Origin of the sequence: Pandoraea nosoerga (assembly GCF_902459585.1) — a bacterium.
Classification (GTDB): Bacteria; Pseudomonadota; Gammaproteobacteria; order Burkholderiales; family Burkholderiaceae; genus Pandoraea; species Pandoraea nosoerga.
Window position 1 is genome coordinate 57672 of the sequence record NZ_CABPSC010000005.1, and the last position, 115343, is coordinate 173014.

The 115343-nt window shown below is 66.6% G+C and carries 95 protein-coding genes, 1 tRNA gene, 1 pseudogene and 3 riboswitches (2 of these 100 cut by a window edge); of the genes and pseudogenes, 54 read left to right on the plus strand and 43 right to left on the minus strand.

All coding sequences use genetic code 11. From position 1 onward, the window contains the following. The 3 genes in view from PNO31109_RS08585 to imuA are tightly spaced (at most 21 nt apart) and all read right to left on the minus strand, a layout consistent with a single transcriptional unit that may run on beyond the window. Window positions 1-505, minus strand: the beginning of a protein-coding gene (locus tag PNO31109_RS08585; protein WP_150555193.1) for an error-prone DNA polymerase. The gene continues 2849 nt to the left of window position 1, outside the view; the window shows 505 of its 3354 coding nt (coding positions 1-505); the start codon lies at window positions 503-505; its stop codon lies off the left edge, out of view. A gap of 21 nt (window positions 506-526) precedes the next feature. Beyond that, complete coding sequence (locus PNO31109_RS08590; RefSeq protein ID WP_150555194.1) at window positions 527-2185, minus strand: Y-family DNA polymerase; 1659 nt, start codon at window positions 2183-2185, stop codon at window positions 527-529. Further along, window positions 2115-3035 carry a translesion DNA synthesis-associated protein ImuA gene (gene imuA, locus PNO31109_RS08595; RefSeq protein ID WP_150555195.1) on the minus strand — a complete coding sequence of 307 codons (921 nt, stop codon included), beginning with the start codon at window positions 3033-3035 and terminating at the stop codon, window positions 2115-2117. The genes PNO31109_RS08590 and imuA overlap by 71 nt, the downstream gene beginning before the upstream one ends. A 145-nt stretch (window positions 3036-3180) precedes the next feature. Here imuA and PNO31109_RS08600 point away from each other — a divergent pair, with 145 nt between their 5' ends. The 4 genes from PNO31109_RS08600 (at window position 3181) to PNO31109_RS08615 (ending at window position 6559) form a co-directional block, all read left to right on the plus strand. Then, entirely contained in the window at window positions 3181-4491 is a 1311-nt protein-coding gene (locus tag PNO31109_RS08600) for an Nramp family divalent metal transporter (protein WP_150555196.1), read from the plus strand. Window positions 4492-4745: 254 nt separating this feature from the next. Further along, entirely contained in the window at window positions 4746-5387 is a 642-nt protein-coding gene (locus tag PNO31109_RS08605) for a CsgG/HfaB family protein (protein ID WP_241014180.1), read from the plus strand. A 135-nt stretch (window positions 5388-5522) separates the two neighbouring features. After that, entirely contained in the window at window positions 5523-5894 is a 372-nt protein-coding gene (locus PNO31109_RS08610) for a DUF4810 domain-containing protein (protein ID WP_150555342.1), read from the plus strand. Further along, window positions 5891-6559, plus strand: coding sequence for a DUF799 domain-containing protein (locus tag PNO31109_RS08615; protein WP_174966334.1), 669 nt, complete (start codon window positions 5891-5893; stop codon window positions 6557-6559). Before PNO31109_RS08610 ends, PNO31109_RS08615 begins: the two co-directional genes overlap by 4 nt. Before the next feature lie 471 nt (window positions 6560-7030). Here PNO31109_RS08615 and PNO31109_RS08620 read toward each other — a convergent pair whose 3' ends face one another. From PNO31109_RS08620 to PNO31109_RS08635, 4 genes and pseudogenes are all read right to left on the minus strand, one after another. Continuing rightward, window positions 7031-7171: a DUF3563 family protein gene (locus PNO31109_RS08620; protein WP_072617503.1), complete on the minus strand. Its 141-nt coding sequence runs from the start codon at window positions 7169-7171 to the stop codon at window positions 7031-7033. 596 nt (window positions 7172-7767) lie between these two features. Beyond that, window positions 7768-8148, minus strand: a pseudogene (gene cueR / locus PNO31109_RS08625) (Cu(I)-responsive transcriptional regulator); the annotation flags it as partial. 7 nt (window positions 8149-8155) lie between these two features. After that, window positions 8156-8965 (minus strand): endonuclease/exonuclease/phosphatase family protein, encoded by an 810-nt coding sequence (locus PNO31109_RS08630; protein ID WP_150555199.1) that lies wholly within the window; start codon window positions 8963-8965, stop codon window positions 8156-8158. 135 nt (window positions 8966-9100) lie between these two features. Further along, window positions 9101-11686, minus strand: a complete 2586-nt coding sequence (locus PNO31109_RS08635) for a heavy metal translocating P-type ATPase (RefSeq protein ID WP_150555200.1) — start codon at window positions 11684-11686, stop codon at window positions 9101-9103. 410 nt (window positions 11687-12096) lie between these two features. Here PNO31109_RS08635 and PNO31109_RS08640 point away from each other — a divergent pair, with 410 nt between their 5' ends. From PNO31109_RS08640 to PNO31109_RS08650, 3 genes are all read left to right on the plus strand, one after another. Next, window positions 12097-12297, plus strand: coding sequence for a heavy-metal-associated domain-containing protein (locus tag PNO31109_RS08640; protein ID WP_150555201.1), 201 nt, complete (start codon window positions 12097-12099; stop codon window positions 12295-12297). Window positions 12298-12518: 221 nt separating this feature from the next. Next, window positions 12519-12698: riboswitch (FMN riboswitch) on the plus strand. Window positions 12699-12794: 96 nt separating this feature from the next. Further along, window positions 12795-13508 carry a 3,4-dihydroxy-2-butanone-4-phosphate synthase gene (ribB, locus tag PNO31109_RS08645; RefSeq protein ID WP_150555202.1) on the plus strand — a complete coding sequence of 238 codons (714 nt, stop codon included), beginning with the start codon at window positions 12795-12797 and terminating at the stop codon, window positions 13506-13508. 255 nt (window positions 13509-13763) lie between these two features. Beyond that, window positions 13764-14345 (plus strand): PaaI family thioesterase, encoded by a 582-nt coding sequence (locus PNO31109_RS08650; RefSeq protein WP_150555203.1) that lies wholly within the window; start codon window positions 13764-13766, stop codon window positions 14343-14345. Between the two features lie 236 nt (window positions 14346-14581). Here the strand turns inward: PNO31109_RS08650 and PNO31109_RS08655 are convergent, their stop codons facing one another. After that, on the minus strand, window positions 14582-16363 hold the full coding sequence (locus tag PNO31109_RS08655) for a cation:proton antiporter (RefSeq protein ID WP_150555204.1): 1782 nt from the start codon (window positions 16361-16363) through the stop codon (window positions 14582-14584). Between the two features lie 535 nt (window positions 16364-16898). On the opposite strand from PNO31109_RS08655, the gene PNO31109_RS08660 reads away from it, so the two are divergent. From PNO31109_RS08660 to PNO31109_RS08675, 4 genes are all read left to right on the plus strand, one after another. Further along, entirely contained in the window at window positions 16899-17588 is a 690-nt protein-coding gene (locus tag PNO31109_RS08660; protein WP_150555205.1) for a DUF2848 domain-containing protein, read from the plus strand. A gap of 14 nt (window positions 17589-17602) precedes the next feature. Then, window positions 17603-18334, plus strand: a complete 732-nt coding sequence (locus PNO31109_RS08665) for a GntR family transcriptional regulator (protein WP_241014179.1) — start codon at window positions 17603-17605, stop codon at window positions 18332-18334. A 2-nt stretch (window positions 18335-18336) separates the two neighbouring features. Further along, window positions 18337-19722 carry an amidase gene (locus PNO31109_RS08670; protein WP_150555206.1) on the plus strand — a complete coding sequence of 462 codons (1386 nt, stop codon included), beginning with the start codon at window positions 18337-18339 and terminating at the stop codon, window positions 19720-19722. Window positions 19723-19894: 172 nt separating this feature from the next. Further along, window positions 19895-20407 carry a disulfide bond formation protein B gene (locus PNO31109_RS08675; protein ID WP_150555207.1) on the plus strand — a complete coding sequence of 171 codons (513 nt, stop codon included), beginning with the start codon at window positions 19895-19897 and terminating at the stop codon, window positions 20405-20407. 198 nt (window positions 20408-20605) lie between these two features. On the opposite strand, the gene PNO31109_RS08680 is transcribed toward PNO31109_RS08675, so the two are convergent. Beyond that, window positions 20606-21571 carry a LysR substrate-binding domain-containing protein gene (locus tag PNO31109_RS08680; protein ID WP_150555208.1) on the minus strand — a complete coding sequence of 322 codons (966 nt, stop codon included), beginning with the start codon at window positions 21569-21571 and terminating at the stop codon, window positions 20606-20608. Between the two features lie 278 nt (window positions 21572-21849). Here PNO31109_RS08680 and xdhA point away from each other — a divergent pair, with 278 nt between their 5' ends. The 7 genes from xdhA to PNO31109_RS08715 all read left to right on the plus strand — a co-directional run bounded on the left by xdhA (window position 21850) and on the right by PNO31109_RS08715 (window position 32144). Further along, window positions 21850-23322, plus strand: a complete 1473-nt coding sequence (gene xdhA, locus PNO31109_RS08685) for a xanthine dehydrogenase small subunit (RefSeq protein ID WP_150555209.1) — start codon at window positions 21850-21852, stop codon at window positions 23320-23322. A 12-nt stretch (window positions 23323-23334) separates the two neighbouring features. Then, a complete protein-coding gene (xdhB, locus tag PNO31109_RS08690) occupies window positions 23335-25683 on the plus strand; it encodes a xanthine dehydrogenase molybdopterin binding subunit (RefSeq protein WP_150555210.1) in 2349 nt (782 codons plus the stop codon). Further along, a complete protein-coding gene (gene xdhC, locus PNO31109_RS08695) occupies window positions 25683-26786 on the plus strand; it encodes a xanthine dehydrogenase accessory protein XdhC (RefSeq protein WP_150555211.1) in 1104 nt (367 codons plus the stop codon). The genes xdhB and xdhC overlap by 1 nt, the downstream gene beginning before the upstream one ends. Before the next feature lie 115 nt (window positions 26787-26901). After that, window positions 26902-27942 (plus strand): adenosine deaminase, encoded by a 1041-nt coding sequence (locus PNO31109_RS08700; protein WP_150555212.1) that lies wholly within the window; start codon window positions 26902-26904, stop codon window positions 27940-27942. Window positions 27943-28223: 281 nt separating this feature from the next. Beyond that, complete coding sequence (locus PNO31109_RS08705; protein WP_244958148.1) at window positions 28224-29657, plus strand: NCS2 family permease; 1434 nt, start codon at window positions 28224-28226, stop codon at window positions 29655-29657. Between the two features lie 19 nt (window positions 29658-29676). Continuing rightward, the gene (guaD, locus tag PNO31109_RS08710) at window positions 29677-31014 is read left to right on the plus strand and encodes a guanine deaminase (RefSeq protein WP_150555213.1); all 1338 of its coding nucleotides are present in this window, start codon (window positions 29677-29679) and stop codon (window positions 31012-31014) included. Window positions 31015-31387: 373 nt separating this feature from the next. Next, window positions 31388-31572: riboswitch (yybP-ykoY riboswitch) on the plus strand. A 14-nt stretch (window positions 31573-31586) separates the two neighbouring features. After that, window positions 31587-32144 carry a TMEM165/GDT1 family protein gene (locus tag PNO31109_RS08715; RefSeq protein ID WP_206111365.1) on the plus strand — a complete coding sequence of 186 codons (558 nt, stop codon included), beginning with the start codon at window positions 31587-31589 and terminating at the stop codon, window positions 32142-32144. A gap of 99 nt (window positions 32145-32243) precedes the next feature. Here PNO31109_RS08715 and PNO31109_RS08720 read toward each other — a convergent pair whose 3' ends face one another. Beyond that, window positions 32244-32834 (minus strand): DUF4136 domain-containing protein, encoded by a 591-nt coding sequence (locus PNO31109_RS08720; RefSeq protein WP_174966335.1) that lies wholly within the window; start codon window positions 32832-32834, stop codon window positions 32244-32246. Window positions 32835-33053: 219 nt separating this feature from the next. Here PNO31109_RS08720 and pepN point away from each other — a divergent pair, with 219 nt between their 5' ends. Continuing rightward, window positions 33054-35765, plus strand: coding sequence for an aminopeptidase N (gene pepN, locus PNO31109_RS08725; protein ID WP_150555216.1), 2712 nt, complete (start codon window positions 33054-33056; stop codon window positions 35763-35765). A gap of 3 nt (window positions 35766-35768) precedes the next feature. Here pepN and metE read toward each other — a convergent pair whose 3' ends face one another. After that, window positions 35769-38069 (minus strand): 5-methyltetrahydropteroyltriglutamate--homocysteine S-methyltransferase, encoded by a 2301-nt coding sequence (metE, locus tag PNO31109_RS08730; RefSeq protein WP_150555217.1) that lies wholly within the window; start codon window positions 38067-38069, stop codon window positions 35769-35771. A 135-nt stretch (window positions 38070-38204) separates the two neighbouring features. Here metE and PNO31109_RS08735 point away from each other — a divergent pair, with 135 nt between their 5' ends. Continuing rightward, on the plus strand, window positions 38205-39128 hold the full coding sequence (locus tag PNO31109_RS08735; RefSeq protein WP_150555218.1) for a LysR family transcriptional regulator: 924 nt from the start codon (window positions 38205-38207) through the stop codon (window positions 39126-39128). Window positions 39129-39327: 199 nt separating this feature from the next. Here PNO31109_RS08735 and PNO31109_RS08740 read toward each other — a convergent pair whose 3' ends face one another. The 3 genes from PNO31109_RS08740 to PNO31109_RS08750 form a co-directional block, all read right to left on the minus strand. Then, window positions 39328-40746 (minus strand): MFS transporter, encoded by a 1419-nt coding sequence (locus tag PNO31109_RS08740; RefSeq protein ID WP_150555219.1) that lies wholly within the window; start codon window positions 40744-40746, stop codon window positions 39328-39330. A 259-nt stretch (window positions 40747-41005) separates the two neighbouring features. Then, window positions 41006-42994 carry an aconitase family protein gene (locus tag PNO31109_RS08745; protein WP_150555220.1) on the minus strand — a complete coding sequence of 663 codons (1989 nt, stop codon included), beginning with the start codon at window positions 42992-42994 and terminating at the stop codon, window positions 41006-41008. A 160-nt stretch (window positions 42995-43154) separates the two neighbouring features. Then, complete coding sequence (locus tag PNO31109_RS08750) at window positions 43155-44060, minus strand: LysR family transcriptional regulator (protein WP_150555221.1); 906 nt, start codon at window positions 44058-44060, stop codon at window positions 43155-43157. A 135-nt stretch (window positions 44061-44195) separates the two neighbouring features. Here PNO31109_RS08750 and PNO31109_RS08755 point away from each other — a divergent pair, with 135 nt between their 5' ends. From PNO31109_RS08755 to PNO31109_RS08765, 3 genes are all read left to right on the plus strand, one after another. Further along, on the plus strand, window positions 44196-45479 hold the full coding sequence (locus PNO31109_RS08755) for an aspartate carbamoyltransferase (protein ID WP_150555222.1): 1284 nt from the start codon (window positions 44196-44198) through the stop codon (window positions 45477-45479). 172 nt (window positions 45480-45651) lie between these two features. Next, entirely contained in the window at window positions 45652-46665 is a 1014-nt protein-coding gene (locus PNO31109_RS08760; RefSeq protein ID WP_150555223.1) for a class 1 fructose-bisphosphatase, read from the plus strand. Window positions 46666-46854: 189 nt separating this feature from the next. After that, window positions 46855-46930: transfer RNA gene (locus tag PNO31109_RS08765), tRNA-Thr, on the plus strand. 367 nt (window positions 46931-47297) lie between these two features. Here the strand turns inward: PNO31109_RS08765 and PNO31109_RS08770 are convergent. From PNO31109_RS08770 to PNO31109_RS08785, 4 genes are all read right to left on the minus strand, one after another. Continuing rightward, window positions 47298-48458 (minus strand): acyltransferase family protein, encoded by a 1161-nt coding sequence (locus tag PNO31109_RS08770; RefSeq protein WP_150555224.1) that lies wholly within the window; start codon window positions 48456-48458, stop codon window positions 47298-47300. Between the two features lie 336 nt (window positions 48459-48794). Further along, complete coding sequence (locus tag PNO31109_RS08775; protein ID WP_244958149.1) at window positions 48795-49271, minus strand: FkbM family methyltransferase; 477 nt, start codon at window positions 49269-49271, stop codon at window positions 48795-48797. Window positions 49272-49278: 7 nt separating this feature from the next. Then, entirely contained in the window at window positions 49279-49992 is a 714-nt protein-coding gene (locus PNO31109_RS08780) for an FkbM family methyltransferase (RefSeq protein ID WP_150555226.1), read from the minus strand. Window positions 49993-50722: 730 nt separating this feature from the next. After that, entirely contained in the window at window positions 50723-51343 is a 621-nt protein-coding gene (locus PNO31109_RS08785) for a DUF1415 domain-containing protein (RefSeq protein WP_174966342.1), read from the minus strand. 556 nt (window positions 51344-51899) lie between these two features. Here PNO31109_RS08785 and PNO31109_RS08790 point away from each other — a divergent pair. Then, complete coding sequence (locus tag PNO31109_RS08790) at window positions 51900-53636, plus strand: ankyrin repeat domain-containing protein (protein WP_150555228.1); 1737 nt, start codon at window positions 51900-51902, stop codon at window positions 53634-53636. A gap of 209 nt (window positions 53637-53845) precedes the next feature. Beyond that, complete coding sequence (locus PNO31109_RS08795) at window positions 53846-55048, plus strand: globin domain-containing protein (RefSeq protein WP_150555229.1); 1203 nt, start codon at window positions 53846-53848, stop codon at window positions 55046-55048. 96 nt (window positions 55049-55144) lie between these two features. On the opposite strand, the gene PNO31109_RS08800 is transcribed toward PNO31109_RS08795, so the two are convergent. The 6 genes from PNO31109_RS08800 to PNO31109_RS08825 all read right to left on the minus strand — a co-directional run bounded on the left by PNO31109_RS08800 (window position 55145) and on the right by PNO31109_RS08825 (window position 61037). Continuing rightward, complete coding sequence (locus tag PNO31109_RS08800; protein ID WP_150555230.1) at window positions 55145-55972, minus strand: phosphodiesterase; 828 nt, start codon at window positions 55970-55972, stop codon at window positions 55145-55147. Window positions 55973-55978: 6 nt separating this feature from the next. Then, window positions 55979-57022 carry an ABC transporter ATP-binding protein gene (locus PNO31109_RS08805; protein ID WP_150555231.1) on the minus strand — a complete coding sequence of 348 codons (1044 nt, stop codon included), beginning with the start codon at window positions 57020-57022 and terminating at the stop codon, window positions 55979-55981. A 35-nt stretch (window positions 57023-57057) separates the two neighbouring features. Continuing rightward, window positions 57058-57861 (minus strand): ABC transporter permease, encoded by an 804-nt coding sequence (locus tag PNO31109_RS08810; RefSeq protein ID WP_150555232.1) that lies wholly within the window; start codon window positions 57859-57861, stop codon window positions 57058-57060. Between the two features lie 5 nt (window positions 57862-57866). Then, entirely contained in the window at window positions 57867-58691 is an 825-nt protein-coding gene (locus tag PNO31109_RS08815; RefSeq protein WP_150555233.1) for an ABC transporter permease, read from the minus strand. Window positions 58692-58743: 52 nt separating this feature from the next. Continuing rightward, window positions 58744-59757 carry an extracellular solute-binding protein gene (locus PNO31109_RS08820; protein ID WP_150555234.1) on the minus strand — a complete coding sequence of 338 codons (1014 nt, stop codon included), beginning with the start codon at window positions 59755-59757 and terminating at the stop codon, window positions 58744-58746. Window positions 59758-59957: 200 nt separating this feature from the next. Beyond that, window positions 59958-61037: a LacI family DNA-binding transcriptional regulator gene (locus PNO31109_RS08825; RefSeq protein ID WP_150555235.1), complete on the minus strand. Its 1080-nt coding sequence runs from the start codon at window positions 61035-61037 to the stop codon at window positions 59958-59960. A gap of 360 nt (window positions 61038-61397) precedes the next feature. Between PNO31109_RS08825 and PNO31109_RS08830 the strand changes: the two genes are divergently transcribed. From PNO31109_RS08830 to PNO31109_RS08885, 12 genes are all read left to right on the plus strand, one after another. Further along, the gene (locus PNO31109_RS08830) at window positions 61398-61964 is read left to right on the plus strand and encodes an SRPBCC family protein (RefSeq protein ID WP_150555236.1); all 567 of its coding nucleotides are present in this window, start codon (window positions 61398-61400) and stop codon (window positions 61962-61964) included. A gap of 195 nt (window positions 61965-62159) precedes the next feature. Next, a complete protein-coding gene (locus PNO31109_RS08835) occupies window positions 62160-63632 on the plus strand; it encodes a 2-hydroxymuconic semialdehyde dehydrogenase (protein WP_150555237.1) in 1473 nt (490 codons plus the stop codon). Window positions 63633-63716: 84 nt separating this feature from the next. After that, window positions 63717-64151, plus strand: a complete 435-nt coding sequence (locus tag PNO31109_RS08840) for a RidA family protein (RefSeq protein WP_150555238.1) — start codon at window positions 63717-63719, stop codon at window positions 64149-64151. Between the two features lie 45 nt (window positions 64152-64196). Further along, a complete protein-coding gene (locus PNO31109_RS08845; RefSeq protein WP_150555239.1) occupies window positions 64197-64745 on the plus strand; it encodes a 3-hydroxyanthranilate 3,4-dioxygenase in 549 nt (182 codons plus the stop codon). A 58-nt stretch (window positions 64746-64803) separates the two neighbouring features. Further along, window positions 64804-65799: an amidohydrolase family protein gene (locus PNO31109_RS08850; RefSeq protein ID WP_150555240.1), complete on the plus strand. Its 996-nt coding sequence runs from the start codon at window positions 64804-64806 to the stop codon at window positions 65797-65799. Between the two features lie 214 nt (window positions 65800-66013). Then, on the plus strand, window positions 66014-67207 hold the full coding sequence (locus tag PNO31109_RS08855; RefSeq protein ID WP_150555346.1) for an ABC transporter substrate-binding protein: 1194 nt from the start codon (window positions 66014-66016) through the stop codon (window positions 67205-67207). A 209-nt stretch (window positions 67208-67416) separates the two neighbouring features. Beyond that, the gene (locus tag PNO31109_RS08860) at window positions 67417-68292 is read left to right on the plus strand and encodes an alpha/beta hydrolase (protein WP_150555241.1); all 876 of its coding nucleotides are present in this window, start codon (window positions 67417-67419) and stop codon (window positions 68290-68292) included. Beyond that, window positions 68289-69209 carry a branched-chain amino acid ABC transporter permease gene (locus tag PNO31109_RS08865; protein WP_150555242.1) on the plus strand — a complete coding sequence of 307 codons (921 nt, stop codon included), beginning with the start codon at window positions 68289-68291 and terminating at the stop codon, window positions 69207-69209. The genes PNO31109_RS08860 and PNO31109_RS08865 overlap by 4 nt, the downstream gene beginning before the upstream one ends. Window positions 69210-69217: 8 nt before the next feature. Continuing rightward, on the plus strand, window positions 69218-70198 hold the full coding sequence (locus tag PNO31109_RS08870; protein WP_150555243.1) for a branched-chain amino acid ABC transporter permease: 981 nt from the start codon (window positions 69218-69220) through the stop codon (window positions 70196-70198). Then, window positions 70195-70965: an ABC transporter ATP-binding protein gene (locus PNO31109_RS08875; protein ID WP_150555244.1), complete on the plus strand. Its 771-nt coding sequence runs from the start codon at window positions 70195-70197 to the stop codon at window positions 70963-70965. The genes PNO31109_RS08870 and PNO31109_RS08875 overlap by 4 nt, the downstream gene beginning before the upstream one ends. Continuing rightward, on the plus strand, window positions 70962-71672 hold the full coding sequence (locus PNO31109_RS08880) for an ABC transporter ATP-binding protein (RefSeq protein ID WP_150555245.1): 711 nt from the start codon (window positions 70962-70964) through the stop codon (window positions 71670-71672). The genes PNO31109_RS08875 and PNO31109_RS08880 overlap by 4 nt, the downstream gene beginning before the upstream one ends. A gap of 211 nt (window positions 71673-71883) precedes the next feature. Beyond that, complete coding sequence (locus PNO31109_RS08885) at window positions 71884-72243, plus strand: helix-turn-helix domain-containing protein (protein ID WP_150555246.1); 360 nt, start codon at window positions 71884-71886, stop codon at window positions 72241-72243. 148 nt (window positions 72244-72391) lie between these two features. Here the strand turns inward: PNO31109_RS08885 and PNO31109_RS08890 are convergent, their stop codons facing one another. Then, window positions 72392-73360, minus strand: coding sequence for a LysR substrate-binding domain-containing protein (locus PNO31109_RS08890; protein WP_150555247.1), 969 nt, complete (start codon window positions 73358-73360; stop codon window positions 72392-72394). Window positions 73361-73371: 11 nt separating this feature from the next. Then, window positions 73372-74016 carry a TetR/AcrR family transcriptional regulator gene (locus PNO31109_RS08895; protein WP_150555248.1) on the minus strand — a complete coding sequence of 215 codons (645 nt, stop codon included), beginning with the start codon at window positions 74014-74016 and terminating at the stop codon, window positions 73372-73374. 704 nt (window positions 74017-74720) lie between these two features. Here PNO31109_RS08895 and PNO31109_RS08900 point away from each other — a divergent pair. From PNO31109_RS08900 to PNO31109_RS08910, 3 genes are all read left to right on the plus strand, one after another. Next, window positions 74721-75161 (plus strand): hypothetical protein, encoded by a 441-nt coding sequence (locus PNO31109_RS08900; protein WP_150555249.1) that lies wholly within the window; start codon window positions 74721-74723, stop codon window positions 75159-75161. Between the two features lie 312 nt (window positions 75162-75473). Next, window positions 75474-75731 carry a YMGG-like glycine zipper-containing protein gene (locus PNO31109_RS08905; protein ID WP_150555250.1) on the plus strand — a complete coding sequence of 86 codons (258 nt, stop codon included), beginning with the start codon at window positions 75474-75476 and terminating at the stop codon, window positions 75729-75731. 198 nt (window positions 75732-75929) lie between these two features. Next, window positions 75930-76502 (plus strand): EF-hand domain-containing protein, encoded by a 573-nt coding sequence (locus tag PNO31109_RS08910; RefSeq protein ID WP_174966337.1) that lies wholly within the window; start codon window positions 75930-75932, stop codon window positions 76500-76502. 110 nt (window positions 76503-76612) lie between these two features. Here PNO31109_RS08910 and PNO31109_RS08915 read toward each other — a convergent pair whose 3' ends face one another. The 4 genes from PNO31109_RS08915 to PNO31109_RS08930 form a co-directional block, all read right to left on the minus strand. Beyond that, window positions 76613-77980 (minus strand): DUF3100 domain-containing protein, encoded by a 1368-nt coding sequence (locus PNO31109_RS08915; RefSeq protein WP_150555252.1) that lies wholly within the window; start codon window positions 77978-77980, stop codon window positions 76613-76615. A gap of 406 nt (window positions 77981-78386) precedes the next feature. After that, a complete protein-coding gene (locus PNO31109_RS08920) occupies window positions 78387-79901 on the minus strand; it encodes an aldehyde dehydrogenase family protein (protein ID WP_150555253.1) in 1515 nt (504 codons plus the stop codon). An 89-nt stretch (window positions 79902-79990) separates the two neighbouring features. Then, window positions 79991-80953, minus strand: a complete 963-nt coding sequence (locus tag PNO31109_RS08925; protein WP_277396711.1) for an NAD(P)-dependent oxidoreductase — start codon at window positions 80951-80953, stop codon at window positions 79991-79993. A 21-nt stretch (window positions 80954-80974) separates the two neighbouring features. Further along, window positions 80975-81880 carry a VOC family protein gene (locus PNO31109_RS08930; protein WP_150555255.1) on the minus strand — a complete coding sequence of 302 codons (906 nt, stop codon included), beginning with the start codon at window positions 81878-81880 and terminating at the stop codon, window positions 80975-80977. A gap of 360 nt (window positions 81881-82240) precedes the next feature. On the opposite strand from PNO31109_RS08930, the gene PNO31109_RS08935 reads away from it, so the two are divergent. Together PNO31109_RS08935 and PNO31109_RS08940 are read left to right on the plus strand one after the other, a co-directional pair. Next, window positions 82241-83188, plus strand: coding sequence for a LysR substrate-binding domain-containing protein (locus PNO31109_RS08935; protein ID WP_150555256.1), 948 nt, complete (start codon window positions 82241-82243; stop codon window positions 83186-83188). 538 nt (window positions 83189-83726) lie between these two features. Continuing rightward, window positions 83727-84791 (plus strand): porin, encoded by a 1065-nt coding sequence (locus PNO31109_RS08940; RefSeq protein ID WP_150555257.1) that lies wholly within the window; start codon window positions 83727-83729, stop codon window positions 84789-84791. Between the two features lie 149 nt (window positions 84792-84940). On the opposite strand, the gene PNO31109_RS22300 is transcribed toward PNO31109_RS08940, so the two are convergent. The 4 genes from PNO31109_RS22300 to PNO31109_RS08960 all read right to left on the minus strand — a co-directional run bounded on the left by PNO31109_RS22300 (window position 84941) and on the right by PNO31109_RS08960 (window position 92638). After that, on the minus strand, window positions 84941-89176 hold the full coding sequence (locus PNO31109_RS22300; RefSeq protein WP_150555258.1) for an autotransporter domain-containing protein: 4236 nt from the start codon (window positions 89174-89176) through the stop codon (window positions 84941-84943). 459 nt (window positions 89177-89635) lie between these two features. After that, complete coding sequence (gene nrdR, locus PNO31109_RS08950; RefSeq protein WP_150555259.1) at window positions 89636-90115, minus strand: transcriptional regulator NrdR; 480 nt, start codon at window positions 90113-90115, stop codon at window positions 89636-89638. Window positions 90116-90133: 18 nt separating this feature from the next. Further along, on the minus strand, window positions 90134-91381 hold the full coding sequence (glyA, locus tag PNO31109_RS08955) for a serine hydroxymethyltransferase (RefSeq protein WP_150555260.1): 1248 nt from the start codon (window positions 91379-91381) through the stop codon (window positions 90134-90136). A 98-nt stretch (window positions 91382-91479) separates the two neighbouring features. After that, window positions 91480-91587: riboswitch (ZMP/ZTP riboswitch) on the minus strand. Window positions 91588-91618: 31 nt separating this feature from the next. Continuing rightward, window positions 91619-92638, minus strand: a complete 1020-nt coding sequence (locus PNO31109_RS08960) for a zinc-dependent alcohol dehydrogenase family protein (protein ID WP_206111529.1) — start codon at window positions 92636-92638, stop codon at window positions 91619-91621. A gap of 119 nt (window positions 92639-92757) precedes the next feature. On the opposite strand from PNO31109_RS08960, the gene PNO31109_RS08965 reads away from it, so the two are divergent. Continuing rightward, the gene (locus PNO31109_RS08965; RefSeq protein WP_150555262.1) at window positions 92758-93690 is read left to right on the plus strand and encodes a LysR family transcriptional regulator; all 933 of its coding nucleotides are present in this window, start codon (window positions 92758-92760) and stop codon (window positions 93688-93690) included. A 230-nt stretch (window positions 93691-93920) separates the two neighbouring features. On the opposite strand, the gene PNO31109_RS08970 is transcribed toward PNO31109_RS08965, so the two are convergent. Then, window positions 93921-94346, minus strand: coding sequence for a hypothetical protein (locus tag PNO31109_RS08970; RefSeq protein ID WP_150555263.1), 426 nt, complete (start codon window positions 94344-94346; stop codon window positions 93921-93923). Between the two features lie 26 nt (window positions 94347-94372). Between PNO31109_RS08970 and PNO31109_RS08975 the strand changes: the two genes are divergently transcribed. Further along, window positions 94373-94891 (plus strand): 2-thiouracil desulfurase family protein, encoded by a 519-nt coding sequence (locus PNO31109_RS08975; protein ID WP_150555264.1) that lies wholly within the window; start codon window positions 94373-94375, stop codon window positions 94889-94891. 116 nt (window positions 94892-95007) lie between these two features. Here the strand turns inward: PNO31109_RS08975 and PNO31109_RS08980 are convergent, their stop codons facing one another. From PNO31109_RS08980 to PNO31109_RS09000, 5 genes are all read right to left on the minus strand, one after another. Next, a complete protein-coding gene (locus PNO31109_RS08980; RefSeq protein WP_150555265.1) occupies window positions 95008-95589 on the minus strand; it encodes a DJ-1/PfpI family protein in 582 nt (193 codons plus the stop codon). Window positions 95590-95895: 306 nt separating this feature from the next. Then, window positions 95896-97206 (minus strand): benzoyl-CoA 2,3-epoxidase subunit BoxA, encoded by a 1311-nt coding sequence (gene boxA, locus PNO31109_RS08985; protein ID WP_150555266.1) that lies wholly within the window; start codon window positions 97204-97206, stop codon window positions 95896-95898. A gap of 37 nt (window positions 97207-97243) precedes the next feature. After that, entirely contained in the window at window positions 97244-98671 is a 1428-nt protein-coding gene (gene boxB / locus PNO31109_RS08990) for a benzoyl-CoA 2,3-epoxidase subunit BoxB (RefSeq protein ID WP_150555267.1), read from the minus strand. Window positions 98672-98783: 112 nt separating this feature from the next. Next, the gene (boxC, locus tag PNO31109_RS08995; protein WP_150555268.1) at window positions 98784-100439 is read right to left on the minus strand and encodes a 2,3-epoxybenzoyl-CoA dihydrolase; all 1656 of its coding nucleotides are present in this window, start codon (window positions 100437-100439) and stop codon (window positions 98784-98786) included. 111 nt (window positions 100440-100550) lie between these two features. Beyond that, window positions 100551-101465 carry a helix-turn-helix transcriptional regulator gene (locus tag PNO31109_RS09000; RefSeq protein ID WP_150555269.1) on the minus strand — a complete coding sequence of 305 codons (915 nt, stop codon included), beginning with the start codon at window positions 101463-101465 and terminating at the stop codon, window positions 100551-100553. Window positions 101466-101716: 251 nt separating this feature from the next. Between PNO31109_RS09000 and PNO31109_RS09005 the strand changes: the two genes are divergently transcribed. The 4 genes from PNO31109_RS09005 (at window position 101717) to PNO31109_RS09020 (ending at window position 106665) form a co-directional block, all read left to right on the plus strand. Beyond that, complete coding sequence (locus PNO31109_RS09005; RefSeq protein ID WP_150555270.1) at window positions 101717-102187, plus strand: DUF4863 family protein; 471 nt, start codon at window positions 101717-101719, stop codon at window positions 102185-102187. Between the two features lie 133 nt (window positions 102188-102320). Next, window positions 102321-103898, plus strand: a complete 1578-nt coding sequence (locus PNO31109_RS09010) for a 3,4-dehydroadipyl-CoA semialdehyde dehydrogenase (protein ID WP_150555271.1) — start codon at window positions 102321-102323, stop codon at window positions 103896-103898. Between the two features lie 314 nt (window positions 103899-104212). After that, on the plus strand, window positions 104213-105793 hold the full coding sequence (locus PNO31109_RS09015) for a benzoate-CoA ligase family protein (protein ID WP_150555272.1): 1581 nt from the start codon (window positions 104213-104215) through the stop codon (window positions 105791-105793). Between the two features lie 14 nt (window positions 105794-105807). Continuing rightward, window positions 105808-106665 (plus strand): alpha/beta fold hydrolase, encoded by an 858-nt coding sequence (locus PNO31109_RS09020; protein ID WP_150555273.1) that lies wholly within the window; start codon window positions 105808-105810, stop codon window positions 106663-106665. 73 nt (window positions 106666-106738) lie between these two features. On the opposite strand, the gene selD is transcribed toward PNO31109_RS09020, so the two are convergent. Next, the gene (selD, locus tag PNO31109_RS09025) at window positions 106739-107818 is read right to left on the minus strand and encodes a selenide, water dikinase SelD (RefSeq protein ID WP_150555274.1); all 1080 of its coding nucleotides are present in this window, start codon (window positions 107816-107818) and stop codon (window positions 106739-106741) included. 336 nt (window positions 107819-108154) lie between these two features. Here selD and PNO31109_RS09030 point away from each other — a divergent pair, with 336 nt between their 5' ends. Beyond that, window positions 108155-109303, plus strand: a complete 1149-nt coding sequence (locus PNO31109_RS09030; RefSeq protein WP_150555275.1) for a transglutaminase-like domain-containing protein — start codon at window positions 108155-108157, stop codon at window positions 109301-109303. Window positions 109304-109336: 33 nt separating this feature from the next. After that, entirely contained in the window at window positions 109337-109927 is a 591-nt protein-coding gene (locus tag PNO31109_RS09035; protein WP_150555276.1) for a TlpA family protein disulfide reductase, read from the plus strand. 79 nt (window positions 109928-110006) lie between these two features. Here PNO31109_RS09035 and PNO31109_RS09040 read toward each other — a convergent pair whose 3' ends face one another. After that, window positions 110007-110933, minus strand: coding sequence for a LysR family transcriptional regulator (locus PNO31109_RS09040; protein ID WP_150555277.1), 927 nt, complete (start codon window positions 110931-110933; stop codon window positions 110007-110009). A gap of 155 nt (window positions 110934-111088) precedes the next feature. Here PNO31109_RS09040 and PNO31109_RS09045 point away from each other — a divergent pair, with 155 nt between their 5' ends. Further along, window positions 111089-111775, plus strand: coding sequence for a chromate transporter (locus PNO31109_RS09045; RefSeq protein WP_150555278.1), 687 nt, complete (start codon window positions 111089-111091; stop codon window positions 111773-111775). After that, on the plus strand, window positions 111772-112302 hold the full coding sequence (locus tag PNO31109_RS09050; protein ID WP_150555347.1) for a chromate transporter: 531 nt from the start codon (window positions 111772-111774) through the stop codon (window positions 112300-112302). Before PNO31109_RS09045 ends, PNO31109_RS09050 begins: the two co-directional genes overlap by 4 nt. 47 nt (window positions 112303-112349) lie before the next feature. Here PNO31109_RS09050 and PNO31109_RS09055 read toward each other — a convergent pair whose 3' ends face one another. Beyond that, window positions 112350-113717: a hypothetical protein gene (locus PNO31109_RS09055; protein ID WP_150555279.1), complete on the minus strand. Its 1368-nt coding sequence runs from the start codon at window positions 113715-113717 to the stop codon at window positions 112350-112352. Window positions 113718-114053: 336 nt separating this feature from the next. Here PNO31109_RS09055 and PNO31109_RS09060 point away from each other — a divergent pair, with 336 nt between their 5' ends. Beyond that, on the plus strand, window positions 114054-114680 hold the full coding sequence (locus PNO31109_RS09060) for a LysE family translocator (RefSeq protein WP_150555280.1): 627 nt from the start codon (window positions 114054-114056) through the stop codon (window positions 114678-114680). 260 nt (window positions 114681-114940) lie between these two features. Next, window positions 114941-115343 carry the 5' portion of a DUF3047 domain-containing protein gene (locus PNO31109_RS09065; RefSeq protein WP_150555281.1) on the plus strand. 272 nt of this gene lie beyond the right edge of the window, so 403 of the gene's 675 nt are visible here — the first part of the coding sequence; the start codon lies at window positions 114941-114943; its stop codon lies off the right edge, out of view.

Sequence of the window (115343 nt, forward strand, 5' to 3'; positions counted from 1 at the left end):
GGTTCGGCCCGCGCATGCGGCCGAGCGTGATCATCTCCGAGAGATTGCCGTAGCCTTCACGGTGCTGCGCGAGCGCCACCAGATGCACGGTGCCGAGCGCGTCGAGATCCGGCGAGCAGGCTTCGGTATCGGGCGTCGCGGCCTGAGTCGCGCCGTCCGGCGCATGCACCGGCGTGAGACGAAATTCGCTGCCGACGATCAAGGACATCGGTTTGTGCTGCACCGCTTCGGCCAGGGCGCGCACGACGCCCGCGACCGAGCATTCATCGGTGATCGCCAGCGCGGCGTAACCCAGGGCCGCGGCTCTTGCGACCAGTTCCTCCGGATGCGACGCCCCCCGTTGAAAGGAAAAATTCGACAGGCAATGCAGCTCGGCATACGCGGGCAGACTGCCGTCGTCGGTCGCACGCGGGTTGGCAGGCGCCGCCTGGACGGCGTCGCCGTCCTCGCTGGCGGCAAGTCCTTCGGTCGGGCCTTGCCAGGGCAGAAAATCGTCGAGATTCATGACTCAAGCGAGTGTGTCGGCTTAACCGAACAGGCCGTGCAGATACCACGCCGCATCGGCCCCCTGCACGGGACGCTCGCGAAACACCCACAGCAACGCGCCCGTGGTATCGGCGGCGATGAAGTAGTCGCGCGTGACGGTGCCCGGCTCCCACCATCCGGCCTCGATGCGTTCCGGGCCGCTCACTAGTTGCAGCGGCCCCTGCCGCCACGGCCGCTCGTGCAGCACGCTCAAGCGCTGCGGTGCGTCGAGCAGCCACGCCGGGCGCGGCGGCAATCCGGCGCGGCGCTCGCCCGCGCCCTGCCCGCCGCACGCGGTACTGCCGGGCGCACCATACGGCACGCTAGCAAAGGCCCGCTCCGGCCGATGATCCTCACGCACCTGAAGCCGCAGCACCTGCTCGTCGCCAAGACGGGCGGCCACACGTTCCATTAACTGCACGAAGTCCTGCCGGGCGCGTCCCGGCTCGGGCAGCAGCGAGCCGCTGCGCAGCTCGTGGGCGCTCGTATGCGCGACGTCGAGCCGCAGCGTGAGCACCGGCGCGACCAGTGGCGAGCGAGCCAGCCGCTCCTTGCATAACGACAACAGATGCGCGGGGGCCGCGCTCGCTTCGGCCAGACGGATCTCCAAGCGCGTAGGCGCGAGCGTGTGCCGGCCAACGGGCTCATGTTCGAGCACGAGCGTCAGCGCGCGGGCCGCAAGCTGCCCGGCGCCGAGCCAGCCGGTGAGCTGGGCGAGCAGACGGCGCAGGCCGAAGAGCAGCACCTCGATATCGTGAGTGAGCGACGGCAACGGCAACACCGCCTCGAAGTGCGGCGGCGCGCGATACCAGTCCGGCGCTTCGGGGGCTTCGCCATAGGCGCGGGCAAGCGCGGCCGGCAGCGCCGGCCCGCAACGACGTCTCACGCCCGCGGTGGGCAGCCCGCGCAATTCGCCCAGCGTCGCGCATCCGATCTGCGCGAGCCAGTCCAGCCACGGCTGCGCCTCGGGCAGCAGCACGACCGGCAGCGAATCGAGTTGCTTCGGCAGATCCGCCGGTAAGGGCGGCAACGTGGGTGCGAACGCCCGCGGCGCGGTGCATGCCGCTGATACTCCCGATGCCGTGGATACCGCAATCCCGGCCAGCGCCCGGTGATCGGAAGCGCGCGCCTGCATCGCCGCCTGCAACTGACAGGGGGCGGGGCCATGGGAATCGACGTGCCGGGGCACGGCGCTGGCGGCGCGCGCCAGCAACGCCGCCGCACTGGCCGTGGCGGCAACGCCCAGCGAGGCCCGATGCCCGAGCGCTTCGGCACTCTCGAGCACCTGCGCGCACAACGACGCAAGCCCGCCGAACAGGCGCAGACTCGGCGCCGCATCGAGCAGCACGCAGTGCGGCGAGGCGATGGCGACATCGGGGCCGAAGCGCAGCAGCGCCAGCGCCAGGGCTTCGAGGGCCTGCGTCTCGGCGGCTTCGTCGCGGTCGTGAAATCGGGCCTGCGGCAGCAACGCCAGCACGCCGCCGCGACGCATGCCGGATTGCACGCCGGCGGCCTGCGCCGCCTCGCTCGCCTGCCACACACGCGACTGCGCCAGCACGACCGTCGTGTCCACGGGCATGCCCGGGGCGTCAGTCTGCAGGCGCGCCGATGCGATCTCGAGCGCCAGATACGGCAGGTGCAGGGCGATCCAGCAAGCCATGCGCAACTCCAGAAACAGCAGCAGAAACAGAAAACGAAGGGCTCGAAACGGCCCGGCGGGCTTCCCCTGAGGAGTCGGAAGTGACGGGGGGAACGGAAGTGGCAGGCGCCGGTGCGTCGCGGCGCGCCACGCCCGCCGCGGGTTGCGACGCCCGCGTATAGGGTGCGGGCAGCGTCAGCCAGAGCGGCTCGAGCCGGGGCGGCCCGCGCCGTTTATGAAACTGCACCCCCAGACGGCTGCCCTGGCCGACGCTCAGCCCCAGCCGCAACGGCGCGGCGGACGCCGTGGCCGCCGCCGCGCGCGGGCGCATCACCCAGGCCAGCGTCTGGCCACCGCCGGCAGCGACCTGCAAGCGCCGGATCTGCTCGGGCGTGGCCGCCGGCAGCCATGCCAGCACGGCGCCGCAGCACGCACTCTTGAGTGCCTGCTCGGCACACCAGAGCATGTCCCGATCCTCGGCGCGCGCACTGCCGCCCCCCCGTTCCCTTCGCTCCCCGCGCGCCTTCGGCGCCCCCGACATCTTTCGCGCCGGCCGCACCACCACGCTGAGCCAGCGCAGGTCGATGCCCCACCCCGCCAACGCGGGTGCATACGGCAGCATCGGCGGCGCAATCACCATCACCGGCTGGCCCGCCTGGGTGAGATCGCGCAGCACCGGCGCCAGCAGCCGCCATTCCCCAATGCCCGGTCGGTCGCTTAGCAATTCCGTCACCGCACCATGCGGCCACCCGGCGCCGGGCAACTCGGCGTCGAGCGCGGCAAAGCCGGAACGATGGCCAGCGCGGCGGCAATGCGCCAGTTCACTGGCGCGCCACAGCCCGGCAGGCAGAGACGAAAGTGACAGGGTCATGGTGCACCCAAATACTGTATGAATGTACAGTATAGCAGTTCATGCGCACTTTACGTGACTTCCGCCGCGACGCCATGCTTGCGGCTTGCCGCAAGGCCGGCTACCGTGAGTGTCATTCCTCGTCTGCCCAGCCAGTCCCCTCTTCATGCCGCTGCCGACTACCGCCACCGCCCCGTTCTGTCCCGCCGAAGTCAAAGGCAGCATCGTCATTGACGCTCGCGAATCACGCTGGACGAAACTCAAGCGCTTTGCCGGTCCGGGATTGCTCGTGGCCATTGGCTACATGGATCCGGGCAACTGGGCCACGGACATTCAGGCGGGGTCGCAATTCGGTTACGCGCTACTCTGGGTGGTGGCGCTATCGAGCCTCGCGGCCATCTTTCTCCAGATGCTCGCCGCCCGGCTCGGCCTCGTGGCCGGACGCGACCTCGCCCAAGCGAGCTACGATCGCTACGGACGCACGGGGCGCGTCGTGCAATGGATCACCGCCGAGATATCGATCATCGCCTGCGACATTGCCGAGGTGCTCGGCTGTGCTCTCGCCTTCAAGCTGCTGCTCGGTGTGCCGCTCGCCTGGGGCATCGTGCTCACCGCGCTCGACACGATGATCGTGCTGGGCCTGCAGGGCAAAGGCTTTCGGCAGATCGAAGCCATCGTGTTCGGGCTCATCGGCACGATGGCCTTTTGCTTCGTCGCGCAAGTCGCGATGGTGCCGCCCGACTGGCACGCCGTGGCCGCCGGTCTCGTGCCCGGCGCGCCGAGCCACGACCGGCGCGACGCCATCGTACTGGCGCTGGGCATCGTGGGTGCGACGATCATGCCGCACAACCTGTATCTGCACTCGTCAGTCGTACAGACGCGCCGCGTGAGCGGCGGCAAGCGCGGTCAGGTCCACGACACCCTCGCACTGGTACGCATCGACACATGGGTCTCGCTCATGCTGGCGATGTGTGTGAATGCGGCAATTCTGATTCTTGCCGGCTCTGCCTTTCACGCGAGCGGCCAGACTCACGTTGCCGATATCGAGCAGGCCTACCAGCTCATCACGCCGATCGCCGGCAGCGCCGCCGCGTTCCTGTTCGGCATTGCGCTGCTCGCTTCCGGGCAAAGTTCGACGCTCACCGGCACCATCGCGGGGCAGGTCATCATGGACGGCTTCCTGCATCTGAAGATTCCTTGCTACCAGCGACGGCTGATCACGCGCGGACTGGCGCTCGTGCCTGCACTGATCGGCGTGCTGTGGCTCGGCGAGGGCTCCGTGGGCAAGCTGCTCGTGTGGAGTCAGGTGCTGCTCAGTCTGCAACTGCCGTTCGCGATGTGGCCGCTCATCCGTTCGGTGAGCGATTCGCGCGTGATGGGCGGCAATGCCATCAGATGGCCGACGCAGGTCGCGGCCTGGACGCTCTTCGCGGTCATCACCGCCACCAATCTGCTGCTGATCTTCGGCCTCGACTGATGAAAAGGAACGGCGCCCCCCAAGGGCGAGAACGGCATGGCCTATGACTTTCCGGAGCATACGCAGGCCCCTGCCGCATGCTAAGATCAGCACCCCTTACCAGGTCTTACAAGTCAAAAAGCGCAGTATTCCGTAAGGGGATCAGACACCCTCAGCAGGACGGCGCCGCCGGGCGTCGCCGCCTGCCGGGTCACAACATCTACAGGGGTATCACCGTGCAGAAGAAGTCCAGCATCGCACTGCTCAGCGCCGCCATGCTCGCTGTCGGCGTGCTCGGCGGTTGCGCCACAGAGAGCTCGCGTTCCGTGCAGGTCGCCAAGGTCGAAAGCGCCAGCCGTCCATACGTCGGCACACGCACACCGATCGCCGTCGGCAAGTTCGACAACCGTTCCGCGTACATGCGCGGCGTCTTTTCCGATAACGTCGATCGTCTCGGCAGCCAGGCCAAGACGATCCTGATCACGCATCTGCAACAGACCCAGCGCTTTAACGTGCTCGACCGCGACAACATGGCCGAGATCCGTCAGGAAGCCGACATCAAGAAAACCCAGCAAACGCTCAAGGGCGCCGACTACGTGATCACCGGCGACGTCGTGGAGTTCGGTCGCAAGGAAGTGGGCGACAAGCAGTTGTTCGGCATCCTCGGCCGCGGCCGCGAGCAGATCGCTTACGCCAAGGTCAACCTGAACGTGGTCAACATCGCCACGTCGGAAGTCGTCTATTCGAGCGGTGGCGCGGGCGAATTCGCCCTGTCCAACCGCGAAGTGATCGGCTTCGGCGGCACGGCCGGTTACGACTCGACGCTCAACGGCAAGGTGCTCGATCTCGCCATGCGCGAGGCCGTGAACAACCTGGTCGCCGGCATCGAGAGCGGTGCCTGGACGCCCGGCAAGTAAGCCTCGCCTTTCCCAATATTGCGCATGTCGCAGCGCGTCGGGCACGACGCGCCGGTCCCGCACGTCGAGTGCGGGACCGGCGCTCGCGTGTCGGGCGCCGTGCTGCGCGACATGCCCATCAGGATCGTTATCGCCATGAACCGCAAGTTCTCTATCGGCCGTGCTGCCGCCGCGCTCCTCGCCGGCGGTGTACTGCTCACCGGCTGCGCCACGCCCAACAAGCCGCTTTACGCGTGGGAAAGCTATCAGCCGCAGGTCTACGAATACTTCAAGGGTGAATCGAAGGAAGCCCAGATCATTGTGCTCGAGCGCGATCTGGAGAAGATGAAAGCCGGCAACAACGCCGCGCCCCCGGGCTATCACGCCCACCTTGGCCTGCTCTACGCCTCGGTCGGCAAGCCGGACAAGATGGTCGAGGAATTCCAGACCGAGAAGCAACTGTTCCCTGAATCGGCCGGCTACATCGACTTTCTGCTCAAGAACAAGACCCCGGAGGCCAAGCAATGATCGTCCGTCTGTGCAAATGGATCAGCGTCGCGGCGCTGGCCGTCGTCATGACCGGCTGTGCCGTGCATCAGGCCAAGCCGTATGACTACACCGCGTTCAAGGAGAGTAAGCCGAAGTCCATTCTGGTGCTGCCCCCGCTCAATGAATCGCCGGACATCGACGCGACTTACAGCGTGTTCTCGCAAGTCACCGCGCCGCTGGGTGAGGCCGGCTATTACGTACTGCCGGTGGCGCTCGTCGACGAGTCGTTCCGCCAGAACGGCCTGACCGTTGCCGGCGACATCCATCAGGTGAGCCCGGCCAAGCTGCGCGAGATCTTCGGCGCCGACGCGGCGCTCTACATCAAGATCGAGCAGTACGGCACGAAGTACATGGTGGTCGACAGTGCGACGGTGGTCACCGTGACAGCCGAGCTCATCGACCTGCGCAACGGCGCCAAGCTGTGGAGCGGCGCCGCCAGTGCGTCGAATAACGAGGGGGGCAATAACAACAGCGGTGGCGGCCTGATCGGCATGCTCGTTACGGCTGCGGTCAAGCAGATCATCAACAGCGTGTCGAACGCCGGTTACACGGTGGCCGGCACGGCCAGCGCACGATTGCTGTCCGCCGGCCGACCCAACGGCATCCTCTACGGCCCGCGTTCACCGAAGTACGGGACGGACTAACCGCCGCCCTGGGCAACGCGCCGGAGCGCGCCGGAGCGCGCCGCGTCCGCGCGTTGCGCCGCCAGGAGTCCATTCGTCGGGAGGCGCTTCCGTCTCCCTGTCTCCGCTCCCCTCTCCCTTTCTTCTCTTTCTTCCCATCCATCCCCGGCACGACCTGAGACGCACGCGGTGTCGCGCTCGCTGCCGGCTTCCATGCGCGCCAGCACACCGCCAGCGCGCCGCGTAAACGACAAAGCGTGCCCCGTAAGCGACGCGTGCCCCGTAAGCGACAAAGCGTGTCGCGTAAACGACAAAGCCCGCCAAGATGGCGGGCCATTGCGCGAACCGATCCCGGGTACGACGGAGGATCGGCATCCGGACTTACGGCGGGGCGCCGTCGCACATCATCACAACGATGACGGGAATCGCCCGATAAGACGATCGACTTGCCTGATTGCGCCAGCGACGACCGTTCGTCCGGAAGGGACTTGCTTAGTAACCGGCGGTTTCGAGCGCGCGGATACGTTGTTCCAGCTCGATGATGTCCTTCGACTCAGCCAGGAACGCTTCACGACGACGACGCTCAGCAGTTTCAAACCAAGTGTTCACGACTTCAAAAAGGGCGGCAAACATGACGTTTCTCCAGTTCATTAGTGTGCTGCACCGCAGCAGTGCTTCGCATTATATAGGGTTTTCCCGTAAAGGGTTAGCCCTGAGATGCAAAAACCCCACAAAATCTGCTAGAGCGTCACTTCGAATGCAGACGATTCCAAAATAGATCCATAAAAATCAAATAGATATACTTTTTCGATGTGCGACGACAGGGTTTCGCGCCCCATCGCCCCGCAAGCCGATCAAAAATCGCACGGACAAAAAAAGCGCCGCTGCTGCGACGCATCATCGTGAATCACCCGATCTGCGGGTGTCGGCCTCACGCGTCTTCGGGCGCACACGAGCGCGCACTGCCGTCGCGCCCCTGCTGAAGCGAATCTCGCACCTCGCCTGCCGCATCCGGCCCGGTAAGCTCCGACGTCCCGCCCAGCCACCCGGAGCCGCGATCAGCCCGGTGGCGCGTGCCGGACCTGGGTGTCGCCATCAGCGACCGGTCCGGCCGCAGCGCTATTGCCGGAAGCCGTTTGCTGCGGTGTCGCGCCGGATGCCGCGGCGCCGACGGACCGTTCGGGCGCCGGCGCCACCGACTCACCCCCGTGACACGGCAGTTCGGCAGCCGCGATCCCTTCGAGAATCGGGCATTCGGGTCGATCGTCGCCCTGGCAGTGCATGGCGAGATGGGAGAGCGTATCGCGCATCGCGACGAGCTCGCCGATGCGTTGGTTCAACTCGTCGACGTGCGACTGCGCCAGCGCCTTGACCTGCGCGCTGGAACGGTCCCGATCCTGCCAGAGCGCCAGCAACTGACGGATCTGGTCGATACCAAAACCCAAGCGCCTCGCCTGACGAATGAATCGAAGCAGATGGAGATCCTGCTCGCCATAGCGCCGGTAACCTGCCTCGGAGCGGGGGCTCGGGGGCATCAGGCCGATACTTTCGTAGTACCGGATCATCTTGGCCGTCACGCCGCTGGCCTGCGCCGCTTGTCCGATGTTCATGGCTGCCTCACTGGGGGGAACGAGGGTTGAACGACGGGGAATACGAACCGTTCATCTTGGCGCGGTCGCCGTCCGACAGCACGAGTCGGGCGCTGATCGGCGCATGATCGGAAATCCGTGACCAGGGGCGCCCGTGTAAAACTTGCGCCCCTTCAATATGAAAGCCTCGCGCGTAGATGCGGTCAAGTCGTAAAAGCGGCAATCCGCTCGGAAAACTGCGCGCGGGACGCCCCGCGCTGTTCTGAAACACCTCGGTCAGCGCCAGCCTTTCCGCAAGCAGCCGATCCGCCTGGTTGCTCCAGTCGTTGAAGTCGCCGGCAATGATCAGCGGCGCGTCGTCCGGAATGGCCTGCGCAACCCGCTCGGTGAGCATTTCGAACTGGCGACGCCGGCCAGGACCCGCCAATGACAAATGAACGCACAGGCAATGCAATGGCTGGCTCAGGCCGGGCACGGCAATCTCGCAATGCAGCATGCCGCGCCTCTCGAAACTGTATGTCGTGATGTCGTGGTTATCCGACCTGACGATCGGATACCGGCTCAGGATGGCATTGCCGTGATGCCCGTGATCGTAGACGACATTACGCCCATACGCATGATCGCTCCACATGGCGCCGGCCAGGAACTCGTGCTGCGGCTGGATCGGCCAGTTGGTGTGCCGCACTGCGTGCCGCTGATGCATGCCCTGCACTTCCTGCAGGAAAACCAGATCCGGCGCCAGCCCTTCCAACCCCGCGCGCAACTCGTGGACGCGCAAGCGATTGAATGCAGAGAAGCCCTTGTGAATGTTGTAACTCGCGATGTGCAGACTATTCATGTTCGGCAGCATTAACTCCGTGCCGGAAGGCAGACGATATCCGCTAGATGGGGCCGCTTTCCGCGATTTTCAAGTCGGAATGATGCGGGCGACGCATCGGACGGCATTGTCCCGCGCGTCGCCTCCACACTTCGATTATGCGCCGTTCGCCTTGTGCCCGGGCAAACGGGTTGCCGGTGCCGCTCCGACACCGGCGAACGCGCCCGCCGCAGTCGAGGCGGCGCCGCCATCCTGCGCCGGACGCCAGCGACGCAGCAACAGCGCGTTACTCACCACGCTCACACTGCTGAGCGCCATCGCCGCCCCGGCGATCACCGGGCTTAGCAGCCCGAATGCCGCCAGCGGGATACCGACCACGTTGTACGCAAACGCCCAGAACAGGTTCTGGCGGATCTTCGACCACGTGCGGCGCGACACGTCGATGGCGTCGGCCACGCGCAGCGGGTCGCCGCGCATGAGTGTGATGCCCGCCGTCTGCATGGCAACGTCGGTCCCCGAGCCCATGGCAATGCCGACATCCGCCGCGACCAGTGCGGGCGCATCGTTGATGCCGTCGCCGACCATCGCCACGACCGCCCCGCCGCGCTTGAGCTGCGCAATCACCTCGGCCTTGTGTTCGGGCAGCACGTCGGCGTGAACCTCGTCGAGTCCCAATGCGTTGGCCACGGCGCGCGCACTGCCCGCGTTATCGCCCGTTACCATCACGCAGCGCACGCCCAGCGCGTGCAGCCGATCGATAGCCGGCCGTGCGCTCGCCTTGAGCGTATCGCCGAAGGCCAGCAGTCCCAGCAGCCGCGGCTCGCCCCGCCCACTCTCTTCGCCCCCGTTCACCGTCTCGACGAGCCACGACACAGTGCGTCCCTCGCCCGCCAGTCGAGCGGCTTCCGACGCCAACGCTCCCTGCGACACGCCCAATTCCTCGAGCAAACGCGCATTTCCCAATTGCAGTAAATGCTTGCCGCCCTTCGCCTCCCCGGCGCCATCGTTCGTGACCTCGTTCGCGACCTCGTTCGCAATCTCGATACGCGCGCGCATGCCACGTCCGGGCAACGCGACGATGTCCGACGCAGCCGGAATTGTCGCGGCCAGCCCCGCTTCGTCGGCGGCCACCGTCACTGCCGTGGCGAGCGGGTGCGAACTGCCCGATTGCACGGCGGCCGCCCAGCGCAGCAGCGTGTCGGCGCTCACGCCCGCTGCAGGCAAATGCGCCACGAGACGCGGCTTGCCTTCGGTGAGCGTACCGGTCTTGTCGAACGCGACGACGTTCACGCGATGTGCCAACTCCAGCGCTTCGGCGTCCTTGATGAGAATGCCCTGCCGCGCCGCCGCGCCGGTGCCGACCATGATCGCGGCCGGCGTGGCGAGCCCCAGCGCGCACGGGCATGCGATGACCAGCACGGCAACCGCGTTGAGCAAAGACGCCTCGAGCCCCAGTCCGAGCGCCCAGCCCGCAACAACCGTAGCGATCGCAATGAGCACCACGACCGGCACGAACACTGCGGCCACGCGATCGACGGCGCGCTGAATCGGCGCCTTGCCGGCCTGCGCGTCCTCGACCATGCGAATGATGCGGGCGAGCGCCGTATCGGCGCCGACAGCCGTCGTCTCCACGCGCAACGTGCCCGCGCCATTGATCGAGCCGCCCACCACCGTATCGCCTTCGCCCTTGTCAATAGGCAGCGGCTCGCCGGTCAGCAGAGACTCGTCGAGCTGACTGGCACCGCGACGGATCACGCCGTCGACGGGAACACGCTCGCCCGCACGGACGACCACCCAATCGCCGACCTTCACCTGCCCCAGCGGCACCATGGCTTCGCTGGTCGCGTCGTTCGGATCGCCCAGCACGCGCGCGGCCTCCGGGCGCAGCGCCGCCAGCGCGCGAATCGCTTCGACGGTACGGCGCTTCGCGCGGGCCTCGAGCCACTTGCCGAGCAACACCAGCGTAATCACGACGGCCGCCGCTTCGAAATACAGATGCGGCATGCTGCCCGCAGGCGCGCGCCACCATTCGTACAGGCTCAGGCCGTAGGCGGCCGACGTACCGAGCGCCACGAGCAGATCCATATTGCCGCTGCCGGCACGCACTGCCTTGTAGCCGGCGCGATAGAACCGCGCGCCGAGCCAGAACTGCACCGGCGTGGCGAGCAGCCACTGCACCCAGGGCGGCGGCATCACGTGCACCCCGAACGGTTCGAGCAGCATGGGCAGGAACAGCGGCAGCGACAGCAACGCCGCGACGGCCACCGGCCACCACGTCGGCCCATCGCCGGCCGGCGTCGCGTGCGCCGGGTCGGCCACGGGCGACGCTTCATAGCCGGCTTTCTCGACCGCCGCGCCGAGCGCAGCCACGTCGACCACGCCGCGCACGCCCCGCACCGCTGCGCGCTCCGTCGCCAGATTGACGTTGGCCTCGATCACGCCGGGTACGTTGCGCAACGCTTTTTCGACGCGCCCGGCGCACGAGGCGCAAGTCATACCGCCGATGGCCAGCTCGAACGACTGTTGCGCGACCTGATAGCCCGCGTCGTTCACGGCCGCTTCCACCGCGCCCAGCAGTGCCGCGGGCGCCACGTCGGCAGCCGCTTCCACGGCCGCCGTCTCCGTTGCAAGGTTCACATTGGCGCTCGCCACGCCGGGCGCGCGCCGCAATGCCTTTTCCACGCGCGTCACGCACGACGCGCAGGTCATGCCTTCGATACCGACCGACCAGCTCTGAGTCATTTAAAGGCCTCCACGAGGACTGTCATCATGCGTCACAGCTTAGACCTTGCCATGACGGGAAGGTCAAGCCCTCCGCGACAAGACGCCGCAATCGAGGACACGGACGACGATGTCGACATTGCCGTCAATGTGCTTCCATGCGCCTCAACACGCTTGCATGCGCTTCAATACGCCTCAATACGCTTCACGATACGCCTGCTCGCCCGGTATCGGTTTGGGCGGCGTCCGAGCAACAGCGCGAATCGACTGAAAAAAAGTCCTTGAGCTTACCGCCATGGGAAGCTCTATCATCGAATTGTCGGGGCAACACGGATTCCAGCCGGACCCAACCGGACCTAACCGGACCCAACCGGACGCCGTCCCCTCCCGCCATCCACCGGGCAACCGGACACTTTCTCGAGGAGATCAACATGCAAGTGCAAGTCGAAGGTATGAGCTGCGGCCATTGCGTCAAGACCGTCACCCGCGCGATCACCGAGCGCGACGCGAACGCCAAGGTCAACGTCGATCTCGGCGCAGGCCGCGTCGACGTCGAAAGCCGTCTCTCGCCTGCCGAAGTCACCGCGGCCATCACCGACGCCGGCTACACGGTCAAAGGCACCAACGCCTGAGGTCCGCCCGCCGCGCCGGCATCGGCGGGCGTTCCCCGAAAAAGCGTCGCCATGCCCCGCGCGGTATCGCGACGTTTTCGTCGTCGGCGCATCAATCCCGTACACCGCGCGCAGTCTCTGCTGCAGACTGGCCGCCGCTTGTGCTACGCTCTACGTCGCCGAATACGCAAGGCCGCCGCACGATGCGATACCCGACACCGTGTGGCCACGCGTGCGGCAATACACGTCTTCAGGGCGGGGTGAAAGTCCCCACCGGCGGTATGCGACGCGGCACGGTTCACGCTGTGTGCGTCACGAGCCCGCGAGCGCCTGTCACCGTCCCGTTGCGGACACCGGCAGGGTCAGCAGATCTGGTGAAATGCCAGAGCCGACGGTCACAGTCCGGATGAGAGAAGATGCGTCGATACCCGCGAGCCATGGGACGCCGTTCCGTGGTCACGTCCGTTCGCATGCCCTGAAACGTTTTTCGCCCGTTTGACTTACGCGAGGAGCGTTTCATGTCCGTCAATTCAGCCAACCAAGCCGCTCCGGCATCCGCCGATCCCCTGCGCGCCTATCCGGCGTTCACCCACCTGCCGCCGGTCGAGGTGCGTCTGGCCGCGTCGCTCGAAGCCATGCGCGAAGGCCGTCCGGTCATTCTCATGGACGACCTCGACCGCGAGAACGAAGCCGATCTGATCGTCGCGGCCGAGAAAATCACGCCGGCCACGATGGCCATGCTCATCCGCGAATGCAGCGGCATCGTCTGCCTGTGCCTGCCCGACGAGACGCTGCGCCGTCTCGAGCTGCCGCCGATGGTCGAACAGAACCAGAGCCGCCATGGCACCGCGTTCACGGTGACGATCGAGGCGCGCCAGGGCGTGAGCACCGGCGTCTGCGCGGCCGATCGCGTCACGACGATCCGCGCGGCCATTGCCGACGACGCCAAGCCGTCCGATCTCTCCCGCCCCGGCCACGTCTTCCCGCTGCGCGCGCAGCCCGGCGGCGTGCTCACCCGGCGCGGCCACACCGAAGGCTCGGTCGATCTGGCGATTCTCGCCGGCCTCAAGCCGGCCGCCGTGCTGTGCGAGCTGATGAATCCCGACGGAACCATGACGCGCGGCGCCGACATCGAGCGCTTCGCCGAGTTGCACGGCCTGCCGATTCTCACCATCGACGAGTTGGCGACGTACCGCCGTCAGCAGGCGCAAGGTCGCGCTCAGGCCGCCTGAACCGCCAGCGGCGACAGGCCCACAGCGCCGTGGTCTCGGCGCCGGGCGAGGCCGAGGGCGCCTGGCGGTGCCGGACGGTGAGGTGCCGGGCTGCCATGCACGCCCCCTAAGCCATCGCCCATCGCCCATCGCCCATCGCCCATGGCCGGCCCGCGCGTCCGACGCTTCCCTCTAACGCCGCTCACCCCGTCGCGCGCCGTAACTTCTATAATCGTCGGACATTCCTAGCATCATAAAAGTTACGAGGAAGACGTCATGACGCAAAGTGCCCCTCAAAGCCGACCGGACGCCGCCGCCGTCCTTGCCCGATGGGAAGCCGACGAAGCCGCCGTGCGGGCACGGCTGGCCCGCGGCGGACCCGCCCGCTTCGGCGTGGCCGCCCCCTCGGACGTCGCGGGCTTGTCCGGCAACGAGATTTTCCAGGCGATGTTCGACGGCAAGCTGCCGATGCCGCCGATCAGCGAGACGCTCGGCTTCATCGCCATCGAGATCGCCGACGGACGCGCCGTCTTCCAGGGCCGCCCCGCCCTGCCCTACTACAACCCACTCGGCACCATTCACGGCGGCTGGTTCGCCACGCTGCTCGATTCCGCGCTCGCGTGCGCGATCCACTCGACGCTGCCCGCCGGACGCAGCTACACCACGCTCGAGCTCAAGACGAACATGGTGCGCGCGCTCACCCGCGACGTGCCCTGCGTGCGTGCCGAAGGCAAGGTGATCCAGACGGGACGCCAGATCGGCATCTCGGAAGGCCGCATCGTCGGACCGGACGGCACGCTCTACGCGCACGCCACGACCACATGCCTGATCTTCGATTTCCCGCCGCGCAAGGCGTAAGATCGTCCACCGCCCCGACAATCGTCCTCGCCACAAAAAAGCCCGCGGGTATCGCTACCGCGGGCTTTTTCATGGCTTCCCGATTCCGCTCCATTCCGCTCCTTCCCCCCTCTTTCCACCCGCCCCTTCCGGCCCCTTCCAGTCCCTTTCCTCCGGCGCCTCGCAAGGTCTTCGCGTCGCCCGCCATCGCAGCGCCATCGCAGCGCCATCGCAGCGCCGGCGCCTCCGGTCTCGACTCAGTGCGGCGATCCCCCGCCATGGTCGCCGTCGGGCTGATGCTCGAGCGTCTCCTTCAGCGCGATCTGGAGCTTCGCGTGCATGCGCACGAACCAGCTGCGCATGGCGATCGCAAGTATCACCGTGCCGGCCACGATCAACGCGACCATCTCGGTGGACGGAAGAATGCTTGCCGAGAGCGCCGCCACGAGCAGAATCACGCCGACCATCGCCGCGATCGGCAGAATCTCCGCCACCACGCGCCGCACCTGGAACGTGTAGCGGCCGGTGAGGCTCGGCGGCACCGAGAGTTCCACGAGCAGCAGCGAGAGCGACTTGACCTTGCGGTACACGGCAATCAGGAACGGCAGCGAGACCACCAGCGCACCGCCCCAGACGAGGGCGCTCTGCAGGCTCGGATCGCTCACCCACGGCGACATCAGGTCCGCGAGCCGGCCGTAGAAGAACGCGCCGCCGAGGAAGATCGTCACCACGAGCGCGAGGTTGATCGCCACGCTCACGACGATCCGCCGAATGATGGTCACCAGCGCTGCGCTGTCGCCCGTCAGTTGAATGCTCTGCAGCCATTGCGTGTACTGGCCCAGCACATATGACAGACGCCCGGGCATGGCGCGCCCGAGCCAACGCGTGAATGGATCGGCGCTCTTGATCAGGTAAGGCGTGAGCAGCGTGGTGATGACCGACACCGCCACGGCGATCGGATACAGGAAGTCGCTCGTCACCTTGAGCGAGAGTCCCAGCGAGGCGATGATGAACGAGAACTCGCCGATCTGCGACAGCCCCATGCCCACACGCATCGACGTGCTGCCGTCCTGCCCAGACAGGTACGCGCCCAGACCGCACGAGACGATCTTGCCGATCACCACGGCCACCGTGATCACCAGGATTGGCCAGACATAGGTGGCGAGCACGTGCGGGTCGAGCAACAGGCCGATGGTGACGAAGAACACGGCGCTGAACATGTCGCGCAGCGGCGCCACGAGCCGTTCGATGGTGTGCAGCTCCCTCGCCTCGGCCATGATCGCGCCGATCAGGAACGCGCCGAGCGCCACGCTGTAGCCCATCTGAATCACGAGCAGACAGAAGCCGAAGCACAGGCCGAGCACGACGACCAGCAACATTTCATCGCTCTTGAACTTCGCCACGTAGGCGAGAATGCGCGGCACGAGCAGAATGCCCACGACGAGCGACACCACCATGAACAGCAGCAGCTTGCCCAGCGTGAAGGTGGCTTCACCCGCGTCGACCGAACCGCTGATGGCAATGCCCGAGAGCAGCGCGATCATGCCGATGGCGAGCACGTCCTCCACGATCAGCACGCCAAAGATGAGCTGCGCGAAACGCTCGCGCTTCATGCCCAGTTCGTCGAGCGCTTTCACGATGATCGTGGTCGACGAGACGGCGAGCATGGCGCCGAGGAAGATCGAATCCATCGACTTCCAGCCGAAGAAGCGTCCGATCTCGTAGCCGATCCACAGCATCAGCACGATTTCGGTGATCGCCGCGACGAATGCCGTCACGCCCACGCGCGCGAGCTTGCGCAGACTGAATTCCAGACCCAGCGAGAACATCAGGAACACGACACCGAGCTCCGCCAGGATGCCGATCGTCTTCTCGTCGTGTATCAGCGCGAACGGCGGCGTGTAGGGGCCGATGATCACGCCCGCCACGATGTAGCCGAGCACCACCGGCTGCCGGAACCGGTTGAAGATGACGGTCACGATGCCCGCCAGCAGCATGATGACGGCCAGGTCCTGAATGAAGTCGATGGCGTGATGCATCCGATACGTTCTCCCCGCGGCGCGCTGCGCCGATATGACTGTTTTTGACGCCACGCCGATGTCGCGCCGCAGGCCCTGGCGGGCTGCAGCGAAAACACAAGCGCGATGCTCGATGAAGGTGGGAAGCCGGCCGTGTGCTGCCGGCTTGATAGACGTTGCGCCGGGTCGCTCCCGATCGGCGGCCGGGTCTGCCCCGGCCCGTCCGAGCGGGCTGGCCGCTTCGCGGCCTCGCGGCGTGCCTGCTGCGAGTGCGGAGCCGCCGACCTGCGCCGGATCAATATACGCGATGGGCGAACACGCGCGCAACCCAAGATTGACGGGGCTTTTCATAAAAAATTCCCGCTATCTGCGTTGGCGTCGAAATTTTTTCCCTTGCATTTCAGTCGACGATTATGTGAAATATCACACAAATATCAATCGAATTTCACAATGACGGCAAGCTCGCTGGCTGCCGTCGCCTCCGGAGCGTCGGCGCATGACTTCCCGCCTTGTCTTTTCGGTGCCCGGTGAGGGCGCCACGACTTCCCTCACTTCCATGACGTCCGCCTCCCGCGTCGCGCCCGAAGACCCTCTTGCCCCTCTTGCCCAGATCAATGTGCCGGTCGACACCTTGATCGTTGCCGGCTGGGCCGGGCGCGATCGCGACGCCGCGGAGCACCACATCGCCGAGCTGGCCGCGCTCGGCGTGCGCCGTCCGTCGAGCACGCCGTGCTTCTATCGGCTCGCGCCGGCGCTGCTCTCGCAGGACGACGCCATCGACGTCGTCGGCGAAACGAGCACCGGGGAGGCCGAATGCGTGCTCGTGCGCTGCGGCGACGAATGGTTCGTGAGCGTCGGCTCCGATCACACCGACCGCGAAGTCGAGGCGTATGGCGTGACCGTCTCGAAGCAGGTGTGCGCAAAGCCGGTGGCCCGCCAGGCGTGGCGCTTCGGCGAGGTTGCCGGCCACTGGGACCGGCTGGTGCTGCGCTCATGGGTGAGCGCCAACGGCGAACGCCGCCTGTACCAGGAAGGCACCGTAGCCGGGTTGCTCTCGCCGCACGAGCTAATGACCCGGCTTGGCCCGCACGGCCTGCCCTCAGGCGCGGTCATGTTCTGTGGCACACTCGCTGCCATTGGCGGCGTGGCCGGCGGCGACGTGTTCGAGATCGAATTGCACGACCCGGTCCTCGGCCGCACGATCCGGCATCGTTACGCCACCCGCGCGCTGGCGATCGCCGACTGATTCCGCCCGACCCGATGCCCAACGATACATCCCTCGAATCGCCTGCCCTGTCTGCTGCCGCCCCCGCCGCGCCCGCCGCTCCCGATGCCCGCGCGCCTTGCGCCCCGCCGGCCGACGGCCGCAGTCTGGCCGAACGGGCATACGAGGCGATCAAGCACGACATCATCACGCTGCGCCTGCGTCCGGGCGAGACGCTCAACGAAGCGCAGCTCATGCACTCGACAGGGCTCGGACGCACACCGGTCCATCAGGCGATGCACCGGCTCGCGCTCGAGGGATTGCTGGTCATCCTGCCGCGCAAGGGCGCGATGGTCGCGCCCGTCTCCCTGAACGACGCCCTCGAGATCATCGACGTGCGCATGATCAACGAGACGTATTGCGTCGAGCTGGCCGCGCGCGCGGCGACGCCCGAGGACCTCGCGGCCATCGCCGCCGTGCTGGCACGCTCGCGCCACGCCATCGCGGCGCGCGACGTGGCCGCCATGATGGGCATCGATCGCGACTTCCATCTCGCCATCTCGCGCGCCTCGCGCAACCAGACGCTCGCCGAACTGCTGCGCGGCCTGCACGAGCGCTCGCTGCGCTTCTGGTTTCTGGCGCTGTCCACGCCGAGCCATCTGGAAGACGTCTACGAAGAGCACCTCGAACTGTACGAAGCGCTCGCCGCGCACGACGCCGGGCGCGCACGCCGGGCGATTACCCGACACATCGAAGAATTCCGCACCCATATCCTGAAAGCGATCTGACCATGAGCCCCGACGCCATCGATCTGCAACGCCCCCTGTCCGAACTCGCCGCCGCGCTCGACGCCGCACGTACCACGAGCCGCGCGCTCACCGAGCAGGCGCTCGCGCGCATTGCCGACCCGGCCGGCCAGGGAGCGGTCGTCTTCACGCACGTCGACGCGCAAGCCGCGCGCGAGGCTGCCGACGGCCTCGACGCACTGCGCCGCGCCGGCGTGCGGCTCTCGCCGCTCATGGGCATTCCGGTGTCGGTGAAGGATCTGTTCGACGTCGCGGGGCAAGTCACGCGCGCCGGCTCGAAAGTGCTGAGCAACGTCCCGGCCGCCACGCGCGATGCCCTCGCAGTGGCGCGTCTGCGTCAGGCCGGTGCGGTCGTCGTCGGGCGAACGAACATGACGGAATTCGCGTTCTCGGGGCTCGGCCTGAACCCGCACTACGGCACGCCTCGCTCGCCGTGGCAGCGCGAGGTCGGCCATATCGCGGGGGGCTCGTCCTCGGGGGCGGCCGCATCGGTGGCCGACGGCATGGCCGCTGTGGCCCTGGGCACCGACACGGGCGGCTCGATCCGCATTCCGTCGGCTTTCTGCGGGCTGACCGGCTTCAAGCCGACCGCAGCGCGCACGCCGCGCGAGGGCGCGCTGCCGCTTTCGACGTCGCTCGATTCGGTCGGCCCCATCGGCCGCTCCGTCGATTGCTGCGCCCGCGTCGACGCCATTCTTTCGGGCAATGCGGTCGATGAAGCGCCGCTTGCGCCGCGCAACGCGCGCGGCATGCGCTTCGGTGTTCTGACCAACTACGTGCTCGACGGCGCGCAACCGGCGGCCATCGCCATTTACGAACGTGCGCTCGCCGCGCTCGCGAAGGCCGGCGCCACGCTGGTCGAATTCACGTTCAGGCCGTTCGACGACTTGCCCGCGATCAACCGTTTCGGCTTCTCGCCCATCGAGGCTTATGCGTGGCATCGCGAGCGGCTCGCGCAATGCGCCCATGAATACGATCCGCGCGTGCTCGTGCGCATCCGCAAGGGCGAGCCGGCGAGCGCGGCGGACTACCTCGATCTGATCGAAGCGCGGGCCGCGCTCATCGCCGCGGCAACGCCGGTATGGCAGCGCTTCGACGCCGTGCTGTGCCCGACCGTGCCGCTCACGCCGCCGGCCATCGCGCCGCTCGAGGCGAGCGACGAGACGTTTACCGCGACGAACGCGCTGGTGCTGCGCAATCCCACGGCAATCAACATGATCGACGGCTGTGCGTTCTCGCTGCCGTGCCAGGCGGCCGGTGAAGCGCCGATCGGTCTGATGCTGAGCGGCGCGGCCGGCGACGACGCCCGCCTGTTCCCGGTCGCGCGTGCGGTCGAGCACACGCTGCGCGCCGCCGGACTCGGGAGCTGAGCGCGGCTCGCGTCGCGTGTCCCCGCAAACGGGTGTTTTTCGGGCGAAAAGTTCCGCAATTTTTCATCTCACGCACGAATCGGGCTGGGGTTACAATCCCAGCCCAAGTGCCTGCCACCCGGCGTCATGCGGGGATTCGCGGGATCTGTGATGGCTCACCGCCCGAAGTGACATGAACGCTCAACTCGACCCGGCCCTGCGCCGCGAACGCAAGCTGTATTTCCTGATGACCCTCGTCAGCCTCGCTTTGCTGGGCGGTGCGCTGTATTTTCAGTACGTGCGCCACGAGGACCCGTGTCCGCTGTGCATTCTGGCGCGCTACGCGCTGGTGCTGGTCGCCGTCTTTGGTCTGCTGGGCGCCGTGGCGCGCAGTTGGACGGGCATTCAGGTCGCGCGCCTGCTCGCGGCGCTCGCGGCGATCGGCGGCATGGCGGCGTCGGCGTACCTGATCTATGTGCAGGCCAATCCGCTGGTCAGTTGCGGCTACGACGTGGTCGAAGCGTTCGTCGACGCACTGCCCACCTCGCGCTGGCTGCCGCAGGTCTTTCAGGTGCAGGGCATGTGTCAGACGCAATACCCGCCGATCTTCGGCCTGACGCTGCCGATGTGGTCGCTCGCCGCGTTTGTGGTGATCTTCCTGTCGTTGGCGCTGCATCGCCCGCGCCGCGCCATTTCGCTGCGCTAGACAGCGTCAGCCGATTCCCGTGGCCCCATCTCCTGCGGCCCTATCTTCCGCGCCCCATCTCCTGCGCCCCATCTCCCGCGGCCTCCCGTTGGCGGCCGCTTCTCCCCCGGTTTCCGGCAGGCCGGCCCGACCGGTGCGGCGGCTCATCGAACGCGTGGAGCGACTCGTCGCACATCGTCGCGATGCTTCTCGATCCGCTCATGTGCGCACCAGCGCGGGCGAGTCCGCGCCGCCGCCATGGGAGGCGTCGAGCTCGGTCGCCACTTCGGCGATGCGCCGGCGCAGCCACGTAACTTCCGGTGCGGCGTGCGTGCGCTCGTGCCAGAGCTGATAAAAGCGCATCGGCGGAAACGCGAACGGCGACGGCAGCACGCGAATCGGTAGATAGCGCGCATAGTGCTGCGCAAACTGGCGCCCCGTCGTGAAGACCAGATCCGTGCGCATGAGGACATACGGCACCAGCCCGAAGTACGGCATCGTCATCTGGATATTGCGGCGCAGGCCCTGCTCCGCGAGACACCCGTCGATAAAGCTCTGCCGCTCGGCCACGTATGGCGTGGGCGCCAGATGCGACAGCTCCAGATAGTGCTTGAGCGAGATGCCCTTGTTCGCGAGCGGATGCTGCGCGCCCAGCATGCAGACCACTTCGTCGTCGAACAGACGCGACATGTGCAGTTGCGGCGGCGGCTCGAGCCAGTTGCCGATGACCACGTCCAGCGAGCCGTTTTCGAGCGCGCCGGCGTAATCGAAGCCCGAATTGATCGGCTGCACGTGCAGCCGCGCGGACGGCGCGTCGCGGCGCAGCACTTCGGCGATGTTGGGCAGGAAGACGGCGTCGAGGTAATCGGGCGCCCCGAGGCGGAACGCGCGCGTGGTCGTCTGCGGGGCGAATTCCGTGGTGGGATGGGTGATGCGGTCGATGGCGGCAAGCGCGTCGGTGGCGTAGCCGAGCAGTTCGCGGCCGCGCTCGGTGGCGACCATGCCGCTCTTGCCGCGCACCAGAATGGCGTCGCCGGTGATCTCGCGCAGGCGGCGCAGCGAATTGCTGATGGCCGGCTGCGACTGGCCCAGCTTGAGCGCCGCACGCGAGACGCTCTGTTCTGTGAGCAGCGTATGCAGCACCCGCAGCAGGTAGGCGTCGATCTGTTCGCGGGGTCTTTGCATGGGTGGGGAGCGCTCTGGCGGCTGGGGTTGAGCCATAGTTTATGACAATGGCACGTCATCGGGGCGATCGAATAGGCATCATCATGGCCGAGAAATATTTCCCCTCGCCGCCGGTGCTATCTTCGGCGCATCCCCCAGGCCGGTGCCGTGCCCACGCGGCGCCCCGCGAGTCGGCGAACGCCGACGGGCGTTTTCGGACACTTCCAGCATTCCGGACGCCACGGACACCCAGGGCAGCATTCCAACGACGTATTCATCACTGCACTACACTGAGAACCATGGAGACACAAGCCATCCGCTTCTACTACCGCGGCAAGGTGCATGAGGTCACGGGCGAGGCCACGACCCGCACCGTGCTTCAGTACACGCGCGAGGACCTGCACTGCACCGGCACCAAGGAAGGATGCGCCGAAGGCGACTGCGGCGCCTGCACGGTCGTGATCGGCGAGCTGACCGGCAATGGCAACGTGGATCTGCGCGCGGTCAATGCGTGCATCCAGTTCCTGCCCACGCTCGACGGCAAGGCATTGTTTACCGTGGAAGACCTGCGCGCGCCCGGCGGCGAACTGCACCCGGTGCAGCAGGCGCTGGTGGACTGCCACGCGTCCCAATGCGGCTTCTGCACGCCGGGGTTCGTGATGTCCCTGTGGGCGATGTACGTGAACCGTCCCGCGGACGCGGGCTGCCCGAGCCGGCGCGAGATCGACGACGTGCTCTCCGGCAACCTGTGCCGCTGCACGGGCTACCGTCCGATCATCGACGCCGCGCAGAAGATGTTCGACCTGCCGCGCCAGGACTTCGATCGCGCCGCGCTGGCAAGACAACTTCAGGCGCTGCAACGCGGCGACACCCTCGCCTACGAGCACGACGGCCACGTCTTTCACGCGCCGCGCACACTGGCGGCGCTCGGCCGGCTGCGCGCATCCCACCCGCAGGCGCGCATTCTCGCGGGCAGCACGGACGTGGGCCTGTGGGTCACCAAGCAATTCCGCGAGCTCAGGCATCTGATCTACATCGGCCAGGTCGCGGAACTGCGCGAGATTTCGGAAGGCCCGGACGGGGTCTACATCGGCGCGGGGGCCCTGCTCAACGACGCCTTCGACGCGCTCGTCAAACACTATCCGGAGCTGGCCGAACTGCGTCAGCGCTTCGCGTCGTTCCCGATCCGCAACGCGGGCACGTTGGGCGGCAACGTGGCCAACGGCTCGCCCATCGGCGACTCGATGCCCGCGCTCATCGCGCTCGGCACGCGCATCGTGCTGCATCGCGAAGGCGTGGTGCGTGAAATGCCGCTCGAGGACTTTTATCTGGCCTATCAGAAAAACGCGCTCGAAGCCGGCGAATTCGTGCAGGGCATTCGCGTGCCCTTCCCCACGCGCGCCCAGCGCTTCCGGACTTACAAGCTGGCCAAGCGCTTCGATCAGGACATCTCGGCCGTGTGCGCCGCGTTCGCCGTCGAGCTCGACGGCCAGACCGTGCGCTCGGCGCGCGTGGCCTTCGGCGGCATGGCGGCCACGCCCAAGCGCGGCGGCGCCATCGAGGCCGCGCTGACCGGCCGGCCCTGGACGGAGGCGACGGTGCGCTCGGCAATGGCCGCCGTGCCTGCGGACTACCAGCCGCTCTCCGACATGCGGGCGACGAGCGCCTATCGTCTCGCCGGCGCGCAGAATCTGCTGTATCGTTTTTTCCTGGAAACGCGTACCGAGGCGCCGCTTGCGGCGCACGAAGTGAACGCGTTCGCCAACGTCTGACCGGAGTCGCCCATGAATACCCAGGTTGAAGGCTTCATGACGCAGGCCGGTACCGCCGCGACGGCCAGCGCCCAGGTGGGCCGCTCGCGTCCGCACGAGTCGGCGGTGCTGCACGTGGCCGGTGAAGCCACGTACACGGACGACATCCCCGAACTGCAGGGCACCCTGCACTGCGCGCTCGGCGCGTCGCCCCGGGCGCACGCCCGCGTGCTCTCGCTCGATCTCGAGGCCGTGCGCCGCGCGCCGGGCGTGCTCGCCGTGCTGACCGCCGCGGACATTCCGGGCGTCAACGACTGCGGGCCGTCGGTCCACGACGATCCCATCCTCGCCGACGGCGTGGTGCAATACATCGGCCAGCCGATGTTCGCCGTGGTCGCCGAATCGCACGACGCCGCACGCCGTGCCGCGCGCCTGGCCAAGGGCGAGTACGAAGACCTGCCGGCGATCCTCACGCCGCAGGCCGCCAAGGCCGCGGGCGCGGGCGTGCTGCCGCCGCTGCATCTGCGCCGCGGCGATCCCGACGCCGCCCTGCAGGCCTCGCCGCATCGTCTGAGCGGCACGTTCGAGTGCAACGGGCAGGAGCAGTTCTATCTCGAAGGCCAGATCTCCTATGCGATTCCCAAGGAGAACGACGGCGTGCATGTGTATTGTTCGACGCAGCATCCGACCGAGATGCAGGCCCTCGTCTCGCACGCGCTGGGCTGGCACAGCCATCAGGTGCAGGTCGAATGCCGGCGCATGGGCGGCGGCTTCGGCGGCAAGGAATCGCAGTCGGGCCTGTTTGCGTGTGTTGCCGCGCTGTGCGCCACGCGACTCAAGCGTCCGGTGAAGCTGCGTCTCGATCGCGACGACGACTTCATGATGACTGGCAAGCGCCACGGCTTTTACTTCGAATACGACGTGGGCTTCGACGACGAAGGCCGCATCACGGGCGCGAAAGTCGACATGACCCTGCGCGCCGGCTTCTCGGCCGACCTGTCGGGCCCGGTTGCCACGCGCGCGATCTGCCACTTCGACAACGCCTACTTCGTGCCCGACGCCGATCTGCGCGCGCTGTGCGGCAAGACGAACACGCAGTCGAACACGGCGTTTCGCGGCTTCGGCGGCCCGCAAGGCGCGCTCATCATGGAAGTGCTGCAGGACGCCATCGCCCGCCGGCTCGGCAAGGATCCGCTCGACGTGCGCCGCGTGAACTTCTACGGCAAGACCGAGCGCAACGTCACGCCTTACGGGCAGGTCGTCAAGGACAACGTGATCCACGAACTCGTGGCCCAGCTCGAGCAGACGAGCGACTATCGCGCCCGCCGCGAAGCCGTGCGCGCGTTCAACCGCACGAGCCCCGTGCTGCGCAAGGGTCTCGCGCTCACGCCGCTCAAGTTTGGCATCTCGTTCAACGTGCAGGCGTTCAACCAGGCCGGCGCGCTGGTGCACGTCTATCGCGACGGCTCGATGCTCGTCAACCACGGCGGCACCGAAATGGGCCAGGGTCTGAACACCAAGGTCGCGCAGGTGGTCGCGCACGAGCTCGGCGTGGATCTCTCGCACGTGCGCGTGACGGCGACCGACACGAGCAAGGTGGCGAACACGTCGGCCACGGCCGCGTCGACCGGCGCCGACCTGAACGGCAAGGCCGCGCAGAATGCCGCCTGGCAGATCCGCCAGCGACTGGCCGCATTCGCCGCGCAGAAGTACGGCGGCTCGGCACAGGACGTGCGTTTCGCCAATGACGTCGTCAGCGTGAACGGCCACGACATTCCCTTCCCCGAACTGGTCGAGGCCGCTTACTGGGCGCGCGTGCAACTGTGGTCCGACGGCTTCTACGCCACGCCGGGCCTGTCGTGGGACGCCGCCACGATGACCGGCAACCCGTTCTTCTACTTCGCTTATGGGGCGGCCGTCTCCGAGGTCATTCTGGACACGCTCACGGGCGAGTGGCGTCTGCTGCGCGCCGACGTGCTGCACGACGCGGGCAAGTCGATCAACCCGGCGCTCGACATCGGGCAGGTCGAAGGCGCGTTCATCCAGGGCATGGGCTGGCTGACGACCGAAGAACTGTGGTGGAACCACGAAGGCAAGCTCATGACGCACGCCCCCTCCACGTACAAGATCCCCGCCATCAGCGACTGCCCGACGGACTTTCGCGTGGCGCTGTTCGAGAATGCCAACGTGTCGGACTCGATCCATCGCTCCAAGGCCGTGGGCGAGCCGCCGCTGCTGCTGCCGTTCTCGGTGTACAACGCACTGCGCGATGCGGTGGCGAGCGTGAACGACTATCGCGACGAGCCGGTGCTCAATGCCCCGGCCACGTCCGAAGCGCTGCTCATGGCGATCACCGAGCTGCGCGCGCGGAGCGCCGCCTGATGCACAGCTGGGTCGAAGCCGCCCACAAGCTGCTCGCGCGCGGCGAAGCCGCGGTGCTGGTCACGATCGCCCGCGTCGAAGGCTCGGCGCCGCGCGAAGCGGGCACGCATCTGCTCGTGACACGCGAGCACGTGTGGGAAACCATCGGCGGCGGCCACCTCGAATGGCGCGCGATGGACGTTGCGCGTCAACTGCTGCGTCAGTACGGGCAGCAGGGCGCGCGCCACGTGGAGCGCTTCGCGCTCGGCCCGAGCCTGGGACAGTGCTGCGGCGGCGCCGTGACGCTGGCCTTCGAAGTGCTCACGCTCGCCGATCTCGCCTGGGTGAGCGCGTTGCACAAGCGTCTTGCCGCGGGACAGGCGAGCCTGCGCAGCGTGGCGTTCGGCGCGCCCGGCGCCGATGCGGCCGCGAGCGCGCAGCAAGGCGGTCCCGTGGTGCTGAGCGAAATCGACGCGTGCGAGCCGCTCTCGCACCCGCACACGCTCACGCGTGATGCGGACGACGCCGCCTGCGCCTTCTGGCAGGCGAGCGACGGCTGGCTGTGGCTGAGCGAGCGCCTCGCGCCCAGCGACTTCCACATCGTGCTGTTCGGCGCGGGGCACGTCGGTCAGGCCATCGTCCAGGTGCTCTCCACGCTGCCCTGCCGGGTGACGTGGGCCGACGAGCGCACCGAGACGTTCCCCGAGACAGTGCCGTCCAATACCGTGATCGAGTCGACCGACACGCCCGAAGCCGTCGTTGCCGAAGCGCCGCCAGGCGCCTACTTCCTCGTGATGACGCACAACCACGCGCTCGATCAGCGGCTGTGCGAGGAAATCTTCAAGCGCGACGATTTCGCCTACTTCGGCCTGATCGGCTCCATGACCAAACGCCGCCAGTTCGAGCACCGTCTACGCGAGCGCGGCGTGCCGCCGGAGCGCTTCGAGCAGATGATCTGCCCGATCGGCGTGGCCGGCATCACGGGCAAGGCGCCCGCCACGATCGCCATTGCGGTGGCCGCGCAGTTGCTGCGCGTTCGCGAGCAGCAGATGCGGCAGAGCGCGCCGGCCGCCGCTGCCGCGATCGGCGCACCCGCGCATGACCCGCACATGACCCGCACATGACCCGCACATGACCCGCGCATGATCCACGCATGGCCCACGCGGATCGACACCTGATCGACGCAGGCCGGCAACGGTAAAATCGCCCCCATCCCCCCCCAGACAACAAGACACCCCCATGCCACTTACGCCAGAACTCGCCAAGACCCTCTGCGCCATGCCCAAGGCGGAGCTGCATCTGCATATCGAGGGCACGCTGGAACCCGAGCTGATCTTCCGGCTCGCCGAGCGCAACGGCGTCAAGCTGCCGTACCCGAGCGTGGAAGCGCTGCGCGACGCCTACGCGTTCACCGATCTGCAATCGTTCCTCGACATCTACTACGCGGGCGCGAGCGTACTGCTCACGGAAGAGGACTTCTACGACATGACGCGCGCCTACATGGCGCGCGCGGCCGCGGACAACATCCGCCATACGGAGATTTTCTTCGATCCGCAGACGCACACGTCGCGCGGCGTGTCGATGGAAACCGTCATGTGCGGCATCGAGCGGGCGCTCGCCGACGCCGAAACCAGGGACGGCATCACGAGCCGCCTGATCCTGTGCTTCCTGCGTCACCTCAGCGAAGACGACGCGCTGCTCACGCTCGAGACCGCGTTGCCCTACTTCAACAGCCACGGGCATCGGCTGGTCGGCGTGGGGCTCGATTCATCCGAGCAGGGGCATCCGCCGACCAAATTCGCGCGCGTGTTCGAGCGCTGCCGCGCGCTGGGCCTGCGCATCGTCGCGCATGCGGGCGAGGAAGGCCCGCCGGCCTATATTCACGAGGCGCTCGACGTGCTGCGCGTGGAGCGCGTGGATCACGGCGTGCGCGCCATCGAGGACGAGGCGCTGCTCGAGCGCCTCGCCCGCGAGAAGATCGCGCTCACGGTGTGTCCGCTGTCGAACGTTCGGCTCAAGGTGTTCGATCACATGGGACAGCACACGCTGCACCAGTTGCTCAGGCGCGGCCTGGCGGTGACGATCAACTCCGACGACCCGGCCTATTTCGGCGGCTATCTGAACGATAACTTCCTCGCGACCTTCGACGCGCTCGACATGACGCTCGACGACGCGTACACGATGGCCCGGAACAGCTTCGAAGCGTCGTTCATCGACGAGGCCGAGAAGCGGCGCCTGCTCGGCGAACTCGAACGCTTTCGCGCGGCGCAACCGGCCTGACGCAGCGCTTCGCAACGATGAAGACCACACGCCCGGCGCCAGTCGGGCGTTTTTTTGTCGCCACGCAGCGAGGCTGCCGCACGGTGCGCCCTGCCCGACGGCACCGGCTGCCGGCGTGTTCGCCACATTAGTTCGCAATGATGTCGAACATTCCCCACGGGGAATATTTTCATCCGGACCCGATGCTATTTTTCGAGCGTGCACGGCTGCGCGTGACGCGGTGCCCCCACACCGCGGCGCTCGGGCATACATGACATATAGAACATCGGAGACAACACCTCATGGACTCATCGCTCAGCCCCCCGGCGGGCAGTGCCGCGCCCGAAGCGGCTCACGACAGCACGCGCGTGGCGGGCGCGCAGCCGGCCTCGGCGCCCTCGCTGCTCGATCGGTATTTCGGCATCACGGCGCTCGGCTCGACCGTGCGCACCGAAGTGATCGCCGGTATCACGACGTTCCTCGCGGCGATGTACATCATCGTCGTGAACCCGGCCATTCTGTCCAAGACGGGCATGGCCTTCCCCGCCGCGCTCACGGCCACCGTGCTCATCAGCTTCTTCGGTAGCTGCGCGATGGGCCTGTACGCGCGCAATCCGGTGCTGGTGGCGCCCGGCATGGGCCTGAACGCGCTGTTCGCGTTCACCATGGTGCATGGCGTGGGCATGCCGTGGCAGACGGCGCTCGGCTGCGTGTTCTGGTCGGGCATTCTGTTCGCGGTGCTCGCCGCGCTCAACGTGCGCCGCTTCGTCGTCGAAGCGATTCCGGCGAACCTGCGTTATGCGATCTCGTGCGGCATCGGCCTGTTCATCACCGTGATCGGGCTGGTCAACGCCAGGCTCGTTGTGAGCGATCCGGTGACCGTGGTGAGCCTCGCGCATCTGTCGCCGCCGACGGTCACCTTCCTCGTCGGTCTCGCGCTCACGACCGTGCTCGTCGCGCGCCGCGTGAACGGCGCGCTGATGATCGGCATTGTCGCCACCACGCTGCTGGCCATTCCGATCGGTCGCCTGTGGGGCGACGGCAGCGCGTACTTCCCGAAGGAGATTGCCACGGCCACGCTGGTCAACTTCCAGGGCTTCTTCGCCGCGCCGGACTTCTCCGGCATTGGCCAGCTCGACCTGCTGGGCGCGCTGAAGGTCGGGTATCTGCCGTTCATCTTCGTGATGCTCTTCACCGCGTTCTTTGATACGCTCTCGACCTTCATGAGCATTGCCGAAGCCGGTAACATGAAGGATCGCGACGGCAATCCGCGCAGCATGCGCCAGGCAATGATCGTCGACTCGTTCTCGGTGCTGATTTCGGGCCCGCTCGGCACGAGCCCTGCGAACGCCTACATCGAGTCTGCCGCCGGCATTGCGCAGGGCGGGCGCACGGGCCTCACCGCACTGGTTTGCGCGCTGCTGTTCCTGCCGTTCCTGTTCCTGTCGCCGATGCTCTCGCTGGTGCCCGCCATCGCCACCGCGCCGGCGCTGATTCTGGTCGGCGTGTTCATGATGGAATCCGTCGCGCGCATCGAGTGGCACCGCATGGACGAGGCCATCCCGAGCTTCATTGCCCTGGTGATGATTCCGATTTCGTACTCGATCACCGACGGCATCGCCTATAGTTTCCTGGCGTTCGTCGTGCTCAAGCTCTTCACGGGACGCGCCAAGGAAATCAAGCCGGCGATGTGGGTCGTCGCGGCGCTGGCCGTGCTCCTGCTCACGCAAATGTAACGATAGAAGGACCCCGCAAATGTCCACCACGAACCCAGCCCGGCAAGACATGCATGCAATACGCGCGCAACTGGTCTACTTCACGCACGACCCCGCGCGCGCGTCGCTCGACGGCACGCCAGGGACCGTGCACCACACCGATGGCGTCGTCGCCTTCGGCAACGGCCGCATCGTCGCCGTGGGCGACTACGCCCGGGTCGCGCCAACGCTGCCGGCCGGCACGCCGATCGAGGATCTGCGCGACAAGGTCGTCACGCCCGGCTTCATCGACACGCACATCCATTATCCGCAAACGGACATGATCGCCTCGCCGGCGCCCGGGCTGCTGCCCTGGCTCGAGAAGTACACGTTCCCGACCGAGCGGCGCTTCGAGAATCCGGAATACGCGGCAGACGTCGCCCGCTTCTTCCTCGACGAGCTGCTGCGCGGGGGCACCACGAGCGCGATGGTGTACTGCACCGTGCATCCCGGCTCGGCCAACGCCTTCTTCGAGGAGAGCGACGCACGCAACCTGCGCATGATCGCGGGCAAGGTCATGATGGATCGCAATTGCCCCGAGTTTCTGCGCGACACCGCGCAGAGCGGCGCGCGCGACAGCGAGGCGCTCATCCAGCGCTGGCACAACAAGGGACGCCAGCTCTACGCGCTCACGCCGCGCTTCGCACCGACGTCGACCGAGGCGCAGCTGGGCGTGTGCGGCGAGCTGGCGCAGCGTTACCAGGACGTGTTCATCCAGAGCCACGTGGCCGAGAACACCGACGAGGTGGAATGGGTGCGCTCGCTGTTCCCAGGGCATCGCAGCTATCTCGACGTCTACGATCACTACAAGCTGCTGCGCAGGCGCGCGGTGTACGGCCATTGCATCTGGCTCGACGAGCACGACCGCCGCCGCATGTTCGAGACGGGTACGGTCGCGGCGCATTGCCCGACGTCGAACCAGTTCCTCGGCAGCGGCCTGTTCGACTTCGCGGCCGCCGAGGCCACGCGCATGCCGGTCACGCTCGCCACCGACGTGGGCGGCGGCTCGACGTTCTCGATGCTGCAGACAATGAACGAAGCGCACAAGGTGGCGCGCCTGTCGGGCTATCACCTCTCGGCCGAACGGATGTTCTATCTGGCCACCGAGGGCGCCGCGCACGCGCTGGACCTGCACGGCGTGATCGGCACGCTGGCCGTGGGCGCCGAAGCGGATTTCGTGGTGCTCGACCCGAAGGCGACGCCGCTGCTCGCGCGGCGCACGGCGCGAGCCGAATCGCTCGAAGAACTGCTGTTCGCGTTCGCCATGCTCGGCGACGACCGCGCCATTGCCGCTACCTACGCGGCCGGCAAACCGGTGCATCGCCGCACGGCACACTGAATGGACCACGACGCGCGAAACGGCCCCCGTCCGTTCGCCGTCGATGCTTACGCGAGGGAACTCGAATCGCCGCCTTGGCACGATGCGCGTTCCTTCGCGGTCGCCGACCGCGCGCAAGGGGCATGCGGCCGGGGATCTCCTTGGGCAGCCGCCGGCTGCCCTTTTTTCGTGCCGGTCGAAGCCGTCGCACCGCCCGGCGGCGCCGCACGCACGCATGGCGTTCGCCCAACGGGCGAAGCCCTCGAGAAGCGGTGTGAGCCCCCGCCGCCCGCACAGCGCCTTTGTCACCTTCTCGCGTGCGCTGGCAGCGCATCTCGCGTCAACGCCCGGCCGCATTTCTGCTCCGGGCGCCGTGAGTCGATGCTATAATCCGCTCCGATTCATTGGGGAGTAGCCGCCCTGCCGCAGACATCCGTCATGGGCAGGGGCGCACGTCAACAGACTTGGCCGGTTCCGGCTATGGCGTGCGCAGCCCTCGGGCCTGGCGAGACCGATGACGATGCTTCCGCCAACCGGGCCGGGATGCATGGTCATTGGCTCGCGTGTTCACGGCCCGGCGGAGATATAACAAGGTGTCCCCATTCCTCGTCTCGACCGGTGTGGTCGCGCTTGCCGAAATCGGCGATAAAACCCAGTTGCTGTCCCTCGTGCTCGCCGCGCGCTTCAAGAAGCCCGTGCCGATCATTCTCGGTATTTTCGTCGCCACGCTGGTCAACCACGGCTTTGCGGGCGCCGTCGGCGAGTGGCTGTCGAGCGCCATCAGCCCCGCCATCATGAAATGGGCCGTCGTCGCGTCGTTCCTCGGCATGGCGATCTGGATTCTCGTTCCCGACAAGCTCGACGAGGAAGAAGCCGACACGCGGCGCAAGTTCGGCGTGTTCGTCACGACTATCCTCACGTTCTTCATTGCCGAAATGGGCGACAAGACGCAGATCGCGACGGTCATGCTCGCCGCACGCTATCAGGACTTCTTCGGCGTGGTCGCGGGCACCACGCTGGGCATGATGCTCGCCAACGTGCCCGCCGTGCTGGTCGGCCACAAGTTCGCCGGCCGTCTGCCGACCCGGGCCGTGCACGCGGTGGCCGCCGTGATCTTCGCCGTGCTCGGTATCGTCACGCTGCTGCAGTGAGCCGCAACGCCGACGGCAGGCACGCGCCGCCCGTGGCCGCCCCGCCCCCGGCGCACGAGCGGCGAGCCGCGCGAGCTGCCGTCCGAACGACTGTCCGAACTACTGTCCGACCTTCTGCTCGACGTTGACCGTGCGCCCGCTCGGAAACGGCAGTTGCTTGAGTGCGGCGTCGATCAGGAACGGCATGGCTGACGCGAGCGACGTACCGGCGTCGCTCGTGTTCGCCTGCACGCGATACACCTCCTTGCCGCTTGCGCGGTCGGTGAAGCGCAGTTGCAGCCCGGCCACCGCGTATGGGTAGTCGCGCTGGACATACGCCGGCGGCGCGCCGTATGGATAACCGTACCAGCCCCAGGGGCGGCCCCATGGGCCCCACGGGCCTGGCGCGAACATCGGATCGTAGACCGGCTCGGCCACGCGCATGACCTGCTGGGTGATACCGTAGGTCATGCCGATGAGGTAGTGCGCGCTCGCGGGACTCTGCTCGCGAAAGCCGTCGCCGGACAGCCGAGCCTTCAGCCATTGCTCGTAGGTCGCGTGCTCCTGGTTGTTCTGCTGCTCGGCAGTGCGCGTGAGCGCGTAGGTACGCGGGCCGTCGAAGCCTGGCGAATCGCCGAACGCGGTCACCTGACTCGTGACCGTGCTGGCACATCCGGCCAACAAGACGCTTGCGACTGCCAACGTCGCCATTGCCCATCGTTTCCACATGATCGACTGCTCCAGAGAAGGCGGCGGACGCCGAATGCGCGCCGCTCGCGCCGATTTAAGCATAGGACGGCATCTCGCGCCCCGCGTTGCCCATTTGACGTTGCCGCCGGGCCAAAATTCAGCAAATTTCCCGCGAAGCGACTCCCGAGCCGACACTCCGTTACAATTTATGAATCCTTGGCCGTCAGCAAAACACCGCCCATGCTCAGAACCGACCTCGCAGGCGTGATTCAGCGCTCCGACTATACGCCCCCGGCGTACTTGATCGACACCGTCCAACTCGACTTCGACCTCGCACCCGACGTCACCACCGTGACGAGCCGTCTGCGCGTGCGCCGCAATCCGGCCGGCGCCGGCGGCGACCTCGAGCTCGCCGGCCAGGGGCTGCAACTGGTGAGCCTGGCGCTAGACGGCAAGCCGTGGGCCGGCTACCGCGCCAGCGAGGACACGCTGAGCGTCGAGTCGCCGCCCGAGGCGTTCGAGCTCTCGCTCGTCACGCGCTGTCGTCCGCAGGAGAACACCTCGCTCATGGGGCTGTACGTCTCGGGCGGCAATTTCTTCACACAATGCGAGGCCGAGGGCTTTCGCAAGATCACCTACTTCCTCGATCGTCCGGACGTGATGGCGACCTACACCGTCACGCTGCGCGCCGATCGCGAAGCCTATCCGGTGCTGCTGGCCAATGGCAACCTGATCGACAAGGGCGACCTGCCCGACGGGCGCCACTTCGCGGTCTGGGACGACCCGTTCAAGAAGCCGAGCTATCTGTTCGCGCTGGTGGCCGGCCGGCTGGTCTGCCGCGAGGAACGCATCGTCGCGGGCGACGGCCGCGAGAAGCTGCTGCAGGTCTGGGTGCAGCCGCAGGACCTCGAGAAGACCGAGCACGCCATGCACTCGCTCATCAACTCGATCCGCTGGGACGAGGAGCGCTTCGGCCGCGTGCTGGACCTCGATCGCTTCATGATCGTCGCCGTGAGCGACTTCAACATGGGCGCGATGGAGAACAAGGGCCTGAACATCTTCAACACGAAGTACGTGCTGGCCGACGCGGCCACCGCGACCGACGACGACTTCGCCAACATCGAAGCCGTGGTGGGCCACGAGTACTTCCATAACTGGACCGGCAACCGCGTGACGTGCCGCGACTGGTTCCAGTTGAGCCTGAAGGAAGGTCTGACCGTGTTCCGCGATCAGGAATTCTCCGCCGACATGATGGGCTCCGAGTCGGGCCGCGCCGTCAAGCGCATCGACGACGTGCGCGTGCTGCGTCAGGCGCAGTTCCCCGAGGACGCCGGTCCCATGGCGCATCCGGTGCGCCCGGAAAGCTACGTCGAGATCAACAACTTCTACACGGTCACCGTCTACGAGAAGGGCGCCGAAGTCGTGCGCATGTACCAGACGCTGCTCGGCCGCGACGGCTTCCGGCGCGGCATGGACCTGTACTTCGAGCGCCATGACGGTCAGGCCGTGACGTGCGACGACTTCCGCGCCGCCATGGCCGACGCCAACCAGCGCGATCTCACGCAATTCGGGCGCTGGTACAGCCAGGCGGGCACGCCGCGCGTGAGCGTCGAGGCCGCCTACGACGAGGCCGCCCGCACCTACACCCTCACGCTCACGCAGCGCTGCCCGAAGGTCGGCGTGGAGCTGCAGGACGAAACGCTCGTCAAGCAGCCGTTCCACATTCCGTTCGCCGTCGGCCTGCTCGATCGCGACGGGCGGGACATGGCGCTGCGCCTGGCCGGCGACACGGGCGACACCCCGGCGGCCACCACCCGCGTGCTCGATTTCACGCAGGAGCGCCAGAGCTTCACGTTCGTGGACGTGCCGCACAACCCCATGCCGTCGCTGCTGCGCGGCTTCTCGGCGCCGGTCATCGTCGAGCACGAGTACAGCATCGACGAGCTCGCGTTCCTGATGGCGCACGACAGCGATCCGTTCAACCGCTGGGAAGCGGGCCAACGCCTGGCCACGCGCCAGTTGCTCGCGCTCGTCGAGTCGATTCAGCTGGGGCAACTGCCGAGCGTGGACAACTATGTGCTCGAAGCCTTCCGCCAGGTGCTGCGCGACGAGTCGCTCGACCCGGCGTTCCGCGCCCAGGCGCTCACGCTGCCCGCCGAGTCGTACCTTGGCGAGCAGATGACGGAGATCGATCCGGCGGCAATCCACGCGGCGCGCCAGTATCTGCGCCAGCGTCTGGCGGCGTCGCTCCACACCGAGTGGCTCGCGGCGTATCACAACCATCGCGTGCCGGGGCCGTATCGCCCCGATCCCGCGTCGGCCGGCGAGCGCGCGCTGAAGAACCTCGCGCTGTCGTACCTGATGGAACTCTCGGACGCCGGCGTCGCGCAGACCGCGCGCACCCAGTACGATTCGGCCGACAACATGACCGATCGGTTCGCCGCGCTCACGGCGCTCGTGCAGCGTGGCGGTGCGGCGCGCGAGGGCGACGCCGCTCACGGCCCGAACCATGCCGCCGAAGCGCTCGAGGATTTCTACCAGCGCTTCGAGCACGAGCCCCTCGCCATCGACAAGTGGTTCGCGCTGCAGGCCATGCAGCGCGGCGACGGCAGCCATTGCGTGATCGACGCGGTGCGTGCGCTCATGCGCCATCCGGCATTCACGCTCAAGAATCCGAACCGCGCCCGCTCGCTGATCTTCAGCTTCTGCAGCGGCAACCCCGCGCAGTTCCATGCGACCGATGGTTCGGGCTATCGCTTCTGGGCCGAGCAGGTGCTTGCGCTCGACGCGCTCAATCCGCAAGTCGCAGCGCGCCTGGCGCGCGTGCTCGACCGCTGGCGCAAGTACACGCCAGCACTGCGCGAGCACATGCACGCAGCGCTGGAAGACGTCTCGCGCCACGCTTCGCTGTCGAAGGACGTGCGCGAAATCGTCGAGAAGGCGCTCGCGTAAGGTTCAGGCGGCCCGGGCCTGCGCAGCGGCGAGACGCGAGCGCACCGCACGGGCTGCCGCCACCATGTTGGCGAGTGCGCCGTCGACCTGCGCCCAATCGCGCGTTTTGAGGCCGCAGTCCGGATTGATCCACAGGCGCTGCGCCGGAATGCGTGCGAGCGCCGCCTCGATGAGCTGCTCCATCTGCGCCTGCGTCGGCACCCGCGGCGAGTGAATGTCATAGACGCCCGGGCCGATCTCGTTCGGATACTCGAACGCTTCGAAGGCGCCCAGCAGCTCCATGTCGGAACGCGCCGTCTCGATCGAGATCACGTCGGCGTCGAGCGCCGCGATCGAGGGCAGAATGTCGTGAAACTCCGAATAGCACATATGCGTGTGGATCTGCGTGTCGTCGGCCACGCCGGAAGCGCACACGCGAAATGCGCGCACCGCCCACTCCAGATACGCCGCACGATCGCACTCGCGTAGCGGCAACCCTTCGCGCAGCGCCGGCTCGTCGATCTGGATCACGCGCACGCCGGCGGCTTCGAGCGCCGCCACTTCCTCGCGCAGGGCGAGCGCGATCTGCAGCGCGGTAAGCTCGCGCGGCTGATCGTCGCGCACGAACGACCATTGCAGCATCGTGACCGGCCCGCTCAGCATGCCCTTGACCGGCTTGTCGGTCAGTTGCTGCGCGTAAGCGCTCCACGTCACCGTCATCGGTTCGGGCAGATACACGTCGCCATAGATCACCGGCGGCTTCACGCAGCGCGAACCGTAGCTCTGCACCCAGCCATGCTCGGTGATTGCAAAGCCCCACAGCAGATCGCCGAAGTACTCGACCATGTCGTTGCGCTCGGCTTCGCCGTGCACGAGCACGTCAAGTCCATAGGCTTCCTGCTTTTCGATGGCCAGACGAATCTGGGCGCGCATGGTCTCCAGATAGTCCAGATGGGACATCGCGCAGCGCTTGAACTCGGCTCGGGCCGCCCGAATCTCCGGCGTCTGCGGAAACGAACCGATGGTCGTCGTAGGCAGCAACGGCAGCTTGAGCCAGGCGCGCTGCGCATGCGCGCGCACCGCATAGGGCGAGGCGCGGTGCGTGTCGGCCTCGGTGAGCGCCGCCAGGCGCTTTTGCACCACTTCATTGTGGATGCGTGGCGACGTGCGGCGTGCGGCCTGGGCGGCGGCATCGGCCGCGAACGCGGCGCACACCTCGGCGCCCGCGAATTCGGCGGCGTCGAGCGAGCGACGCAGCAGCGCGACTTCGTCCAGCTTCTGTCTGGCGAACGCGAGCCATGTGCGCACTTCCCTGTCGAGGCGCACTTCGTTGGCCAGATCGACCGGGCAGTGCATGAGCGAGCAGCTCGACGCCACCCACAGGCGCTCGCCCAGCGTTTCGGCGAGCGGCGCGAGCCGGGCGCGGGCGCGGGCCAGATCGCAGCGCCAGACGTTGCGGCCATCGACCACACCGGCCGACAGCACCTTGTCGTGGGGCCATTGCGCCGCGAATGTTTCGAGCTGCGCCGGCGCGCGCACGCCATCGACGTGTACGCCCGCCACCGGCAGCGCGGCAAGCATGGCCACATGTTCGCTCACGTCGCCAAAATACGTGGCGAGCAGGAGCGCCGGCGCGACCGGCGCCAGACGGGCATACACCGGGGCGAAGGCGTCGCGCCACGGCGCGGGCAGGTCGAGCGCGAGAATCGGCTCATCGATCTGCACCCACGCCACGCCCTGCGCCTTCAGGCGCGCGAGCACGCGTTCGTACTGCGCGAGCAGCTCGGGCAGCAGCGAGAAGCGATCGGCCAGCCCGCCCTTCTCCTTGCCGAGGAACAGCAGCGAGAGCGGGCCGAGCAGCACCGGCTTGACGTTGCGCGCTTCGTTCAGCGCTTCCTCGACTTCCTCGAACAGCCATTGCGTGCCTGCACCGAAGCGCGTCCGCGGCGAGTATTCGGGGACCAGGTAGTGGTAGTTCGTGTCGAACCACTTCGTCATTTCCATTGCGCCGTGCCGCGCGTCGCCGCGGGCGGCGGCGAAGTAGTCGGCGAGCGTCAGCGCCGCGGGGGCCGCACCGAAGCGCTCGGGCAGAGCGCCGACCAGCGCCAGCGTCGAGAGCACCTGATCGTACCAATGGAAGTCGCCCACGGTGATCCAGTCGAGCCCCGCCTCGCGCTGGGCGCGCCGGTTGGCCGCCCGGATATCGCGGCCCGCCGCCTGCAGCGTCGCGAGGTCCGTGTCGCCGCGCCAGAACGCCTCGACGGCAAATTTGAGTTCGCACCGCGCACCGATGCGCGGCAATCCGAGTACGTGGGCCTGGGCCATGAGCGTTGTCCTTCCTGCGAGCCAGCGATGTTGCAAGGTGAATGTCATCGGGCGGTGTGCGCCAGGCTGGCAGTATCCTGGCACCCCATGTATTATTCAAACGAAAGTTTTTATCGTTTTTCATTAATTAAATTCATGCAAAGAACGCCCATCGAACTGCGTCACCTGCAGACGCTGCTCGCGCTGCGCGACACCGGCAGCGTGTCGCGCGCGGCACTCTGGCTGCATCTCACGCAGTCGGCGCTCTCACATCAGATCAAGGCGCTGGAGGACTTCTACGGACTGCCGCTGTTCGTGCGCAAATCGTCGCCGCTGGTCTTCACGCCGGCGGGCAAGCGGCTGTTGGCGCTCGCCGAAGAGGTGGTTCCGGCCGTCGAGGAAGCGGGGCGCGACCTTACGCGGCTCGCGCAGGGCACGCAAGGCACGCTGCGCATCGCGGTCGAATGCCATACGTGCTTCGACTGGCTGATGCCGGCCATGGACGCGTTCCGGGTGCGCTGGCCGGAAGTCGAACTCGATATCGTGTCGGGCTTTCACGCCGATCCGATCGGTTTGCTGCATCAGGATCGCGCCGATCTCGCGATCATCTCCGAGCGCGAGGAAGGCGAAGCGGTCGATTTTCATCCGCTGTTCCGCTTCCAGATGGTAGCGCTCATGGCAAACGATCACCCGCTTGCGGCCAGGCCGCATCTGGACGCCGAGGATTTCCGCGACGAGACGCTCATCACGTATCCCGTGCCGGACGACATGCTCGACATCGTGCGGCAGGTGTTGCGCCCGGCGGGCATCGAACCCACGCGCCGCACCACGGAGCTCACGGTCGCGATCCTGCAGCTCGTCGCGAGCCGGCGCGGCCTGGCGGCCCTGCCGCTGTGGGCAGTGACGAGCTATCTGGAAAGGCGTTACGTGAGCGCGCGTCCGATCACGCCGCAAGGACTGACCGCGCAACTGTGGGCGGCCACGCTGCCGGCGATCACGACGCGGCCGTACATCGGCGAATTCGTCTCGCTCATGCGCGAGACCAGCCTGCTTTCGCTGCCGGAGATCGAACTGCTGTAAAGGGAAGCGGGATGCGGGGCGCGCCCCGCGTCGGATGCGAGGACTCGGGGACGCGCGAGGACGCAGTACAGACACCCTCCCGCTGGCGCGCGTCGACATATCGGCGCGTCGACATATCGACGCATTCGGGCGGCGATTCGGGCGGCGATTCGGGCGGCGGCGGCCCGGACCGGTCCGCGCCGCGAGAAATACGCAGCGCTTACCGGGAGATTTTCTCCAGGGCGATGTCGCGCGTGCGCGGGCCCATCAAGCCGATGGAAAGCATGACGACCAGCATGGCACACGAGATGAACACGAATACGCCCGTCACGCCGAAGTTGCGCAGCACCGACGCGATCAGGAATGCCGTGAAGATTGCCGAGAAGCGGCTCCACGAATACACGAAACCGACGGCCCGCGCGCGGATGCCGGTCGGGAACAGTTCGGTCTGATACGCGTGGTAGCTGTACGACATGATGTTGTTCGCGAGCGTGAGCCCGATGCCCATGGCGATCAGCAGGAACGACGACGTCGCCTGCGAGAACACCAGCCCGCACACGATGCCGATGCCCGCCGTCCAGACGATCGCGTGCTTGCGCTCGACACGGTCGGCCATCCACAGACCGATGAGCGGGCCGACCGGTGCGGCCAGCGCGATCACGCTCGAATACGCGAGACTCGTCGTCACCGTGATGCCCTGCTTGATGAGCAGCGTCGGCACCCAGTTGGCAAAGCCGTAGAAGCCGACCGTCTGGAAGACGTTGAACAGGATCATCATGATGGCGCGCTTGCGATACGGCGGCACCCACATGTCGCGAAACGCGCTCCTGGGCACGACCGGTTCGGGCGCGCCCGGCGCCGGCAGGGGCCGGCCGTATTCGCGTTCGACCTTCGCCTCCAGGTCGGAGAGCACCTGCTCGGCCTCGGCGAGACGCCCCTTCTGCGCGAGCCAGCGCGGGCTCTCCGGCAGTGCGCGACGAATCCACCACACGAACACGGCGCCGTGCGCGCCGATGAGCACGACCCAGCGCCATCCCTCCAGACCGAGGAACTCGCGCGGCACGAGCCAGTAGGCGAGAAGCGCGACCACCGGCACGGCGGTAAAACCCACCGCCTGCTCGCAGGCGAACGCGCGGCCGCGAATCTGCTTGGGCACGAGCTCGGCAATGTACGTGCCGATCGTCACCAGTTCCACGCCGATGCCGAGGCCCACCACGAAGCGCCAGAAGTTCACGCCCGTGGCGCTCTCCTGAAACGCCATGATGACGTTCGCGGCGGTGTACCAAAGCAGCGAGCCCGTGAACACGGCGCGGCGACCGAAGCGGTCGGCCAGAAAGCCGCAGGCGATGGTACCGATGAAGAGCCCCGAGAATAGCGCCGCGATGAAGCTTGCCACGCCTGTCGTGCCAAACAGACCGGGCGTGGTCGGCGTCAGAATGCCGCTCTTGACGAGCCCCGGCGCCACGTAGCCGGTATAGAGCAGATCGTAGAGCTCGAAAAAGAAACCGAGGCTGAGCAGCACCACGAGCTTCCATACGGTGCGCGTCGGCGGCAGTCGATCGAGGCGGGCGGAAATGTCGCCGGCGGTGAGGCGAGTTGCCGCGGCGGGGGCTTGCGCGGCGCGAGGCATGGAAGGCATCGAAACTTCGGGGGATGGCATGGAAATCGTCTCCGGGCCCGTCCGGTCATGGCCGAACGGCTCATTGTTCCGACGCATGGCGGGCCACGCCGGCAAGCGGTGCCGCCGGTGGGCCGGGCGTCGGTGCTACACCATGAATCGACAGGCGCGAGGCCGGCATTGTGCCACGAATGACGTCGCGTCTGTCACCTTTGCCACGTACTGCGAAAATTTGCGATGTTCATGAATAACGGCACGGTCGGCTCGCCGGCCTTCGGCGTCACGACGCCTGTCCGGCAGCCGCCCCCGCGCCCGCCTTGAGCTGATCGAAGCTCACGATGCGCCCGGCCAGCGCGCTCGCGGCCACCGTGTACGGACTGGCGAGCCACACGCTGCCCGGCCCCGAGCGTCCCGGGAAATTCCGGTTGATGGCGCTGATCGTGACCTGATCGGCCGACGTCGACTGCCCCGGTCCGCAATTCGCGCATGCGCCGCAGCCTGGCATGACGAGCGTCGCGCCGGCGGCCTCGAACGTGCGGAGATAGCCCCTGGCTTCGCAGTACGCGCGCACGTCCATCGTGCCGAACTGCAGGAAGAGCGAGCGTCCCGGGGCAACGCGCAGACCATGCGCCACGCCCCAGGCCAGCACGTCGTGATAGGCGTCGAAATCGTCGCGCTTGCCCGCCGTGCACGAGCCGCCATAGGCGATGTCGATCGGCACCGGCGCGCTCAGCTCGGCAAGCGCCACGCCATTGCCCGGGTCGCCCGGGCGCGCGAGCATGGGCGTGAGCGCGCCGGCGTCGATGCGAATCACGTCCCGATAGACGGCGCCGGGGTCACTCGTCATCCACGGTTCGATGTCGAAGTCGATGCCGCGACGCGCCTTGAGGAAGGCCACGGTCTTCTCGTCGGGTGCGACGATGCCGGTGAAGCCACCCAGCTCGGCGACCATGTTGGTGAGCGTGGCGCGCTCGTCCACGGACATCGCGCGCACTGCGCTGCCCGCGTATTCGAAGACGAGCCCGATCGCATCGCCGCGGCGAATGGCGTCGAGCCGCAGCAGATGCAGCACGACGTCCTTTGCCGTCACGCCCGCCGGCAGCTCGCCGTCGATCTCGACGCGAAGCGTCTGCGGCACCTTGCAGCGCACGTAGCCCGTCACCCAACTGTTCGCAATGTCGGTCGCGCCGGCGCCGAACGCCAGGCAGCCGAGCGCGCCCGCGTGCGGCGTGTGCGAGTCGGTGCCGATGACGATCTGGCCCGGCAGCGCGTAACGCTCGGCCATCAGCGCGTGGCAGATACCATCCGCGCCGCGCATGCCATTCGCATCGTTCGCATCGTCCGCGCCGAGCTCGCCATGCGAGAGCACCGCGTAGCGCGCGACAAAGTCGCGATGGCCGCGGGCGAGGTTCGCCACGCCCGGCAGCAACCCCTTCGAGACGTGCGGATGACTCTGCGCGGCGAGCACGAGGTGATCCTGAAACGCGATGATGCGCGACGGGTCGTGCAGCGCCGCCGGCTCGCCGAATGCGCGATGCATCAGATGTGCGCACATGCCCGTGAAGTAGTCGTGCGAGAAACGCCAGTCCGCGCGCACGAACACGCCGTCGCCATGCGCGGCGCCCGGCGTCGCGGGATGCAGCCGACGCGCCATGATCTTCTCGACGAGCGTGCGCGGCGGGCCGTCGCCCGCCGGGGGCGCGGCCGGCCGTGGCGCGGGCCATTCGGCAAACTTGCTGTACGCGAGCAGGCCGCCGCTGCGGATGATCTGCTGCGTGAGGGTATCGCGCCCCTTGAGGAATTCGGTGATCGGAATGGCTTCGCCGGCCTGGATGCGCTCGAGCACGCCGAAGTCGGTCGTCGTCAGAATGCCGATGTTGTCGCAGTTCTGCTGGTAGATGCGCTCGAAGCTCTCGGCCACGATCAGCCGGATGCCGGCCGACAGCTCCGCGAGCGGGCTCGATTCGCGCGACGACCCCTTGCCGTAGCGCTTGCCCGCCACCGTGATCTGGAACCCGCCGCGGCGCACGTCGTGCTCGCCGATCGGCGTCTCGTTTCCTGCTTTGAAACCGACGTAGGGATAGCGCCCGAGCCGCTCGTCATACGTGAGCATGACCGTGACCGGCGTGATCTCGTCGGTCGAGACATTGTCGCGCAAGGCGCCCGCCTGGGCGCGCGTGATCGACTCGCCGGCGAGCTGCCGGCGCACGATGCCCGGGTCCTCCGACAGAAACAGCGTGCGGCCGTCGAAACGAATGGTGTCTTCCATGCCAGTGACTCTCCTTGCGGGAAAGGATAGCCGTGGCGGTGCGGCGCCATCATGCCGTATGGGCAAGGTCGCCATGACGGATTGCGAAGCCGGACTGCGCGGTCGGAGGGCGCGAGGGGGCGCGACCGGAAAGGTGCACCGCCGGCGCGCCGGCTCGCGCTCAGGCCTTCTGGGCGAGGAAGTTCAGCAGCGTGGCGGCCGCGGCGTTGAGCGGGTCCTGCCCGGGGTACACGAGCCACAGTTGACGGTGCGCCCACTCATCGGTGAGCGGGCGCACGACCACGTCGAGCTTGCCGACATACAGCTGGCCGACCTGCTCCGGGGCAATGGCAATGCCCAGGCCCGCATGCGCCATGCGGCACAGCGCGTCGAGGCTCGACACGCGGATCTTGATGCGCAGCGACGCCCCCACCGTGCTCGCCTGCTGATGCAGCAGTTGCGTGAGCGCGCTGTTGCCCTGCAGGCCGACGAGGGTCTCGCCGACGCAGGCGGAAAATGCAATTTCCCCCGTGCGCGCGGCAAGCGGGTGCGCGGCCGGCAGAATCACCGCGAGCCGGTCGCGCCGGTAAGGCACCATCGTGAACGCCTCGATCCCGGGCACGGCATTGCAGATGCCGATGTCCACCGCGCGCTCGCCCACGCGCGCGAGCACCTCGTTGCTGTGCTGCTCGTCGAGCTCGACGTCGACCGCCGAGAACACGCGGCCGAACGCGGCGAGATCTTCCGGCAGAAACTGCACGATGGCCGACAGGTTCGCCGCGATGCGCACACTGCCGCGCGCGCCTTCGTGAAACTGGGAAAGCTCCGCGCCCAGCGACTCGATCGTGCCCAGTATGCGTTCGGCATAACGGCGCACCGTCTCGCCCACCGGGGTGACGGTAATGCCGCGCTGATGGCGCTGGATGAGCGGCAGCCCGACGATGGCCTCGATGTCGGCAATGCGCCGGCTGATCGCCGACGGTGCGATGAATTCGCGCTCGGCGGCGCGCGCCATGCTCCGCTCCTGGCAGACGGCCACGAAAAGACGCAAAGAAGTGAGATCGAGCTTGCGGAGAAGGTTTTCCATACCTGTACGGCAATACACCGGAAATGCCGGAAACGCCCGGCTGGCGCGGCCCGGCGAGGGGCACGTCTTTTGCTGGACAAACGACGAATCGACGCCTATTATACGCATCGCGTACACAGCCCTGCCGACCCGACCATGAGTGCACAGCAGACTTTCCTGCGCGACGCGATGCGCCGCCTGAACATGACCCGCGACAGCTTCGCCGAGCGCATCGGCGTTCGCCGGCGCGCCCTCGACACCTGGCTGCTGCCCGAGGACTCCAGCGAATATCGCACGATGCCGAGCATCGTGGAGAAATTCGTCGGCGAAATTCTCGGCCGCGAGGCACCGTCCGCAGAATCTACGCAAAGCGCACACAAACCGCTGCGTGAGCGCATCGGCCTCGACGGCAAGCCGCATCTGATCTCCGTGGACCAGTTCACGCGCGACTCGCTCGAGGAGCTGTTCCACGTCGCCGACATCATGCAGCCGATCGCACGCCGCCAGAAGATCTCGCGCGTGCTCGAAGGCGCGGTGCTCGGCAACCTGTTCTTCGAAGCGAGCACCCGTACCCGCGTGAGCTTCGGCGCGGCCTTCTGCCGCCTCGGCGGCTCGGTGTGCGACACGACCGGCTTCACGTTCTCGTCCATGGCCAAGGGCGAATCCATCTATGACACGAGCCGCGTGATGAGCGGCTACGTCGATGCGCTCGTCGTGCGCCACCCCGAGAAGGGGTCGGTCGCCGAATTCGCGCGCGCGACCAACATCCCCGTCATCAATGGCGGCGACGGCCCGGGCGAGCACCCGAGCCAGGCCATTCTCGATCTGTACACCATCGGCCGCGAGTTCTCGCGCCTGGGCAAGCTTGTCGACGGCGCGCACGTGGCGATGGTGGGCGATCTGCGCTACGGCCGCACGGTGCACTCGCTCATCAAGCTGCTCGCGCTGTATCGCGGCCTGAAGTTCACGCTGATCTCGCCGCCGTCGCTGGAAATGCCGACGTACATCCTCGACCAGATTTCCCAGCACGGTCACGTGGTCGTGCAGAGCCACTCGCTCGCCGATCTGACCGGCGCGGACGTCGTCTACGCCACGCGCATCCAGAAGGAGCGCTTCGCCGACGAGGCCATCGAGGGCTATACGCCGGAGTTCCAGATTAACGAAGCGCTGATCAACCAGTATTGCGATGCGCGCACGATCATCATGCACCCGCTGCCGCGCGACAGCCGGCCGGGCGCAAATGATCTGTCGACCGACCTCAATCACGATCCGCGGCTGGCCATCTTCCGCCAGACCGACAACGGGATTCCCGTGCGCATGGCGATCTTCGCGATCCTGCTCGGCGTGGACAAGCAAGTCCAGCACAGCATGCGCGACGCCGCATGGCGTGCGCCGTCACACATCGGCCCGGACGACGCCCTGTTCGACGGCCTCGACTGATCGGCGGCTCGCGCGCGTCCGAGCCACGCGCGCCTCTTCCGTCTCATTCCGTCTCATTCCGTCTCATGCTGCGCGCCCCCCCGCACTTTTCGCGGGGGCCGGCGCGTCTTTGCGAGTAAAATTGCGTCCGTATCGAAATACGAACGCTTTTTTGCTTTTTGCGGAGGCCCCTATGCGGCGCAAGACTCTTACCCAATATCTCATCGAACAGCAGCGGGAGTTCAACAACATTCCTGCCGAGCTGCGCCTGCTGATCGAAGTCGTCGCACGCGCGTGCAAGTCGATCAGCCACGCCGTGTCCAAGGGGGCGCTTGGGGGCGTGCTGGGCAGCGCGGGCAGCGAGAACGTGCAGGGTGAAGTGCAGAAGAAGCTCGACGTGATCTCCAACGAGATCATGCTCGAGGCGAACGAATGGGGCGGTCACCTCGCGGCAATGGCCTCCGAGGAAATGGAAGGCGTTTTCCACATTCCCAACCGCTATCCGCAGGGCGAATATCTCCTGATGTTCGACCCGCTCGACGGCTCGTCGAACATCGACGTCAACGTCTCGATCGGCACGATCTTCTCGGTGCTGCGCTGCCCGGACGGCGTGACCGATCCGACCGAGCAGGACTTCCTGCAGCCGGGCACGCAACAGGTTGCCGCCGGCTACGCCGTGTACGGCCCGCAAACGGTGCTGGTGCTCACGACCGGCCACGGCGTGAACTGCTTCACGCTCGATCGCGAGATGGGTTCGTGGGTGCTCACGCAGGAGAACATGCGCATTCCGGAAGACACCAAGGAGTTCGCCATCAACATGTCGAACGAGCGCCATTGGTATCCGCCGGTGCAGCGTTATATCTCGGAGTTGCTGCAGGGCAAGGAAGGCGTGCGCGGCAAGGACTTCAACATGCGCTGGATCGCCTCGATGGTGGCCGACGTGCATCGCATTCTTACGCGCGGCGGTGTGTTCATGTACCCGGCCGACAAGCGCGATCCGGACAAGCCCGGCAAGCTGCGCATCATGTATGAAGCGAACCCGATGAGCTTCCTGGTGGAGCAGGCGGGTGGCGCGGCGACCAACGGCGTGCAGCGCATCCTGGAGATCCAGCCGCAGAAGCTGCACGAGCGCGTCGCGGTGTTCCTCGGCTCGAAGAACGAAGTCGAGCGCGTGACCGGCTATCACCACGAAGCCGGCGCGAAGTAACTCGGCGCAATGCTCGATGCGTCGTCGTCGCGAGAATGGCCTACGACGCCAAATTTCTTCGCGGCGACGAAGCGCAGGAATTCCGTAATTTCAAGGATTTACGCGTGACTCACGCAGAGACAGCAAAAAATCTTTGAAAAAAGTAGTGACAAACCCAGAAAGTCTGCTATTATCTCACTTCTTCGCAGCGCCGGAGTAGCTCAGTCGGTAGAGCAGCTCATTCGTAATGAGAAGGTCGGGGGTTCGATTCCTCTCTCCGGCACCAGCGACTTGGTTCGCTGGATCTCGCGAAGTCCTGAAAACCCGCATAAGCGCTCGCTTTGCGGGTTTTTTGTTTTCTTACGAGGTACCATGAGTTGCCCCCTATTCTCGAATTATCTGGGGCATTTTTGGGGGCATAACCAAGCCCCCCCCCCCGCTCATGACGGGCCACGGGCTTTCGCGCGATGGCGCGCACGATACAGGATGAAGTGCTCCAGGAGAATGTTGATCACGCTGAGGCGCAGTTGGCTCACAAAGTGCGACTTTCGCTCGGGCGAGCGCACAACCGGACCAGTCATGTGCAACAGCGGCACGCCGTAATGCAACAGTACCAACTACGTCGACACGTTACCAACGGCTAACCAACGACGTCAGGGGGTGGGTGGTTGCGGCGTCGGGATCTGGCGTCTCAGCTTCTTTCCAATGGCGATTCCTACGTTCTCGACATATACGTGAACGAACCACGTCGCGATCACAACTGAAACGGCAGCAACAATGCCAGCGACAACAGTCGATCCCGTCAAGCGGAACGCTGTAAAGAACACTGCGTATGCCGCCGCGCCATGCAGGAGATACAGCGGGTAGGAGACGTTCGCCAATCGGTCGAGCCAGCGCACATATGGGAGCCGAGGGCCAGCGAGCAGCAGTGCCATGAAGAATAGGATTGCGACTATATGGTTCGAGTACATATAGAGGCCGGTATCGCCAGCATAGAAGCGGTGCGTCGACAAACAGAACTTGTTCGCGAAAAGCAGCGCCGCAATCACTAGAGCCGTCTTTCGAAGCGACCAGCCATTGAACGACCGGTTAAAGAGCGCGGTGCCCACAAGCATCAATGTGATGAACGCGCCGTTGTTCCCGAGCACATCCACTACCACGCCAGGGAACGTATTTGCGAGCGCCGGCGCCGCGGAGTAGAAACTCATCAGGCAGAATGCACCTGCGATCGAGAGCAGCACAGTCGCCGATTTGTAGGCGCCACGGAAGCCAATGAAGAAACAGATCACGTAGAAGTGCATTTCGACTTCCAGCGTCCACAGCGACGGATCCATGAACTGGTATTGCTTGAAGTCGCGGATCAGCAGGATATTTGCCCAAAGTGTCGGGCCATCGATGGGAAGATAGCTCGAAGCACCCGATACCCAGCGATCCATCGCCACGGCAAAAAACGCGATGAGCGTGCATGCGACGACGACCGGATAGATTCGGAATATGCGGCGCAATAGGTACTCAACCTGCGATCCTTTCCCCATCGAGAGGGGGATCACGTATCCGCTGATCAGAAAGAAGAGGCCGAGACCGAAATACACTTCCCGGAAATCGAACTGAACAAATCGGGCGAAAAAATCAATAACGTGATCGGGAAATGTCGAGGGGATATAGTCGCTCATAGGCAGAAGATGAACGAATTGCGCGCCACTATTTGGATCTCGTATAGCCCAGATCCAATGGACATAGACTATGAAAAGACACGCAATTCCCCGTGCGGCCTGGAGAAACCACAAGCGAGTTTGATTCATTGCGGTGGTCATTTCCTCCTCGTGCAATGTAATTTACCACATCATTTCACGTCGATTTGCTGCGCTGCGTTATGGGATTTTGCATTACTCAACGCACCGTACGTGCGCTCGCGCACGGATCGAAGCCGTGCATTTTTTCGTTCGGGCTAATCTGTCGGTCCGGGCACTGTGATATTAAGCAGTTGCGTAATATAGGCACGCGCATGCGCGGCGACATCGTGTCATTCGGAAATCCTTGTGCCCGGTCCCACCGAAAGCATACCGGCGCTAGGCAACATCACGAATGACCTCGCCTGGTCGATCAAGCTTGCGTCTAGCCGGTCGCCGTAGACGTCGTCGTAGCATGCATTAGGCGCGCCTAAACTTTCGAACGAACTCCACGAACTTCCACGCTTTTGATTGGGTGATTTCATGAAGAAGGCCGTTCAAGCTGGATACATGCCCTCGAAGTGAATTGACCTCCTCCTGTAATCGCTCGCATTCCGACTCACGGAACACCAATCGATGCTGCACCACGTCGATCAATTCGACCATGGCCACGTCCACGTCTGGCCTCGCAACTACGTCGGCAGCCCGCGCACGGCGGTGAGCGAACAGGGCCAGACGATCTGCTTTCACGAAAAAAGCATTCACATGCGACGAAATATCGTAGACGTAACCGAAGGAAGCTAGTCGTTGACGAATTTCATCGAACTTAAGATGGCCGACCTCGATGCAGATTACGTCAGGAAGCACCGAACTACCTTTCATGCCATCGATGACAGACAGTTCGTGTCCCTCAACATCGAGGACAAGCAAGTCGACGTGCGCGACATTCTCTTGCACAACAAAATCACGCCACGTGCGCAGCTTGACGGTTACATCGACAAAGGCGCGCCCGCGCACGGCGGTGAGCGAACAGGGCCAGACGATCTGCTTTCACGAAAAAAGCATTCACATGCGACGAAATATCGTAGACGTAACCGAAGGAAGCTAGTCGTTGACGAATTTCATCGAACTTAAGATGGCCGACCTCGATGCAGATTACGTCAGGAAGCACCGAACTACCTTTCATGCCATCGATGACAGACAGTTCGTGTCCCTCAACATCGAGGACAAGCAAGTCGACGTGCGCGACATTCTCTTGCACAACAAAATCACGCCACGTGCGCAGCTTGACGGTTACATCGACAAAGGCGCACCCCTCTTCTTCCAGCCATTTTGTATGTTCGCTGGTATGTGTAAGCGATCCATTGGTACAGTTCCTACCAAATTGCGGGTGATCAACTGCCTTAAAATTCGCTTCACCATCGACGTTGGACAGCGCGAAGTTCAAGTTCTTCGATAGAGGGCGATTAATGGACAGCTTGTCGAAAATCCAGGGAACCGGCTCGAAGTTATATCCGGTCCACCCCATAGACTCCTCAAAAAACTTGCAAGAGCACTCCGTCAGGCCATCATAGGCACCGCACTCGACGAACACGCCGCGGATTCCGTCTTCAGGAAAGTACCTTTCAGAGATAAACCTATCCACCGGCGGTTCGAATTGGCCGTAAAACTTCCGCATTTTTGACTCCGAGATATTTCAGGTGCGCGAATCACATCGCACGCGAAGTCCGATATGCTCGTGCTGAAGAGCTTGTTCCGAGACACGCCAACGCGCTTAACACAGGTGGATGGCTGCACAGCCTCGATTCAGTTCGCCGCAACCGTGGCGGAATTGTCGTCCACTAACCGAACGGCCCGCATTTGACAGGTGCCGCTTGCATGACGGTCAAGGCGTCGCCGACCGCGATCTTTTCAATCTTGTCGAGTACGACTGACTAGTTCGTCGCAATACTGGGCCATCTGATAGAGCGACCATTTATCCACCTGAGCCGCATTGATGCGGTGGCCGAAACCATAGCACGAAGCAGCATGAGGTCGTAGAAGACCGAGGCCAGGTCATGTCGAACCATGCGGATTTAAACGTGCCGTCCCACGTGCCACGTAGGCCCGCGTTTCAAGGCTACAGTTCGAGAGCACTCGAAGATCCGACCTTTGAAATCGGCCGACCGAGTGGGGATATGCTATTAAACTGCCCCGCATCCACCTGAATGCCAATCAGCGCAGTACTCGGACAGGCGGCCAATTTGATTTCGAATTCCCGGTATCAGCCCGACTGTTCCAGCTATTGCCGTCCACACCCTCGGGTAGATATGCGGCTTGTACAGCAAGTCGGTGGGCAACCAATGCTCAAGCCGGAAACTCGCCCCTAACTGACCTCTCACAACGATACCCGTATTTGTCCGCAAGGGCTACTTCTTCGTCAGATTTTTCTCCTTTGCGTGGCTATCGTTGTCGTTGGCCCCATCCTCGTCTTCGGCCGGCTGCGCCATCCAGTCGTGATAGCCGGCAGCTCCCATCCTGCGCATGAGCGCCTCGTTGCGCTCATAGATTGTCTCGGCTTCGGGAAAGGCGTCCACGGCGCGGTCGATGCTCGCCTCGCGCAGCACGTGCAAGATCGGGTACGGCGAACGGTTCGTGTAGTTCTCGACATCCTCTGGCGCCGTGCCCTCGAACTGATAGTCCGGATGGAAGCTCGCGATCTGCAGTACGCCCTGAAGGCCCATTTGTCTGAGCAGGCGATCCGCGAAGAACAGCGCGTCGTTGTATTCGTGAAAGTCGAGCAGTGCCGACGGGAGAATCAGGAGCGTCGTATCGACGACTTCCGGGTCCGCCTCCACGAGCGCCTGCAGCTCGCGCTCCAGATCCATCATCGCCCCTTCCATGTCCGTCGCCGCGCTCACTACGTAGCGAATCTGATCCTTCACGTGCACTGCCTTCGCGAACGGGCAGAGATTGAGCCCGATCACGGCGCGCGTGAGCCAATGGCGAGTCGCGGCGATCACGGCATCGTTATCCGCTATAGCGGGGATAGCGGGGATAGCGGCGAGCCCGGCGGCGGGAGGCGTCTTGTGCGTCATGCGTGAGCATCGGAATGAATCGTCAATCCGGCATTGTAAATCGGTGAGGCACGCCATCGACATGTCCCGTCGGAGAACCTGGCCGGGCGAATCCGAAAACGGAAGTGCGGCGGCTGCCCGACCATGCCCCTTTTCGACTCCTGTGCGAACCTCGACGCCCATGCCCGATACACCTCGGATCCCGTTCTCGCCGCCGAGCGGATCGGCATGCACCCGACCAAGGGGACGCCCTGGCTCGCGCGCTTGTGGGCCGCACCCGCCCGCCGGGGCGGCCCGCGAGAGCCAGGACGCTCGATTGCCCTGATTGTCCGCTGCCCCTCCTCTGCGCGCATTGCCCCGCGCCTTCACAAACCTGCCGGCTCTGCGCTTCACGGATCGCCCAATGCCCTACTCCGCCTCCCTGCCTTCCAGCGGTACACACCCGATTTCCTCTGAAGCATCCCGCCCGCTCGAAGACGCGCGCACGCCAACCGATGCCCCGCCGAACCCGTCGAACATTCTTTCGGAAATGTCCCTCGACTACCTGCTCCGTGCCCGGCGCGCCAACCTGTTCTCGTCGCATGTGCTGCGGCGCACGCTGGCGAACACGGACACGGTTGCGGCACGCGAGCTGCGCGACGCCTGCCGGGTTGCGAACACCGGCGACGTGGAAAGGATGCTGCGCCACTTCACCGCGCTGCTGTGTACGCCGGAGCCCCGCCGCACCATCGATCAGCTGGCAGACGCCGGTATCTTCATCGCACCCTCGCGTCGGTACGGCCTCTCGCCCGAGAACGCGCGTGCGCTGCTCAGCGACGAAGGGCTGCTGCTGTGGCTGCGCTTCGCGGCGGCGCCGAGCGCCTATCGCGACGTGTTCGTCGACCCGATTCTCGCGACCGACGGAGCATTGGCCAGCACCGGCGGCCTCGGCAGTCATCGCGACAGTCGCCACGGTACGCGCCCCGGCGGCAGTTCCTGCAGCGTCCACCACGCTCACCACGCCGGCGACGACACCGAGAGTCTCGACGCGAACCGCGAGCGATTCGCGACCGCGCTGCGCGTACTCGTGGCCTGCGGCCGCGACACGACGAACGACGTACCCGCCTCGGACCAACCAGGCGACGCGCATCTCCCGCTATCGCACCTGTGCAGCCGGGTGGCGCCTGAATGGTTGCCGAAGCTGCTGGGGTTTGGCAGCGACGTCAACCAGACGAGCCACCATGGTGTCTCACTGCTCACGACGGCCCTGGCGGCGCAGGCTCTGCGCATCAAACGGCGCGACCTCGATCTGCTCGTGCCGCACGACAGCCTCTACGCGCTCGCCCTCGCGCTCAGGAACCACGGTGCGAGCCTCACTCATCGCAGCAACAGCGGCTCGCCGCCGGCCGTGCTGCTTGCGCTCAACGGCATGTGCGGCGCGGCCGAAGTGCTGCTCTCGCTCGGCGTGAGCAGCAATGCGCCCGACCGCAACGGCAATACGCTCATGCATTACTTCGCCGCCACGGCACGCACCTCGCGGCGCGCGTACTGCGCATTCGTCATGTTCACGGTGGCCCTTCGCTATGGCGGCAATCCGCATTTGCCGAACGCTGAGGATCGCACGGCGTTCTCGCTGCTGCGGCAAAGCCTGCGCGTCTATGCCGACGCGGTGCAAAAGTTGCTGATCAACGCGAGAGAAATCGCCCGGCTCACGATCGCGCGCGAGCAAGACGTTCGCCACACGAACGTGTCGCACGTCACCGCCGCGATGGCCGACGAAGCGCGGCGACTCTACTCGCTGGGATGGGACCCGCTACTGCCGCACGCCTCGCTTTTCGCGGCGGCCATTTCGCTGCGTGCGAACGGCGTGGACCTCACGCAGCGCCATCCGGACGGCATGCCGCCCGTGCTATGGCTCACGCACCACGGCTTTTGCGGTGCGGCCGAGGTGCTGCTGGCGCTCACGCGCAACAGCAACACGCCGTTTCAGAACGGCAACACGCTGCTGCATCTGCTGGCGGCCGCACCGCGTCACGGCAGGGCGTCGGCACCCGCCGACTACATGCTCCACACGGCGCTGCGCTACGGCGGCAATCCGACACAGGTCAACGCCGCCGGCTTCTCCGCGCTCGCCGGCCTGCCCTCGGACATGGTGCGCTTTCTGCGCGCCGGCCTGGCCCTTTATCGGGGCGCGGCGCAGCAGGCCGCCCGTACCGTGTCCGAACTCTCCTGCGCCGGCGCGCCCGTCGATGCCGATTCGTTGCGACATTCCGCCGCAGACTTATAACATGCATTTTATTTGCATCTTATAATGACACCGCTGACGCTGCCGCTCCGGGTGATGATTCCATCGTGAGCGCCAGGGTGGCGGCAGACGCTCAGCGCATCGCAGATCGTCCGGGTTACGGAGACCGGGCCGCGATGCGTGTGCAGTCACCCACAATCGCGCCATAAAAGATGCATTTTATTTGCATCTTATATCACAGGAGTCTTGCCATGCTTTCCGCCGCTTCCCGCCCCTACATCGACGCGAGCGTGCCCGTGCTGCGCGAACATGGTCTCGCGATCACGCGTCACTTCTACGCGAGCATGTTCGAGGCGCAGCCGGAGTTGCGTCACCTTTTCAATATGGGCAATCAGGCCAACGGCGCCCAGCAGCAATCGCTTGCGTCGGCCGTGTTCGCCTACGCCGCGAACATCGACAACGCCGCCGCGCTCGGGCCGGTGCTCGAGCGCATCGTGCACAAGCACGTCTCGGTCGGCATCACGCCCGCGCACTATCCGATCGTCGGCCGCCACCTGCTCGGCGCCATCAAGGACGTGTTGGGCGAGGCCGCCACGCCGGAACTCATCGCCGCCTGGGACGAAGCCTACTGGCGGCTCGCCGGCGAGTTGATCGCAGCCGAAGCGCGTCTGTCCGAGCGCACCCGGGCGCCGCTGGGCACATTGCGCGAGCTGGTCGTGGCCGACGTCGACCGCGAGACCGATCACATCGTGTCGTACTACCTGCGCACCCCCGAGGGCGGCTCGCCGGGCGACTTCGCGCCGGGCCAATACGTGAGCGTCTCGGTCACGCTGCCCGATGGCCTGCAGCAGCGCCGCCAGTACAGCCTTTCGGACGCGCCGGGCGCCCCGCACTGGCGCATCACCGTCAAGCGTGAAGACGCCGGCGAGACCAAGCCCGCCGGTCAGGTCTCGAACTGGCTGCACGCCCATCTGAAGGCCGGCGAGCGCATTATGGTGAGCCCGCCCTACGGCGAATTCACCACGACGCTCGACGCTGCTCACCCGCTTGTGCTGCTCAGCGCCGGCGTGGGGGTCACGCCGATGATGTCGATGGTGGCCACGCTGGCCGCCAAGGGCTCGCGCCGTGAAATCGTGTTCGCCCACGCCGCGCGCGACGGGGCGCACCTCGCATTGCGCCGCCATCTGGCGTTCGCCGCGAAGGCGCTGCCGAACCTGCGCACGGTGACCTTCCTCGAGACGCCGCTGCCGACCGATCGCGAAGGCGTCGACTACACGTTCGCCGGCCTGATGGACATCTCGCGCCTCGCGCTGCCGGCCAACGCCGACTACCTGCTGTGCGGCCCCGTGCCGTTCATGCAGACGCAATGGCGCGCGCTGCGCGACGCCGGCGTGCCCGCCGAGCGCCTGCATCGCGAAGTCTTCGGCCCGGACGCGCTCGACCACCTGCTGTAAGGCACGCTCACCGCCAGCGCGCTGACGCATCAACGGCAAAGGCCCCAAATGAGAACGGGGCCTTTGTTCTTGCGTGACGCGGGTCGGTGGTGCGCGTCAGTCGATCAGGGCGCCCGAAGGGTCGTAGAACGGATGCGCGCCGCCGGCGTCGTCGACGAACGCCAGATGCGAGACCAACCCCGTCTGCGGCGTGAACCGATGCAACTGGAACGCGGGCGGATCGAGCACCCAGGCCGAGGGTCCGCCCTCGCGCAGATCGAGCGCCACCTGGTGCGCGGGCGAAGGACATACGCTCGCGATGGTTCCGGCAAAACGCGTATGGATCGGCCGATGCACGTGGCCGCAAATCAGCCGCTCGACGTTGCCGTAACGGCGCACGAGCGCGGCCAGCTTCGCGGCGTCGCCCGCATCGAGCGCCTGAACGTCCATGTGTTCGATGCCGCACGCGAACGGCGGGTGGTGCATGGCGATCACCGTGGGCGTTGCCGTATCGCTCGCGAGCGTTGCGTCGAGCCACTGCAGGCGTTCGTCGCACAACTTGCCGCCGCCCTTGGGCGGGTCCTGCGTATCGAGCGCCACGAGCCGCAGCGGCCCGAACATCGCCGTGTACTGCACGAACTCGCCGGGCCGGCCGAGGTACGTGTGCTCGGGAAACGCTTCGCGCAGCGCGTCGCGCCCGTCGTGATTGCCGATGACCAGGTAGTACGGGATTTGCAGCGGGGCGAGCAGGCAACGCAGATGCTCGTACTCCTCGCGCGCGCCGAAGTCGACGAGGTCGCCGGTGAGCACCACGAAGTCGGGGCGCGGCAAGAGCGTGTTCAGGCGCGCCACGCAGCGCTCGAGATAGGCGGCGGTATCCACGCGCCGATAGGCCAGCTTGCCGGGCCGTTTGATGTGAAGGTCGCTGATTTGCGCGAACAGCATGAGCGGTTATCCGTGAAGCGAAAAAACGTGAGCGGCGGGCAGCGACAGGCCCACCCGGTCGCCGACGCGGCACTCGCGACGGCTGGGAATCTCGACGAGCACCGTGCCGGCCGCGGACACGCCGCTCAGCGTGAGCCGCGTGCGCTCGCCGAGGAACTGCACGGCCTCGACGCGCCCCGAGAGCGAAGCCTCGTCGGCGGACACGACAACGGCGTCCTCGGGGCGGAAATACAGCTCCTCCACGCCGGGACGCATGTCGGGGCAGGAAAGCCGTCCGCCCTCCAGATGAAAATGCCCCTCGCGCCACACGCCCGCCAGACGATTGAGCGTGCCGACGAAGTTCGCCACGTGGCGCGTGGCCGGCTGGTAATAGATGTCGCGCGGCGCGCCGATCTGCTCGATGCGCCCGGCGCTCATCACCACGATGCGATCGCCCAGCGCCATCGCCTCGTCCTGGTCGTGCGTGACGTATACCGTGGTCACGCCAAGGCCGCGCAGCAGGCGGTCCATGTCGGCGCGCACCGTCTCGCGCAGCTTGGCGTCGAGCGCGGTGAGCGGCTCGTCGAGCAGCAGCACGCGCGGCTCGGGCGCCAGCGCACGCGCGAGCGCCACACGCTGCTTCTGGCCGCCCGAGAGCTGCGCGATGGCGCGATCGGCGTAGGGCGTGAGATGCACGAGGTCGAGCAGTTCGTCGACCCGCTTGCCGATCTGCGCCGACGGCAGTCCGCGCAGCTTCAGGCCATACGCCACATTGCCGCGCACGGTGAAGTTGGGAAACAGCGCGTAGTTCTGGAAGACCATGCCCACGCGGCGTTTTTCGATGGGCAGCCGCGTCACGTCCTCGTCGCCGAAGCGCACGCGCCCGCCGGCGTCGGGCCGCTCCAGGCCGGCGATCATGCGCAGCGTGGTGGTCTTGCCGCACCCCGACGGGCCGAGCAGCACCAGCGTCTCGCCCGCGCCGATCGTCAGATCGAGCGGCTGCAGCACGGTGTTGCCATGAAACGTCTTGGCACAGCGTTCGAGATGAATCGGGATGGAAGTCAGTTTCATCGTCACTCCTTGCATTCGGTGGCGGGCGGGCCCGCTCAGGCGCGCCCGCGCGCGTTGCGGACCTTGGCGCGCCGGGCCGTCATCTGCATGACGATGAGCAGCGGCACGATCAGCACGAAGAACACCGCCGTATAGGCGCTGCCGATCTCCAGGCGCAGCGACGCGTAGGCGTCGGCCAGTCCCACCGGCAACGTTTTCGTATCCGGCGTGTGCAGCATCCACGTGAGGTTGAACTCGCCGAGCGAGAGCGTCACCACGATAAGCGCAGCCGCCACGATCTCGCTGCGGATGTTGGGCAGCACCACGGTCGTGAAGCGGCGCAGAAAGCTCGCGCCGAGGCTGGCCGCGCCTTCCTCCATCAGCTTGATGCGCGAGTCGGCGCAGGCGGCGGCCACGGCGCGCACCATGAACGGCAGCGTGAAGATCACGTGTCCCGCGATGATGAAAGCGAGGCTCTCGCGAAACCCGCGCATGCCGCCATACACGCTGATCAACGCAAGCGCGCTGGCGAGCCCGGGCAACGCAATGGGCAGCGTGAGCAATTCCTCGATCCAGCGCGCGAGACGGCTTTGCCAGCGCGCCAGCACATAACCGGCCGGCACGCCGAGCAGCGTGACGAGCACGAGCGTGGCCGCACCGACATACAGCGAATTCAGAATGGCCTCGTGATAGTCCTGCCAGACCTGGATCACCCACCTGAGCGTAAGTCCGGCGGACGGGCCCCGGAAATAATTCACCGACAGGCCCGCGAGAATCGACATGGCCACGGGCACGAGCAGGAACGCGCACATGAGCAGCGTGAGCAGCAGCTGCAGCGCAAAGAGCGTTTTCTTGAGCATGCCGATCAGCCTCCTGCCGCCACCGTCTGACCGGTGAAGTTGCGGGCGAGCATGAGCACCGCCCACGTGACGATGCCCAGAATGACCGAGAGCGCCGCCGCCGTGGCGACGTTCGCGTTGAGCGTGAATTCGGTGTAGATCGTCATGGGCAGCACGTCGATGTCCGTGGCCAGCGTGAAGGCCGTGCCGAACGCGCCGACCGAGGTGGCGAAGCACATCGCGCCCGAGGCGATCAGCGCTGGGGCGAGCGCCGGCAGCGTGACGTCGCGCGCAATGGCGAACGGTCCCGCGCCGAGCGACGCGGCCGCTTCCGTGAGGGAATGGTCGAGCGATTCCGCCGCGGCCATCACGGCGAGGATCACGCGCGGAATCGAGAAATACAGGTAACCGAGAAAGAGGCCCGCGAGCGAATACGCGAACACCAGCTTCTCGCCGAACAGCCTTGCCGTCAGATCGCCGATGAGACCCTGGCGCCCCGCGAGCATGATGACCATGAAGCCGACCACCACGCCCGGAAACGCCAGGGGCAGCGTGAGCATCGACACGAGCGCCGATTTGCCGGGGAAGTCATGGCGGGTGAGGAAGAGGCCCGCCACGAGCGACAACGCCAGGGTGGCAAGCGTGACCAGTGCGGAGAGCACCACGGTCTGCCACAGGCTGTCGAGATAGCGCGCGTTGGTGAGGATCGCGCGGTAGGTCTCGAGCGCGTGACCGTCGCCGCTGACCTGCACCAATGCGGCCATCGGCAACAGCCAGAACGCCAGAAAGACCGCCAGTGCGGGTAGCAGAAGTGCCACGCGCCAGCCGCGCGGCAAAGTCAGATCACGCATCGCTTGCTTTGCTCCTCTTCCTCGTTGGCCTTTCGCCGTGAGCGCGCGCTCGTTAGCGGACGTTCTTCAGATACTGCTGGCCGAACGCGTCCTGCTGCGCCGCGAGCTTCTGCAGATCCACGGGCTTCACGCGCGCGTAGTCGGTCGCCGGCAGGAACTTCGCCGCCACGTCGGCCGGCATCGTGCTCGCCCGCACCGGACGCAGGAACGCCTGCGCCCAATGCGCCTGGCCCTTGTCGGAGAGCGTGTAGTCGATCACTTTCTTGCCGTTCTCGGCGTGCGGCGCGTTCTTCACGAGCGCGATCACGTATGGCAGCGACACCGAACCTTCCATCGGAATCACGAACTGCACGTTGGCGCGGTCCTTGTAGATGGCGCGATAGGCGTTGAAATCGAAGTCGATCAGGATGGGGATCTCGCCCGAGAGCACACGGGCGTATGCGGTCTGCTTCGGCACGATCGGCGCGTTGGCCTTGAGCTTCTGGAAGAAGCCGATCGCCGGCGCGAAGTTGTCCATCGTGCCGCCGAGCGCCTGGTTCGCGGCGATCGCGGCCGCATAGCCGGCGAAGGCGCTGCTCGGGTCGAGATAGCCCACCATGCCGCGATATTCCGGCTTGAGCAGATCGGCCCACGAGCGCGGCACCGGCTTGCCTTCGAGCGCGTCGCGATTGACGAAGAAACCGACCGTGCCCGAGTGAATCGTCGTCCACATGCCGTTCGGATCCTTCATGCTGGCCGGCACCTGGTCCCAGTTCGCGGGCTTATACGGCGCGAGCAGCCCCTTCTTCGCCGCTTCGATGGCCGACGTGATGCCCAGATAGACGATGTCGGCAACCGGCGCCTTCTGTTCGGCGATCAACTGGGCGACGGCCTGGCCCGAGTTCTTGTTGTCGAGCGGCACGCGAATGCCGGTATCCTGCGCGATGGCCCTGACCTGACCGGCCCAGTCGGCCCATTCCGGCGGACAGTTGTAGCAGATGGCGCTCTGCTGGGCGTGCGCGACGCCGGCGCCGAGCACCGAAAAGAGCGCCAGCGTGCGGGCGGCGCGAGTGATCCAAAGCTTCATTTCTGTTGGCTCCTGTGTGTCTGAGCGTGAGCGGCGTGTATGCGTGTGTTGCCATGCCGCCATTCATCTGAAAAATGCGGGCACGGGGCCCGGATGCCTGACTGCCTTGGCCGACCCTGAACTCTCTGACGGAGCCAGTCGTGGGCCAGCTTCCTTGCTGCTTTCTGGTACTTCCTGCTGCCTGTCTGTTACCCGATGCGTTAGCCGCGTACCGCAGCACGGCGCGGCGGCGCGGCCACCGTGCCGCCGCGGCGGATCTCATGCGGCAGGATCAGCGCCTGGCCGAGCGCCGCGTCCCGCATGCCTGCCGCGCTTGCCGCACCGACCGCACCCACCGCGCCCGCGCGTCCGTCGATCTGCGCGAGCAGCCGCTGCGCCGCGTGCCGGCCAATGTCCACGCTCGGCTGCACCACGGTGGCAAGCGTGGGCGAGAGCAACTCCCCCACGGCGAGTCCGTCGAAGCCGAGCACCGAGATGTCGTCGGGCACGCGCAGGCCGGCTTCGCGCAACGCGCGCATCACGCCGAGCGCGAGCAGGTCGTTCGAGCAGAACAGGGCCGTGGGGCGCGCGCCGTCGCGCTCTCGCTGCGCCAGCCATTCGCGCACCCGCTCGCCGCGCGCGCCGCTGTTGAAATCGATCTCGAACGCCGGCAGCGGCGTGAGGCCGGCGGCGCGCATGGCGTCGCCGTAGCCGAGATAGCGGCGCTTGGCGCGATCGGACGCATGTAACGCGCCCGTCACCATGACGATGTCGCGGTGTCCCGCCTCGATCAGCATGGCCACGCCCTGCGCCGCCGCGGCGCGGTTGTCGACCGACACGCACGGGCGCAGCGGCGCGTCGTTGTACACGAGCTGGCACGCCACGCCTTCCGCGCTCAAATCGTCGACGAGCGCGCTATGCTCGGCATCCGCCAGCGTGAGCAGCAGGCCGTCGACGCGCTGCTGCAGCAGGGTCTCGATGGCGTTTCGCTCACGTTCGGGGTCGTATTGGGTGGTGACGAGCAGCAGGCGATGCCCGGTGCCGTCGATCGCCGCCTCGATGCCCTCGAGGCAGTCCGCGAAGACCGGGTTGCCGAGCGTGGGCAGCATCACGCCGATGAGTCCGGTGCGCTCGCCGCGCAGTTGGCGCCCCAACGCGTTGGGACGGAATTTCAGCTCGGCTGCGGCCGCCTGCACACGGGCGAGCGTCTCGGGACGCACGAGCTGCGGCGAATTGAGTGCGCGCGAGACCGTCGCGATCGAACACCCCGCGCGCTGTGCCACGTCCCGGATATCAGCCACACTCGTCTCCTCGATAGATACCGCCTGAACGCCGTGGATTTCGGAGTTGGCGGCTTTTGCGCAAATGTAAACGTTTACGAAAACGTTTTCACTCCGGGATTCTATGGAGACATTGTGATGAATTGATGACAGCGCGCGTCTGTCCCGCCCCTCATGCTGCACGCGCCCCCGGCAGGAGCCTGCCATCGCCCCGATGTCCCACGGGATTCGGCGAGGGTCGAGCGCCGAACGTCGAGGGCCGAGCGTCGAGCGTCGAGCGTCGAACGTCGAACGTCGATACACCGATGCGCCGCCTATACTGAAATTCCCCCCTCGCGACAGGGCGTGACGGCACCCTTCTCTCCACGACCGGGACTGGCCATGAACGACTATCACTTCCTCACCCTGTGGCGGCTCACCGCGCCGCTCGACGAAGTCTGGGACACGATTCGCGACATCGATCACTGGGCCCGCTGGTGGCCATGCGTGCGCGAGGTGCGCACGCTCGAGGCGGGCGACACCGACGGCGTCGGCGCCGTGCGCGAACTCACCTGGCACGGCGCGTTGCCCTACTCGCTCACGTTCCTGAGCCGCGTGACCCACGTCGAGCCCATGCGCGAAGTGCGTACCGAGGCCAGCGGCGAGGTCGAAGGCGCAGGCGTGTGGCGCTTCGAGAAGGAAGGGGCGATCACGGTGGTGCGCTACGTGTGGGACGCTCACACTCGGCGCGTGTGGATGGACAAGCTCGCGCCGCTCGCGCAGCCGCTCTTTCGGTGGAATCACAATTACGTGATGCGACGCGGCGGCGAGGGCCTCGCCGCCGTGCTCAACGCGCATCTGGTCGAGTGCCTCGACACCGAATTGCCGCCCGCCACGATCGGCGAGGAACGCACGCCGCGCGACCTGCGTCAGGCGCGCGCACGCATGAGCCACACGTCGCGGCACTGAGCCGCGGGCGACGCGACAGGCCGGGCGGATCGCGTCCGGCGGCATGTCGCCGCCCTGGTATTCCATCACGGAATAGACGATCCGATAGATTTCATTATTTTTTATAGACCCGGATGCCTAGACTGGGGGCATCCGGCGATTCGCGCTGCACAGCGCTCGCCTTCGTGCAACGACACTCAAGCTCCAGGAGACCTCGTGAGCCTTGCGACTCCGCCGCTGCTGCGGCACTACGTGGATGGCGCGTTCGTCGCCACCGATCGCCAGTTCGACAACGTGAGCCCGGTCGACGGCCGGCTCGTCGCCAAGGTATGCGAGGCGGACGCGGCCACCGTCGGGCGTGCGGTCGCGGCGGCGCGCCGCGCGCTGCACGAAGGCCCGTGGGGCAGGACCACGCCGGCCGAACGCGCCGCCGTGCTGCACCGCATTGCCGACGGCATCCAGGCGCGCTTCGACGAGTTCGTCGCTGCCGAAGTCGCCGACACCGGCCGCCCGGTCGAACAGGCGCGCACGCTCGACGTCGCCCGCGGCATCGCCAACTTCCGCATGTTCGCCGACCTCGTCAAGACCGCCGGCAGCGAGGTCTACGAGATGCGCGCGGCCGACGGCGCCGACGTGATGAATTACGTCGCGCGCAAGCCGCTCGGCGTGATCGGCATCATCTCGCCGTGGAACCTGCCGCTGCTGCTCTTCACGTGGAAGGTCGCGCCGGCGCTCGCCATGGGCAACTGCGTGGTGGCCAAGCCGTCGGAGGAAACGCCCTCCTCGGCCACGCTGCTCGCCGAAGTCATGCACGAAGCGGGCGTACCGCCCGGCGTATTCAACCTCGTGCACGGCTTCGGGCCGGACTCGGCCGGCGAATTCCTCACGAAGCACCCCGACGTGGCCGCCATTACCTTTACCGGCGAGTCGCGCACGGGCAGCGCCATCATGAAGGCCGTGGCCGACGGCGTAAAGGAAATCTCGTTCGAGCTCGGCGGCAAGAACGCCGCCGTGGTGTTCGCCGACGCCGATTTCGACGCGGCCGTCGACGGCGTGGTGCGCTCCTCGTTCACCAATGCCGGACAGGTCTGCCTGTGCTCGGAGCGCGTCTACGTCGAGCGCCCCATCTTCGAGCGCTTCGTGGCCGCGCTGGCCGAGCGCGCCGCCGCGCTGCGCATCGACGCGCCCGAGGCGCCCGGCGTGCAGATGGGGCCGCTCGTCTCGCGCAAGCACCGCGAGAAGGTGCTCTCGTACTATCGCCTGGCCGTCGAGGAAGGCGCCACGGTGGTGACCGGCGGCGGCGTACCCGTCTTCGGCGACGCGCGCGATGAAGGCGCATTCGTGCAGCCCACGGTCTGGACCGGCCTGCCCGACACGGCCCGCTGCGTGCGCGAGGAGATCTTCGGCCCGGTGTGCCACGTCGCGCCATTCGACAGCGAGGACGAAGTGATCCGCCGCGTCAACGACAGCGACTACGGCCTCGCGGGCTGCGTCTGGACGACCGATCTGTCGCGCGCGCACCGCGTGGCGCGCCAGTTCCAGACCGGGCTCGTGTGGGTCAACACCTGGTTCCTGCGCGACCTGCGCACGCCGTTCGGCGGCGTGAAGCTCTCGGGTCTGGGCCGCGAAGGCGGACGCCACTCGCTCGACTTCTATTCCGAAATCACCAACATCTGCATCAAACTGTGAGGCGACGGTGCGGGGGTTCCGATGGGGGTCGGGCCACCGCACCCGCGCGCCGTCCACGACAAGGCACAACGGAGGCAAGGCAACATGAGCGCAACGCAAGACACGCAGGCCCGGGTGATCGCCGGCAAGGCCAGGCCGCGCGGCAGGTTCCCGCACATCAAGCGTGCCGGCGACTTTCTGTTCGTCTCGGGCACGAGTTCGCGCCGCCCGGACAACACTTTCGCGGGCGCCGAAGTCGATGCGCTGGGCGTGACGAAGCTCGACATCCGCGCGCAGACGCGCGCCGTCATCGAGAACATCCGGGACATACTCGCGAGCGAAGGCGCCTCGCTCGCCGACGTGGTCGAAGTCGGCGCCTTTCTCGTGAACATGAACGACTTCGGCGGCTACAACGAGGTGTACGGCGAGTACTTCGACGAGAACGGGCCTACCCGCACCACCGTGGCGGTGCATCAACTGCCGCACCCGCTGCTGCTCATCGAGATCAAGTGCGTGGCCTATGCGCCGCGCGCCCGCTGAGCGCGAACGCCCCCCAACCTGACGCGGCATGACACGGGAGACAGCATGTTGACGTATGGCAAGCCTTTCAATTTCCAGCGCTGGATCGACGATCACGCGCATTTGCTCAAGCCGCCCGTCGGCAACCAGCAGGTCTGGCACGACAGCGACTTCATCGTGACGGTCGTGGGCGGCCCGAACCATCGCACCGACTATCACGACGATCCCCTCGAAGAGTTCTTTTATCAGTTCAAGGGCAACGCCTGGATCAACCTGTGGATCGACGGCAAGGCCGAGCGCGTCGATCTCAGGGAGGGCGACATCTTCCTGCTGCCGCCGCACGTGCGCCATTCGCCGCAGCGGCCCGAAGCCGGCAGCCTCTGTCTGGTGATCGAGCGCCAGCGGCCGGCGGGCCTGGTCGACGGTTTCGAATGGTACTGCCTGAACTGCGGCACGCAGGTGCATCGCGTGCAGGTGCAGCTCAAGAGCATCGTGACCGACCTGCCGCCGCTCTTCGAAGCGTTCTATGGCAGCGAGTCGCTGCGCCGTTGCCCGGCCTGCGGCGAGATCCATCCGGGGCGCGCCGCGCAACCGAAGGCGGTCGCCTCGGCGTAAGCCGCCGCGCGGGCCCGCCGGCCCGTCACGCCCCTTTCCGTCCAACACACGTCACGTCATGAAGAAAATCGACATGCACGCCCACTTCTTCCCGCGCATCTCGCGGGAGGAAGCGGCCCGGCTCGACCCCGCCACCGCGCCCTGGCTGCGCATCGACGAGGGCGGCGAGACCGGCAACATCATGCTCGACGGCCGCGCCTTTCGCCCGGTCTACCGCGCGCTGTGGGATCCCGCGCTGCGCGTCGAGGAGCTCGACCGTCACGGCATCGACCTGCAGATCGTGTGCGCCACGCCCATCATGTTCGGCTACCGCTACGACGGCCGCACCGTCATGGACTGGGTGCAGCGCATGAACGACCTCGCGCTCGAGCACTGCGCCTACGCACCCGCGCGCCTGAAGGCCATGGCGCAAGTGCCGCTGCAGGACCTCGAACTGGCCTGTGCCGAGGCCTCGCGCGCCAAGGCCTGCGGCCATGTCGGGGTGCAGATCGGCAACCATCTCGGCCCGCGGGACCTGGACGACGAGCATCTCGTGAGCTTTTTGCGGCACTGCGGCAACGAGCGCATTCCCGTGCTCGTCCATCCGTGGGACATGATGACCGACGGCCGCATGAAAAAGTGGATGATGCCGTGGCTCGTGGCCATGCCCGCCGAGACGCAGCTCTCGATCCTCTCGCTCATCCTGTCGGGCGCCTTCGAACGTCTGCCGCGCTCGCTCAGGCTCTGCTTCGCCCACGGCGGCGGCGCCTTCCCATATCTGCTCGGCCGGGCCGAGAACGCGTGGCATTGCCGCGACATCGTGCGCGCCGACAGCCCCCACCCGCCGTCCCATTATCTCGACCGCTTCTACGTGGACAGCGCCGTGTTCGACCCGCGCGCCCTGCGCCTGCTGGTCGACACCATGGGTGTGCAGCGCATCATGCTCGGCTCCGACTACCCATTCCCGCTGGGCGAGCAGGACATCGGCCGTCTGGTGGCCGAACAGCCGGGGCTCGACGCGGCCGACCGGCAGCGCATTCTGGCCGACAACGCCCGGGAGTTCTTCGCCCTGTAACTGGTGCTTTCCCGAGGTGTTTTTGAAATTGCTTGCCTACGTAATAGGCGTCGTTTAGGCTGGGCACTGAAATAGTTGATGCTTAAACAATTTAGCCCTATCCAACGCGCCAGGCCTGTGACGACCGACGTGAAGAAGCGGTCGAGCATCCCGGCGCCAGTCCTTCCTCTGCTGACAGTGCTTGCCAGAACCGGAACTTAGTTTGGAGACCATGATGACGGGAACGAAGACCACGCAACGCAAAGCCATCGCCGCGCTCGGCGCCCTTGCTGCCGCCGCGGCGCTGTTCGCCTCGGGCGGCGCGCACGCTGACGTGAAGATCGGCTTTATCGGTACGCTCTCCGGGCCCGGCGGCGCGCTGGGCCAGGACCAGTACGACGCGTTCATGCTCGCCATCGAGCAAAAGGGCGGCAAACTCGGCGGCGTGCCGGTGCAGGTGATCAAGGAAGACGACCAGCTCAAGCCCGACGTCGGCGTGCAGGCCGCGCAAAAGCTCGTGGAGCGCGACAAGGTCTCGATCATCACCGGTGTGACGTTTTCCAACGTGATGATGGCCATTCACAAGAACGTGACCAACGCGGGCGTGATCATGGTCGGCTCGAACGCCGGCCCGACCCCGATCGCCGGGGCCCAGTGCTCGCCGAACTTCTTCTCGACGTCGTGGGACAACGATGAACTGCACGAGGCCGGCGGCCAGCTCTCGACCGACCTGGGCTACAAGAAGATGTACGTAATGGCCCCGAACTATCAGGCCGGCCGCGACGCCGTGAACGGCTTCAAGCGCGACTACAAGGGCCAGATCGTCGACGAGGTCTACACGCAGGTCAACCAGCCCGACTACTCGGCCGAGATCGCCCAGTTGCAGGCGGCCAGGCCCGACGCCGTGTATGTGTTCTATCCGGGCGGCATGGGCGTGAACTTCGTCAAGCAGTATCGCCAGGCCGGCCTGCTCGGCAAGATTCCGCTGATCTCGGTGTCGACCATCGACGGCTCGACGCTGCCCGCGCTCAAGGAACTGGCCGTGGGCGCCATCACCAGCGCGCCCTACTCGCCCGATCTCGACAACGCGCAGAACAAGCAGTTCGTGGCCGCCTTCCAGAAGAAATACAACCGCGTGCCGTCGATGTACGCCGCGCAGTCCTACGACGCGGCCAACCTGATCGACTCGGCGCTCACCAAGACCCGCGGCAACGCGGCCGATCGCGAAGCGCTGCGCGCGGCGCTCAAGGCCGCCGACTTCCAGTCGGTGCGCGGGCCGTTCAAGTTTGCCAGCAACCAGTTCCCGATTGCGCAGTTCTACCGCGTGGACGTGGTGAAGGACGCCACGGGCGCCGCGTTCGCGGCCAAGGGCAAGATCGACATCAAGACGCGTGCCGATCTGGCCGCGCAGTGCAAGATGAAGTCGTAAGGCCGCGCGCCCCGACACGCCTGAGCCCGCGAGCGGCGGCGCGGTGTCGCGCGACGCTGCGCCGCACGACGAATCTGCCGCAACCGGCGCGCGCATGACGCGCGGCATCGCGCGCGCCGGACGCCGTTGCTGATGTGCCCCTGGCGCCGTGCGCCCGCCGGCACCGGCGTTGCACGACCCGAGCCACACCTGAGCACCATCGAGGGTTTATGAAGCGCTATCGCAATTTCGACGAGGCCGAGCTGGACGTTCAATACAACGCTCGCGCCACCACGCCCAACGTTCTCGACACCCTCGCGCAGTACGCCGCCCAGAGCGCGCACGCACGCGAGACCACGCCCTGCGTTCTGGACGTGGCCTACGGGGATCACCCCGACGAGACGCTCGACATCTTTCCCGCGCCGCAGCCGGGCGCCCCGGTTTTCTTCTTCGTCCACGGCGGCTACTGGCGCGCCCTCAACAAGAGCGACTCGAGCAACATGGCGCCCGCCTTCACGCGTGCCGGCGCCACGGTCGTGACCATCAACTACACGCTCGCGCCCGCCGCGTCGCTCGACACCATCGTCGACCAGACGCGCCGCGCGCTGGCGTGGGTCTACCGCCACATTGGCGAGCACCATGGCGATGCGCGCCGCATCCATGTGTGCGGCAGCTCCGCCGGCGGCCATCTGGCGGGCATGCTGCTCGCCGGCGGCTGGCACGCGGACTACGGTGTACCGGAGGACGTGATCGCCGGCGCCGCACCGCTCTCGGGCCTGTTCGATCTCACGCCGATTCCGTACACGCATATCAACGAGTGGATGAAACTCTCGGCCGAGGACGCTCGCCGCAACAGCCCGTACTTCCATCTGCCCGGCCGGGGCTGCCCGATCGTGGTGTCCTACGGCGAGACCGAGACGGCGGAGTTCAAGCGACAGAGCGACGATTACCTCGCCGCGTGGCGTGAGCGCGGCTTTCCCGGCGAATACGTGCCCATGCCCGGCACCAACCATTTCGACATCGTACTGACGCTCAACGACCCGACCAGCCCGCTCACACAGGCGATCTTCCGTCAGATGGGCCTCGCCGCCCGGGAGGCAACATGAGTCTCACGCTGTTTCTCATGCAGTGCCTGAACGGGCTGCAACTCGGGGTGCTGCTGTTCCTGATGGCCGCCGGCCTCACGCTGGTGTTCGGCATCATGAACTTCGTGAACCTCGCGCACGGCTCGCTGTACATGATGGGCGCGTTCATCGCCGCGACCGTGTACAACCACACCGGGTCGTTCGCGCTCGCGGCCGTGGCCATCGTGCCCGCCATGCTGCTCATCGGCCTGATCGTGGAGTTCGTCGCGCTCAAGACGCTCTACGATCGCGACCACCTCGATCAGGTGCTCGCCACCTTCGGCCTGATCCTGTTCTTCAACGAGCTGGCGCGCATGATCTGGGGGCCGTCGCCGTACTACATGGAAGTGCCCGAGTGGCTCGCCGGTACGGTCGATCTGTTCGGCCTGCCGTACCCGGCGTATCGCTTCCTGATCATCGTGGTGGGCCTGGCCGTGGCGCTCGGCTGCTATGTGCTCATCCACCGCACGCGCATCGGCATGCTGATCCGCGCGGGGGCAACGCATCGCCAGATGGTCGGCGCGCTCGGCGTGAATATCGTGCTGCTCAACTCGCTGCTGTTCGGGCTCGGCGCGATCCTCGCGGGCATTGCCGGTCTGATGGCCGGTCCGATTCTGTCCGTGCAGCCCGGCATGGGCGAGCCGATTCTGATCCTGACGATGGTCGTGATCGTGATCGGCGGCATCGGCTCGGTGCGCGGCGCGTTCCTCGCGGCGCTGATCGTCGGCGTGGTCGACACCGTCGGGCGCACGGTGCTGCCCACGCTGCTGCGCAGTCTGCTCGAGCGCAGCACGGCCGACACCGCCGGCCCCGCGCTCGCCTCGATGCTCATCTATCTTGTGATGGCGGCAGTGCTTGCCGTGCGTCCGCAAGGTCTCTTCCCGGTCAAACACGGTTGACGATGGAAATGAAACTCAATCTTCGCACCGCCGTGCCATTGCTGCTGCTGGCCCTGCTGGCACTGGTGCCCCTGTACGCGACGTTTGCGCAGCAACCGTTCTTTCTCACGCTGTTCGGACGCATCGTGGTGTTCGCCATTGCCGCCGTCTCGCTCGACCTGATTCTCGGCTACGGCGGCATGGTGAGCTTCGGCCACGCGCTGTACCTCGGCCTCGGCGCCTACGTGGTCGGCATCCTGAGCTATCACGGCGTGGACAACGGCTTCCTGCACCTGGGCGTGACGCTGCTGCTGTGCGCGCTGGTGGGCGCCGTCACCGGCCTGCTCTCGCTGCGCACCACGGGCATCGCGTTCATCATGATCACGCTCGCGTTCGCGCAGATGTTCTACTTCCTTGCGGTGAGCCTCAAGCAGTACGGCGGAGACGACGGCCTGCCCGTGTCGGCCGCCAGCCGCTTCGGCGGCGTCTCGCTCGACGATCCCGCGCTCCTGTACTACGTGGCCTTCGCCGTGCTGTGTCTGTGCCTGTGGGCCGGCCGACGGCTCGTCGATGCACGCTTCGGCATGGTCATTCGCGGGGCGCGCCAGAACGATCGCCGCATGCGCGCGCTCGGTTACCCCACGCTGCGCTACAAGCTCGTGGCCTACGTGATCAGCGCGATGATCTGCGGCGTGGCCGGCATGCTGTACGCCAACCTCACGCACTTCGTCTCGCCGGCCTACATGGCGTGGACCGCGTCGGGCGAACTCATCGTGATGGTGGTGCTCGGCGGACTCGGCTCGTTCTTCGGGCCCCTGCTCGGCAGCGCCGCCATGCTCCTGATCGAGGAATGGCTCAAGGGCATGACCGAGCACTGGATGATCGTGTTCGGCCCGCTCATCGTGGTAGCGGTCCTCATCTCGCGGCGCGGCCTGTACGGGCTGCTCGGCGATCTTCAGGTGCGGCTCGCCCGACGCGCCGGCACCGACACCGTGGAGGGCAAGGCATGAGCCTTCTCAAAGTCGACCGACTGGTCAAACGCTACGGCGGCCTGACCGCGACCGATCACTTCTGCCTGGACGTCGCGCCCGGCGAGCTGCACGCGATCATCGGCCCGAACGGCGCCGGCAAGAGCACGCTCATCGGCCAGCTCGCGGGCGAGTTGCGCTCGGACGAAGGCACCATCCTCTTCGACGGACGCGACATCACGGCCATGCCGATCGAGCAGCGCGCCCACGCGGGACTCGCACGCTCGTACCAGATCACTTCGGTATTTCGCGAGTTCACGGCGCTGGAGAACGTGCTCGTGGCCGTGCAGGCGATGCAGGGCCACAGCTTCGGCTTCTGGCGTCCGGCCATTCGCGACGCGGCGCTGGTCGAACCGGCCCGCGAGATTCTGGCGCGCACCGGGTTGGCCGCGCGCATGCACGTGCCGGCGAGCGCGCTCGCCCATGGCGAGCACCGCCAGCTCGAGCTGGCCATGGCGCTGGCCGGGCGTCCGAAGCTGCTGTTGCTCGACGAGCCGATGGCCGGGATGTCGCAGGCCGAGTCCGAGCAGATGACGCATCTGCTCGCCGATCTCAAGGGCGACTACGCCATCGTGCTTGTGGAGCACGACATGGACGCCGTGTTCGCATTGGCCGACCGCATCACGGTGCTCGTCTACGGGCGCGCCATCGCGTGCGGCAACGCTGAGGCCATCCGTCGTGACGCGGGCGTGCGTGAAGCTTACCTCGGGGACGAAACCCGCAACGAAATGCTGGGAGCGACGGCATGAGCGTCTTGTTGTCTTTGCGCGGCGTGGAGTCGTACTACGGCGCCAGCCAGGCGCTGTTCGGCATGCAACTGGAGATCGAGCGCGGGGCGTTCGTCACGTTGCTCGGCCGCAACGGCATGGGCAAGTCGACCACCGTGAAGTCGATGACCGGGCTCATGCGAGCCGCGCGCGGCGAGATCGTATTCGACGGCCAGCCGATTCACGCGAGCCCGTCGCACCGCATTGCGCGGGCCGGAATCGGACTCGTGCCGGAAGGACGCCAGATCTTTCCGACGCTGACCGTGCGCGAGAATCTGGTGGCCACCGCGAGCAACCGGCACGGCGCGCATTCACCGTGGACGCTCGAGCGCATTTACGCGCTGTTTCCGCGCCTGCGCGAGCGCGAAAAGAACCTCGGCAGCAACCTCTCGGGCGGCGAGCAGCAGATGCTCGCCATCGGGCGCGCGTTGATGACGAATCCGAAATTGCTCATTCTCGACGAAGCAACGGAAGGTCTCGCGCCGCTCATTCGCGGTGAAATCTGGCAGTGCCTCAAGCAACTCAAAGGCAGCGGCCTGTCGATCCTGTGCATCGACAAGAATCTCGCGCCCATGCTCGAGCTTGGCGACCGTCACTACATCGTCGACAAGGGCCGCGTGGCTTGGCAAGGCGACTCGAATGCATTGCGCGAAGCATTGCCGCAATTGCAGACGTACCTGGGTGTTTGAGGTGCGCCGTCAGCGGCACGTCCCGCACGCGGGATGTGCACTGCACGGCACGCGTTTCGCATGATCTGCGTAGTACTCGATAGGTGTCAGACGCGAAAATCGCGAGTGATTTGTGAAAGCACCCAGCCGGTCAATGTGATGCAATCGGCTCCGCTTGATTGATATTTGCAAGCGCCTTTCCTTCACTCTCATCAGGACACCGGTCAGGACTATGGCTTACTCAAACACGCCTTCCAATCCCTTCCGCTGGCTGCTTTCGCAGGACACCGGTGCGCCGCCGCCCACCGAGCCGGCACACGTCGAGAACGGTCTTCCTGCGGATCTTCCGCTCAATATCAAGGAGCTGCCGCGCACGCCGTTGCCAAAGCTCGAGGTCTTTCCGGACGAGTTGCTGGCGCTGCGCAAGCATTTAGGGATGTCACGCAATGTCTTCGCGCATTATCTGCGCACCAATCCGCGCACGTTGGAAAACTGGGAACAGGGCCGCGCGCGCCCCAACGCACAAGCGGCCTGCCTGATCCGGCTCGTGCAGCAGAACCCCGCGCTCGTCTCATCGCTGGCCCGCCTGTAAGCACGGAGCCGCCGCTCCATAAGCCACGTCGGGTGGCCTTGCCGCGGCGCCGGGGCAACTCCCGGGGCCGCGGCACTTGGGTGGTACGTCGACTCGCACACGGCTCGACGTGCCACCCTTTTTTGCGCATGGCGACGGCCGACAGGCGCTAGCGCGGCTTGACCGGATCGAGACCGCACGCCTCGCGCAGGCAAGCGACGAAGCGCTCGCACGCGGGACTCGGCTGCTTGTCGGAGCGCAGGGAATAGCCCACGTCGCCAAAGCTGCCCGGCATGGTGTCGGCCAGCACGCGCAGCAATCCCGATTCGACGAACGGTGTGGCCGCGGCGCGCGGCATGAGCGCCACGCGCGCCGTCTCCAGCATGAGGCCGATGTTCGTGAGCACCGACAGGGATTCCACGACGTCTTCGGGCAGCGGCAGTCCGGCGTCGTGAAAGAGACGCTCGGCGGCAAGCCGCGAGGGAGATTCGGGCACGGGCAGAATCCACGCGCCCTCGCGCAGTTGCGCGAGCGGCACGCGCTCACCGGCGCCTTCCCAATGGCGCGTCGCGCCAACCACGCAGAGCGATTCGTTGAAGAGCACTTCGTGCGTGAGCGCAAACGCGTTGGCCACCGGCAATGCCCGCTCCGGCAGACGACCCACGACAATGTCGAGATCACCGCTCGCGAGCGCCGGGAACAGCTGCGCCGTCGTCGCTTCCCGCACCGTGACGAGCACGCCGGGGGCGCGCGACTTGAGCATGGCGATCGTGCGCGGCAGCAAATCGGCCGACGCCGAGATGAGCGTGCCGACGATCACGTGGCCGCTGGTGCCCGCGCTGAACGCGTTCACCTCATCGGTGAGATAGCGCAATTCGGCCATCAGCGACTTCACGCGATGGCCGAGCAGCTCGCCCAGTTCCGTGGGCTGCATGCCGCGGTTGCTGCGCACGAAGAGCGGGCCCTCGAAACAGGCTTCGAGTTCGTGCACGATCTTGCTCACGGCGGGCTGGGTCAGACCGGTCTCATTGGCCGCGCGCACGAGCGAGCCCGTCTCGAGCACGCGGTCGAAGACCTGAAGCTGGTGGAACTTGAGCTTTCGTCCGAGATGGAGGGCGGTCCAGGGGAGTGATCGCATCGAGGTCCTGTTCAGACCGCCGCCGGGGAGCCCGACGGGGTCGTCGCGCTTGGCTGCGGCGGCACGGCGTGTCCACCGGGCTCGGCCGCGAGGAACGCCGCGACGTACTCTTCGAGCATGGCCACATCGGGCAGCGAGGCCGGGTTGACGTGATGATTGACAAGGCAGCCGTCAAAGGTCAATACCAGCATGTCGACGAGGCGCGCGCGCCGCACGCCGTCGCGGGCCAGGCTCGGTGCGCTGGCAGCGAGCATGCCTGACAGACGCTCCCGAAACCACTGCAGCAGCGAGGGATCGTAGGGGTCCCCGGCGCTCACCGTCGCCAGCGCCTGGACGAGGTTGTGCGAGAAGCCGTTGTCGAGCCGCGGTATGTCGACGAGTAGACCGCGCAGCAGCGCGCGCATGCGGGCCGGCGAGCCATGTGCGGCCATGACGTCCGCTTCGAGCGCCCCGATGCGCGCCTTGAACCATCGTTCATAGACGCAAAAGAAGACCTGCAGCTTGGCTGTGAAGTAACTGTAGATATTCGCGTGCGAAATACCGGCGCGCTTGGCAATCTGCACCATCGTGGTGTCGACATATCCCTTCTCGAGAAACAGGGCGTGCGACGCTTCGAGGATGGCCTGACGGATGTCTTCTTTCTTGACTTGTGGCATAGGTAAGCCTGCGCGGATAGGCCGGGCACCTCAATCATATTGTCTTGAAGTCCGCTGAAGCCGTTACCGGACGTCAGCGCGCACAGTATGCCAGCGCAAACGCAGCTTGCGGCGAAAACTACGCGCAAACACTCCCCCGGACTTTCCCGGTATTTCAACGCATACAACGTGAATTGCGATGACAGACATCGCGTAATGCGCCGGGTTGCCGCGTATTACGCGTACGTAGATCGGCGTCCGCTGCGCGATGGTTCCGAGTCGATACTTCAAGATTGAACAATTTCGGTGTCATCTTTTCCGCCGCCATGCGCCACATCGGGGCCGCGGTGAGCGTGCTCGTAGGACTTGGCCGACATGACACGCCGGCGGCGGTCGCTACGCCCCGCCGACGCGAGTGCAGACGCGGCACACCGGACGCAATCTCGCAGCTCGGTGCGCGCGTCGGCGCATTCCTACATGCTTAGGAATCCTTCTAGTATTGCCGGCGATCTCCCGCACCTTGTCATCCCCGTTGTGGGCGCGCCGCGACGAATCCACTGCATTCCCGTCCTTCCCATTCCTCCCATTCCCGTACCACCGCCTCATTACAAACGCTTACAACATCGATCGATCCAATTCACGCAACTTGCGTCCAACGAACGTCAATCCATGATGACGACGGGCGGGATCTACACCGCTCTCGCAAGGAGGTCAGGATGCGAAGCATGTCGAAGAACAACACAATGCGAGGCGGGCCGGCGAAGCGCCCCGCGATGACGACGAAGGCTGCGAAGGCGGTGTCGCCCGCAAGCCTCGCCGCGGTGCTCGCTGCGCTCGCGGCGCTGGCCGGCTGCGCCACGCAAGCACCGCCCCAGCCGCGCCTGCCGTATCGCGGCGAGCAGACGAACCCGGCCTATCAGCCGAACTGCGGACCGCCGCCGTATCCCGCCGGCTCGCCGTGCAGCCCATACGCGTCGCCCCCGGCAGTCCCCACGACCGATGCCTACGGGCGCCCCTATCCGCCAACGGATGGCTACGGACGCCCGTACCCGTCAGATGCGCAGGGCAGGCCGTATCCGCCGCCTCCGCCGCCGCCCGCCTATCAGGAAACCTACCCCGCCAATGGGGCGGGCGCGCCGACGCCGGGCTCGGAAACGGCGCACTGACGGCATTCGGACAGAGGTGCCGAGGCATCGGCAATACGGGGCGTTCGGCGTCGGGCCTCGGACAGCGCCGCACTACCGTGTGCGGTCCCGTGCGGTCCCGCGCAGTCTTGTAGGGCCGTGTACTGGCCTGTACAGGCTGCGCGGCCCCGCGCCGACCTCGCCTCTCGCCGACCGATCATGCCATGCTCGCGCGCCTCGTCGGGCCGGTCCTTCAAGCCGGTCGGCAACGATTTCAACGAACGGCAGGCGGCACGCCGTGGCATTGCCTGCGAAGAACCAGGGCGCCAAGCCCTTTTGAAGGAGCCTCACGTCATGAAAACCACACAACGATGGATCTCGCGAATCTCGCGCAGTGCTGCGCCCGTGCTCGTCGGCGCCGCGCTGATCGGCACGCTGGCCGGCTGCGGCGGCATGACCCCGCGCGAATCGCGCAATACCGCAGTCGGCGCGGGTGTCGGCGCGCTCGGCGGCGCCCTGATTTCCGGGGGCGATCTCGGGACCACCGTGGGTGGCGCCGTGGTCGGCGGTGTGATCGGTAACGTGATCACCGACGACCGCCATCGCCGCTGATCACCGTCAATCGCCATTCATCGCCATGAATCGCCATTGACCGCCGTGAATCGCCGCTGCCGGCCTCCGCCCGCCGCGGCCCGCACCGGGCGTGACATCCAGGCACGCCCGCCATGCTCTTGCGGCATACGGCGCCTACCCGAATACGCGCGGCGCCGCATGCCGCCTCAAAGCCTTGAAAATCAGGAGAAGCGCGACATGACCTCCCCAGACACACTTCGCCAACAGTCGCTCCGAACGCTTCGGTCCCGCCGCCTCGGGCGGACCGCGCTCGCCGCCGTCACGCTCTGCGCGAGCGCGGTCGCCTTGTCGATTGCCGCCCTGCCCGGCTACGCGCAGACCGGCACGCCGGTCAATGGCGTGGTCCCCACCACGCCCACGCCAAGCGCGCCTGCGCCAGCGCAGGGCGAGGACTACGGCGACGCCGCCGATCAGAACGCCGCCCTCGGGATGTACCTGCAACGCTCGTTCGACGCCATCGACGCGAATCACGACGGCAAGATCGACCGCAACGAGTGGGCCGCCTATCAGCGCAGCCAACTGCAGGCGCGCCGCGCGGCGTTCGAGCGCTATTTCAAGGCGGCCGACAAGGATGGCGACGGCTATCTGAGCCGGGACGAAGCCGCCGCCTCGGAACCGTTCCTCTATCAGCATTTCGACGAGATCGACGCCAATCGCGACGGCAAGCTCTCGCCGGCCGAAATCCGCGCGTTCTTCCGCCGCTACTACCACGAACGCGCCCGCGCCGATGCCGCCACCACGAAACCCTGACCGTCCCCGCGAGCGCAAACGAAAACGCCACGGCAGTTCAGATGCCGTGGCGTTTTTCGTGACTGCGTCATCCGGGAGTGCGCGCGATCACGCTCACTCGCCGGTGGGTATTACACGTGGAAGAACTCCGCGATGATCGCCGCGCCGAGGAACGTACCGGCGTTCGCCAGGAACGACACCACCACGATGCGCCAGCCCAGACGACGGAAGGCCGGCACGTCCTTGGCAACGGACAGCCCGGCGTAGGTCAGCATCGGCGTGACCAGCGCGAGGAAGTTGATCTTGCCCGTGAACTGCTCGACGACCGGCGCGAACGGGAAAGCCGGCGAGGTCAGGAACATGGCAATGAGCGACACCCAGCACACGGCCGGCACCTTGCGGCGCGTGAGGTAGTACAGCGCTTCGCCGACGATCACGGCCGCGATGATGATGAGCATGCCCGGCACGCCGTCGAGGAACGGCGTCTTGAAGGCCATGCTGTTGCCCACGAGCGCCAGCGCCCCCGAGAAGACCCACGCGAACAGACGCGCGCCGAAGTTCATCTCGACGGTGTGCGCCTTGCTGGCCTGCTTGAGTTCCGTGGCGGCCTGCGCGTCGGCCACCGCGGCGGCTTCGGCGTTGGCGCGGCCGCGGCGGGTCATGCGCCCGAGCACCGGCTCCATTACGCGGTAGCCCCACACGGCGAGCGGCAGCGAGATGAACAGCGTGAAGTACGTGCCGATGGTCGTCGTGATCAGGTTCGACGCCGCGGCGAACGTGGCGACTTCCTTGGCGACTTCCGGGGTTTGCTGCGCGGCGATGGCGCCGGCGGCGGCGGCCATCATCGAACCGGAGCCCACGCCCGCCCCCATGGCGAGCGAGTGCGGGTGGAACAGGTTCAGGCTGGCGACGAAGCCGGCGAACAGCGAAATGAACACGGCGCCGAAGATCGTGCCGGTCAGGTATTCGGCGAGCACGCCACGGCCTTCGGGCGAATCGAAACCGTACTTCTCGCCGATGATGGCCAGGCTCGGCTCGCGGCCCACCGAGAAGGTCGCGCCGATGGCTTCACGCTTGATGCCGAGCATGAGCGCGACCGGCAGGCCGAGGACAATCGTGCCCACGAAGTGGCCGAACTCCTGGAACACCAGCGCCCAGCCGGCGGCCACGAGCTTTGGCAGCGAGCCGCCCACGAGCAGGCCGAGCTTGGCCACGAAAAGCAGCAGCGCCGGCTGCAGAATCGCCGCCGCCTTGTGCTGCATCGGCAGGTCGATCTGCGCGAAGCGCGGCAAGCGCGCCTGCGACAGCCCCAGCGCCGCGCCGAGCAGAAGCGCCCAGACCATCGGCAACAGCACGATCTTGCCGTGACCGGCGGTAATGCTGATCGCACCGATCAGCTCCGCGATCACGAGAATCACGATCGCCCAAACATACAGGCGCACGCCATCGCTGAAGGCGCCTCCCTGCGGCTTTGCCGCGTTTTGTTCCATGACTGCCATCTGGGTCTCCACTGCACTTGCTATTGAACCGGTCCGGTGCCGTCCGGTCGCCCGGCGGTTTCGCGAACATTTCGGTGGTTAAGGAAATTCGGCGCGCCGCCCGTCCGGTCGCGAAACCGGCCGACTTCCCTGCCCGGCGGCAGACCGCCCGCCGGCTCGACACGCCTCGGTGACAGCAACAGCGTCCCGCGCCGAACCGTCCGAAGGGCGGCATTATACGCGGTCAAAATTGCCATTCCGGCCCGCGATCCCGCAGGCTGAAACGGCCATGCGCCAGGCGAAGTCTCACGACCGGCGCCGGGCGCACGTCCTTGCACTGGCGATTCACGACGCATGCCTGCGCGCATGATGGCGGCGCACGCCTGCTTCGCGGCCCCGGCTTCCCACGGCGTGGGAAGCCCTTTGATCAGACGTAGCCGAACGGCGTGGCCGGACTGGCCGCCGTCTCGACCCACACGCTCTTGGTCTGCGTGTATTCGTAGAGCGCCTCCACGCCGCTGGAGCGGCCGTAACCGCTGTGGTTGTAGCCGCCGAACGGCGAGGCCACGTTGATCGTCTTGTAGCCGTTGATCCAGAACGTGCCGGCGTTGACCTGAGCGGCCACGCGGTGCGCGCGCGCGACGTCCTGCGTCCACACGGCGCCGGCCAGACCGAACTCGCTGTCGTTGGCGATCGCCAGCGCCTCGTCTTCCGTGTCGAACGGAATGGCCACCACGACCGGCCCGAAGATTTCCGTGCGCGCCACGCCCATCGCGTTGTTCGCGTCGGCCAGCACGGTCGGACGCACGAAAAAGCCCCCATCGCTGCGCTGCTGCGTGCCGGCGGCCAGACGCGCGCCGCCCTCCACGCCCGCGTCGATCATGTTCATTACGTGCTGATACTGCGTGCGGTTGCAGATCGGGCCCACTTCGGTGGCGTCGTCGAGCGGGTCGCCCACGCGAATCTTCTCGGCGCCGCGCGAGAGCATCTCGACCATCTGGTCGTACACGCCGCGCTGCACGAGCAGGCGCGAGCCGGCCACGCAGCTCTGGCCGGCGCTCGAGAAGATCGCGGCCTGCGCGCCCAGGCATGCACGCCTGAGGTCGGCGTCGTCGAAGACGATGTTGGCCGACTTGCCGCCCAGCTCCAGCACGCTCGGCAGCAGGCGCTGCGCGGCGGCCGCGGCGATCTTGCTGCCGGTGGCGGGTGAGCCCACGAACACCACCTTCTTGATGACCGGATGCGAGATCGCGGCCTGGCCCGTCGTGTGGCCGAAGCCCGCGAGCACGTTGATGAGGCCGCGCGGCACACCGGCCTGCTCGGCCAGCGCGGCGACCGCGAGCGAGCTCGCCGGGGTGAGCTCGCTCGGCTTGAGCAGAACCCCGTTGCCCATGGCGATGGCCGGCGCCAGTTGCCAGCCACAGGTGAAGACCGGCGCGTTCCACGGCGTGATCTGCAGCACCACGCCCATCGCTTCGCGGCGCGTGTAGTTCAGGTGCGTGCTCGGCACGGGAATCACGTCGCCGAAGAACTTGTCGGTCCAGCCGGCGTAGTACTCGAACATCTCCGCGACCTTGCCAACTTCGCCGCGGCAGTCCCGGATCGGCTTGCCCGCGCCGATCGATTCGAGTTGGGCGAGCGCTTCGGCGTGCTCGCGGATCTTGCTGCCCACGGCCTGCATGACGCGACCGCGCGCCGCATGGGTGAGCGCCCACCAGACCTTCTGCGCGGCCTGCGCGGCGTCGGCCGCCTGCGCGACCACGGCCGCACCGGCATCGCGGTAGGCGAGCACCGTCTGTCCGGTTGCCGGGTTGACGATATCGATGGTGGCTTCGCCCTGGCCTTCGACCAGCTCACCGTTCACATACGAACCGATGGTGGTGGCGTTGGGGAAGAACTTTGCGAATGCGCCGAGCAATGCGGCGGCTTGTTGGTCTGCCATGAAAACACTCCGTGCGACGCGCCGCGACGGCGCATCGTGTCGTCAAACAAAAATTGAAATCTCGCGTGCGTGTCCGTGCTGCCGAGGGCTCAGGCGCGGCCCGGCTCGATGAACTGCACGATGCGGTTGAAATCCTCGTCGTCGCCGAGCGTGGCCGCGCTCGCCGCCCACAGACGGCCGACCTCCGCCGACAGCGGTCCCGTGCCGAGCGTTCCGGTCTGCTCGGCGAGCGCCATGGCCAGGCGCACGTCCTTGCGCATGAGTTTCATCGTGAAGCCCGAGTCGAACGCGTCGTTGAGAATCCACGTCGGGTAGTTCGTCTGCGTCACGCCGCTGCGGCCCGAGCCGGCGTTCAGACCCTCGAGCACCTGCTCGGGCGCCACACCGGCGGCCTTCGCCAGACGCATCGCCTCGCCAGCCACGAGCAGGTGGGCCGCGCACATCAGGTTGTTGATCAGCTTGGTCACGTGGCCCGCGCCGACCTCGCCGATATGCACACGCTTGGCCGACATTGCGGCGAGTACCGGCTCGATGCGGGCGATATCCTCGGCCGAGCCGCCCAGCACCATGGTAAGCGCACCGTTGAGCGCGCCTTTCGGGCCGCCGGAGACCGGGGCGTCGACCAGGGCGATGCCCTTCTCGCGCAGCGTGACGGCGAGCTCGCGGGTGCTCTGCGGGTCGGCTGTCGAGGTGTCGACGACGATCAGGCCTTCACGGCCGTTCGCGGCAATGCCCTGCGCGCCGTTGACCACGGCTTCGACGACTTGCGACGTCGGCAGCGACAGCACGAGGGCGTCCGCTTCGCGGGCGAGTTCGGCCACCGAGCCGCGCAGGCCGATGCCCGCTTCGGCCAGCGCCGCGCCGGCCGCCGGGGACGGATCGAAACCGAGCACCGTGAAGCCGCCGCGCTGCAACGACAGCGCCATGCCGCGTCCCATATTGCCCAGTCCGACCACTCCGATGATTTTCATGTTGACTCCAGTTTGACTGCGAGGATGGCGCCGCCGCCACGGGCGGCGCCGCGTTGCTACGCCTGCCGGCCGCGCCGGCAGACGGTTGGAAACTTCGGGATCTCAGTGCGGGTGATTCACGAACTCCAGCACCACGTTGCCCGCGAATTCCGGCTCCACGACCAGTCCATGCTCGTTGTAGCCGTAGGGCACGCCGTTCTCGCGCCACAGCCGCTCCACATGCGCCAGATCGGGGGCGAGGACCGTGATCGCCACGGCGTGCGTGCGCACGCCCTGCGCCATCGGCAAGCCCACGGCGGCGTAACGCGCCTCGGCACGGGGCTGCGAGAGCGCGAGCAACTGGCCGCAGCCGGTGTCGGCCAGCGCACCGCCGTCGTAGACGTCGACGTGGCGCGCGCCGTACATGCGCTGCCAGCGCGCGGCGAGCTCGCGCAGCGCCGCGGCATCGGGGGTGACATAGGTCACGCCGACGACGGCCGTCGCACCGTTCGGGTGCGCCTGCCACTCGGGCACCCAGATCAACTCGGGCCGATGCTGGTGACAGATGAAATTGGAGGCGTCGCCAAGCGACGCGTCGATGAACAGGCCCAGCGACACCACGGCTTCGTCGGGCGTGCCGTCCGGCTTGCGCATGGCACGGCGAAAGTCGAGGATGCCTTGTGACGTCAGCCCTGCCTGCACAAGTCTCGCGTGATCGGCGCGCGCATCCTTGCTGTGCAGCGCGACGAGCGACACGCCCTCTTCGCGGGCGAGGAAGCTGCCGAGATAGCGTCCGAAGCAGAAGTCGCCGACGGCGTGCGTGCCGAACCGGGTGGCGTCGTCCACGCCGATGAGTTCGATGAAGTTCTCGGCAAACATCATCAGCGACGTGACCGTGCCCCACGGGTGGTACGACACCGGCGACGGCGCGAAGCCCATGCGAGCGTAATGCGAAAGCCGCCGGGGATGATCATGCACCGTGACCAACGGATGATCGATGCCGAAACGCGTATTGCGCGAAGGAATCATCGTCTGTCTCCCAACGGGAAGCGGTGCCTGTCAAACGCCGTCTGCGGATCGCCGAAGTCGGCGCCGGGCCGGCGGCCTGCTCCGGCGTGGCCGGTACGGTCTGAAACGTTGCGCCATGCCGACGTCCGTCGCGGCATGGCGCAAAAAACTGGCGCGGAATCGGGCCGCCGTCACCGGGCCTCGCCTGGGTTCGTTGCCCCGCAAAGGGGCCGATCCGCATGCATCGCAGTGTGAATTGAAAAAAAACGACGCTCAATGACAACGCTTGATGATTTTTGTTCTAATTATTAGTCTTTAAGCCGTGGCGCCGTCCCCTATGGCACCGTCCCCTATGGCACCGTCTCCTATGACACCGTCCTCATGACACCTTCCATCACCGAAAGCCGCCTGCCGTATCTGTTCGAAGCCGTCCAGTGCGGCACCGTGCGCGCCGCAGCCGACCGGCTCGACATTGCGCCCTCGGCGGTCAGCCGCCAGATCGCGCTGCTCGAGGCCGAGCTGGCGCTGCCGCTGATCGAGCGCCACAAGCGCGGCGTGCATCTCACGCAGGCCGGGCGGTTGCTCATGGAGTACTACCGCGAGCAGCGCGCGCATCAGGAAGACCTGCTCGCCAAGTTGCAGGAAGTGCGCGGGCTGCGGCGCGGGCACATCCGGCTCGCCGTGGGCGAGGGCTTCGTGAGCGATCTCATGGGCGCGCCGCTCCAGTACTTCTGCAAGCGCTATCCCGACATCACGCTCACGCTCGATCTCGCGGGCACCAACGAAGTCATGCGGCTCGTGGCCGAGGACGACGCGGACATCGGGCTCGTCTACAACCCGCCGGCCGAGCCGAAGATCGTCTCTCGCGCGCAGATGCGCCAGCCCGTGCACGCGATCCTCGCACCCGGCACCGCGCTCGCGGACCGGTTGGGCGGGCTCGCCGCGCAGGGATCGTTGACGCTCGACGCGCTTTACGACGTGCCGCTCGCGCTCATGCACGGCGCGTATGGCACGCGTCAACTAATGGCGCTTGCCGAGCAGTCCGAGAAACATCGGCTCACGGCGTCGGTCACCACCAATTCGATTTCGGTGCTCAAGCACTACGTGCGTACCGGCCTCGGTGCAACGTTTCTGCCCACCTTTGCGGTGTCGCAGGAAATCGAGGCCGGGCTCCTGCTCGCGCTGCCCATCGACCATCCGATCCTCAACGGCGCCGAGGCCCATCTCGTGACGCGCGCGGGACGGCGTCTGTCCGGCGCGGCCAACCGGCTGCTCACGCATCTGGCGAGCAAGATGGAAGCGTTCGGGGCGCCGGATTCGAGCGCCTGAGGACCGCCGGCGGCCAAGCGCGACGCAGGCGTCGGGCGCTCGCCCTGCCGCCGGTTCGGCCCATTTCGGTTGTTGGCGCGCAACAATCGGCGTAACAGTCGGGCTACTAAGCCTTTCCCCGATGTTGCACGCGGTCGAATTCCGCTATAAATGAAGCCATCCGGGCACATGCGCCCATCGTGCCGGCCGGCTCGCCGGCTCGATGCGAGGCTTGCCTGTGCCGCCGACCCCGGTCGCATGGCCGCGCACGCTCGCCTCTGCGAGGCACGTGAGCGCCGCCGACCCAACGCCAGTGGACTGCCATGATGACGATCTCTGACAACCAGAGCGTGACGGCATCACTTGCAACCGGCTGCATCCGTCGATGCGGCACCCGTTGCCCTGGCCTCCCCGCTTGCCGATTTCTCGTCTCTCGTAACGAAAATTCAGGCTTTTCCGACAGCGTCTCTTATTGCCCGCATTCGGGCGAGATGCGACGACGACGGGCATAACCACGCGAAACAAACGGCGGGGCAAAACGCAACCTGGGGAGCAGACCATGAAAATGAAGCTCATTGCAGCGAGCCTGCTTTGCGGCATCGGCACGTTCGCGCACGCGCAGTCGAGTGTCCAGCTGTATGGCCGCCTGGACGGCGGCTTTCAGTACATGAGCAATATTCAGGACGGTAACGGCGGGACCGTCTCGCGCTGGAGCGCGCAAGGCGGCGACTACGGGACGAGCCTGTTCGGTCTGCGCGGTTACGAGGACCTCGGCCAGGGTTTGCACGCGGTATTCAATCTGGAGAGCGGCTTCCAGTTGATGAACGGGCTGAACAACAACGGGTCGGGATCACTCTTCGATCGCCGCGCGTTGGTCGGGCTGAACTCGCGCTCGTGGGGGCAACTCACGCTCGGGCGCAATCTGTTCATCAGCAACGGGGTATGGGACTTCGACCCGTTCCAGCAACAGGCCTTCTCGTCGGCGTCGCTCGTGCGTGGGCGCAACTGGCCGCAGGCGAGCAACACCGTCAACTATCAGAGCCCGAACTTCTACGGCTTTGACATCGCCGGCCAGTACGCCTTTTCCAACATCGCGGGGCAGCCGACGAGCGGGCGCGGGCTGGGCGCACAGCTCACCTATACGCACGATCGCTTCCAGTTGCGTGCGCTGTACGACGAAATTCGCGACGCCAACGGTCGCTTCACCGACGTGTTCGCCTCCTCGCGCGAGTATTTCGCCGGGGCGAACGTGTTCCTGAACCGCTTTACGATTTCGCTCGGCTACACGCACATGTCGGCGCCCGACGCGCCCGCGCCGGACTTCGCCACGCGCGCCGATCATTACTGGGCCGGCGTGAAGTGGCAGGCCACGCAGGTGTGGGCGGCCAACGCGGCGGTGTATCACGTCAACGTGCCGGGCGGCTTCGGCAACGCCACGATGTTCGAGCTGGGCACGACGTACAACCTCTCGAAACGCACGTTCTTCTACGGCACCGTGGCATACGTGAAGAACAGCGCCAACCAGAGCTTCTCGGTCGCCGCGATTCCGAGCAACTCGCTCGACAATCCGCCGGCCGGACGCGGCCAGACCGGCGCCTACATCGGCATCTCGCATTCTTTCTGAGGTTGCGGGTACCGAGGTCGGTTGGCGCGGCACGCCGCACACCGAACGCCGCGCAAAGAAAAAACCCGCCGCGCCCTTGAAGGCGCGACGGGTCCGCTACAGGCGCGCTCGAGGGCTTGTGCTGCCCCTCTCACGCGACACCGGAACGCTTAGAAGCGATACTTCGCCGAGATACCGCCAGCGACGGCGCGCTCGCCCTTGCGGACGCTCACGTTGCCGCCCAGACGGATGTCGAGCGCCTTCTGCACTTCCACATTCACACCCAGGTCCGCGGTGAAAATGTCCGCGCCCAGCTTGGCGCCCTTCACGTTGAACGAGCGCGGCGCGCCGTAGATCGTGTTGGTCAGGCTGCCCTGCTTGTCGCCGAACTCGTGTTCATAGGCCAGGCGCAGCGACGGGGCCACCTTCGTGCCGCCCGCGTTCGCCACCTCGCGCCACAGGCGCACGCCCAGCACGCCACGCGTCGACGTCTGCGACTGCGCACCGACCTTCAGACCGTCGTTGCCGCCGCCGGCGCGGTTCGTCTCGTCAAAACCGCTCAGGCGAGTCGACGCCACGCGCACGCCCACCGACGGATCGATGTTCGTGCCCGACACCTCGAAGCGCTTGCCCACTTCACCGAACACGCCGAAGGTCTGACCGTTCGTCTTGCCGGACACGCGCGACGACACGTCGCCCGCGGCCACCGTGCGATCGGTCTTCACGCTGTGATTCGTATAGGACACGCCACCGTTGACGAACCAGCTCGCGTCGTTCAGATGCGAACCGTACAGACCCACGCTCACGCTGTTGATCTTCGACTCGCCCGGCTGACCCTTTGCCTTCGAGTTTTGGTTGCCCATACCGACAGACGCGCCGACGATCGTGTTGCTGCCGATGCGCTTGTCGACGCCGATCGCGCCATCCAGGCCGCGCACGTCGAATGCAGGCCCGTTGCCGCGTTGCGACGTGTTGCCACCGGCGAATGCCGCCCAGCCGGCCACGCCGCTGTCGTCGGCGCTCGCGCCGTTGGCGGTCTTGTCGTCGAACATCGCCCCGCCGGCGATCATGCGCGTTTGCATGCCGCGCTGGAACGCCGTTGCGGCGCTCTGTGCGGCCTGCGCATTGTTCACCAGCGCCTCGCCGGACAGCAGGCTTGCCGAACGGCGTTGCTCTGCGGAACCGGCTTCCTGTTCCAGCATCTCGGCGAGCACGTCGCCGCCGACCTTGCCCGTGGCGACCTGGCCATAGGTCACGCCATCGACCGAGGCCAGTGCCGCGCGCTCGTTGGCTGTATACGCGGCGTTTCCGGCGACGAAGCCAACGCGGCTGTCTTCGGTGATCGTCACCTCGCCATTGCCGGCGTTTTCGGCTGCCACGCTGCCGAACCTGACCTGATTGAAGGCGTTGACGGTGGCGCCGTCGTCCTTCGTCACGATCTGGATGTTCTGGCCCACGATGTCCTTGAGCTTCACCGTCGAATCACGATTGATCTGAAGATCGGTGTTGCTGAAGTCGCCCTCTTTGCCGACGTGGACTAGACCCGTGCGGACCTTGCCATCCGACTTGGTGGCCACGGTCTTGATCGACGCGCCAGTGCTCGACTTGTACTTCTGGACACTCAGTTGGTTCAGACCCAGGTCGATGCTGCCGGCGTTCTCGATCGTGGCCACGCCCGTGACGCTGGGCGCCGCAATCGCCAGCGTCGCCGATTGCGCGATGACGACATCGCCGGAGCCGAGCGCGTTCGCGTGCGCGGCGGTCAACTTGCCGCTTTGCACGGTCACCGACGTGAGGTCGCTTTGATCGCCCGCGAGGGTCAGATTGCCCGTACCCACCTTGGTGAGGGTCGGGGCGGCAGCGGCGCTCGGCGCCCGGGATGCCGGGGCGACGTCCGTATCGCCTGCCTCACCGCCTACGTTGACGTCTTCCTTGCCGTCCGTCTTGCCGTCCGTCTTGCCGTCCGTGTTGCCGTCCGTGTTGCCGTCCGTGTTGCCGTCCGTCTTGCCATCCGTGTTGCCGTCCGAACCTTCCGAATCGCCCGCCACGTTGGTTGCATCCGGGGCAGTGGTGTCGGTGGCGACGGCCGGGGCGGCCGCCAGAATCCTGCCGCCAAAGACATCGTCCTGATTCAGCGAGCCGACCGTGAGCGCCGTGTTGCCTGCGATCACCTGGCCGTTGCCGGACAACGAACCGATGCCGAGCTGGGCGCCGTTCTCGCCCGCGGCGAGACCGGAGACGTCCAGCGAACCGGCAGTGAGCTCGATAGCGGCGTTCTGCACAGTGGTGGCGCCGCGCATCGTAACGTTGCCCCGGTTCGTGAGCTTCAGGCCGGAGAGCGTCGAATCCGCGATGTCGAGGGCGGCCCCGTCTGCGTTGGCAATGCTGGCGCCAGCCGCGTCCAACGAAGCGAACTTGGCCTTGCCCGCGTTATCGAGCGCCAGGCCGGCCAGCTTCGACTCGGAGACCTCGAGGTCCGCGCCCGCGGCGTTCGAAATGGCGGCCTTGCCTTCGGTCAGCGCTGCCAGTTGCGCTTTCGCTTCATTGACGACCTGCAAATTGGCCACCTTGGCGCCCGAGACCTTGAGATCGCCGCCAGCCGTGTTCGTCAACACCGCCTTTGCGGCGGACGGTCCGGTCACTTCCGCCTTTGCGCCATTGATCACCGCGAGGTTCTCGACGGTCGAATCACCGACGGTGAGCGTGCCGGTTCCATGATTGAGCAACACCGCGGTGCCTCCGGAGAGTCCCTTGAGCGTCGCCTTCGCATCGTTGTTCACGAACAGCGCCTCCACGGCGGTGTCCTCCATTGTCAGGTCGCCCGCGGCGCCGGTGTTCAGGACACGCACCGCCTGCCCGGAAACCCCCGACTTAATGGACGCCTGCCCCTCGTTTGTCAGGTGCATGTTGCCGAGCTTGGCGTCCGTCACGGTCAGCGTGCCGCGGTTGGTCAGCTCGGCATTGCCGGCGACCGAGGCCCGCGTCTCGGGACGCTCGCTGTCCTCGAGCTTGAACGGCTTGCCTTCGATCTTCACGACGCCCTTCGCTTCGTTCGTGATCTTCGCGTTGCCCAGATCTGCGCCCGTGAAGGTCAGGTTGCCGCTATTGCGGATCGTGGCGTCGGCGGCCGATGCCCCATCGAAAGTCGCGCTGGCGGCCGTGGCCTCGGCCAGGGTGCTGTTCTCGTCGAGCGCCTTGGCGGCTTCAACTTCGTCCTTGGTGATCGTCCCGCCGATGTTGATCGTGCTCGCGCCTGCGTTGGCCCCTTCCGAAAAGCCCAGCGCCGCGCCATTGACGACCTCGATGCGGGCCTTGCCGGCGCTCGTGCCCTTGCCGAACGCGATCTTGCCGGCTGCCTCGGCCGAGCCGCTTGCCGGGCCCGTGGCCGTGAGCGTGACCTGCTGCGCGCCGGCGTCGACGCCCACACCGTCTGCCAGGAAGTTCAGTTCGCCCTTCGGACCCACGTCGATCGCAATCTTGCCGCTGCCTTCGATCCCTTTTTTCATGCTCAGCACGCCGTCGGCGACATGCACTCGATGATCGGCGTCCGCGAGAATGCGAAGGGTGTCGATGGCGCGCGTCTTCTGACCGTTGTTTTCCGCCAGGCCGTAAATGGCGTCGGAATCGCTGCCGGAAAAGCTGCCCAGTTCAAGCGTGGCGTCTTGAGCCAGTTTGGTGTGCGCGTTGGCGGTCGTGCCAACCGCGTCGTCCGACTTGAACGTCTGGAGGTTCATGTCGGACCATGCCGACTTCGTGCCATTCTTTTCGGCGTTGGGCGCGTTTGCGTCGAGCACGAAGGTCTTGTCGAGTCGCGCGACCATCTCGTCGCTGTCCACCGCTTCCCAGACGCTCTGCTTGTGCTTGAGCAGGTTGAAGTCATCCAGATTCTTCTTGGCGCCGTCGAGGGCGGTCTGCGCGGCCGTGATGGCCCCATTCACCTTGGCTTCGGCGACGAGAGCGTCAAGTGCCTTCCGGTCATTATCGGAAGCGGCGAGTTTGGCTTCGGCGTCGATCTTCGCCAGTGCATCCTTAAGGGCGCCCAGCGCCGTCGCGTGTTCCTTGTCGTGCGCGGGTGCTTCGCCTTCGGTCGGATTTTTCGAAGCGATCGCGGTAATTTCAGCCTCAACGGCCCGCTTCACTTCGCCAAGGGCCTCGAGCTTTTCCTCGCTGGCCGGCTTTCCGAGCGCTTCGCGAACGGTGCTCGCGAAACGCCCAAACGACTTCTGATGACGCAATGCTTCGTCAGCGTCTTTCCATTTGGCCGGTGCGTTTTCGCTTGCGCTGATCTTGCCGTTCAGCGCTTTCTGACGGCCTTCTTTGGTCGTCTGCCACGCGGGGGCGGCACTTTCCTCGGCCACCGCATAACCGGGCAAAGCGGCTGCCGCCACCACCGTCGCAGCAGCCATGCAAATCTTCGTCTGACGTAGGGCGTTCGACTTCGGATGAACCTTTTGCATTCGATAATCCATAAATTAATTCTTGAAAAACGATGAGTTTTCTCCCATCGCACTCCAGACACGGCGCTACGACCTGCGTCAAGGCTCACGAAGTCTAAAAGGCGGATTATCGAAACAAGCCCGAAATCACTGATTTTTGATACTTAACTCAAAGCCGGAGAAACAATTAAATTTAGAACTTTCACAACAAAATAATTCTTTAAAACACTGGCACTTTCCCAAAAAACCCAATAACCCAATAACAAAATTCCAAAATAAAAATTTTGATGTACGCAAACAACGGCCAATAGCCAATATTGGGAAACGGCTCGCACCAATAAAAAACCCGCCGCGCCCTTTCAGGCGCGACGGGTTTTCCGTCCAACTTGCTGCAACCACTCCCGACCTGCGCGCGACTGCGCGACCGGGTCACACCGGCTTGCGCTTCGGTTTCAGGTCGGCGCTGTCGATCTCCTCGAGCACGTCGCGGAACTCCGCAATGTCCTCGAAGCTGCGGTACACCGACGCAAACCGGATATACGCGATCTTGTCCAGCCGCTTGAGCTCGCGCATGACCAGTTCGCCAATGCGCTGGCTCATCACTTCGCGCTCCGCGCCGGCCAGCAGCTTGTATTCGATGCGCGCGATCGCGGCATCCATGGCTTCGGCACTCACGGGACGCTTGCGAATCGCCAGTTGCATGCTCGCGCGCACCTTCGCGCGATCATACTCGGCGCGGCTGCCGTCTTTCTTGACGACAGCCGGCATCGCGAGCTCGACGCGCTCGTATGTGGTGAAGCGCTTGTCGCACGACGGGCATTTCCGACGCCGCCGGATGGCGGCGCCGTCTTCCGCTTCACGCGAGTCGATGACCTGCGTGTCGTCGTGTCGGCAGAACGGGCAGCGCATGCGTGTGGGGCCCGCCGCTTAGCCGTAGACCGGGAAACGCTTGGTCAGCTCGGCGACCTTGGCGCGCACCGTGGCGATCGTCTCGGCGTTTTCCGGATTGTCCAGCACGTCGGCGATCAGGTTGCCGACCAGTTCGGCCTCCGCTTCCTTGAAGCCGCGCGTGGTCATTGCCGGCGAACCCAGACGCACGCCGCTCGTGACGAACGGCTTTTCCGGATCGTTCGGGATCGCGTTCTTGTTGACGGTGATGTGCGCTTCACCCAGCGCCGCTTCCGCCGCCTTGCCGGTGATGTGCTTCGCACGCAGGTCGACCAGCATCACGTGCGATTCGGTGCGGCCCGACACAATGCGCAGACCGCGCTTGACCAGCGTCTCGGCCAGCACGCGCGCGTTCTTCGCCACTTGTTCCTGATACGCCTTGAATTCGGGTGTCGCGGCTTCCTTGAACGCCACGGCCTTGCCGGCGATCACGTGCATGAGCGGGCCGCCCTGGATGCCCGGGAAGATCGCCGAATTGATCTGCTTCTCGAACTCGGCCTTCATCAGGATCACGCCACCGCGCGGGCCACGCAGGCTCTTGTGCGTGGTCGTGGTCACGAAGTCGGCGTGCGGCACCGGATTCGGATACACGCCCGCGGCGATCAGACCGGCGTAGTGGGCCATGTCGACCATGAAATACGCACCGACCGACTTGGCGATACGGGCCATGCGCTCGAAATCGATCTTCAGCGAGAAGGCCGAGGCGCCTGCCACGATCATCTTCGGCTTATGCTGCTGCGCGAGCTTCTCGGCCGCGTCGTAATCGATGTCCTCGGCTTCATTGAGGCCGTAGCTCACCACGTTGAACCACTTGCCCGACATGTTCACCGGCGAGCCGTGCGTGAGGTGACCGCCATGGGCGAGGCTCATGCCCATGATCGTGTCGCCCGGCTTGAGCATGGCGAAATACACGCCCTGGTTCGCCTGCGAACCGGAGTTCGGCTGCACGTTCGCGGCTTCGGCGCCGAATAGGGCCTTCACGCGATCGATGGCCAACTGCTCGACCACGTCGACGTACTCGCAACCCCCGTAATAGCGCTTGCCCGGATAACCTTCCGCATACTTGTTGGTCAACTGCGAGCCCTGCGCTTCCATCACGGCCGGGCTGGTGTAGTTTTCCGAGGCGATCAGCTCGATGTGATCTTCCTGACGCTGGTTTTCCTTCTGAATCGCAGCCCAAACGTCGGGATCGACGGCGGCAACAGTGGATTTCGATTTGTCGAACATGGCGTTTCCGTTGAATTGAACAGGTTTTCCGGGAGGGGATGGTGCGGCGCGCCTTCCTTTGTGCTTTGGAAGACGATAGACAGGGCAGCACCAACCATCACGGCTGCCCAGGCGAACGGCAAATAAGACCCCGGCGCTTCCCGGTGGGTTGCTCCACCTCGGACACACAAGGCTGTGCGCCCTAATCGCCAGTCACGCGGGGTTTGTGGCGTCGATAGTGTATGCGAGCTTTCAGCCTTAGGCAACCCGGGCCGGCGCCCCGTCCACGCGCACCACCACCTTGCCGAACGCGCCGCGCCGCAGGTGCGCCAGCGCCTGCCTGAAGTCCGCGAAATCGTAGACGGCGTCCACCACCGGCGTGATGGCGTGGCGCTCGATCATCGTCACCAGCGACTCGAGTCCCGCCCGATGCCCCACGCCGATTCCCTGGATGTGGGCGCGCTTGAGCAGCACCGGGTAGACGGGCAATTGCAAAGTCTGCCCGCCCAGCATGCCGATGACGGAAACCTTGCCGCCATGGGCAAGCGCGCTCATCGTCTCGCCCATGTCGCCTCCGGCGAGTTCCAGCACCTGTTCGACGCCCCGCCCTTCGGTGAGCCGCAGCACGTCTTCGGACCAGCCGTCCCGACGCGGCACACCGTGCGTCACGCCAAGCGCCCGCACCCGCGCGAGTTTCGCTTCGCTGGCGCTCGTGACGATCGCGTGGGCTCCGTGGGCCAGCGCCAGTTGCGCCCCGAACAGCGCCACGCCGCCCGTGCCGGTCGCGAGTACCGTCTCGCCGGCTGCCAGACGGCGCCCGTGGCCAAACAGCGCCGACCACGCAGTGACGCCGGCACAGGTCAGGGTCGAGGCGGCCACGTCATCGAGCGTGGCCGGCGCACGCACCACGGCGTCCTCGGGGAACACCGCGTACTCGCGCAGCACGCCCTGCAGCGTCCCGCCGAAAATTTGCAACCCCGCCGGCGCCCGCTCGCCGTCGATCCAGCGATCCCAGAATGTGTTGACCACGCGCTCGCCTGCGCGAACCCGCGTGACACCGCCGCCCACGGCGACCACTTCGCCCGCCATGTCGGAGCCCGGTACATACGGGAACGTGAGCGGCAGGCCCATGCCGGAGTCGATCATCAACGCGTCGCGGTAGTTGAGCGACACCGCGCCGACCTTTACCAGTACCTCGCCCGGGCCGGGCCGTGGAATCGCCACTGTCGCGCGCTCGAGCGCCGTCTCGCCGAGCGTTGTCATCTGCCATTGCTGCATCGTGTTCATCACCGATCCTCTGTCTGATGGAGTTGCCCCGGCATGCCGGGTGGACACCATAAGCTTATTGGAGAATACTTAGCCGCAGTGATGGCAAATTCTCTTCATATTGGAGATAAATGAGCACCAATGACGCTTATACACCGGACCGGCTCTCGGGCATTTCCGCGTTCGTGGCGGCCGCCGACGCCGGCAGTTTTTCCGGCGCCGCACAACGCCTGCACCTCACCCGCTCCGCCGTCGCCAAGCGCGTCGGTCGACTCGAGACGCGACTCGGGGTGCGCCTGTTTCATCGCACCACGCGCAGCCAGCATCTGACCGACGAGGGTCAGTCGTTCTATCAACGCTGCACGAAGGTGCTGGCCGAGCTCTCGGAGGCGGAAAGCGAGCTGAGTGCCGGTTCGCAGACGCCGATGGGCAGGCTTCGCGTCACGATGCCGGTCCAGGTCGGCCGCCAGTGCATTGCGCCCGTGTTGCTGGCGCTGGCGAGAGCGCATCCGCAACTGCGCCTCGAGATGGCGTTCAGCGACCGGCGCGTCGATCTGATCGAGGAAGGCTACGACTTGGCGGTGCGCAGCGGTCGCCTCGACGACACCCCGGGCCTCAAGGCGCGGCCGCTCGGCGAGCAGACGATGATGTTGTGCGCGGCGCCCGCCTATCTCGCCGAGCATGGCACCCCCCACACAAGCGCCGATCTCGGCGCCCACGAACGGTTGATGTACGGCCGCAACGGCAATTTCTACGAATGGCCGGCCCTGGCGATGCCACGAGACACCCGCCGCGCGCCGCGTTTCGTTCTCGACGATCTCGTCACGCTGCGCGAAGCCGCGGAACAGGCGCTCGGCATCGCTTGCCTGCCGCACTGGCTGGTCGTGCAATCGCTCGATCGCGGACGCCTCGTCCAACTGCTGCCGCATCACTATGCGCCAGCCACGCCGCTGCATCTGGTCTGGCCCGATACTCGGCATCCGTCGCCCAAGCTTCGCGCAGCCATCGACGCATTGATGAGTGCCGCCAGCACGCTGCTCGCTGCCCCGCCGCGCCGTTCGTGACGATCACGGACGACGGCCGGAGGCCGGAGACCGGAGGCCGGAGGCCGGAAAACGGCGACTGTTGCGCGCTGATCGCCGCCGCGCCCGCGGCGTACATGCGTGCCCACGGAATGGACGATGCCGCTCGTGCTCGTCGCCCACGGCAGGATGTCGGACGCGCCGGGCCGTCCCAGCCGGAACGCCATTTCAGCGGACAGCGCCAGCGCACCGGGCGGATTTCTGAGGGCATCTCACGCCAATTTCGCGTCCTGTGTCTCGCGTAACGCGCGAAGGCGCGAAGGTGCGAAGGTGCGAAGGCGCCGGCCAACGGTCATGGCGGCAATCGACGTGTTGGCGCGAGGTATGCCGCCATGCACCGCCGGCGCTGCCACAACGCCCGCGGAATTCATCCCTGCGGCCAGACATCCGGTGAAGTTCACCGTCGTCGCATACGGCGGGTCGTTCTTGTCGCGCCAGATGACGCCGAGGTTGCGCATCTCGCCGTCGTACAGCGCGCGATTATCGAGCCGCAGCGCTGCGAGATAGTGCCGCTCGAGGATGCATTGATAGACGTCGGGAAGGCCGCGAATCGCGAGCCGGCCGCCCGGGGTCGGGTTCGACCGATAGTGCTGCGGTGTCGGGCGGCGAGCTTTCGGAAACGCGTCAACTTGGGACAAAGCCGCCGCCATGATAGTCTGCGCGCATGTCTTTCCCGCCTCGTATCCTTGTCAGCGGTTGTCTGCTCGGCCAGCCGGTCCGCTATGACGGGCGCCACGCCGCCTGCACGAGCGACGCCGCCATTCTCGAACGCTGGCGCGCGGCTGATCTCATCGTCCCGATCTGTCCCGAAGTGGCCGGCGGCCTGCCGACGCCGCGCGCGCCCGCCGAGATCTCCGGCGCGTCGAGCGGCGACGCGGTGTGGCGATCGCTCGCGCGGGTGACGGACAGCACCGGCGCGGACGTGAGCGCGGCCTTCCTCGAGGGCGCGCAACGCGCCCTCGCCTTGGCGCAGCGCCACCGCATACGCATTGCCGTGTTGAAGGAAGGCAGCCCGTCGTGCGGCAGCTCGACGATTTACGACGGTTCGTTCCGCGCAAGAAAAATCGCCGGAGAAGGCGTGACGGCCGCGTGGCTGCGGCGTCATGGCATCGAAGTCTTCAGCGAGCACGCGCTCGCGCAGGCCGATGCGCGGCTGCGCGCGATGAGCGGGCTCGCCCGATAGCGCGCGGCGCACGAATGAAAAGCCCCCCGCGCGCGGGGGGCCGGGTCCGGCCGGCGAATGGAACAATGGGACGACCGGAAGGACGGGAGGAACAGGACGAACGCGAGCGATACGAATCAGAGTTCGATCTTCGTCCCGAGCACCGCGAGGAACTGCGCGATCCACGCCGGATGTGCGGGCCACGCCGGCGCGGTCACGAGCTTGCCGTCGGTATGCGCCTCGTCGATGCCGATCTCCATGTATTTCCCGCCGGCAAGGCGCACTTCCGGCGCGCACGCCGGATACGCGGAACACTCGCGCCCCTCGATGACGCCGGCCGCGGCCAGCAACTGCGCGCCGTGACAGATCGCGGCAATCGGCTTGTCGTTCTCGGCGAAGTGACGCACGGCCGCGAGCACCTCGTCGTTGAGCCGCAGATATTCGGGCGCACGTCCGCCCGGAATCACGAGCGCGTCGAAGTCGGCGGCCGACAGCCCGTCGAACGTGGCGGTGAGCGTGAAGTCGTGCCCGCGCTTCTCGCTGTAGGTCTGATCGCCTTCAAAGTCGTGGATGGCCGTGCGCACCTTGTCGCCGGCCTTCTTGCCGGGGCAGACCACCTCCACGCGATGCCCCACCGCCGAGAGCGCCTGCACGGGCACCATCAGTTCGTAGTCTTCGACGTAGTCGCCTGCCAGTACCAGAATCCGCTTCTTGCCCATGTGACTCTCCGTTCAGAGAAAAATGGAAGGAAACAGCCTCTCCATAGTACTCAATTTCGGTGACGCCTCCGGGACAGCCGGCCCCCAGCGGTCCCCAGCGGCCTCCATCCTGCCCCATCCGATCCTACCCCGCGCTACCCGACACGCTACCCGACACGCTATCCGAGGCCGTGTGGGCGGCTCACGGCGGCATGCGAGCCGCGCGCGGACGAAAAAAAACCGCGCGCCGAAGCACGCGGTGTCAAGCCGGCGCAGAACGCCGTCGGTCAATCATGCGCCCGCACGTTCACGCGCGGGCGGCGCGGTTCAGTACGTCTCGAGATGCAGGCGCCCCTCGGTCTTCAGCCGCTGCCAGAGCGCGGGCCAGTCGAGCCCGGCCTCGCCAGCAATGCTCTGCAGCGCCTGCAGCACGCCGTCCTCCATCCCCTTGAGCCCGCACACGTAGATGTAGGTGTGCTCGTGACGCAGCAGCGCCGCCACGTCGGCCGCGCGCTCGCGCATCGCGTCCTGTACGTAGCGCTTGGGCTGCCCCGGCGTGCGCGAGAACGCCAGGTTCGTGTCGATGAAGTCCTTGGGCAGATTGAGCAACGGTCCGAAGTACGGCAGCTCGCCCTGCGTGCGCGCGCCGAAGAACAGCATGAGCTTGCCGGTCGCTCCTTTCAGGCGGCGACGGCGGCGGTACTCGGTCATCGCGCGCATCGGTGCGGCCCCGGTGCCGGTGCAGATCATCAGCAGATGCGAGTCGGCGTGGTTCGGCATGAGAAACGTGCTGCCGAACGGCCCCATCACATTCACCACGTCGCCCTTCTTCAGGTCGCACAGATAGTTCGAGCACACGCCGCCGACCGCGTGGCCCTGATGGTCGGACGTCACCCGCTTCACCGTGAGCGCCAGGTTGTTGTAGCCCGGGCGCTCGCCGTCCCGCGGCGACGCGACCGAGTATTGGCGCGCATGATGCGGCCGCCCGTCGGCCGTCGTGCCCGGCGGGATGATGCCGATGGACTGCCCTTCGAGCACTGGGAACGGGTGCTTGCCGAAGTCCAGCACGATGTGATGGATGTCGCTCTGCGTGCTCGCGTCCGTCACGCGGTAGTTGCCCACCACGATCGCCTGCACGGGGGCCTTGTGCGTGTACAGGTTGACGTAGGGCTTCGCGGCGGACCACGGCGGCACGATCGAGCCGCGCACCAGGTCCGAGCCGCCGATGACGGGCCCGGCGGCATCCGTTCCCGCAGCGCCATGACTGCTGCTGCCATGACTGCCGCTATTGCCGGAACCATTACCGGAACCCTTGCCGACCGCCTCGGCCGACTCGCCGATCACGCCCTGCCCGGCGAGCGCGTCGTCCTGCACGGGCAGTTCGTCCCATGTGAACTGATCCTCGATCGGATACGCCTCGGCCCGCAGCACGTCGCGCCAGTTGTCGATGGCCCCCGTGGGGCACGGCGAGATGCACGCCATGCACCCGTTGCACGCGTCCGCCCGCACGACATAGTTGTTCTCGTCGTGCGTGATCGCGTCGACCGGGCACGTCTCTTCGCAGGTATTGCAGCGAATGCAGATCTCCGGATCGATCAGATGCTGCCTCAGAACTTCGACCGGAACGGGGCCGTTCATGATGCTGTCTCCTTGTGGGGAAGGCTCTCCTCGGCCCTTAGTTGAAACGCACGTACTCGAAATCGATCGGCTGGCGGTTGATGCCCAGCGGGGGCGGCGCGATCCAGTTCGCGAACTTGCCCGGCTCGGTCACGCGCCCCATGAGGGAGGCCACATACGCGCGGTCTTCCGACGACGGCAGCCACTCGCGCTCGTGCGCGGCCCATTCGGGCTCGCTCACCACGCGGCCGTCCGGCGACACGCGCACCCCGGCGAACGTGCCGATCTGGCGGTTGAACGCCTTGTGCGGCACCGTCAGGCGCAGGTCGATGCCGGCCTTCTCGAGCACCTTGTTCCAACGGTTCACGCCGGCAATGGAGTCCTTGATGTAATCGTCGCGCAGCACTTCGTTCATGGCGTTGAGCATCGGCACCTCGCGCTCGACGAGCTTGCCGTTGTCGACGTCCAGCAGCCGGTAGGTCTGGCCGCTGAGCTGGTGGTCGTCGTCGCGCTTGCTCTCCTCGTAGCGGCCCTTGAGGCCCGAGCTGTAGAAAATGGCGGCATTGGACGACTGGTCCGCGCCGAACAGGTCGATCGTCACGGAGTAGTGGAAGTTGATGTAGCGCTGGATGGTCGGCAGATCGATCACCCCGGCCGCGCGCAGCTTCGAGACGTCGTCCGTCTTCAGTTCGTTCATCACCTGCGCCGTGCGGCTGATCACGCGCGAGACGCCCGACTCGCCCACGAACATGTGGTGCGCCTCTTCGGTGAGCATGAACTTCGTGGTGCGGGCGAGCGGATCGAAGCCCGATTCGGCCAGCGCGGAGAGCTGGAACTTGCCGTCGCGGTCGGTGAAATACGTGAACATGTAGAACGACAGCCAGTCCGGCGTTTTCTCGTTGAACGCGCCGAGAATACGCGGATTGTCCTCGTCGCCCGAGCGGCGCCCGAGCAGCGCTTCGGCCTCTTCGCGACCGTCGCGGCCGAAGTAGCGGTGCAGCAGGTAGACCATCGCCCACAGGTGGCGCCCCTCCTCCACGTTGACCTGGAACAAGTTGCGCAGGTCGTACATCGACGGCGCGGTAAGCCCGAGGTGACGCTGCTGCTCCACCGACGCCGGCTCCGTATCGCCTTGCGTGACGATGATGCGGCGCAGGTTGGCGCGATGCTCGCCCGGCACTTCCTGCCACGCGGGCTCGCCCTTGTGCTCGCCGAAGTGAATCTTGCGATCGGCCTCGCCCGGCGTGAGGAAGATGCCCCAGCGATAGTCCGGCATCTTTACGTGATCGAAATGCGCCCAGCCGCTCGGATCGACGCTCACGGCCGTGCGCAGATAGACGTCATAGCCGTGCGAGCCCTCCGGCCCCATGTCGCCCCACCAGGACAGGAAGTTGGGCTGCCACTGCTCGAGCGCGCGTTGCAGCGTGCGGTCGTCGGACAGATTGACGTTGTTGGGGATCTTCTCGCTGTAGTTGATCGAAGCCATCGTGGGATTCCTCGTGTCTCGTATGGGTTCTGCGGATACGTCTCGCTCGCCCGCCGCCCGGCGGCGACTGCCCGGGCCGGCGCGGCCGTTCTTCGATTCGCGGGCCGGTGCGTCAGACGCGGTTCAGGTCGAACTGCGCCTTGCTGCCCTTGCCGTAGACCTTCAGCGCGCCCTTCTCGCCCACGGCGTTCGGACGGATGAAGATCCAGTTCTGCCAGGCGGACAGCCGGCCGAAGATGCGCGTGTTCATCGTCTCGCGGCCGTTGAAGCGCAGGTTCGCCTCCATGCCGGTGAGCGCGTCGGGCGACATGGCCGCACGCTCCTCGATGGCGATACGGATCTCGTCCGGCCAGTCGAGATCGTCGACCGCGGCAGTCACGAGCCCCAGGCGCTCCGCTTCGTCCGGGCGCACCGGGCGGCCGATGGTGGCGCGCACCGCTTCGATTTGCCCCGCATCCTCGTAGAAACGGCGTGCCAGACGCGACTGGTCGGTGACCATCGGCAGCAGGCCGAAGTTCACTTCCGTGAGCGTGATCGTCGGCTCGTCTTCCTCGCTGGCCGGCAGCGCGGCCATATAGGTGCGGTCCGCGGCAAACGCGAATTCGGCGAGCGTGCCGGCAAAGCACGAATCCGGCTCGATCAGCGCGAACAGCGAGCGCGAGGACACATCGATGCGGGCGAACGTGCGGCGCAGCATGCCGATCGTCTCGCGCACGAACCAGTGATCCCGGTGCGCGAGCAGCGAGGCGTCCGCGGCGAGCACGTGCTGTGCGTCGCCTTCGGTGCGCAGCAGCCAGGTGCCGATGTCGAGTTCATTGGTACGAAGATTGAGGATGGCGTCGTCAAGCTCGCGCGCCATCTTCAGCGGCCACCAGTTCACACCGGCGGCTTCGATGCCCGCAATGTCGGCCGGCGGCGCCGACTTCGGCGCCCTGACGGTCACGCTTGCCGTGTGCTTGGCGCGGTCGATTTCCACGTCGACGAATTCGTAGCGAATGGCGTCCGGCTCGTCGGTGCGTTCAATGCGCGTGAGCGTCACGCCCTTGCCGCCCGGCCGGTCGCTGCGCTGCGCGAGTTCCAGCGCGCGGGCCGAAACCGTCTGGGCGAACTGAGCCGGCTTGATCACTTCGTCGACCAGGCGCCATTGCTTGGCGCGCTCGCCGCGAATGCCTTCGACGATCGTGCAGAAGATGTCGGCGCGGTCGTGGCGCACGTGGCGCTTGTCGGTCAGACGCGTGAGGCCGCCGGTGCCCGGCAGTACGCCGAGCAGCGGCACCTCGGGCAGCGCCACCGACGACGAACGGTCGTCGACCAGATAGATCTCGTCGCACGCCAGCGCCAGCTCGTAGCCGCCGCCCGCGCACGCGCCGTTCACGGCGGCAAGGAACTTCAGGCCGGAATGGCGGCTGGAGTCCTCCAGGCCGTTGCGCGTTTCGTTCGTGAACTTACAGAAGTTGACCTTCCAGGCATGCGAGGACAGGCCGAGCATGAAGATGTTCGCGCCCGAGCAGAACACGCGATCCTTGGCGCTCGTGATCACCACCGTCTTGACTTCCGGATGCTCGAAGCGGATGCGTTGAATGGCATCGTGCAGTTCGATGTCCACGCCCAGGTCATACGAATTGAGCTTGAGCTTGTAGCCCTCGCGAATGCCGCCGTCTTCCGCGATATCGATGGCCAGCGTGGCCACCGGACCCTCGAAGCTCAGTCTCCAGTGCTTGTACTGCGTGGGGTCGGTACGGTAGTCGACGTGGGGTTTGCCGAACATGATTGCCTCCAACACGAATAATGATCTTGTTGAATTGCAATATAGTGCAGCACAAAACCCCAGTCAACCAATTTCACGACTAAAAATGAATTATTTTGCAGACACGCGAATTCAATCCGACGACAACTGCACGGCCAGGCGACCGCGCAACTGCAGATAGGCGTCCGCGAGCGCCCGGCCGCTGGTGTCGAAGCTCATGTCGGCCTTGGCGTAGAAGTCCTGACGGCCGGCCAGAATGCGCTTGAGGTCGTCCATGGCCTCGGCGTTGCCCGACATCGGCCGCAGATCGCCCTGCGCGATCACGCGCTTCATGTGTTCTTCCGGCGACGCCTGCAGCCACACCGTATAGCAATGGGTGAGCAGGAAGTTGAACGTGGCCGCGTCGCTCACGATGCCGCCGGGCGAGGCGATCACCGCACGCGGGTGCTCGGCCACCACGGCCTCCAGCGCCCGCAGTTCGTAGCGACGGTAGGCGGTGGCGCCGTAGAGCGAATAGATCTCGGACGGCGGGCAGCCCGCCAGTTGCTCGATCACCCGATTGAGTTCGACGAACGGCACGTGCATGTCGTCCGCGAGCATGCGGCCCAGCGTGGATTTGCCCGCGCCGCGCAGGCCGATGAGCGCGATGCGCCCGCGACGGTCGGGATCGCGTTCGCTGCCGGCGAACAGCTCGCTTAGCGCCTGACGCGCTCGCGTGAGTGCTTCGCCGTCGCGCCCGTGCAGGATTTCGCGAATGAGCAGCCACTCGGCCGAGGACGTCGTCTCGTCGCCGACGATTTCCGCCAATGTGCAATTTAGTGCTTGCGCGAGCTGACGCAGGAACAGCACGGACGCGTTGCCGACGCCCGACTCCAGATTGGCCACATGCCGCTCGGAGACCCCGGCGTCGAGCGCCAGCGCCTTGCGGGTCAGGCCGCGGCGCGCGCGCAGCGTGCGCACGCGCTCGCCCAGCGCGACCAGGAACGGATCCTTCTCCCCGGCACCGCGCGCCGTCGGCACCCCATCGGCTTGCGCACTCTTATTCATCAGGCGAGATCCTCGAAGCAGGTAACATGTAATATATTGCTTGACAGGCAAAATTGCATGCTCTAATTTTCACCATGCGTCGATAAAAAAGCAAACACGGCCCGGACGTTGCCGCACACCGTGATTGATCGACGTCATCTCGACAGACGGCGCGCAGGCCGCAGCCCCTGCGCCGGCCCGCAAGGCGCCCGCCGGGCGAGTGCCGGCCACGTGCCGACGAGTACGGATTGCGACGTCCCCAGGAGACACCGATGGATGTGCCCCAATTTCAGGCGCTGATTGCCGATCTCACCCGGCAACTCGACGGCCGCGCGCTCGACGCGGAACTTGCCGGCTGGCTCAACGCGCGTCACGGTGCCGGTTCCGAAACGTTCGAAACGCTCTCGGCCGCCTGCCGTACCGGCGTGGCCGAAGGCTGGCTGTGCAACCGCCAAGGCGGCGGCATTCGCTACGGCCGTGTCATCAAGCCGACGCCCGCGACGCATGGTTTTTCGGTCGACGTGGTCGACATGGCCGATCTGGCGGGCCCGCACCATGTGCATCCCAACGGCGAGATCGATCTGATCATGCCGCTCACGCCGGGGGCTACCTTCGACGGCCATCCGGCCGGCTGGTGCGTATACGGCCCCGGGTCGGCGCACCGCCCGACCGTCGCGAGCGGTCGCGCCCTCGTGCTGTACCTGCTGCCCGAAGGCGCCATCGAGTTCACGCGCGCCGCGTAAGCCGGTGGCCGCACGCCTCGCCGCCGCGCCGCCCCAGCGGCCCTTGCGTGCCCCTTTGGCGTGCCGCTTTGTCGTGCAGCTTTGGCGCTCCCCTTTTGCTTTTTTCGCTTTCTTTTCGCTTCCGATCCCAGCCATGAGCACCCCTGTCCTGCTGGAAAACCACGTCGCTGGCCAATGGGTCGCCGGCAATGGCGAGCGCACCGCGCTCACCGACCCCGTCACCGGTGACACACTGGCCTACGTTTCGAGCGCCGGCCTCGATCTCGACGCGGCCTTCGCCTTCGCGCGCGAGCGCGCCGGTCCCGCGCTACGCGCCCTGTCGTATGGCGAGCGCGCGCGGCGACTCGCGCAGATCGTCACCACCCTGCAGGCCAATCGCGACGACTACTACGCCATCGCCACGGCGAACTCGGGTACGGTCGCAAGCGACTCGGCCCTCGACATCGACGGCGCGATCTATACGTTGTCGACCTACGCCAAGCTCGGCGCGACGCTGGGCGACGCGCACACGCTGCTCGACGGCGCCGCCGTGCCGCTGGCCAAGGACGGCTCGTTCGCCGTGCGGCACGTCCTGCGTCCGACGCCGGGCGTGGCGCTCTTCATCAACGCCTTCAACTTTCCGGCCTGGGGCTTGTGGGAAAAGGCCGCGGGCGCCCTGCTCGCCGGCGTGCCCGTCATCGTGAAGCCGGCCACGTCGACCGCATGGCTCGCCCAGCGCATGGTGGCAGACGTGGTCGCCGCCGGTGTGCTGCCGCCGGGCAGCCTGTCGGTGATCTGCGGCAGCGCGGCGGGCCTGCTCGAGCGCGTCGGCCCGTTCGACGTGGTCTCGTTCACGGGCTCGGCCGACACGGCCGCCGCGCTGCGCACGCACCCCGCGTTCACCGAACGCTCCGCGCGCATCAACGTGGAGGCCGACAGCCTGAACAGCGCCCTCCTGCTGCCGGACGCCGCGCCGGGCACGGCGGCGTTCGAGCAATTCGTGCGCGAAGTGGCGCGCGAGATGACCGTCAAGTCGGGCCAGAAGTGCACGGCCATTCGTCGCGCGCTGGTGCCCGGCGAACACTTCGACGCCGTCGCCGCGGCGATCGCCGAGCGTCTGGCGGGGACCACCGTGGGCAATCCACGCAACGAAACGGTGAAGACGGGCTCGCTCGTGAGCGTCGCGCAAAAGCGGGCGGTGCTCGACGGCATTGCGCATCTGCGGGCCGAAGCGGAAACGCTCTACGACGGCAATCGCGCGGCCGCGTTCGTCGACGCCGGCCCCGACAGCGCCTGCGTGGCGCCGGTGCTGCTCGGCCTGCGCGACGGCGCGGCCGGCCAGCGCGTGCATGACACCGAAGTGTTCGGTCCGGTGGCCACGCTCATCGGCTATCGCAACGCCGACGAGGCCGTGGCCCTTGCGCGGCGCGCACAGGGCTCGCTCGTCGTTTCGCTGTTCAGCAACGACGCGCTCGCCATGCGCGAGCCCGCGCTGGCGCTGGCGAGCACCCACGGCCGCGTGCATGCCGTCGATCCCTCCGTGGCGAAGACGCAGACCGGGCACGGCAACGTCATGCCGCAGGCGCTGCATGGCGGCCCGGGCCGAGCAGGCGGTGGCGAGGAGTTGGGCGGCCTGCGCGCGTTGCGCTTCTATCACGTGCGCGCCGCCATCCAGGGCCCGGCCGCCCTCGTCGAAGCGCTGACGCAGGACGCCGTCGCGTGGGCCGGATAAACGATGCCAGACGAGGATAAATGACGCCCAACGATGCCCGACGATGCCCGACGATGCCCGCGAGGTCGCCTCGCGGCCCCGGGGCGACGCCGCGGCTGGCCCGGGCCCGGCCGCAGTAGAGCGCCGACCAGCCGCATGCCGACCGCATGCCGACCGTAATTCAGCCGTATTCCGCAGCACCAGCCGCAAGCCGTCGCAGTCAAGGTGATACCAGAGGTGCCGTCAGAGCGCCCGACAAGTCGTAAGGAACCAATGCCGCACGCGCGCCGGGCATGAAGGCGCCGCGCGCCGTGTGGTGATCCATCGGAGACAACATGGAAGCCGTACTGACCCCACCGCCGGTGAACTTCAACTTCGCCGCGCACCTGGAGGCGCTCAATCGCGAGCGCGCTGCCAAGACTGCCTATATCGACGACACGCGCACCCTCACCTACGGCGAGCTGGCCGAGCGCAGCCGGCGCTTCGCCACCGGCCTCGCGCGGGCCGGCGTTCATCGCGAAGCGCGCATCCTGCTGATCATGCTCGACACGGTCGACCTGCCCGTGGCGTTCCTGGGCGCGCTGTACGCCGGCGTGGTGCCGGTGGTCGTCAACACGCTGCTCACGGCCGACGACTACGCGTACATGATCGCGCATAGCAAGGCGCGGCTCGTGATCGCGTCCGGCGCACTCATGCCAGCCGTGCAGGCCGCGCTCGCCAAGGTCGCCGAGCGCGGTTCGCCGCCGCCGTGCGTCGTGTCGCAACCGATTGCCGCCGGGAGCGGCACTCAGACCGGCGCCCCCGTGCCGCCGACGTTCGAGGCCATGGTCGACGGGCCGCCCAGCGCACTGCCGGCCGACACCTCGGCCGACGACATTGCGTTCTGGCTCTATTCGTCGGGCTCCACGGGCAAGCCCAAGGGCACCGTACACACCCACGCCAATCTGTACTGGACGGCCGAGACTTACGCGCGCCACGTACTGGGCATTCGAGAAGACGACATCGCGTTCTCCGCCGCGAAGCTGTTCTTCGCGTATGGCCTCGGCAATGGCCTGACGTTCCCGCTCTCGGTGGGCGCGACGGTCGTGCTGATGGCCGAGCGGCCGACGGCCGAAGCTGTCGCCAGGCGCCTCGTCCAGCACCGGCCGACGATCTTCTACGGTGTGCCCACGCTCTACGCCACACTGCTCGCCTCGCCGCATCTGCCCGCACGCGAGGACGTATCGCTGCGCCTGTGCACGTCGGCCGGCGAGGCGCTGCCGCGCGAGATCGGCGAGCGCTTTACCGCGCACTTCGGCGCGGAGATTCTCGACGGCATCGGCTCGACGGAAATGCTGCACATCTTCCTGTCGAATCGCGCGGGCCGCGTGGCGTATGGCACCACGGGCGAACCGGTGCCCGGCTATGCCGTGGAATTGCGCGACGAGAACGGCAAGCCCGTGCCGGACGGCGAGATCGGCGATCTGTACATCAAGGGCCCGAGCGCGGCGCTCATGTACTGGTGCAATCGCGAAAAGTCGCGCGCCACGTTCCTCGGCGAGTGGCTCAAGAGCGGCGACAAGTACCAGCGTCTGCCCAATGGGTATTACGTCTATGCCGGGCGCAGTGACGATATGCTCAAGGTGAGCGGCCAATACGTCTCGCCCATCGAAGTGGAGATGGTGCTGATGCAGCACGACGCCGTGCTCGAGGCGGGGGTCGTGGGACGCGACGACAACGGCCTGACGAAGACGCGGGCGTTCGTCGTGCTCAAGCCTGGCGTGACGCCGACCGACGCGATGGCCGCGGAGCTCAAGGCCTTCGTCAAGGCGCGCCTCGCGCCGCACAAATATCCGCGTGAGCTGGTGTTCGTCGACGATCTGCCGAAGACGGCCACCGGCAAGGTGCAGCGCTTCAAGCTGCGCGAGTTGCTATAGGAGACGAAGAGACAATGTCGGACGTTCAGTTCGCCCGAATCGAGACGCCCTCGCACGGCGCGCTCTCGCTGGAGTACCGCTGGATCCATCCCGAGCGCACCGACGCTGCGCTGCTGGTCTTTCTGCACGAGGGGCTCGGCTCGGTGGCGATGTGGAAGGACTGGCCGCAGCAGTTGTGCGACGCGGGCGGCTACCGCGGTCTGGTGTACTCGCGCAACGGCTACGGTCGCTCCACACCGCGCCCGCCCGGCGAGAAATGGCCGGTCGACTTCATGCATCGTCAGGCGCGCGAAGTGCTGCCCGCATTCCTCGATGCCGTGGGCGTGGGCCCCGATCAGGCGTCGCGCACCTGGCTTGTCGGCCACAGCGACGGCGGCTCGATCGCGCTGCTGTTCTCGGCGGCCTTCCCCGAGCGACTGGCCGGCGCGGTCGTGATGGCCCCGCATCTGTTCGTCGAGGACGTGTCGATCGAGAGCATCGCGAAGACGAAGACCGTCTACGAGACGACCGATCTGCGCGCGAAGCTCGCACGCTACCACGACGACGTGGATTCGGCCTTCTGGGGATGGAACGATATCTGGCTGAACCCGGCGTTTCGCGAATGGAATCTGGTCGGCGCGGTAGCAAGCATTTCAAGGCCGTTGCTGGCGATCCAGGGCGAGGACGACGAATACGGCACCATGGCGCAGATGGACAGCATTGCCGCGCATGTGCCGCATGCGAGCGTGGTGAAACTGCCCGCATGTGGACATTCGCCGCATCGCGACGCGCCGAAGCCGCTGGGCGAGGCGATCGTCGCGTTCATCGACCGGCATCGCGGCGCCGGTGACGGTCGCGGACCGGCCAATGGCAAGGACCGGGCGGCGGCGTAGGTCGCGCACGGGCCGCACGGGCCGCACGGGCCGCATAAGGCGGCGACAACTCTTGCATGTGCGGCGGCGCGTATCAGATCACGCGCACGCCCGGCTGGCCCGGACGCATCGCGCCGACGATGCCCGCCTCGTCGAAGCCATCGGCGCGGAACACGGCGAGCACGTCGTCCACGGCGCCCGGTGCGCACGACACCAGCAGGCCGCCGGCCGTCTGCGGGTCGCACAGCAGGTCGCGATCGCGATCGGTCAGCCGCTCGCCAAGCTCGACCGACGCGCCATACGAGGCCCAGTTGCGACCCGATGCGCCTGTCACGCAGCCCTTGTCGGCCAGCTCGCGCACGCCGTCGAAGAGCGGCACGTCGGACATGCGCAGATAGGCGGCGAGATTCGCGCCGCGGCACATCTCGAGCGTGTGACCGAGCAGGCCGAAGCCCGTGACGTCGGTCAGCGCATGCACGCCCGGCAGCGCGGCGAGCGCGGGCCCGACCCGATTCAGGCGCGTGGTGGCGTCGATCATGCGGCGATACCCCGCCTCGTCGAGTTGGTTCTTCTTGAGCGCCGCGGACATCACGCCCACGCCGAGCGGCTTGCCGAGCACGAGCACGTCGCCGGCCTGCGCGTCCGCGTTGCGCTTGAGCCGCTTCGGATGCACCACGCCAAGCGCGGCCAGGCCGTAGATCGGTTCGACCGAATCGATGCTGTGGCCGCCAGCGATCGGGATGCCGGCTTCGGCGCAGATCGACTCGCCGCCGCGCAGGATGTCGCGAATCGTCTCGCGCGGCAGCACGTTGATCGGCATGCCGACGATGGCGAGCGCGAAGATCGGCTTGCCGCCCATGGCGTAGATGTCGGACAGTGCGTTGGTTGCCGCGATGCGGCCGAAGTCGAACGGATCGTCGACGATCGGCATGAAGAAGTCCGTGGTGGCGATAATCGCCTGTTCGTCGTTGAGCTGATAGACCGCCGCGTCGTCCGACGTTTCGGTGCCGACGAGCAGCGCGGCCGGTGCGGGCAGCGGCGTCTCGTTGCGCGCGAGCAGTTCCGAGAGCACGCCCGGCGCGATTTTGCAGCCGCAGCCGCCGCCGTGCGAAAGCGAAGTCAGACGCGGAGCCGCCGCTGCGGCGCCCGCTTGGGTTGCATCGTTTGCGGTCATGGTGGTTGGGTTCGTTGAATGGCCGGAGCGCGCCGCCAGGCCGTCTGCCGTGCGCGCAGCGCACACGGGCTCCGGAATGACGACAGTTTGCCAAAAGTCGACGTATTATGGTGCAGCTTTGGCGCCCTGACTCGTTGTGATGCGTCGCGATTCGTGGTGACTCGTGGTGACTCGTGGTGATTCGTCGTGATGCGCTCCGATGCGTCGCGAAATGGCTTCGATCCGGCGGTCGACGGCGTCCATGCTACCGCTTCACATCGTCCCTGCATGGGACATTCGAGCGCAGCACCCTAACCACCATGCGCCGTGAGCGCTGACGCACAAGGGGACTTCATCATGCAACGCCGTCGTTTTCTCTCGCTGGGCGCCTGCGCCCTTCCCGTATCCTTCCTGTCCACCTCGCTCGTCACGGGCGGCGCACATGCCGCGCCCGCACGCGCCGCGGCGCCGAGCGCCGCCGAAGGCTGGCGCACGTTCGAGCTGACCACGCAGGTCGACCTGCCGGCAACGAACGCGCCGGCCAATGTCTGGCTGCCCGTCGCGACCACGCCGTCCGGCGGCTATCAACAGGCGCTCGGCGCGCGCTGGGAAGCCCCCGGGGCGAACGCCGAGGTGCGCACGGTGCGCGGCGCCGCCGGCATCGACGTGCCGATGCTCGCCGTAGCGTGGCCCGGCGGCGGCGAACCGACGGCGCGCCGGGTGACGCTCGTCAACACTTTCGCCACACGCGATCGCCGCGTCGATCTGTCGCGGCCGCCATCGGCCAACGCGCCGCGCGAGTCGCCGCAGGTACTGCGCCGCTACCTCCAGCCGACCGAGCTTCAACCGACCGACGGTCTCGTGCGCGAGACGGCCGAGAAAATCACACGCGCTCGGCAAGGCGACGTGGAGAAGGCGCGGGCCATCTACCAATGGATCGTGGAGAACTGTCGCCGCGAAGGCGCCGTGCGCGGCTGCGGCACGGGCGACGTGCGCTACATGCTCACCACCGGCAATCTGGCCGGCAAGTGCGCCGACATCAACGCGCTCTTCACCGCGCTCGCCCGCTCGGTCGGCATCCCGGCGCGCGACGCTTACGGCGTGCGCGTGGCGAGCTCGCGCCATGGCTTCAACAGTCTGGGCAAGGCGGGCGACGTCACCCGGGCGCAGCACTGCCGCGCCGAGTTCTACGCCGCCGGTTACGGCTGGGTGCCCGTCGATCCGGCCGACGTGCGCAAGGTCGTGCTCGAGGAAGTGCCCGGCGGCCTGCCGCTCGATGACCTCAAGGTGCGTGCCGCGCGCGCAATGCTCTTCGGTCAGTGGGAGATGAACTGGGTGGCGTTCAACCACGGCGCCGATATCGCGTTGCCCGGGGCGCGGACGGCCGGCGACGGCACCGTGCCGTTTCTCATGTATCCGAACGGCGAAGTGGCGCACGCGCGGCTCGACAGCCTCGATCCCGACACGTTCCGCTATCGCATGACCGCTCGCGAGCTCACTGCCTGAGCGGCGCCCCCGCTCGCCTGGGAGAAGATCACGATGCAACGCCGTCATTTTTTCCACACGCTCGCCGCCGGGGCCGCTTGCGCGCTCGGCGGACCGGGCGCGCGGGCCTTCGCGGCCGGCGCCCCGGGCAGCGAAGTCGACGACCGCGCGCTTGCCGGCACGTCCGGCGGCACGCTCTCGGCCTGGCGCGGCGAGACGCCGGCGTTCACGCTCGAGGCGCTCGACGGCAAGGCGCGATCGCTCTCCGACTGGCGCGGCAGCGTCGTCATCCTGAATTTCTGGGCGACGTGGTGCGGGCCCTGCCGCGAGGAGATCCCGGCGATGGGGCGGGTCGCGCGCCAGTATCGCAGCCGCGCACTGGCGCTCGTGGCCGTGAACTACAAGGAGCCGCCCACGACCGTGGCGCCATTCATCGCCCGGCTGCCGATCGACGGCACGGTACTGCTCGACCGCGACGGCGCGGTCTACAGGCGCTTCGGGTCGCTGGGCCTGCCCGCGACGTATCTCGTCGATCGCGAAGGCAAGGCCCGCTTCTGGCGCATGGGCGAACTCGACTGGAGCGACGTGGGCCTGCACGGACACATCGAGGCCCTGCTCGGCAAGCAAGGCGGTGCGGTGACGTGAGCGCCGCGAGCGCGCGAGACGCCGGCACATGCGCGAGGCGCGCACCGAAGGCCGAACGGTCCGGTTGCCCCCGTCCCTTTCAGGGTCTGGCAACGAACGATTGCGCCGTGGCCCGCACGTGATCGAGCAGGCGCGCGCTCGGCCCGGCAAGCACGCCTTCGCGATAGGCGAAGTGCAGCGGTGCGCGCGGCGCGGGCGAGAGCGGCCGATAGACGATGCCCTCGATCTGCATGCGCATGAGCGAAGCGGGCACCACCGACACGCCGAGCCCTGCGGCGACCAGCGAGAGCGTGGAGAGCAGGCGCGGCGCCTCCTGTTCGATGTTCGGACTGAAGCCCGCGCTGTGGCACGCGGCGATGATGGCGTCGTATAGCCCCTGTCCGGTGCGGCGCCGATAGAGGATCAGCTTTTCCGCCGCGACGGCCGTCATCGGCACGGCCGCTTTGCCTGCACGCCCCGTCAGCGCGAGCGCATGCGCCGAGGGCACCGCCAGCACCATCGCTTCCTCGAGCACCGGCACGAACGCGATCTGCCCGATGTCGCCTTGCGGCTGACGGATGAAGGCCGCGTCGAGCTGCCCGTCGCGCAGGCCGTCGAGCAGCTCGCTGGTGCTGCTCTCGTCGAGCATGAGCGAAACCGACGGCGCGTCGCGTCGGAAGGCGCGAATGACCGTCGGCACGAACGGATGCAATGCCGATGAACTCGTGAAGCCGACCGACAGGCGCCCCTTGATGCCGGCAGCGACGCGGCGCACGTCGTCGACGGCCTGATCGAGCTTGCGCACGACCTCGCAGGCGTCCGCGAGAAAGGCCTGGCCGGCGTCCGTGAGCGCCATGCCGCGTGGCAGCCGGTCGAACAGCGTAACGCCCAGTTGCGTCTCGAGCACGCGGATCTGCTGCGAGAGCGGCGGCTGCCCAATGCCCAGGCGCTCCGCGGCGCGCGTCATGTGCCCCGTTTCGGCCACTGCAATGAAATAGCGCAACAGGCGCACGTCGATATTTGCCATATTGATCCAATATGAATTAAGTCACTTCCATATATTGGACAATATAGCGCAATCGGCCTACGCTGACGGTATCCCGTGCGGCACGCGCACCACGCCTTCTCGGTGGCGCGGCAGCCTGACGGCCCCACAGCAGTTGCGCTTTCAGAAGATTCGCCATGAGTATTCCGGCTCCCTCCTCTCCCCCTGCCGGGCAGGACGCCAGCCCCGTCCCCACCCCGTCGTCCCCGTCTCTCGAACGACGCAGGCCGCGCGAACCTCGCGCTGCCCGCGAATCCCGGGATTCGCGCCCTCCCGACGCGACCGACGCCATCGGCACGCCGAGCCTGCGCGCCCTCTTTCTCGGCTTTCTCGGCCTGGGCATGACCGCCTTTGGCGGCGCGTTGCCGCTCGCGCGACGCATGGTCGTCGAGAAGCACCGCTGGGTCTCGCCTGGCGAATTCACCGATCTGCTGGGTCTGTGCCAGTTTCTGCCCGGCGGCAACATCATCAACCTCTCGGTGGCGCTCGGCATGCGCTTTCACGGGTGGCGCGGCGCGCTCGCGTCGATCCTCGGACTGATCGCGGCGCCCTCGGCGGTGGTGATCGTGCTCGGCATGATCTACCAGCGTTTCCAGAACGATCCGCACGTGAAGCATCTGTTCGCGGGGCTCGCGGCCGCCGCAGCGGGGTTGCTCGTTCAGATGGCGTGGAAGGTGGCGTGGCCGCTGCGCAGGTCGGTCGTGCTCGGCGGCGTGGCGCTCGCATGTTTCATTGCGATTGCCGTGCTGCGCGTGCCGCTCGTCCTGACCATGCTCGTGATGACGCCGATTTCGATCTATGCCACATGGCGGGTGTCGCAATGACCGGCACGCTCGTCTCGCTTGCGCTCATCTTCACGCAGTTGTCCGTACTGGCGTTCGGCGGCGGCAACACCATCCTGCCCGAGATGGAGCGCCAGGTCGTGGACCTGCACCACTGGATGACGTCCGAGGAATTCAGCGCGCTGTTCGCGCTCGGGCAGGCCGCGCCCGGGCCGAACCTCATGATCGTGACACTGGTCGGCTGGCATGTTGCCGGCTGGCAGGGCATGCTCGTCACGTCGCTGGCGAAGTTCGGACCGTCGTCGCTCATTACGGTGGCTGTGCTGCATTTGTGGGAGCGCTTCCGGGACCGGCCGTGGCGCCGCATCGTCCAGGCTGGTCTGGCGCCGATGACGGCCGGTCTCGTGGCCGCGAGCGCCGCACTCATCGCCCAGGCGTCGGCCACGTCGTGGTTGCTGGCGGGAATCACCGCGAGCGTGGCCGTGCTGGCCATCCGCACGCGCGTGCATCCGCTGTGGTGGCTCGCGGCGGGCAGTGTCGCGGGGCTGCTGGGCGGCGCCTATCTTTGACGTCCGTCACATTTGCCACATCCACCACTTCAGCCACTTCAGCCGCTTCAGTCGCTTCGGCCGCCCCCGGGGACGCGCGCCTCGCCGGCTTGGCGGCCGACGGCCACGACGCGGGCATATGACGTGCGCCAGTGATCGCGCCCCAGTTCGCGGATGCCGTCGACCAGATGCACCCACTCGAGCGAGCCGATCACCAGCGCCGGCGGTGTGTCGCCGCGGGCGAGCGCCGCCAGGCGGGGCGGACACGGTTCGCGCCGGGGCGGCATGCCCGCGAGCAGCATGAGCCGCGCGATCCACTGAGCGGTGTCCATCGACAGCGCGGGCGTGACGCCGTCGCTGCGGCGCGGCGTCGGTTCGTCCGACCAATGCCAGACGCGGCGCGCGCTGACGCCCGAGCGTGTGGCGGTCCCGAGCGCCGCGATTACGTTCTCGCAGCACAGACCGCGTTGGGCCGCCAACGCCAGCGCGCTTTGCGCCAGAGCGCGCCAGTCGCCCACGCCGCCGCAGTCGTTGCGCACGCTCGCGGCAATCAGGCGGACGACGCGCGATCGCACGCGCCGCAACGCTCCGGGGTCGGTCAGACGAAGGCGGGCGGCGCGGGTCTTGTCCGACAGATCGGCGGTCGTTTCGGCCGGATCGAAAAGCTGCACGTCCACGGGGTGGACGCTGAACGTCGGCGAATCCTCCTCGTCGTGGCGCCAGTCGGGCTCCAGACGTTCCCGCAGCAGTGTGAACGCGTCGTCGAAGCGGATCAGCGACGGCTTGTCGTCGTCGATCCGGAGCGCGCGACGCCAGGCGCCGGGCAGGCGAAAGCCCAGGCCGTGTGCGAGCAACTGACTCAATGCCATCACGCGATCGCTTTGCGCGAGCGAGCTTTGTGGTGCATCCGCCACGTGCAGGACGAGCGCTTGCGCGATTTCCCGTTCGGCGAGTTGGCGACGGTTCACGGGATCCGGGTAACGGCTGTCGTGCGTGGCCTCGAAGGCGGCGAAGCACTGGCGCATGGCGCTCGTGTCGCCCAGCGTGCGGCGGCGCAGTTGCGCGTGCGTCTGCACGCCCCAGCGGCGCTGCGCCGGCTCGCCCGATGCGAGAGCCGCTTCGAGGGCGCGCCATTCCGGAGCAAGGCATCGATACATTGCACCGATCGTGAGGACGCCCAGCGCGCAGGCGAACGCGACGTCGAGCGAGCCTGGCAGGCCCGCGCCGTTGGACGCGGCGTATGCGCCCCCGGGGCCGGCCCGGCCCCATGTGCCGGCGAATGCGGCGTCGGGCGCCTGCAGCGCGCCTTCGCGCGGGCCTTGTCGGGCGCTCACGAAATTGTCGCGAAATCCTCCACAGACGCCGTGGGCCGCCTGCACGCCGGCGCGCAGAACGGTGCCCATCGTGGCGGATACGGCATCGGCCATCCACGGCATTTCGGATCTCCTTGGCCGCGTTGCGGCGGGTGTCAAAGGCGGCATGCTGCGCCGCGCCGACGCGGCGCGCTTCAGGATTCGCCCGGCGGCCGGCGCTTTTCGGCAGGGTCCGTCGCGCCCGGGAGAGGCAGGCGCCAGGGCGGGCAAGAGAGCCAGCAAGGGGCCAAGTGAGCGGCCAAGCGCGGGGCCAAGCGAGGGGGCAAGCGAGAAGCCAAGCAAGGCAGCCGGAAGGGGACGCCGGCAAACCGGCCCGGAATCTGGGATGATGTCGCCTGTCACCCCATCGCGCGCGGCCGGCCTGGCAGTTGGCGGCGCGCCCGACGCTACGGAGCTGCCATGCCGACCATTGCCACGCTTGCCACGTTTGTCGCAGTCGTTCTCGGGCTGTTTCTCATTCCGGGCCCGGCGGTGCTGCTCACCATCACGCGGACCGTCCAGGGCGGGCGCCGGGCAGGTGTCATGACCGGCATGGGCATTGCGATGGGTGATCTTGTCCACACGTTATGTGCCGCCGTGGGACTGTCGGCAGTGCTGATGACCTCGGCGTTGGCGTTCGACGTAGTGAAATACGTGGGCGCGGCCTATCTCGTCTATCTGGGCGTCAAGGCATTGCGCGAGCGTCCCTCCGATCCGCGGTTGCCTGGCGCGCCGAGCGTGTCGCCTTCGCGGGCATTCGTGCAGGCGGTGGCGACCGAGGTGCTCAATCCCAAGACGGCGCTGTTCTTTCTGGCGTTCATGCCGCAATTCGTGCACGCGAGCGAGGGCAACGTGTTTCTGCAGTTCTTGGTGCTGGGCCTCGTGTTCGTGGCGATGAGCGCGATATACACGTCGGCGATTGCACTGTCGGTGCGACCGCTTGGCAAGTTCGTGCGCCGCTTCACGTGGCTGCTGCGCTGGCAAGGCAAGATCATCGGCGCCCTCTTCATCGGCCTGGGATTGCGAGTGGCGCTGCAACAGCGCTGAGCGCCCGGTCGCCTGGGTAACATTGCAACCTCACAATGCCGGAGTCGTCTGCCATGGCTCGCCCTTCATCAGGTTCATTGCTGAGTTTGTTGCCGGGTCCGCCGTCGCGCACGGATGCGCCCGCCCTGCCGTGTCGGCCGTGTCGGCCGTGGCGTTCGCGCGGGCGCGGCGGGACACTCGCCCCTTCTCTCTGGCTTTCTCTGTGTCTGTCGTTCGCGACGTCGCTCACGTTCCCGGCGGCGGCGCAGGCGGCCGAAGGAATGGCCGATGCGGGCGGCGCCACTGTATTTTCCAGGGCGGCGGCGGGTACCGCGTTGCCGGCGGGCTGGCAAAACCTGCCGGTCGTGAAGGGCAAGAAGCTCACGGCGTACACCGTCGTGGCCGACGGCGGGCGCAACGTCATCGAAGCGAAGTCGGCCGACTCGGCCTCGGCGCTGATGGCCAAGGGGGACGGGATCGACGTGAGCGCCACGCCGATCGTGTCGTGGCGGTGGAAGGTGGAGCAGGCGATTCCCGGGGCGGATAACCGGGTGGCCGACAAAGAGGATTCGCCGGCGCGGCTGGTCTTTTTCTTCGACGGCGACAAGTCGACGTTGCCGTTCGGCGACCGGGCGGCGATGACATTGGCCAAGGCCGGCGGTGAAGACTTGCCGTATGCCACGC

Excerpts from the sequence above, each read along its gene's own strand:
- PNO31109_RS08590 (WP_150555194.1), bottom strand. The coding sequence starts at position 2,185 with ATGGCTTGCTGGATCGCCCTGCACCTGCCGTATCTGGCGCTCGAGATC.
- imuA (WP_150555195.1), bottom strand. The coding sequence starts at position 3,035 with ATGACCCTGTCACTTTCGTCTCTGCCTGCCGGGCTGTGGCGCGCCAGT.
- PNO31109_RS08600 (WP_150555196.1), top strand. The coding sequence starts at position 3,181 with ATGCCGCTGCCGACTACCGCCACCGCCCCGTTCTGTCCCGCCGAAGTC.
- PNO31109_RS08605 (WP_241014180.1), top strand. The coding sequence starts at position 4,746 with ATGCTCGCTGTCGGCGTGCTCGGCGGTTGCGCCACAGAGAGCTCGCGT.
- PNO31109_RS08610 (WP_150555342.1), top strand. The coding sequence starts at position 5,523 with ATGAACCGCAAGTTCTCTATCGGCCGTGCTGCCGCCGCGCTCCTCGCC.
- PNO31109_RS08615 (WP_174966334.1), top strand. The coding sequence starts at position 5,891 with ATGATCGTCCGTCTGTGCAAATGGATCAGCGTCGCGGCGCTGGCCGTC.
- PNO31109_RS08620 (WP_072617503.1), bottom strand. The coding sequence starts at position 7,171 with ATGTTTGCCGCCCTTTTTGAAGTCGTGAACACTTGGTTTGAAACTGCT.
- PNO31109_RS08630 (WP_150555199.1), bottom strand. The coding sequence starts at position 8,965 with ATGAATAGTCTGCACATCGCGAGTTACAACATTCACAAGGGCTTCTCT.
- PNO31109_RS08635 (WP_150555200.1), bottom strand. The coding sequence starts at position 11,686 with ATGACTCAGAGCTGGTCGGTCGGTATCGAAGGCATGACCTGCGCGTCG.
- PNO31109_RS08640 (WP_150555201.1), top strand. The coding sequence starts at position 12,097 with ATGCAAGTGCAAGTCGAAGGTATGAGCTGCGGCCATTGCGTCAAGACC.
- ribB (WP_150555202.1), top strand. The coding sequence starts at position 12,795 with ATGTCCGTCAATTCAGCCAACCAAGCCGCTCCGGCATCCGCCGATCCC.
- PNO31109_RS08650 (WP_150555203.1), top strand. The coding sequence starts at position 13,764 with ATGACGCAAAGTGCCCCTCAAAGCCGACCGGACGCCGCCGCCGTCCTT.
- PNO31109_RS08655 (WP_150555204.1), bottom strand. The coding sequence starts at position 16,363 with ATGCATCACGCCATCGACTTCATTCAGGACCTGGCCGTCATCATGCTG.
- PNO31109_RS08660 (WP_150555205.1), top strand. The coding sequence starts at position 16,899 with ATGACGTCCGCCTCCCGCGTCGCGCCCGAAGACCCTCTTGCCCCTCTT.
- PNO31109_RS08665 (WP_241014179.1), top strand. The coding sequence starts at position 17,603 with ATGCCCAACGATACATCCCTCGAATCGCCTGCCCTGTCTGCTGCCGCC.
- PNO31109_RS08670 (WP_150555206.1), top strand. The coding sequence starts at position 18,337 with ATGAGCCCCGACGCCATCGATCTGCAACGCCCCCTGTCCGAACTCGCC.
- PNO31109_RS08675 (WP_150555207.1), top strand. The coding sequence starts at position 19,895 with ATGAACGCTCAACTCGACCCGGCCCTGCGCCGCGAACGCAAGCTGTAT.
- PNO31109_RS08680 (WP_150555208.1), bottom strand. The coding sequence starts at position 21,571 with ATGCAAAGACCCCGCGAACAGATCGACGCCTACCTGCTGCGGGTGCTG.
- xdhA (WP_150555209.1), top strand. The coding sequence starts at position 21,850 with ATGGAGACACAAGCCATCCGCTTCTACTACCGCGGCAAGGTGCATGAG.
- xdhB (WP_150555210.1), top strand. The coding sequence starts at position 23,335 with ATGAATACCCAGGTTGAAGGCTTCATGACGCAGGCCGGTACCGCCGCG.
- xdhC (WP_150555211.1), top strand. The coding sequence starts at position 25,683 with ATGCACAGCTGGGTCGAAGCCGCCCACAAGCTGCTCGCGCGCGGCGAA.
- PNO31109_RS08700 (WP_150555212.1), top strand. The coding sequence starts at position 26,902 with ATGCCACTTACGCCAGAACTCGCCAAGACCCTCTGCGCCATGCCCAAG.
- PNO31109_RS08705 (WP_244958148.1), top strand. The coding sequence starts at position 28,224 with ATGGACTCATCGCTCAGCCCCCCGGCGGGCAGTGCCGCGCCCGAAGCG.
- guaD (WP_150555213.1), top strand. The coding sequence starts at position 29,677 with ATGTCCACCACGAACCCAGCCCGGCAAGACATGCATGCAATACGCGCG.
- PNO31109_RS08720 (WP_174966335.1), bottom strand. The coding sequence starts at position 32,834 with ATGGCGACGTTGGCAGTCGCAAGCGTCTTGTTGGCCGGATGTGCCAGC.
- pepN (WP_150555216.1), top strand. The coding sequence starts at position 33,054 with ATGCTCAGAACCGACCTCGCAGGCGTGATTCAGCGCTCCGACTATACG.
- metE (WP_150555217.1), bottom strand. The coding sequence starts at position 38,069 with ATGGCCCAGGCCCACGTACTCGGATTGCCGCGCATCGGTGCGCGGTGC.
- PNO31109_RS08735 (WP_150555218.1), top strand. The coding sequence starts at position 38,205 with ATGCAAAGAACGCCCATCGAACTGCGTCACCTGCAGACGCTGCTCGCG.
- PNO31109_RS08740 (WP_150555219.1), bottom strand. The coding sequence starts at position 40,746 with ATGCCTTCCATGCCTCGCGCCGCGCAAGCCCCCGCCGCGGCAACTCGC.
- PNO31109_RS08745 (WP_150555220.1), bottom strand. The coding sequence starts at position 42,994 with ATGGAAGACACCATTCGTTTCGACGGCCGCACGCTGTTTCTGTCGGAG.
- PNO31109_RS08750 (WP_150555221.1), bottom strand. The coding sequence starts at position 44,060 with ATGGAAAACCTTCTCCGCAAGCTCGATCTCACTTCTTTGCGTCTTTTC.
- PNO31109_RS08755 (WP_150555222.1), top strand. The coding sequence starts at position 44,196 with ATGAGTGCACAGCAGACTTTCCTGCGCGACGCGATGCGCCGCCTGAAC.
- PNO31109_RS08760 (WP_150555223.1), top strand. The coding sequence starts at position 45,652 with ATGCGGCGCAAGACTCTTACCCAATATCTCATCGAACAGCAGCGGGAG.
- PNO31109_RS08770 (WP_150555224.1), bottom strand. The coding sequence starts at position 48,458 with ATGACCACCGCAATGAATCAAACTCGCTTGTGGTTTCTCCAGGCCGCA.
- PNO31109_RS08780 (WP_150555226.1), bottom strand. The coding sequence starts at position 49,992 with ATGCGGAAGTTTTACGGCCAATTCGAACCGCCGGTGGATAGGTTTATC.
- PNO31109_RS08790 (WP_150555228.1), top strand. The coding sequence starts at position 51,900 with ATGTCCCTCGACTACCTGCTCCGTGCCCGGCGCGCCAACCTGTTCTCG.
- PNO31109_RS08795 (WP_150555229.1), top strand. The coding sequence starts at position 53,846 with ATGCTTTCCGCCGCTTCCCGCCCCTACATCGACGCGAGCGTGCCCGTG.
- PNO31109_RS08800 (WP_150555230.1), bottom strand. The coding sequence starts at position 55,972 with ATGCTGTTCGCGCAAATCAGCGACCTTCACATCAAACGGCCCGGCAAG.
- PNO31109_RS08805 (WP_150555231.1), bottom strand. The coding sequence starts at position 57,022 with ATGAAACTGACTTCCATCCCGATTCATCTCGAACGCTGTGCCAAGACG.
- PNO31109_RS08810 (WP_150555232.1), bottom strand. The coding sequence starts at position 57,861 with ATGCTCAAGAAAACGCTCTTTGCGCTGCAGCTGCTGCTCACGCTGCTC.
- PNO31109_RS08815 (WP_150555233.1), bottom strand. The coding sequence starts at position 58,691 with ATGCGTGATCTGACTTTGCCGCGCGGCTGGCGCGTGGCACTTCTGCTA.
- PNO31109_RS08820 (WP_150555234.1), bottom strand. The coding sequence starts at position 59,757 with ATGAAGCTTTGGATCACTCGCGCCGCCCGCACGCTGGCGCTCTTTTCG.
- PNO31109_RS08830 (WP_150555236.1), top strand. The coding sequence starts at position 61,398 with ATGAACGACTATCACTTCCTCACCCTGTGGCGGCTCACCGCGCCGCTC.
- PNO31109_RS08840 (WP_150555238.1), top strand. The coding sequence starts at position 63,717 with ATGAGCGCAACGCAAGACACGCAGGCCCGGGTGATCGCCGGCAAGGCC.
- PNO31109_RS08845 (WP_150555239.1), top strand. The coding sequence starts at position 64,197 with ATGTTGACGTATGGCAAGCCTTTCAATTTCCAGCGCTGGATCGACGAT.
- PNO31109_RS08850 (WP_150555240.1), top strand. The coding sequence starts at position 64,804 with ATGAAGAAAATCGACATGCACGCCCACTTCTTCCCGCGCATCTCGCGG.
- PNO31109_RS08855 (WP_150555346.1), top strand. The coding sequence starts at position 66,014 with ATGACGGGAACGAAGACCACGCAACGCAAAGCCATCGCCGCGCTCGGC.
- PNO31109_RS08860 (WP_150555241.1), top strand. The coding sequence starts at position 67,417 with ATGAAGCGCTATCGCAATTTCGACGAGGCCGAGCTGGACGTTCAATAC.
- PNO31109_RS08865 (WP_150555242.1), top strand. The coding sequence starts at position 68,289 with ATGAGTCTCACGCTGTTTCTCATGCAGTGCCTGAACGGGCTGCAACTC.
- PNO31109_RS08870 (WP_150555243.1), top strand. The coding sequence starts at position 69,218 with ATGAAACTCAATCTTCGCACCGCCGTGCCATTGCTGCTGCTGGCCCTG.
- PNO31109_RS08875 (WP_150555244.1), top strand. The coding sequence starts at position 70,195 with ATGAGCCTTCTCAAAGTCGACCGACTGGTCAAACGCTACGGCGGCCTG.
- PNO31109_RS08880 (WP_150555245.1), top strand. The coding sequence starts at position 70,962 with ATGAGCGTCTTGTTGTCTTTGCGCGGCGTGGAGTCGTACTACGGCGCC.
- PNO31109_RS08885 (WP_150555246.1), top strand. The coding sequence starts at position 71,884 with ATGGCTTACTCAAACACGCCTTCCAATCCCTTCCGCTGGCTGCTTTCG.
- PNO31109_RS08890 (WP_150555247.1), bottom strand. The coding sequence starts at position 73,360 with ATGCGATCACTCCCCTGGACCGCCCTCCATCTCGGACGAAAGCTCAAG.
- PNO31109_RS08895 (WP_150555248.1), bottom strand. The coding sequence starts at position 74,016 with ATGCCACAAGTCAAGAAAGAAGACATCCGTCAGGCCATCCTCGAAGCG.
- PNO31109_RS08900 (WP_150555249.1), top strand. The coding sequence starts at position 74,721 with ATGTCGAAGAACAACACAATGCGAGGCGGGCCGGCGAAGCGCCCCGCG.
- PNO31109_RS08905 (WP_150555250.1), top strand. The coding sequence starts at position 75,474 with ATGAAAACCACACAACGATGGATCTCGCGAATCTCGCGCAGTGCTGCG.
- PNO31109_RS08910 (WP_174966337.1), top strand. The coding sequence starts at position 75,930 with ATGACCTCCCCAGACACACTTCGCCAACAGTCGCTCCGAACGCTTCGG.
- PNO31109_RS08915 (WP_150555252.1), bottom strand. The coding sequence starts at position 77,980 with ATGGCAGTCATGGAACAAAACGCGGCAAAGCCGCAGGGAGGCGCCTTC.
- PNO31109_RS08920 (WP_150555253.1), bottom strand. The coding sequence starts at position 79,901 with ATGGCAGACCAACAAGCCGCCGCATTGCTCGGCGCATTCGCAAAGTTC.
- PNO31109_RS08930 (WP_150555255.1), bottom strand. The coding sequence starts at position 81,880 with ATGATTCCTTCGCGCAATACGCGTTTCGGCATCGATCATCCGTTGGTC.
- PNO31109_RS08935 (WP_150555256.1), top strand. The coding sequence starts at position 82,241 with ATGACACCTTCCATCACCGAAAGCCGCCTGCCGTATCTGTTCGAAGCC.
- PNO31109_RS08940 (WP_150555257.1), top strand. The coding sequence starts at position 83,727 with ATGAAAATGAAGCTCATTGCAGCGAGCCTGCTTTGCGGCATCGGCACG.
- PNO31109_RS22300 (WP_150555258.1), bottom strand. The coding sequence starts at position 89,176 with ATGGCTGCTGCGACGGTGGTGGCGGCAGCCGCTTTGCCCGGTTATGCG.
- nrdR (WP_150555259.1), bottom strand. The coding sequence starts at position 90,115 with ATGCGCTGCCCGTTCTGCCGACACGACGACACGCAGGTCATCGACTCG.
- glyA (WP_150555260.1), bottom strand. The coding sequence starts at position 91,381 with ATGTTCGACAAATCGAAATCCACTGTTGCCGCCGTCGATCCCGACGTT.
- PNO31109_RS08960 (WP_206111529.1), bottom strand. The coding sequence starts at position 92,638 with ATGCAGCAATGGCAGATGACAACGCTCGGCGAGACGGCGCTCGAGCGC.
- PNO31109_RS08965 (WP_150555262.1), top strand. The coding sequence starts at position 92,758 with ATGAGCACCAATGACGCTTATACACCGGACCGGCTCTCGGGCATTTCC.
- PNO31109_RS08975 (WP_150555264.1), top strand. The coding sequence starts at position 94,373 with ATGTCTTTCCCGCCTCGTATCCTTGTCAGCGGTTGTCTGCTCGGCCAG.
- PNO31109_RS08980 (WP_150555265.1), bottom strand. The coding sequence starts at position 95,589 with ATGGGCAAGAAGCGGATTCTGGTACTGGCAGGCGACTACGTCGAAGAC.
- boxA (WP_150555266.1), bottom strand. The coding sequence starts at position 97,206 with ATGAACGGCCCCGTTCCGGTCGAAGTTCTGAGGCAGCATCTGATCGAT.
- boxB (WP_150555267.1), bottom strand. The coding sequence starts at position 98,671 with ATGGCTTCGATCAACTACAGCGAGAAGATCCCCAACAACGTCAATCTG.
- boxC (WP_150555268.1), bottom strand. The coding sequence starts at position 100,439 with ATGTTCGGCAAACCCCACGTCGACTACCGTACCGACCCCACGCAGTAC.
- PNO31109_RS09000 (WP_150555269.1), bottom strand. The coding sequence starts at position 101,465 with ATGAATAAGAGTGCGCAAGCCGATGGGGTGCCGACGGCGCGCGGTGCC.
- PNO31109_RS09005 (WP_150555270.1), top strand. The coding sequence starts at position 101,717 with ATGGATGTGCCCCAATTTCAGGCGCTGATTGCCGATCTCACCCGGCAA.
- PNO31109_RS09010 (WP_150555271.1), top strand. The coding sequence starts at position 102,321 with ATGAGCACCCCTGTCCTGCTGGAAAACCACGTCGCTGGCCAATGGGTC.
- PNO31109_RS09015 (WP_150555272.1), top strand. The coding sequence starts at position 104,213 with ATGGAAGCCGTACTGACCCCACCGCCGGTGAACTTCAACTTCGCCGCG.
- PNO31109_RS09020 (WP_150555273.1), top strand. The coding sequence starts at position 105,808 with ATGTCGGACGTTCAGTTCGCCCGAATCGAGACGCCCTCGCACGGCGCG.
- selD (WP_150555274.1), bottom strand. The coding sequence starts at position 107,818 with ATGACCGCAAACGATGCAACCCAAGCGGGCGCCGCAGCGGCGGCTCCG.
- PNO31109_RS09030 (WP_150555275.1), top strand. The coding sequence starts at position 108,155 with ATGCAACGCCGTCGTTTTCTCTCGCTGGGCGCCTGCGCCCTTCCCGTA.
- PNO31109_RS09035 (WP_150555276.1), top strand. The coding sequence starts at position 109,337 with ATGCAACGCCGTCATTTTTTCCACACGCTCGCCGCCGGGGCCGCTTGC.
- PNO31109_RS09040 (WP_150555277.1), bottom strand. The coding sequence starts at position 110,933 with ATGGCAAATATCGACGTGCGCCTGTTGCGCTATTTCATTGCAGTGGCC.
- PNO31109_RS09045 (WP_150555278.1), top strand. The coding sequence starts at position 111,089 with ATGAGTATTCCGGCTCCCTCCTCTCCCCCTGCCGGGCAGGACGCCAGC.
- PNO31109_RS09050 (WP_150555347.1), top strand. The coding sequence starts at position 111,772 with ATGACCGGCACGCTCGTCTCGCTTGCGCTCATCTTCACGCAGTTGTCC.
- PNO31109_RS09055 (WP_150555279.1), bottom strand. The coding sequence starts at position 113,717 with ATGCCGTGGATGGCCGATGCCGTATCCGCCACGATGGGCACCGTTCTG.
- PNO31109_RS09060 (WP_150555280.1), top strand. The coding sequence starts at position 114,054 with ATGCCGACCATTGCCACGCTTGCCACGTTTGTCGCAGTCGTTCTCGGG.